The following is a 115,343-nucleotide window of genomic DNA, read 5'->3' as shown; positions in this document are numbered from 1 at the left end:
AATTGAAGAACAGATTCACACGTTTCGTGAAAATTTCAGATCATTACAACGCTCTCACTGCCTTAAGTAAAGACGATTCTATACCTAAATACTCTACTCATTTGGTTTATCTGACCAGGGCGGATTTAAAAACTGATATTGAAGCTAAGGTTATTTATTCCATTTTTAATAAATCACCAAAGCGTGCAGATATGTACTGGCTGCTTCATGTGCATATTTGTGACGACCCGCATACGATGGAGTATTCTGTAGAAAAATTAATTCCGGGAGTACTAATACGGATTGAATTCAGGATCGGATTCAAAGTGCAACCCAGAGTCAACCTGTATTTCATGCAAGTCATCAAGGATATGGTAACCAATCACGAATTAAACCTTGATTCCAATTACAAATCCCTTAAACAGTTTCATATTCCTGCAGATTTCCGTTTCATTATTATTAAGCGAATTCAAAATTATGACTTCGATTTCCCGGTAATTGATCAGTTTATTATGGATAACTATTCTCTGCTCGCAAAGATTGGATTAAGCGATGTGCGTGCTTATGGTTTAGACACCAGTAATGTGATGATTGAAATGGTTCCCCTGATGATGGAGGATGCTGACCGTCCTTTGTTGAATAGAATTCATTAACCGCAAGAATCCACTTAAATACACCTTGCCGATAATAATTAATTCAAAAGAGAGTTAATTAACAGAACGCTGTTTAAAAAATGCAGCCACTTTCAGGGTTTCTACCTTATTAAAGGGTACCTTTATTCTCAAAAACAGGAAATTAATGAACGGAGTCCTTCTTCAGATTACAACGCCTGCTACAACTCTTGCTGACACGGTGAACCAGGCACTCACCACAATCCCCAAGACCCAACCCACAGAAATCAGCTTATCAATATGGGAATTAGCACTGAAAGGTGGTCCCATCATGATTCCAATTGCTTTGCTCTCTGTAGTTGCCATCTATATCTTTATTGAAAGGTATATTGTGATCACTAAGGCTTCCAAGGAGGATGCCAATTTTATGAACAATATCAGGGATTTCATGATGAATGGCCGTCTTGACTCAGCCATGTCTTTATGTAAAAATAATAGCTCCCCTATCGCACGAATGATTGAAAAAGGCCTTCACAGGTTGGGAAAGCCCCTGAGTGATATTCATACCGCCATAGATAATGTCGGCAACCTGGAGGTCTCTAAACTTGAGAGAAACCTTTCCGTGGTGGCTACCGTTGCAGGTGCTGCTCCCATGCTCGGGTTCCTTGGAACTGTAACCGGGATGGTTACTGCTTTCTACGACATGTCAATGGCCGGAAATAATATTGATATCCAACTTCTTTCTTCCGGTATTTACCAGGCAATGGTTACTACCGTTGCTGGTCTCATCGTAGGAATCATAGCCTATCTTTGCTATAATATCCTGATTGCCAGGGTACAGAAAGTGGTTTTTATCCTTGAAGCCAGGGCAACTGAATTCATGGATCTGCTACATGAACCTGCCAAGTAAAAGCATTCACACTTTCCCGGATCTAAATATATAATCCAACCCAATGGCAATAAAATCAAGGAATAAGATTAGTACCGAATTCAGCATGGCATCCATGTCGGACCTGGTATTCCTTCTCCTCATATTCTTCATGCTGAGTTCTACACTGGTGAGTCCAAATGCCATCAAACTTCTGCTGCCATCAAGTACCAGCAAGACTATGGCCAAACAGAGCATCACTGTGTATATTAATGATCAGTTCATGTTCTTCGTCAATGAAAGCCCTACTGATGTAAAAGCACTGGAACCTGCACTGCTTCAAACTCTTGCAGGTCAAACTGAAGCCACGATTGTACTCCGCTCTGATCAGACTGTTCCAATTCAGTATGTAGTGAATGTGATTGATGCAGTTAATAATATCAACGAATTCATGAAAACCAAACATAAGGTGATCCTTGCTACCAAGCCACCGGAAAACGAACGTTAACCTGAATTTCAAAACCAAAAACCAACAAGTATTACAATGTCACATTACCTCACCAGTGAAACGGAAGATAAGAAAGGCCGGGTCTGGGCTATAACCGGCACCGTGGTTTTCCATGCCCTCCTGATCCTGATCCTTTTCTGGGTTGCCCTTCGAACCCCTCTCCCATTGCCTGGAGAAGAAGGTGTTGAAGTGAACCTTGGTAACAGTGACAATGGAATGGGTGATATTCAGCCGGAAGAAGCTGCCATGCTCGCCAGTTCAGCTGCGGCTCCGCAGCCCGCAAAAGCCAATGATGAATTAATCACAGAGGCAAACGATGAAAACCCTGCCCTTGAAAAAGTAAATAAGAAAACGAACAAACAAAATACTGTTACCCCAACTAAACCTACCCCACAGCCTGAAGTTGTCAAACAGCCTGTTGTAAATCAAAATGCCCTCTTTAAAGGGAAAAGCAATAAAACAACTAAAGGAGGTAGTGAAGGGATCACCGGGAAACCCGGGGACCAGGGAAAACCAAATGGCACCCCCGACGGTAAAGGGTATGATGGACAAGGTGGTAAAGGCAATGGTCCCTCATTCAGTCTGGAAGGCCGTGGAGCCAAAAGCCTTCCTAAACCCGCCTATAACTCTGATGATCAGGGTTTTATTGTAGTAACAATTTATGTAAACAAAGAGGGTCGGGTAACACGTGCCGTGGCAGGAGCTAAAGGAACCACTATCTCCGACCAACAACTCCAGGCTCAGGCTGAAAAAGCTGCAATGAGAGCCCTTTTTACTTCAAACCCTGATGCGGCAGAGGTCCAGAAAGGTACCATTAAATATACCTTCATTAAAACCAGGTAATCACCTCTCCTGCTCTATCCTTCTGAACCTTTGTTCCTGAAAATCAAGATTCAGGCATTCAAATACTTTCTGAAATACCAGGATTGATTATTAATAGCCAGAATACAATACTTTTGTATTCTCCTATTCAATAAAAAATGCGTAATTCCTTTAAACTCCTCTTTCTCCTCGCCACGTCTATTGTAACAATGATAGCATGCAAGGAGAAAAATGAGATCTTTCCACCGGTTCCATGGTCAGTTTATTATCACAAAGCAGCTGGTATTCAACCTACTCCTGTCTCATCTATATTCATTGAGTCCGACCATTCCGAATGGTTTGGAAGTGCCGGAAAGATGGGATTGATTCATGGAAACGGAACTGAATTCAGTTTAATTGATGAAAACAGTACTCAGCTGTTGTTTGACTCTGTGACCTGCATCCTTCGTGATGGGAATGATTTACTATGGGTATCGGCAAAAAACGGCCTTAGCAGGTATGATGGTTCAAACTGGGCATCCATACAGGCACTTAAAGACCGAAAAATCACCTCCATGGCCGTCCGTGGAATCGGAGAAATCTGGGTAGGAATTGACGGGGATTCACAGAATGGAGGTGTTGCCTTACTAAAAAATGGAGTATGGACCTTCTTTTCAACTTCTCAATCAAATATTCAGTCATCACATATCACTTGCCTTTTAATGGATCACCAACAAGGACTTTGGGCCGGAACAAAGGATCATGGAGTGCTGTTTTTCAACGGGAATGAATGGATTGCCCGTCAAACCGAACAACCACTTCTTGCACCTGCTCAGGTTAACTCTTTATGCCAGGATATAAATGGAACTGTTTGGGCCGGAACAGAAGCTTCACAGATTATACAGTTTAAGGATGGCACATCTGCCATTTTCTCCACCGGTACTTCAAAGCCTGTAAATAAACTGATTCCTGACCAGGAAGGAATACTATGGATTGCCACCCGGGGAGCCGGCTTACTGACTTTGGAAAACACTGAATGGAAAAGCTTTACAAAAAACAACGCTCATCTTCCATCTGATACCCTACTAACATTGGCTTTACATCCTGATAAAAAAATTCTGGCTTCCTTTCCCGATGGCCAGATTCTACGCTTTAATCAATAGTGGAACTCCCGATAACTATGAAAAGAATCCTTCTGCTATTACAAATGACTTTGTCACTTATTCCGGTTTTTGCCCAGGATAGCTACACCTCCTATTCCTTCCCTGATAGCATGCCCTCCTTAAGAACAGGCGATATTTCATGTAGTATTTTAAACAATAATTTCCTCAAGAATAATGAGTATTTTGATCCCATTACTGAAGGGATCACCTACTTCGGATCAAGCCTTCAACCTGAGATAGCCTATGCATTTTCGTCAAAAGCACGACTATCAGCAGGATGGTTCTTCCGGTATTATTATGGCACGGATAAGTTCAATTGCTCATTACCAGTGTTCCGCCTGGTATATGAACCGATTCAGAATATGCGAATCGTATTCGGACAACTATATGGATCTCTGGAACATGGACTCATTGACCCTGTTTACGGTGCTGATAATTACTTCAGCCGAATGCCTGAAAACGGCTTGCAGGTGATACTTAAAGGTAACAAGGTACATACAGATGTATGGATGAGCTGGGATCACTTCATCCTGCCGGGTGATCCTTCGCAGGAGGAGATATCTGCCGGAATTTCAGCAGATTACCGGCTTACCGGAGAAAACAACTCTCACTCACTTCATCTTATTCTGCAAGGCATCATCCATCACTACGGTGGACAAGTTGATCAATCGGATGCCCCGTTGCAAACAAGACTTAACCTGGCTCCAGGGTTAACCTACAAGCATTTATCAGATAACAACCCTGGCTTTACCTTTTCAACATTTCTCATACAGGCATCAGATCCCTCAGGAACAGTGACCATCCCTTATAAAAAAGGGTTTGCCAGCTATAGTATGGCAATGACTTCATACAAATTCATTTCCGTCGGACTCTCCTATTTTCATGGTGAATATTATTTCTCACCATTGGGCGACCCAATCTATCAGTCGATATCATCCCTGAACAACTGGTATACCTCAGATATAAGGGATATTGCAGGGGGCAAAATCATCATGGATAAGGAACTGTTAAAGGGTGTAAGGATGGGCTTCCGCTCAGAAGCTTTCTACGACATGCAGACAAAGAATTTCAACTTCAATTATGGCTTGAATATCCGCGCCAATGCATCCTGGTTACTACATTCAGGGAAGAAGAACCGCCATGTTGAATAAAACACAGTCTGAAACTAACTGCCTGGGATATGAACTACAGGGAAACGCTCAATTATCTTTATACGCAACTGCCCATGTTTCACAGGGTAGGAGCACCTGCTTATAAAGCAAATCTAGATAATACTGTTTCAATCAGTAAATTACTGGATCATCCTGAACTTAAATTCCCTAGTATTCATATCGCCGGAACCAATGGGAAAGGTTCCACCTCACATATGATTGCATCCATCTTGCAGGAAGCAGGTTACAAAACTGGTCTTTTTACTTCTCCTCATCTCAAAGATTTCAGGGAAAGGATAAAAGTAAATGGACGGATGATCTTAAAATCAGACGTAACAAGCTTTGTAACAAAATTCAAAAATGAATTCTCAGAACTGGAACCCTCATTTTTTGAATGGACCTTTGGATTGGCTACACACCACTTCCATCAACAGCAGGTTGACATCGCTGTCATGGAAACGGGTATGGGCGGAAGGTTGGACTCAACCAATATTCTTCATCCCAGGCTAACCATCATCACTAATATCGGGTTTGATCACATGCAATTCCTTGGTAATACCCTGGTGAAAATTGCCATGGAAAAAGCAGGGATCATCAAACCAGGAGTGCCTTTAGTTATTGGTGAAACTCAAGCAGAGGTTTTTGAAGTGTTCCTGGAAAAAGCACGGGAATTAAACTCCCCTGTTACATTTGCTGATCAGTGCTTTTCCATTCATGCCAATGAAGAATTGATCCCGGGGAAATCAAGCATCAAAATGGAAGTACTGCGCCATGAGGATCAGTTGGTAGTGTCGGTCGAAAGCCCCCTTACCGGGACTTACCAGTTGAAAAATATTCTGACTGTCCTTGAATCTATTGAAAAATTGAAAGAATTGGGATATCAAATTCCTGAAGAAGCGGTGACAAAAGGGATAAAGAATGTGGTTAAAAACACAGGCTTCCATGGACGTTGGCAGATCCTTGCAAAAAAGCCCTTAACCATTGCCGATATTTCCCATAATAAAGATGGTTTAAAAGTGATGCTTTCACAATTAAAGAATGCTGCTGACCGAAAATTACATTTCGTCTTGGGGGTTGTGAATGATAAAGACATTGATGGAATGCTTCACCTGCTTCCCCAAAATGCAACATATTATTTTTGCAAAGCTGATATCCCAAGAGGGCTGGATGCTGAAGAACTGGCTAAAAAAGCTATTTTATCCGGGCTTAAAGGGGAAGTATTTACTTCGGTTAAAAATGCTTTGAAGGCTGCACGGCAGGCTGCAGGGAAAGAAGACCTCGTCCTGGTCAGTGGAAGTGCTTTTGTAGTGGCAGAAGTTCTTTAATTAGAACTCAACTTATTGATTAAGAGTTTAGTGTTTAATATTAAATATTCTTTCCCAGATGGAAATTCTTCTTCCGGGCCACTTAATATCTAACACATAACAAATAATGAAAAATGCAAAATGAAAAATGAAAAATGAAAAAAATGAATTAAAGTCTCCCCATTTGAGCAAAACATTATACTTATAAATTTAGAGTTTAGTGTTAAGTATTATGTGTTCCTTTCATTGAAGGAAATTCTTCTTTCGGGCCACTTATATCTAAAAAAATAAAGGCCCCCCTTCGGGGCAAAAAATAACCCCCCATTTGAGCAAAACATAATACTTATAAGTTTAGAGTTTAGTGTTATATATTAAATATTTTTTCCCCAGTTGGAAATTCTTCTTCCGGGCAACTTAATATCTAACACAAAACATATAATAAAAAATGAAAAAGTAAATTAACTTATTGATTTAGTGTTTAGTGTTAAATATTAAATATTCTTTCCCTAGTTGGAAATTCTTCTTCCGGGCAACTTAATATCTAACACATAACAAATAATAAAAAATGAAAAAGTAAGTTAACTTATTGATTTAGAGTTTAGTGTTAAATATTGGGACTTGGGACTTGGTCCGCCAGCTGGCGGATGGGACTTGGGACTTCCTTATACAATCTCTAACTACATTTACATAATGCGCTATTATGAAATTCCAGAAAATTTAAATGGATTTTGCTATGAAGTATGTATTTTATTGATAATTTTGGTATCCAAGCAGAGTGACTAGTATAACTATAAAGAGATACACATTTTAGCCTCACCCTTGATCTCAAGGTATGCCCTTTTCACTGACTCGGTGATTAAGGGTTTATTAACTATTGATGTATTTGAAAATTTATGAAAGAGGAGAAAAATCTTCCGTCGCACCCGACTGAAAACTTTGATCAATTAATCAGGGAAGCCGGTTTAAATAGTGAAGTCTCTGAAATGCTTCAGACTTTAGCCAAGTCCGCATATAAAGAGGATGGAACCATTTTTAGATTAGAAGAATTATTATCTGAAATCAAGAAAGATAAAAAAGAAGCAGAGCATTACTTTAATTTATTCAGAAATGCTCCATCAGGGTATTTCACCCTTGATAAGGAAGGAAAAATCGGTGAAATCAACCTTTGTGCAGCCGGTATGTTGGGAAATGCACTGGAAGGCAAACTCCTGACTGATTATCTGGATAATTCCTCGATTCAAAAATTTGAAGAATTCCTGGAATCTGTTTTCAGTTACCAGGGTAAGAGTCAGTGTGAAGTCATTATTAATTCAACTACTTCGCAGCAATTGTATCTGAGGATTGAAGGCCTGGCATTTTCAGAATCAGGCTTATGTCATGCTGTTATTATTGATATTTCGGAGCAGAAAAAAGTTGAACATTTATTGCAGAATAACGAAGATTGGATTCAGACCTTATTTGAACTGGCTGTTGATGCGATCCTGATCGGAAACCAGGATGGTATTATCATTCAGGCTAATAAGAGTGCTGCTGAACTGTCAGGATATACCCAATCTCAATTACTTGGCAAACCGATCGATATCCTTTTCAACAAGGAAGAGTTAAACCGGATACCTTTCCAATACGAAAAACTTAAAGAAGGAAAGATTGTCAGGAGAGAAAGGTTCCTCACAAGAAAAGACGGGACATTACTTCCTGTTGAAATGCATACCAAAATGATGCCTGATAAAAGTTATCAGACTTTCATAAGGGATATGGCTGAACGTAAAAGAATTGAAGATGCTTTAAGAGCCAGTGAAAAGAAGTTCTCCGAGGCTTTCATGACCAGCCCTGATTCGATCAACATTAACAAAATCGATAAGGGGATCTATGTCGAAATCAATAACGGGTTTACAGAAATAACAGGATATACAAAGGAAGATGTAATTGGAAAATCTTCAATGGATCCAGGCACGAACATCTGGTTTCAACCGGAAGACCGGCAACGAATGATTGAATTATTGCAGAAAAACGGAGAAGTTGTAGGTTTTGAAGCCCCATTCCAAATGAAAGACGGAACTGTCAGGTTCGGATTAATGTCGGCACGTTTAATTGAGATCAATGGTGAAGACTGCATCATTTCTACGACAAGAGATATTACTGACCGGAAAAGATCCGAGGAGTCCCTGATACAAAGTGAACAAAGTTTTCGTGGAATCCTGAATACTGTGAGCGAATCCATTTATGTGCTTGATGAAAATGGGAAATTCATCGATATCAATGAAGGTGCTGATAAAATGTATGGTTATAACCGGGAAGACATCTTAGGGAAAGGAATTGATTTCGTTTCTGCTGATGGCAAAAATGATCTGGAATCCATAAGCAGGGCCGTGCAAAAAACGCTCATCGATGGCACACCCCTGCATTTTGAGTTCTGGGGAAAAAGGAAAAATGGCGATATCTTCCCAAAAGATGTCATCTGTAATAAAGGTAAATATTTTGGAAAAGATGTGATTATTGCCACAGCCCGTGATATCACTGACAGAAAAAGGAATGAAGATGTGCTGCTGGCTGCCAAAAAGAAAGCTGAGGAATCAGAGCGATTGAAATCAGCCTTCCTTGCAAATATGTCGCATGAAATCCGTTCACCGATGAATAGTATCGTTGGATTTTCTGAATTGATTGAAGATGAAGACCTTCCAGCAGAACAAAGGCATGAATTCATCTCCATTATCCGGAATAGTGGGAAACAGCTTCTCACGATTATCAATGACATTATTGATTTCGCGAAAATCGACAGTAATCAGTTAACAATAAGTCCTGCAGAAATCAACCTTAACCGAATCCTTGATGATATTATGCTGGTCGCCGAGGTGGAGAAAAGGAATCTGCATAAGGACAACGTGAACTTAATCAGTGAGAAAGGCCTTCCGGATAATAATTGCACTCTTTTATGTGATGAAGTCCGGCTGAAACAAATCCTGATCAATCTCACAGGCAATGCCCTGAAATTCACCAATAAAGGCCATATCAAAACCGGCTACAAACTTGATAACGATAACATCATCTTCTTTGTTGAAGATACCGGGAAAGGAATAGCCAAAGAAAAACAGGAGATTATCTTTGAACGTTTCAGGCAGGAAGAAGAAAGCTACACCCGTTTATATGGAGGTACAGGGCTCGGCCTCTCCATTTCGAAAGGCCTTGTAGAATTGCTGGGCGGAAAAATGTGGCTGGTTTCCGACCTGGGTGTAGGAGCAACTTTCTATTTCTCAATCCCATCAAATATATGGCTGGGATATTCAGCTAAAAAGGAAATAGTACAAACTACCATGACTGAACTCGACTTAAGCGGTAAAACCATTCTCATTGCTGAAGATATTGAGAGCAATTTCCGCCTGATTAATCATATGCTCAAAAAAACAAATGCCAGGATCCTTTATGCCCAGGATGGAAGTGAAGCCGTTGGCATTTGTAAACAGGAAGAACAGGTGGACCTTATCCTGATGGATATCCAAATGCCGGTGATGAATGGATTTGAAGCTACAGCAGAAATAAAAAAATTCCTGCCTTCAGTCCCCGTTATTGCCCTTACAGCATTCACCCTCAGTGATGAATCAGAAGAAATCCTGGCTGCAGGATGCAACGACTACCTCACAAAACCTATCGATAAAGTTGTCATGCTCGAAAAGGTAAAGAAATATCTTCTTCCTTAAATGATTTACCTGAATATCTTGCAGCTGTTTTTCTTCTAAGAATCAGTTTACATTTGCATGCTATGATGATAAGAGTCTACAGAATAATCCTTTTGACCTTTGTTTTAATTTGTCAATTGGTGATCCAGGCCCAGCCTGAAAAACTGAACTTCAGATGGAAGATCATAACCAATAATTATTGTGATCAAGAACTAACCCTTTCAGAGTTTACCATCAGAAATAATGGTAGTCAATCAATTAAACCTGGCACCTGGGCACTCTATTTTAGTTTTACCCGTCGAATATTAGTGGATAGTGCACAGTCCGGAATCAAAATCACCTCAATGGGTGGGGATTTCTATAAAGTGGAACCAATCCAGGGCTTTACCCCGGTTCTACCTGGTAAAACGCTAAATATCAGGCTCATTTCACAGCACTGGGCATTCATGCTTTCCGATTTCCCAAGAGGCGCTTATTGGCAGGAAAATGGAAAACTCACTGAAAAAGACATTCAATATGATTTCCCGGCAGCACCACATCAAATTCTTGCAAACAAGCAGGATAAACGCCTGGCAGAATCTTCACTTGATCGTTATAAAGCAAATGAAAGACTGAGTTTAATTCCTGGAGATCAACTTCCTCCATTTTTACCTTCCCCTCTAAAATATCAGTATTTACCCGGATTCTTCCAGCTAAAAACCACCCTGCAGGTTTCTGCATCCGGTGGACTTGGCAGTGAGCATAATTACCTGGTTCAACTTCTGAAACAACTGGGCCTGAAAGCCATAACCAGCACTCAATTAATAGGCCGGAAACATTCAATCCGATTGCTGATTGATAAAGAAATTAAAAATCATAGCTATTTCCTGTCCGTTTCTTCAGAGGAAGGCATCACCATTAAAGCAGCAAATGCTGAATCAATATTTTCCGGAATTCAAAGCCTGAGATCTTTAATACTTAAAAATCCCGGGCAACTTCCTTGCCTGGAGATAACTGATACCCCCCGATTCGAGTACAGGGGTGTACTTCTGGATGTTGCAAGGAATTTCCAGACGAAAGAAACAGTCAAACAGCTGCTGGATAAGATGGCCCTCTATAAATTCAATAAACTGCATTTTCACCTTACCGATGATGAAGGATGGCGGCTGGAGATCAATGGGCTTCCTGAATTAACAGCTTATGGTGCTTTCAGGGGTCATACTGAAGATGAATCCAGCTTCCTTCAACCGGCATATGGTTCCGGACCATTAGCCGTGATGGGAAAATCAAGCGGAAGTGGTTTTTATAACCGGAGTAGTTTTATTGAAATTCTAAAGTATGCTGCTGAAAGGCATATTGAAATCATTCCTGAAATCGATCTGCCCGGACATGCCAGGGCTGCTATAAAAGCCATGGATTATCGCTACAGGAAATATATGGCACTTGGAAAAACAGCAGAAGCTACCGAATACCTTCTAAGGGATACAAACGATCTTTCTGTTTATACATCCATTCAAGGGTATAAAGATAATGTGGTATGTATTTGTCAACCTTCACTTTATCATTTCCTGGGGAAAGTGGTAATGGAGATGGAAAATATGTATCGGGATGCCGGCATCAGCTTAAAAACCGTCCATATTGGAGGAGATGAAGTTCCGGCAGGTGCCTGGGAACAATCGCCTGTGTGCAGAAAATTCCTGGCAAGCCACCCGGAATATCCGGATGTAAGAAGCCTTGAGGAATACTTTATCAGTAAATTCAATGAAATACTCATCCTAAGGAATATCACCACTGCCGGATGGGAAGAAGTCGGATTGCAAAGAGATTTAAAATCACCCGGACATCCGGTTACAGCTCGCAAAGAATTCCAGGAAAGAGGTTTGCAGATGTATAGCTGGAATTCAATCTGGGGTGACGGGACTGAAGATAACAGCTCCATCCTGGCCAATGCAGGATTCAAAGTAGTACAGGCAAATGCAACAAATTTATACCTCGATATGGCCTATGCAAAGGACCCTTATGAACAAGGATACTATTGGGCTAATTATGTAAATACAGAAACCGCTTTTCAATTCACTCCTACCCAGATTCCATATTGTGCCCGCACCAACAAGTCCGGAGATACAATCAGGTTGGAAACCTTCCTTGAAACCTTTATTCAACTCACCGATAAAGGGAAGAGTAACCTCCTGGGTATAGAAGCCTGTTTATGGGGCGAGAATATCAATAGCCCGGAATTAATAGATTATATGCTCTTCCCCCGTTTGATTGCAATTGCAGAAAGAGCATGGGCCAGGAAGCCAGTTTGGGAAACAGAACCGGATGCACAGTTGCGTTCAGATGCCTATCTTAAGGATTATAACAAGTTTGCCAACATGATGGGACAGAAGGAACTCCCTATGTTGGAAAAAATGGGGATAAAATACAGAATCCCACTTCCCGGAATTAAACTCGAAAACCAGGTTATCAAAGCAAATGTTGAGTTTCCGGGATTACCAATCAGGGTAGGAAATACAAATTCGCCAATAGGTAAAGGATCTACAATCTACAAAGAGGCAATTCCCTTTAAAAAAGGAATGAAGCTTGCAACTGTTTTATCATCAGGAAGAAAAAGCAGGCTGGCAGAACCTTAATATGAAATTCAGGTTCAGTTTTTTCAAAGTGCAGGAATTAACCTCCACTGATCAGGTGAAGCACCATCACATCATCCCCGTCATTGACCAGGGTGGTTTCATACTCTGATTTCTTTACCAGTTTTCCGTTTACCTTGATTACAAGCATCTTAAAAGAAAAATTCTTGTATTTCAGCAACTGATCAACTGTTAATTGCTCAGATTCAACTATCTCTTCACGGTTATTGAGGATGATCTTCATAGATTTCTTATCGGCAACAGATGCGCTTTAAAACTTAGTTTTTCATTCGGTAGGTATTGGGACCCAGGAGTATTTCCAGGACAGCATTGGCCTGCATACTGGCAACAATACCAACCCTCGGGGCTAAAGGAGGATTATGTTCCGCAATTTCATTCAACTCATCACCACAAATAATCAGTTTATCTGATTTTCGGCAATGTATCAACTCATTCTCACCCCAACCGGCCATCCCAACACCCATTACAAGATGTTTATCAGGCAAATGCGTGTGAACGGCATCGATGATCATGTGTTTCATTTCAGCTTTATCAAAAGCTTCAACAATCACATCACAACGACTGAATATCTCAATGGTGTCCGACATGCATAACCGGATATCAAAAGCATGCACCCTCACTCTTGGGTTAACCATTTCGATATTCCTTTTTAGTGCAAACACTTTCAGCATTCCAATCTGATCATGAAAATAATACTGCCTGTTCAGATTGCTTTCCACAATGACATCAAAATCAGCAATGACAAGAGAACCTATACCAACCCTGGCAAGAGCAATGGCACAATTGGAACCTAATCCCCCACAACCGGCAATTCCTACCGATTTCGTCCCTAAAACTGATTTGATTTCATCAAACGTCATAAGTACAAATATAAGATTCTTTTGTTTCAGGCAATATCATTCAAAATCTGAATGTGGATGATTTGATGACTTACCTTCCATAAAGGTCTGAATACAATCATCTGAATTAATCCACTAGTGTCTTAACCACTGAAAATCCAATATTTACGTAACCAACTTACTTATAGCGAATTGTACAATTTTTCATATCGAATTTTTTATCCATATTTAGTTTAAGACACCCTTCCTTTTTCTACATTTGTGAATTCATTCACAGGAACAAAAAAACTAACTATGAGCTTGCAAAACTTCACCGAAAATCATCAATTACTCTTTTCCTACAAATATACCTGGGCACCAATTGTGCAGGGTTACAACAATCGCACATTATACGTGAATGTTGGCAATGGTGAGATACAGGAGAAACCTGTCAGCCAGCTGATGAAAGAAAAATTCACCGGCGGGAAGGGTTTCGGACTTAAACTGTTATGGGATGCAACTACACCCAAAACACGGTGGAATGATCCTGAGAATGAAATAGTTATCAGCATGGGTCCAATTTGTGGAATCACACAATATTCGGGAACAGGAAAATCACTGGTAGTTACGCTTTCGCCTCAAACTGATATTCCTGTCGACAGCAATGTTGGGGGTTACTTCGGGCCTTTCCTGAAATTTGCAGGATTCGATTCACTGGAATTGCAAGGTAAATCAGATAAGGATGTCATTGTTCTCATTGATGAAACACGCGAAGTGATTGAAATCTATGAAGCAGGACTGGAATCAATGGATAGTCATTTAATGGCAGAGTATCTTACTGAAACCCTTGCTGAAACAGAAAAGGACCGCGTAAATGTTGCAGTTGTTTCAGCAGGCAGTGCCGCTGAGCATTCCTTGATAGGGATGCTGAATTTCAGTTTCTTTGATGCCCGCCGGAAACTGGTTAGGCTCAAACAAGCAGGCCGTGGAGGTATCGGAACCGTTCTCCGCGATAAAAAAATCAAGGCTATTGTTGCACATACAAAAGGCGTAACCGGAAATCGCAATAATGTTGTCGACCTTCAGGCTATCATGGAAAGAGGTAAGACTTTTAACCGTGAAATGCGCGAGCTGGATGATAAACAATGCGAAATGAGGAGTAAGGGAACGGCTCATCTCACTCATATTATGGATGATTATGACCTTCTTCCTGTAAATAATTTCAAATTCGGGAATCACCCTGATACCCATAAAATCAACGGGGAAGTCTGGAAGTCATTCTTCACCCAGGGAGTGCCCGATGGATGCTGGATTGGTTGTAATATGTCCTGTGCTAAAGGAGTTGATAACTATGAACTGAGGTCGGGCCCCTACAAAGGTTCGAGAGTGATTGTCGACGGTCCGGAATATGAATCAACCTCCTCTTTAGGTTCGATTGCTGGCATCTTCAATCCCGATTTTACCATTGAATCTAACTTCTATTGTGATACATACGGTATTTGTACCATTTCCTGGGGAACCATCCTTGGTTTCATTATGGAATGTTATGAGAATGGTATCCTGAATGAAGAGAGGACCGGGGGCTTAAAGTTAAATTTTGGCAATGCCACCAATGCCATGGAATTATTGCATATGGTTGCCAGAGGTGAAGGATTTGGCAAAATTGCAGGTTTGGGAGTGAAGAAAATGAAAGAACTCTTCGCCGAAAACGGATGGGGAGATTACGGATTCATGCAGGATATCGGCATGGAAAACAAAGGTCTTGAATATTCACAGTACGTTTCCAAGGAATCTCTTGCTCAGCAGGGGGGTTATGCCATGACCAATAAAGGCCCTCAGCATGATGAAGCCTGGCTGATCTTCATGGATATGGTTAATAATCAGATCCCCACTTTCGAAAAGAAGGCAGAGGCTCTTCATTATTTCCCAATGTTCCGCACCTGGTTCGGATTACAGGGATTATGCAAACTACCCTGGAACGATGTGGAGCCCGAAGATAATGCCCAATCGGATGAACCGGCTAAAGTTCCTCAGCATGTTGATAATTATGTTACTATTTATAAAGCAGTTACCGGAAGTACAACCTTTGACAAACATGAACTGATTCGTCAAAGTGAAAGAGTATATAACTTCCAGCGCATCTTCAATATCAGGATGGGTAAAGGTCTTCGCTTGCATGATGCCCAGCCTTACCGGGCCTGTGGTCCTGTTACCCAGGAAGAATACCTCAGCCGCCAGGAACGCTATGACAAGCAACTTATTGATCTCCAGGGTATGGATCCGGAAAAAATGAGCCTGGAGGAAAAAATGACTGCCACACGCAAATATCGCGAAAACCGTTATGAACAATTGCTCGATGCTGTTTACAAACGCCGCGGCTGGACCCCTAATGGTGTTCCAACACTTGATCATCTCAAATCTATTGGGATGGATCTGCCACAGGTGATTGAAATTGTAAACCCATTGCAATAAATAACAACAAACTTTTCATTCCAACACTCAACCAACCACCAGGAGGCTGACTCAATAGTTTGAGACAGCCTCCTTTTTTTAGAACATCTAGTGAGTTTTTACTCAAATATAAAAATATCAGGAGGTGGATGCATCTTATTATAGGGTTAAATTCTAGAGCTATCCTGAACTAAATTTTTAAGTTGTGATGGATAAATGAATATATATATCTTGTAACCCCAGCCTTTAGGCTGGGGACACTCTGCTCAACAAAAACCGTGGCCTTTAGGCCTGACCGATTGGTTTGAAGTTGAGCAGAAAAAATGATTCCTGTTAGTTCTTTCAATATTCACTGAAACAATACCCGAAATTTCATTCTGAAACAATAACCATTATGAAGGTAAATGTAATCATAACAGGTTTATTAATTCCTTTCATTCCATAAGTCAGGCCTAAAGGCCGCTTTTACATGGTATTGACCAACCCCAGCCTGAAGGCTGGGGTTACAAGATTGAAGCAATGAAAGAGGCCAACTCATAATTGAGGCTTTCTGTTTTATTAATTTTTATCAAGTCTATCAGCACATTCAGCTTACTCCGTATATTTTCATATAAGTAAACTTTAAACCTCCTTACTGTGTTATATTCGCTTAACAAATAAATTTTTTATGCAGTCAAATGCTAAAACAGTAGACCAGTACATTTCTGAACTTCCGGAAGATCGCAAACAGATCATTGCCGACCTGGTTGCAGTTATCCGGCAAAATCTTCCTGCAGGATTCTCCGAAGGAATGGCTTATGGAATGTTAGGATGGGCAGTCCCTCATTCTTTATATCCCGCGGGTTATCATTGTGACCCGAAACAACCCTTACCTTTTCTCAGCCTGGCTTCACAAAAAAACTACATTTCATTGTACCATATGGGGCTTTATGAAGGAGCACTCCTTGATTGGTTCCAGGAGCAATGGAAATCAGTAACGCCTAAAAAACTGGATATGGGAAAATGTTGCATTCGGTTCAAAAAAGCCGAAGATATCCCCCTTTCCTTAATTGGTGAACTGGTAACAAAGATCTCACCCGCAGATTGGATAAGTATTTATGAAAAATACCTGAAAAAGTCCTGAACCTGAATTAATAGATTTCTGAGAAGCTACCACTTACGACCAATTTCTGCTTCCCATCAGAATATCTATCCAATTATTGAGATTATTTCATAGCATCAGTTTAATAGTTGAGCGAATAATTACAGTCGCTCAACGATTCTACTTGCTTTTCTGGATATTTTTTATTATAATTGTATCAATAATCAGGGATCATCTCAAAAGTTTATGAAATTCTGCCTGGTAGTAATCTTAATTCTTCTGGCATCTTTTCTCAAAGGCCAATCGTTTACAATGGTGGGGGTTGTTACCGATGAAATGGGATCGCCTTTGAAAAGAGTGAATATTTTCAAATCCGGGAACGAAAATTCAGGGACAAGTAGCGGGGCAGATGGATATTTCAGCCTTTGGTGCAATAACGATGACACCCTGATTTTCAGCCATATTGCCTGCGAAACAAGGCGAATACCAGCTAATACCCTTTCCAATACCCAAAATCCGGCATCAAACATCATTGTTTTAAAGTCCAGGTCTTTCCCTCTTAAACAAGTCACCATCTCTGAAAAAAGGGACCATCGCTTCAGGTATCTCCTTGATTTTGAAACCATCAATGAAGATATTCTGAAGCTTGAAATCCACGGAAGGCAAAAGTTCCTCTCATTATATAGTCCATCAGAAAAATTATACTGGAAATGTTTACTTCCGGTGTATCTGAATAAATGCAATCACCTGGGAAGAGATTTCCTTTCCAATATATATCTGCATTCTGAAGATACACTCTATCAAATCAAGGCAGACACTTCTCTTTGCCAGATCATGCAAGGGATTCCAAGATACAGATATCAATATATTATGGATCCTTGTGTTGGCTGGCTTAGCAGCGGCATCCTGGTTAAGAGATTCGGAGAATACAATCAATCGGTCACTTTGGTTATCAGGAATAAAAGTCAGAGAACACTAATTTATACCCAGGAAGATGTACTAGCCCGCATGCATTGCAGTGACCTTGATAATGTTGGTTCCGCTCATGCAGGTCTAGGATTTCAGATGGTAAGTCCGGATGAAAAGAATAATCACCCTGCTTCTTTAAGCCGGCAGTTTGCCTTGCGCGGAAGTGGTCGCAGTGCCTCCAGCAAGGGAATTTCCAAACCGATCAGTGTAGAATCTTTCTGTATGCAGGACACTATTTATGTATATGATCATTCTATCGATCAGATGTTTATCTTCAACAGTGGAGGTAAACTTATTAATCAGGGACAGATTACACATAATAATAAAGAGTTCCTGAGGAAATACCTTATTGATGAAAATGAACAAATGGTTTATGGTGTATTCAGAAACAAAAAAGGGATCTATCTCCAGCCTATCAACTACCGAAACGGGAAGCCGGTTGGTGCGGGGAAATCTCTTGATATTTACTTCTATGAAAAAGTAAGAATTGTCAACAACCAGGCCATATATATGCAATATGACCATTTGGCGAATTCCCGATGGATTAAGAAATCGGCACTCTGATACCCTCTCACATTCATTGTTGTTGAACACTTTTCCGATACAGGAAATAGGTATATCTTTACCTCTCAAATCAAACCAATCCATTATGAAGTCAACGATCAGCTTAATTACCTTAACACTTATGTTTGTCGCATCATTTGCTCAAAACCCTTTCCTGGTAAAACAGTGGAGCACTCCCCATGAAGTTCCTCCATTCAATTTGATCAAAACAGAACATTTTATGCCTGCCATCAATGAAGGCATTAAGACCCATACTACTGAAATCCAACAAATTATTCAAAACAAGCAAGCCCCGACTTTTGCTAACACCATAGAAGCGCTGGAAAATTCAGGGCAGTCACTTTATCGCGTCATCACTATATTGGGAGTTTATACCTCCTCCAATACCTCAGATGGAATACAGGAAGTTGATAAGGAATCTTCTCCCCTCCTCTCAGAGCATTACGATGGTATCTATATGAATGACCTTCTCTTTACCCGCGTAAAGGCTGTTTATGAGAAGCGTGCCTCACTGAAATTGCAAGGTGAACAAGCCAAACTGCTGGAAGAAACCTATAAACGCTTTGTAAGAAATGGGGCTCTGTTGCCTGAAGCCAAAAAATCGAGGATGAAGGAGATCAATTCAAAAATATCCGTATTAAATGTTCAATTTGGCGAAAATCTCCTTAAGGCAACCAATGGCTATTATATGACCATTGAAAAAGAATCGGATCTTTCAGGACTGCCTGCCGTATTGGTAGAATCAGCCTCTTCTTTTGCAAAGAAGAAAGGCCTTGAGAATAAATGGGCTTTTGGACTCAGTAAAACTACGGTTATGCCTTTTATCACTTATGCCGATAACAGGGTATTGCGGAAACAATTATATGAATACTACCTCAACCGTTGCAATGGGGGAAAATATGATAATAATCCCGTGATTGCTGAAATCGTAGCCTTAAGGGCGGAGAAAGCTAAACTGATGGGATTTCCTGATTATGCATCCTATGTTTTGGACGACAATATGGCTAAAACACCTTCTAATGTTGATAAATTGCTGAGCCAGTTATGGAAACCTGCCCTTGCTATGGCGAAACAGGAAGAATCCGATATACAGGAGATGATCATCAGGGAAGGTGGCAGTTTTAAGGTTCAACCCTGGGACTGGTTCTATTATACAGAGAAAATCCGTCTTGCAAGGTATGATCTCAATGAAGAAGAGATGAAACCCTATTTCCCGGTAGATAGTGTCAGAAAAGGCGTGTTCTATGCTTCAGGTAAGCTCTTTGGACTAACTTTCAAAAAGAGGACCGATCTTCCTGTTTACAATAATAAAGTGGAAACTTATGAAGTATATGAAGCTAATGGGATGCTGGCAGGGATACTTTATGTTGACTACTATGCCGGAACGGCCAAACGTTCAGGAGCCTGGATGAATAACTACCGCGACCAGAAAAAAGTGAATGGGAAAGATGTCCGGCCCATCATCTCTATCAATTTCAATTACCCTGCCCCTGCAGAAGGGGAAACCACTTTGCTGACCTGGGAAGAAGTTTCGACATTCTTCCATGAATTCGGCCATGCTTTACATGGAATGCTTACCCGTTGCACCTATGCCAGCCTTTCAGGGACAGCTGTTCCCCGTGATTTTGTTGAACTGCCTTCACAAATAATGGAGAATTGGGCTAATGAACCTGAACTCCTGAAAGTATATGCAAAACATTACAAGACAGGAGAAGTGATACCGGCATCATTGGTAACAAAAATGAAAAATGCTGAAAAGTTTAATATGGGCTTTGTTACCACTGAATACCTGGCCGCTGCATTACTGGATATGAAATACCACAGCCTGGAATTCCAAAACAACATCGAACCTCAGTTGTTTGAACAAGTAGAGATGGATAAACTTGGACTCATCGATGCAATACCCGCACGATATAAAAGCACTTTCTTCCAGCATGTATTTGCAGGAGGTTATTCTGCCGGCTATTATGCTTATATCTGGGCTGAAGTGCTTGATGCTGATGCTTATTCCTACTTCAGGAAATACGGCGTTTTTGACAAGGCAACTGCTGATAGTTTCAGAAAGAATATCTTAGAAAAAGGTGGAACTGAAGATGCTATGAAATTATACAGACAGTTTACCGGGGGAAAAGATCCTCAAGTCCAGCCTCTTATCGATCGACGTGGATTGAATTAGTCATTCAATTCCATTTGTGAAGGAGTCTCCAATAAGGTATCATTGATGCAACCCATAACTATTGCAACAATCAACCCTTTTTGTGGCATCGATGATCATATTATATCTCATCATCACGATTCCTGAAAGAATTTCTGGCAATTACTCTATATCCTAACTCAAAACTAACCCTCATGAATCAATATAAAATATACGGAAGCCTGGTCTTTCTTTTCATAACCCTGACCTCTTTTGCTCAAACATCAAATAGCCAGGTACCTGGTCAATCCATATTTGGAATATCGTCAGAATCGCTTTGGTCAGATTATGGAGGCAATATCCTGAAAAGCACCCATGAATCTGCATCCTTGTCTGATTCGATTCACATAAGTAATTATGATACCACCGAATTGAGTTTTCAGCTAGCCCAGAGGACCTTTATTTCCTATGACTCCGGCGGTATGATGATTCAGCGGATGAAACTCTCCAAGGATAAAAACGGGTTCTGGAAGAATTATTCGAATGATACACTCGTTTATATAGGATTACAGCTTAGGAAAGTTGTATCTCAACAATGGGATAATCAACTGAATAGCTGGAAAAATGCACTTAAATTCGATTATTCATACGATACACTCAATGTACTTACAAATATCATCATGAGTACATGGAATGCCGGTGAATTTCAGTGGACATTCAGCGAAAAGCAATCTTTTACTTATACTGGAAGCGGATTAGTAAATATAGATCTTCTCCAGGCCTGGAATGGCAATCTGAGTACCTGGGAAAACCGGAGCCGTACCACCCATACCTATGCAAACTCATTACCATCCAATGAATTATATGAGCAGTGGGATCCCATTTCTCTTTCATGGTTGAATTATACCCGAAGTACATTAACTTATTCCTCCGGTAAACTTTCAAGAACTATCATCGAAAAATATCTTCAAGCCTTATCAGCCTGGGAAAACGCTTCCAAAAATGAATACAGCTATAATGCTGATGGCAAACTGGAAACGGATACACAGCAATTGTGGTCAAATGCTGCCTGGGTGAATTCCAACCTTCTTTCCTATACCTATAATTCAGGAAACCTTGTAAACTTATTGACCAAAAAGTGGCAACCACATTTGAATGATTGGAGAAATTCAATCTCTGAAGAAACCTATTTCTCCAGTCACGAGGTTTTTGGAATTTATGAGAAACCTGAATCAAGCATCCTTGCCTTGAACCCTGTTTCAAAAAGTGCCCCACTCCGACTCATTGGACTTCAGGAGAGCCTGAATTACCAGGTTACCCTGACAGATATGAATGGAAGGAATATGTTCAATCAGAAGGTTAAAGGCAATACTATGATCAATCTGCCAGGGAACCTGAACAATGGAATTTATATTTTGCGGTGCATAAATCCTGCCGGGAATATTAGGGTACAGAAGGTCCTTCTCACTGATTAAAAGGCTGGTTTACTTCTTATTGACTTCCACAATCACCATCACAGCTTTTTGTCCGGTCAAAGAAGTAGAGAAAGCAACCATGCCTTTCTGATCCGTAAACTTGATTTCATCTTGTATCTGGTCGCCTAAAGCTTCTTTTATCTTCGCAGTATAGGACAATTTGCGGCTGTTGCTGATTTTCTTGTTGAGTTTCTTATAATCGATCGGGGCTTTTGTCATTACAATCGCCATCAGGTCCTTCTTCCCTATACTATCAGGTTGCATGGAGTAATCCTTCGGGAACAGTCTTGTCCCGGTGATCCCACAATAGGGTGAATGCTTAGGTGTATAAGGAAATAACACATAAGAGGAACCATCGGTTTCCTGTCCGAAAACATAGGTATAACACTCCATATTATTAGTAACCTGGAGTTTAAACCTGCTATCCTCCGATAAAGCATTCCTGGTTGAATATACATTCTCTGACCGATACTCCAAGGGAATAATTTCAGTTTGGTTTTGGTCAGCAATATTCAACACCAGTCCAATTTCAGCAGTAAGCATATCACCAGGTTGTTGCCCTGTAGTACCCATGGGATATAGTCCATAGGCTTCTTTCACAAAATGATCGAAATCCCTGTACCTGACCCAGGCTATGCCCTGTTCTCCCCATTCCTGTCCCCAGCTGTTCATGATCTGGAAGGCTCCTCCTTCAAGGAAATCATCATATCCAATCACACACATGGCATGGCCACCGAAACCATTCATTTCATAATCTGATGATTGCGGAATCCATACTTTTTTATTTACCATATCTTGCATGAAACTGCCTCCTACCATCATCCCAATAACTACGGGGGCATTTTGGGCCAGATTTTGCTTGATGGCCAGCAGATCAGTTTTATAATCCTCTCCACCCCGGGATAAACGGTTAAATCCCTTGGTGCGGAACTGGCTGGCAAGTTGAAAATCTTCCTGCGCGGGCTGCTTGCTGCAATCCTGTTCATCATAAGGAAAACGGTCAAAAGGCACAGCACCAACCTGTGCCATATTCTCCATGGCTCTTATGATATAACTTCCCTGGCAACCCTCGAGTCCAATCTGGTTATAAAGAAACGAAGGGCTGAAGGCTACCTCGTCGGGATTCTGCCCCGACTCCCTGGCTTTCAGGATAGAGCGTGCACCATAAGCACTGGCCCAGGCCACGCAGGAACCCTGTGCCCCCTGGTTGCGGCGAACCGGGCAATACTGCTCAAGGCTGACTCTTTCAGGCAATGGATTGTTAATATTATCAGCCAGGGGTTCATACACCTCAGCTTTATCATACATCCTTTCGTCCAGCATCCCTCCCATCGAAAATCCATCACCTCCCAATCCCTGGTTCATTATTCCGCAGCTCTTTTGTCCACCAATAAAATAGAATAACCCACCAATGATCAATACCACAATTAAAAGCTTGGGATTTCTAAAGAGTAATGGTAACAATGCTGCCAGGCAACCGGCATTCATTCCGCCAGGTAATCGTCCGCCTCCCCCTGATCCGGGGAAATTATCTGAAGAGGACATGCCCCTGTCTTTGGTCATCCTGATTGGCATATAATTCTGATTTTAAAGGTTTAATTTTATACCTGCCAAATTTTAATGAAGATTTCGAATAAGAAATACAACTATTTAAACTTTAGATGGGGTACTCACTCAATAAAAAGGATCAGATAAAGATAAAAAACTCATTGGAATGATCATTCATCCTGAAAGAATACTCAGAGTTCGATGAGTTTAGTGTTATATTTGTAAGAATCAATTCGATAACCATGGCACATCATGAAGCTGAAGTTAACTTAAGTCCTGAAGAATCAAAGTTCAGGGATTTCATGTTGCGGGGAGACGATTTTTATAAAATAGAAATCTTCCGGTCGGCAAGAACCTGGTATGAACGGGCATTGGAACAGGATAACCGGTCAGAAAAAGCCCGAAAAAAGATTGAAGCCTGCAACCAGCAGCTGGCTTATGAAAAAAAAGTCTTCCTGATCCTGGGAATCATTGCTGCCGTTGCCCTGATTCTCTTTATCGCTTTATAAAGATTCTCCTATCTTTGTATAAAGTTGCTGCTCTATGAAACGGTTTTTTGCTCTTTTTGTACTCACTTTTTTCTTGTGTCCGCTCTTCATTTTTTCACAGGAATCTTCCAGGGATGAAGGTGGTTTCGAATTTGGAATCAATTTCGGAGTCTATGTCCCTTCGAAACACTCCGCCAATTACTATAACGGAACCATTGGTAATTTGAACAATACTCAATGGGTTATGAGTAACAGGGTTTTCTATGATTCCATTTTCAACAGGTTAGATGCGATTGACACTATTTTTATTGATACAGACGGATGGCCCACGAATATGCGTTATAAAATTGCAATGATGCCGGGGATATACGGCCAGTACTCATTCAATAGCACCTATGCACTGTATTTCAATTTCAATTACATGAAACTCACTACCCAGGATGCATTGATTTTCACCATCCCAAAACCCTTTACATCTTTTCCTGACCACACACTTTGTCCGATCAGGGGTGTGGAAGAACGGGTCTATTTCGATATCGGGCTGAAAAGAAATTTCCCTGTATCCGACCGGTTTGGTTATTTTGTGATTGGAGGGTTGAATGTGAATAATACAACCGTGATCAAATCCTCCTTCTTTGTTGAAGAGAAAGAATACAGTATCATCAATAATTATCTGAATGGGGTATACATTGGTCCAAATTCCCAGACGTTCAATATGAAGCAGGGAGGAATTGGCTGGGGCCTTTATTTCAGTGCTGGTGCTTCCTTCATGTTCGGGGATGTAGGTTTTGAACCAGGCTTTAATGCTCATTTTATCAGTACCCAACTCGACGGATATAACAAATATCGCCCCGGTGCCGGTTTCTATCTGCGCTTCATGTTAAACAACCTTCTGTTTAACGGAGAATAACCTTCAGCAAAATAGCCAAAAATTCTTTGCCCCTTTTACTTACCTTTGTAGGTTATTCCGGATTAACAGATAATTTGAAACAGTTACTCTTCATAGGGATTCTATTATTGTTTCTTGGCGGTTGTGATTCAAAACAACCGGCCAGTAAATTATTATTTCAGAAGAATGAATCTGAATCACAGGTAATTGATCAGCCGGCTGCTATTTTTCTAGGTCAAAATATTGATGAGAAAGGCATCATTTCAGGCAAGGAAAAAAATGCTATTGAAAAGATCCTTACCCCTTTCCGGATCCCGGTGATTACATCAGAAGATAAAAAACTGGAATTCATCAAGCAAAATGGTGACATCATAAGCCTGGATATAAAAACACTGCCGGCAAAATACGACCTCATCCTCTTTAACGCAGTTAAGGACCCTTTCCCCTGTAACTATAAAGATCTTAGCAGTGCTGCATCTCTGTATTTCTCCGAAAACAGTCAATTCCAACCATCAATCAGGAACTTTCCACCTGTAGGATTTCATGCAGTTTTAAGTCCCGATTCTTCCAAAGTTTCAGAAGTAAGAATAAATAAACCTATCCCTTCTGAAAAACCCAAAAAAGTTGTTATTTACCGGGCTGATAATGATTCCTCATCATTGAAAACCAGGACTTTCCCCGGCATTACTTTTATAGAAAACCGCTATGATTCCAGAACCCTGCTGGAAGTTACCTTTGAAAATGATATCATCACTTTTCTGAATACTGACAGGTATTTTACCAATGGAGTCACCATTTCACTTCAAGCACCCTGGATCAGGAATTTACGGCTTTCAAGTCTGATGATTCCATACAGGAATTCTGCTTACAGTGCCAGTTCTCTCAAGCTGGTACAAAATATGTACACCCCAACAGATACTCGTATTGCACCGGCATTGCATAATGACAGGCCTTATGCATCTTACCTTTATCTTGGATATAGCAGAACCATTTCAGACCCCTCCCGACTGTTAAGGATAACTTCGGAATTAGACCTGGGATTCACGGGCCCATATTCTCCTGGTTCATATATGCAGACTTTGGTTCATAAGACCTTCCCAACAAATGATAAACCTCTTGGATGGGAAACTCAAATCAGGACAGATGCCATTGTTAATTATAATATCAATGTAGAGAAAACGTTGATTGATAAGGATCATTTCCAGCTGTCAGGCAGTGTATCCGCTAAGGCAGGAAGTCTTTATACACAAGCATCAACAGGGATTAGAATAGCTGCAGGCCAGCAGATTTCTCCTTATTTCCCGTCTGTCGGAAAAAAACAAGGGAACTGGCAGTACTCCTGGTATTTCGAAACCAAAGGGAGTTTTGTGGGATATGATGCAACATTGCAGGGAGGAATATTCAATAAGGAAAACATTTTTACCCTCGCACCTGGTGATATCTCCCGATGGGTAGCTACTGTTGAAACAGGATTGCAACTCAGGTATAAAGATTCCGGCCTCGAATTGGCACAACATTTCCTCAGCCCGGAATACAAGGGAGGAATGATTCACAAGTGGGGAAGAATCAGCCTGTTTTTCAAATTATAGATTCAGTACAACAACGGGCTATGTTAAGACCTTCCTTTTCAATTGTCGCATACAAAGTGCAGACCGCTCTTGACTTCAGCAAGAAGAAGGCCGGTAAAATATTCGTTTTCTTCACTTTAAGTCCTGTCTTCCTTTATTCTTTCATTTCTTTTCTTTTTTTCTCAAATCCATCCAGCATATCGGAGGATCAACTGATCCCTTTACATCCCCCGAAACAGGAAGTTTCTCTCCTTTTCATGGGTGACATCATGCAACATATGCCCCAGGTTGAAGCAGCCTGGAATGATAGTTTGAACATGTACATCTATGATTCCTGCTTCAAATACATTTCACCCTTAATCCAGGGTTATGACCTGGCTATTGCCAACCTGGAAACTACACTGGCAGGAAAACCTTTCAGTGGCTATCCTGCTTTTAGTTCTCCCGATGAATTGGTCGTTGGAATGCTAAATGCCGGCATCGACCTGGTAGGAACAGCGAATAATCATTGCTGTGACCGTGGACTCACAGGTGTAAAGAGAACGGCAGTAATGCTCGATAGCCTGGGATTAGCGCATTTCGGAACCTATAAAAATGAGAAAGATTATTTAACTCAAAATCCAAAGATTGTCCGCAAAAATGGCATAACCCTGGCTTTCCTGAACTATACCTATGGAACAAATGGTATCCCCGTGCCGGAAGGGACAGTGGTAAGTCTGATAGAAAAAGAAAGGATCAAAAAAGACCTGGAAGCAGCTCATGATTCAATCCCCGACAAAACGATCATCTTTATCCATTGGGGAGAAGAATACCAGCGTGAGCCCAATGCCTTCCAGAAAGAAATTGCGGAATATTGTTTTAAGCTGGGAGCTGATATCATCATTGGATCTCATCCCCATGTAATACAACCCATGGAATGGCATTATGCCGACAGCGTCAGTAAAGAAAAGCTGGTAGTATGGTCATTAGGGAATTATGTATCCAACCAACGGAAAAGATATACTGATGGAGGTGCAATGGTGGGAATAACATTACAAAAAATCAATGGCAACACCACGATTAAACAAGCGGATTACCAATTAAGCTGGGTCTTCAATCCCTTGAGAAATGGCAAACGGCAGTATTACATCTTACCGGCTAAATCATTTGAAAACGATTCCGTTATGCTGGATAAGGAAAGTAGTGCTTCCCTGAAAACATTTGTTGCTGATTCAAGGGAATTGCTGAGTAAGAATATCCGGATCCCGGAAAAATAATCAGTATTACTTTCTCACCTCCACTTCCACAATTCCAAATTCGGGAAACTCAATTGATTCACCTGCTTTCAGTTCAATGGACTGATCAGCATGAGTTTTTATTACCATTCCGGAAGGTTTAAAGGCATTCCATTCCATCTTACAAACCCCGGGGACTCCTCCTGCATTGAATAACCTGATTCTGAATCCTTCCTGAGTAGGCTCTACTAAAGTTGCGATTACATTTGGATTAGACAGTGTAAACAATGGCAATTTCTTTTGTTCACCAACAGCAGGCAGCACCAGGAGAGGTTGATTGAAAGCAAGCCCATTGCGCTGTGTTTCTCCAAGGTTGAATAATCCATGAGGTATTAATGCATAGGTAAAAGTCACAGGCCCTTCCTGATCTGCTTTGTAATTGGTATGCCAGTAATTATTCATCACATAGGAAAACAATGTCGGGTTCAAATCAGGTTTGGTTTTCCATGTTTTGACTCCATATTTACCGGGCTGTTCATCAAGCATTTTACCGGGTTCAATCAGGCAAGCCTCTTTCAGTAGTAAGGTTATCCCATAACTCTGATTGGAAACATCGCACCAATGCTGCACTGAATAATAATCCTGGTTGGATCCTGCCAATTGATCCACACCCGGTTGAAAAATCCCACCCCAGCCGGTATTGAATCGCTCTGTGGCATCGGGAATATTAAACGGAAAAGCAAAGTGAACGGATTCTTTTTCCCTGATGGCTTTTTTATCCACTGTATTCCTGATTTCAACCCGATTGAGATCCCTAAAAAGAATTACTTCACGGCTCAGTGAATGGGTACCTTCAGCCTCTCCCTTAATGATTACCGAGGTCAGCACCGGGCCATTCTCACTGATCACCGCGGTTGGAGTCGCATTAGTAACAGCCTTTCCGGGATCCTTCCCAGGTACATACAGGTACTCATTCAACCCGGTATAAAGAAGTGTATCAACAAATTGCCAGCTTAATGGTAAGTACTTAAGCTGTTTGATACTTCCGGTTTCAGGACTAAATTCTATCTCCAGATTTTCATTTTTCAATGTATCCGTTGCCACTTCAGGCCATTCAAGTTCAACTGCCTGATCACTGCGAATCAGTTTTAATCGTGACGAAGACATTGGTGGCACCGTTAGCTGAACAGCTACCCTCCCATCCGAAAGTCTTTGAGAAGTCAGTAAAGAACCGTTTTCATCCCGTACTTCCTTCAACAGTATCGAAACCTCCTTGTCCAGGTAGATTACATCCTTTCGCTGCCAGGAAAGTGTATTGTAAACATCCACAAACCCGGGCAGGGTTTTACCTCCGCGAAGCAACGGTTCTTCAATCTGCCTGATCAGCACATCAGCATCAGTTGCATATTGCTTTTTGTAGTTCCATTGTGACAGTACAAAGGGTAAGTCCGGGTCTGAAATACTATTATAAGCTCCCCAGGTATGTTCATCCCATAACAATATCTTCTTCCAGGCTTGGGTAACCAAATCAGTAGGGTAAGCCTCAGGATCTGCCAGGGAATATAATGTGCTGAGGGAGGTAAGCTTTTCGCTATTCAGGCGGTTCATAGCCATTTCAGCAGCAGAGGAGTAGGCGCCATCTTCCCAGTAGGGGCTCATATCACCTGAAAACACTGGTAATTGATCACCATATCGTTTTTCAAAGGCTGAAAACATGGCATCCACTGTATTTAAAACCATTTTAGGTGATTTGTATTTATGGTTCCAGTCCAGCACAAAATTCGATATCAGGCTGTCGGTGGGACCATTGTCAGCTACAATATTATATCTCCATTGGACCATTTCATAAGGATAACCGGATTGATCCAATTCATCCATATAGGCTGAAATCCGTTTTTTGCCCCTGGGTGTTGCAATATCCCCGGCTTTGAAACCATGCCAGGAGGAATATCCCTTTCCTGCCATCCAGAAGAGCATCTTCTCAGTCCCATCAGGTGTAACCCACCAGAATGGCCTGTCTTTCCAATTGATATTGGAGTTACCTACCCGGTCGCCTTCGTAAGGATAAGCTCCAACAAAATTGGGCCCGTTGGAAAAATAACGGATGCCTGATTCACATAATGCTGCAATGCTGGCCCATGTAAGGCCGGGGATGTCTCCTATCATCACGGCAGGAATCCTTATCCCCCACGCTTTTTCAAGTTCCTGAGCATAGGAAGTAAACTGGAATAACTCTTCAGGCTGACAAATCCCGGTCATGATATTCGCATATAAGCCACCTATCCCAATTTTCCCATTCCGTATCGCCTGAACCAGTTTGCTTTTCTGATCAGGAGAGGCAATTTTCAGAAAGTTCTCAATGGCCAGCGTGGTCTCAATATTCCATTTGTATTGAGCCTCTGTTGGAAGGTCCCGGGTTTGGTCAATATAACGCAAAGCATTGGCTATATTCTTGTTATGGATATCAATGACCTCTTCCTGCAAATGTGAGTATCCAACATCATAATGAGCATGATGAATAAGGTGTATCTCCCTGAATTTCAATGGCTTTAAATCAACATCAAATGATCGGGCCTTCTGACCGGGAATGATAACCTCCACTTTTATCCTGGTAACCGTATCGACCACTTTATGGAAAATCTCAAATGTATTGAGGCCTGATTTAAGGGTAAATCGATACTTCTGATCACCATCAACTAACAAGGTAATCGGAGTATCTTTACCAAAATGGGTTGCCATTACCTGCATAGGCTGCATTTCATCATTTGTTACCAGTGATACAGGATTAATGGTCACCTTTTCCTCAAATTCATATTTGAAAGTCATATACCAATCCCTGCTATCCTGCGCCTGTCCGACAATTTTCAGCTTTACAGGTTTCCCTTTTTCTATGGATGAAACCGGCACCTTTAAATACATGTAACCATGAGAATCACCTGCCCCGTCATCTGTTTTCCATTCAAATACTACGGCTGATTCCCCGGCACCTGAAAAGGTCCAGAATGGAGTGGATTTCGCCTTATACGTCTCAAAAGTCAAAGATTTTTGTTCATTTACATAAAGGTCGAATTTCCTGTCACCTTTGCTTGTATTCTTCGAATGGGCTGCCACCCAGGCAAAGTATACATATTTGCCCGAATAATTCAACGGGACAGTTTCCGTTTCCCATTCAATATCATACTTACCATCAGTACACCTGGTAAGTAAAGCCATGCTGGCAAATTCAGGCAAGGCTGAGAAATAGGTGATATTCTCACCCTTGATTTCCCTGGTATATCCTTTCAGGTAACTGATCTTTCCAAATACCGGAACTTCAACCTGGGACCAGGCTTGTAAGGAGATGAAAATAAATAAGAATGCAAGTACTGTGTTTTTCATATTTGCTGATGCTAAGTATTAATACCTGGAAAAATATCCCGTCCTGTATGATCTGTCAATACAAGAAATCAGAGCGATAGCTGATTCCCGGAATATTTTTGTTCATATGTTCATACATATGATATTTCAAAAATAAACATTTATTGTAATCCTGCCTGAAATTATTAATAAAATCTGAACAAGAGTGGTATATAAACAGTTATATAATACAGAATTACATCAAGAAAATTTGAAGTATATTTGCAAAAAATAATTTATAAACCAAATCAAATAAAAAATGGCAGTTTTAGTAGGCAAAAAAGCCCCTCTTTTTGAAGCTGAAGCCGTTGTCAACGGCGGTGAATTCGTTGAAAAATTCTCTCTTGCACAGTATATTGGCAAGAAGCATGTTGTATTCTTCTTCTATCCTCTGGATTTCACATTTGTTTGTCCAACCGAAATTATTGCTTTCCAGGATAAACTAGCTGAATTTGAAAAACGGAATACCGTAGTTGTTGGATGTTCTGTTGACAGTAAATTCTCACATTGGGCATGGCTCAACACAGAAAAGAAAAATGGTGGTATCAAAGGTGTTACCTTCCCTATAGTTGCTGACCTCTCAAAGACTATTGCTGAGAATTATGATGTTCTGGCTGGTGAATGGGAATACAATGAAGATGATGATTATGTTGAATTCTCCGGAGATCCTGTAGCTTATCGTGGACTATTCCTAATCGACAAGCAGGGAATCGTACGTCACCAGGTTGTAAATGATCTTCCACTTGGACGTAGCGTTGATGAAGCTCTTCGCATGGTGGATGCTCTTCAGTTCAATGAAGAAAACGGTGAAGTGTGCCCGGCTAACTGGAAAAAAGGTGACGAAGGCATGAAAGCAGATGCTGAAGGTGTTGCCTCTTACCTAAGCAAACACTAAGATCTATTTATGATCAAAAAGAAGACTGCTCTAACGGGCGGTCTTTTTTTTTGAACCAGTAAACAGACTACTTAAAAGTTGCTCCTGATCAATTAGCTGTTTCCTTTTGTTTGCCTCCTAATATGAAGAAAATACCGAATTCCCATTGGGAAGGATTCAGGCTTAAACTATACTCAAATTGTCCATCGGTAAATCCAAATACATTCTGACTGGCCCAACTCAGGTTTAACCCTCCGAAATCAACCTCAACCCCTAATTTCTTTGTAAGGAAATACATGATCTCTGGAGAAAACTTCAGATAGGATACCTTGGTTCCATTAAAAACTTTCGAAAACTGATAATCCAGGGTGGAAGTTCCATATTGTGTGATCGCAGTGTGTTGAAAACCATAGGAATACACTACCCTTCCCGAAAGATATAACTGGTTTGAAACAGGTCTAAGGTATTTCAGAAATACCAATGCCGAAACGTTCCTGGTAAGTGTTTCATAGTCTACATAGGATGTCTGGCCGGCACCCGGCAAAATCGTGGAGGATATTCCATTATTCTTTTCCTGCAGATATCCAATGCCAAACCCCATCAGAATATTTCTCTTTACCATGGTTCCTCCTACTGGTATGACAGAAAATCCATGAGTAGTTATCCTGCTATAATTGGATGCATCGAGACTAGAAGTTTTATAAAAACTCAGATTACCATTCAGATAAATGGATTTATGCCCAATCTGCGCCTTCAAAAGCATTGACTGACCTGAAAATAATAGGATAAAAACAAATAAACCTATACGCATCTGATTGTAAATTAATGATTGATTTTTCCAGAGTAAATTTCAAACAATAAATGATGTTGACAATAATACCTCAATTACAAATGGGTATTGATACGGAAACTCCAACTACCGACTTTCCACCCACCGGAATTACATTGATCTTCCTATTCAACTTCCACAGAAAATGGCCACTGAAATAACCGACCGCTGATCCAATAAGTACATCCGAAGCCCAATGCCGGTCCTGGTAAATCCTTGACAACGCTGTTGCCGTTGCAATGGAATAACACAACACAGGAACCCAGGTTGTGCTTTTATATTCAGATGCGATAACAGAAGCAATCGCAAATGTGAAGGCAGAATGTCCTGAAGGAAAACTATTATAATGCCAGTCGCTGATAGGTCCATCCCAGTTATTGGGCGATGCAGGATCATCCTGGAAAGGACGATGCCGGTGTGTCAGTTGTTTGGTCACTTGCACCAAAACTGATGTGATCACTGCTGCTTTCCCTGCAGTTAATGCGGTTGCTGAAGTACGATCATTTGCAGAGATCCTGCCGATAAGGTACATCCCACCCAGGAAAGGGACTGAATAAATCCCTGAACCCCAGGGCTCTAAACCATACCGGGCAATATCTGTTGTTGTTTTGTCCTGATGTGATTGGAAAAAATCCCTGATGACACGATCATTTGAGTAAGTAAGAAAACCTGCACCTGCAACTACACCTAAACCTATCCATTGCTTTCCTTTCCAGTGAATTGGAGAAAGCATAAGATCCCTGCTATCCCGGAATCCTGAAATGATAAAGGATCCATTAAGTCTTGGATAAGGATAATCCTGTGAATGGACAGGAGTGGCTTTCCATAAACAAAGAAGAATCAGGAACCAGGTGTATTTCAAGGAGATTTCTATTTAATTCAGATTCATAGCTTTATTGACTGCATAGCTGCAGTAAATGGCTTCCTCCTAATTGGATTCTATTCCAGTTCCTTTGCCTTATTCCAGATCTCATCCATCTCAGATAATGTCATATCATGAAGTTTCTTACCCATTTTTGCGGCTTCTATTTCCAGGTATTTAAATCTTCGGATGAATTTCCGGTTAGTCCTTTCCAGGGCCGTTTCAGGGTTCACATCAATGAATCGGGAATAATTGATAAGTGCAAACAATAGGTCTCCAAATTCATCTTCCCTCCTTTCGGGGGTGTTCTCGTTGGCTAATTCATATTTTAACTCACCAATCTCTTCTTCTACCTTTGCCCATACCTGCCCAACATTGTCCCAGTCGAAACCGACACCTCTGGCCTTATCCTGTATCCTGTAGGCCTTCACCATGGCAGGCAACGACATAGGCACTCCCTCCAATACTGAAGTCCGCCCTTCTTCCAGCTTGATCCTCTCCCAATTGTCCTTTACATCGGTGGCATTCTCAACTTTTACATCACCAAAGATATGCGGATGACGGCGGATCAATTTTTCATTGATTCCTTCCAGTACCCCTGAAATATCAAACTTACCAGATTCTTCACCCAGCTTAGCATAGAAAACAATATGAAGCATCAGGTCTCCCAATTCCTTCCTGATTTCATCCAGGTCTTTCTCCAGGATTGCATCAGATAACTCATAAGTCTCTTCTATAGTCAGATGCCGTAAGCTCTCGAAAGTCTGTTCCTTATCCCATGGACATTTTGCCCTGAGTTCATCCATTATATCCAGCAAGCGCTGAAATTCACTGATTCTTTTATCCATAATCCGGTTACTATGTTTTATGCTCAGGAAAATTCCTGAAACTGGCCTTGTCACTATATATCGTCTTGTTTTCCTTTGCAAGTCTGATCATCTCATCAAATAAAGCAACGGATCTGGCTGTAAAAAACCTGTTCCCACGGAAATTAAGATTCCTGCAGATTGAAGGATCAATATATTGATGAACAAAGGCTGTTATATCATTATTTTTTATTTGGGGATGCGACGCCAGGGTTCTGACAACCTGAAATTGTCCGTCCGGAGTTTTAACAGTGGCATCAAACACTTCATCCAAACGGGTTTTGACTGGAAACTTCTCTTTTAAAATATCCTCCGGACAATGCACAAAGGAAAGAAAATTGGTATCCACCCCTATTCCGATGATCTTGCCTTCATATTTCATAAGCTTGTAATAAGGGCTTGTTTCATCACAAGGGTAAATAGAAGTCCCATGCATTTCTGTAAGCTCAGCGGCATTTTTCCCCAAAGCTACAATCGAATTAATGGGATGAATGCTTCTTATGGAATCGGGATGCCTTCGGGCGGCTTCTGAGAGCAACCCCATAACAGACGGTGATCTGCGGACATCAAAAACCAACTTCTTCCGAAGGTAATCCTCGGCCCTGTAATTAAAGTGCCAGGCCGGAAATAGGAGTGTCCCATTCTCTCCTACAGTTGAAATGAGAATATCAAGCAACTTGATGACATCAAACCGAATGTTCAGGTTATCAATAGAACTGTGGATGAAAACGACCGATCCCTTCCCAATACCCAATTGATCTGTAAGGATTTTGCTGAACTCATCTTCTGAAAGTGGCCTGTAAACAGACTTTAAAAAGGACCTGTATCCCGATCGCAGCTTAATAAAGAGATGCAGCGGCAAAACCTTGAATATGATCTTCTTTAATTTCATTTCGAACCGGGACTTAGCGGGTTTGCAAGTTTTTGGAAAGTTGTAAACTCAACTCCCGGATATAATTTCCTGGTCTGCTGCACAAAATCCCGCATCAGCTTAAATGAATAATCACCCATACTCTTTGGATGACCACTCACACTGAGTATCACGGATTCATATTCCCGGTATTTCCTGACGTTGTATTCCAGGATTTTTAAAAGATATGCTACATCAAGTGTATAATTATCAAAGGATAACATCCGCGCTGAAAAAAGCATTTTAATCCTCGATACCAGATCAGTAGGATTACCTTCATGAATCTGGTTCCCATGATCCCTGGGTGCCTGGTGGGCAAGCTTTTTGAGCTTAAATCTGGTTGGTACTTCGAATGGGGTTTTAGGGATACTTGCAATAGGAACTTCCAAAAGTCCGGCTGCAGAAGGAAAATCCAATCTGCCATCATTACCTATAAACCAATTGGGTTGTGCCGGCATCCTGCGGAAGTCTATTTCGGATAAACCTGATCTGAAATAATATCCTTTGATAATGGAACTCTCATATTGAATTCCATGATTCAGAAGGCTGTTTACTATTTTAGAGGTATCCCCTTCAAGGTTATACCCTCCCGCCCTGAATGCCAGGCATTTATACTCAGGATGATCCGTTAACAATATCTCATTCAATAAATCACACCCGGTTTTTACAATTTTATCGGTCGGATAGATGCTATGCCCTATAAAATCAGCCAATTTGTAATCCCTTGATGGAACAAAAGTTTGATTTTCGAATTTGCTTGTCAGCCAATGAGGATGAAGATGCAATTGAACATCATGCCCACCATTGTAGGCCGTTTTTAGTTGCTCGGTGTAAGGTTTAAAAAAGTTATTGTACTATCAGCTGAATGATGTTTTTAACAGAATTCAACCTGGGAAGATCCTTTAATGAAAATTCAATATTGAAATGCTCTTCTATTTCGGCAATCAATTCAACCTGTGCCATAGAATCCCAACCCTCGATATCCCTGTCAGTAAAATCTTCTTTAAGGCTAAGATTTTCCTGCTTCAGGACCCGCCTCATTATCAAGGTCAATTCATTTTTAATATCAGTCATTGCTCAATCTTTTTTCCATCAATACTTTTGTCCTGCCGGGCAGTATTTCACAAATGTAAACATTCCCGGAGGTTATTTCATGGCTGACCTGAAAACCCAATTTGAGGTAGGCGTTCAAGGCGGAATGATTTTCTTTCATCAGTTGTACCTGCACTTTCTCCAATGCCGGATGCAATAATTTCTCTTCAGAAATGATGAAATCTATCAACTTCCCGGCAATGCCTAAACCCCTAAATTCAGGATGAGTATATACCGATTCAATCTGTAAAGTTGAGGCTTCTCTCTCCAATGAAATCTCAGAAGCTACCTTAAGATTTTCCCTGGATGAAACCAATGTTCCCCTGGGGAGCAGGAAGTTGAACGCACTCATTTTAATCACCCCGGATGAAACACCATTAAGGGCTTCTACCCATCCGGAGACTGCTGCAACAGGCTTCCCTTCATTTTCACATACCCTGAAACTACCAAGACTTATCTCAAATCCATTTAAGCCTTCCAGCAACATCGAGGTGAGACACTTCCTTAACACTTCATCTGATATCCCGAAAATACGGCCATAGGAACTTCGTCCGCTTCCACTCATATCAGCCTGGATAATTGCTTCAACCAGGAATTCGATATCATCAGCCACTGCACTGCGGATTATCATAGCCTAAATCATTATGTTAACTGTCCCAATAATGCCTTTTTATCGATTTTCCCATTCAGATTCAAAGGGAAAGATTCTAACCGGATTACCTTTCCAGGCAGCATGTAAGAAGGTAAAAGCTGCTTTAAGTCAGCAGAAATGGATTCTATTTCATCTTTTTCTGTTCTCAGGAATAAATAAAGTACGGGATTCCCTCTTTTGTCTTCCTTTACGACGACAACAGCTTCAAGAACTCCATCAATAGACAAAGCAGCATGCTCAATTTCGCCAATTTCTACTCTAAAACCCTGTATCTTCACTTGCGAATCCAATCTGCCTGCAAAGAAAAAATCACCCGCGGGGTCACAAAATGCCAAATCACCGGTTCTGTAAAAAACCTGATCAATTCCATCGGTCTGCAAGCTGAGAAATGCATTCCGGTTTCTTTCGTCATTTCCCAGATAACCGGCAGTAGTCTGAGAACCGGAGATACAGAGCTCTCCCACTGCACCAACAGCAACCTCCACACCTGAATTGTCCAGCACTTTGAAATGAACTTCTTCATAGGGCTTACCTATGCAAACCACTCCATTATGTTCCTTCAACTCGTCTTTGTTGTCAACCTGGTAGGAGGAGCAAAAGATGGTAGCTTCCGTCGGGCCATAAACATTCAGAATCCGGGCATTTGGTAAACAGGGCTGCCACTCTTTTACCATATCACTCTTCAAAGATTCACCACAAAAGAGCCATTGCTTTACAAAAGGCAAATGGATTTCCTTGAAATAGGGCCTCAGAAAACTAAGGAATGATGGGACTGTCAGCACCTGAGTAAGAGAATATTTCTCAAGTAATTCAATAGCAGCACTATATTTTACAGCATTCCTTGGAAGGGTATAAACGGAAGCACCGGCTATCAATGGAACCAGGTAGGAATATATTGAAAGGTCAAACGTAAGGTCGAATACCTGTAAGAACCGATCCTCATTCTGAACCTTTATATCACTCGAAAAAATGGCCCTGAGAAAGCTCTCAAGGTTCTTCCGGCTGATGGGTACCCCTTTCGGTGCCCCTGTTGTCCCTGAAGTGAATAGAATATATGCCAAAGCATCCGATGGCTTATCTATAAAGTCAGGAGCCTTATCTGAGCCACTCACATTATTTGAACTCAACACGTTTAACTTCTGTTCTACCCCAATATTTTCTAGAGGAACATCAGTCCGGGAACTTATTATATACCTTAATACGGCCTGTTGAATGATGCTCTTGTTTCTTTCAGCAGGATGTCCGGGTTCTATTGGGACAAATGCAATTCCTGAAATCAAGCAAGCCACGATGGAGGCATAGGTGTGGAAATCATCATAAACCCATATCCCCAGCCGTTCCTCTCCATCCATCTTTTCCTTTAGCATCTGCTGAATTGCCTGCACCAGCGATCTCAGTTCGAGATATGAATATGCTCTCCCATCAATGAAGAAAGCAGTTTCATCGGCATATGTCAGTATAGATTTATAAAGATCTTTTATCATGAATCCGGTGGAAAATCATTTCACAATATGCAAATATCGGATTATATAAGGATTCAGTCCTGAAAAGCCGGTTTAAAATTATTTGGCGGCACAAAAATGATCTTGATTAGTATTACATGAAGGCGTTTTCCCGACTTAAATCAGAATGGCCTACCTTTGCAGGATAATAAAAGGCTCTAAAGGCCGTTTTTTTTTGCAGTTACTGAACCTACTTTAACATTGAAAAATTCTCTCAAATACTTCCATCTCTTTCTCATTACGCTGACATTGGTACTGACGCAATTAAATGTAAGCGGTCAACACAAATTCAGGGGCTCAAATCTTTTACTGGAAGGAAGGGTGAACTACGGTTTCCTTATCAACCATCACCTTGAAATGCAGATCTTTAACAGCCATTTCCCTGCATTTGAAATTAATTTAGGAAAAGAGACATTTGGGGAGTATCGCTGGCAACGGATGTATAGCTATCCTTTTATCGGGGTAAGCTATTGGTATTCTCACCTTGGGAATTCTCCACTCCTTGGCTCCGCACATGCTGTTTTTCCCTATGTGAACTACCCTCTTATCCGCGACCAGAAGCATGAACTCAATTTCAGGCTGGGACTAGGTCTTGCCTACCTGACTCAAAAATTCGACCGCATAGAAAACTATAAATACCTGGCTATCGGTTCACATGTGAATGCCGCCGCCAACCTGATGTTTGAATATAGATGGATGTTTAGCCCCAGGATGAATGCTGCTATTGGATTGGCTCTCATGCATTTCTCAAATGGCTCCATGAAAACCCCAAACTATGGCATCAATATACCTTCTTTAAATCTTGGGCTTTCTTACAGGCTGAGTAAAGCAAACCCCTACCTGACCCGCAAAATGTTACCGGAACTCTATGTATTTGAATTTGACGGCAAAAGATCTGTAACACTGGATCTGGGCGCAACTATTGCCTATAAAGATATGGGTAGCGAATATGGCAGGACTTTCATGATCTACAATGTGTTTGGGAATGTGGTTAAACCTGTCTCCTTCAAAAGCGCAGTAGGAGCCGGATTTGACCTTACTATCGATCGGTCTGACCCCTTCTTCCTGAAAAGAAAAGGAATGGAATTCGACCGGGAATTTCAAAAAATGAGAATCGGTCTTAATGCCGCCTACCAATTGAGCATGTCAAAGCTTTCATATATGTTCAACCTGGGCTTTTATGTAAGCGGGAAAGTTCGTCCAAGTATCTCCTATTTTAAACTTGGCTTACACTATGACATTACGCCTCAGGTATTCGCTACACTTGCCCTTCGTACTCATTTTGCCCAGGCCGATTATGTTGGATTCGGACTCGGATATAAACTGCCACTTTACTACTACAATCTGAAGAAAAAGAAATGAAACGGATATACGATAGCGTTCAACTTACATGGGTCGGGAAAAGACTTGTCTGTCTTCTGCCATTGCTGTTGCTGACAATACTTTTTGAAGGTTGCGAAAAGGATCACGCTTTCGATTTTCTAAAAAGTACAGGAAAAATCATCAGCATCAACAGGGATGTGAATGAGAACTTTACAGATGTCCAGATAGAAAATAATATCGACCTTGTACTTATCCAGGGATCTCCCTACAAAATTACACTTGAAGGAGGTGAAAACCTGTTGCCGGGAATAGAGACCAAGATCAGTGACAGCAGTCTTACAATCAGGAATCTCAACAGGTATAACTGGGTGAGGTCCTATGATAAAAAAATCACAGCTTATGTGACGGCTCCGCATTTCCTTAGCTTAGGGTACAGAAGCACAGGAACTGTAACCAATGTGGATACGATTCATGAAGATTCTCTCTTTATCACTTCCTATGCCGGCTCAGGTTATATAAAACTTTGTATTGATGTTGGGCTTTCGCACCTTTCATTAAATACGGGCTCTGTTGATTTCGACATTTCCGGGAAAAGTGGCAGCAATTTTATCTATGCAGGTAGCTATGGTCCATTTCACTGCCTGGAATTGGAAACATTGAATACCTATATGAGCAATCAAGGCACAAACGATTGCTATATCAATGTAAAAACCACCTTGAATATGATATCAGGGGACTGGGAAGCATCTACTATAAAGGTAAACCATCACAGGTAGCAGGGACCATCACTGGGGAAGGAAAACTTGTCGCCCTGGATTAGGAAGGGTTCCTTTCCATTCGGGTAATTCGTATTTTAGCATTTCAATAATTCCATAGCAGGAATGCGCATTTTAAACTCTTTTCCTGAAGTAAACCGCAGAACATCCGGACTCTTCATCATATCTGCGATCATCGTTCTGATCACATTCCTGGCTATTTCAAATATCAACTTAGGGAAAGACTATAAATCAGGCAAAATGGAAGCGGATGGAAAAGGGTATTATGCCTATCTGCCAGCAGTATTTATTTACCACGATCTCTCATTCCGTTTTTTTTATCAGGTTGAAAGGCAAACATACTATGATCCGAATTACCTCTATAATTATCTCAGGGAATATAAAGGGAAAACCATTAATAAATACTTTGCAGGGACAGCACTCTGCATGTTACCCTTCTTCCTGATAGGCCACCTGTTTACATTATTTAGCAATTATCCTCCCGATGGCTATAGCTATTTTTATATGCTCTGGATACACTTGGGAGCGCTCTTTTACTTATTTGCCGGGCTTATAGCTCTTGGGAAACTACTCAAATCCTATGATATCCGTGATAAATGGATTAGGCTTACCCTTCCGGCCATTGTTTTTGGCACCAACTTGTTTTATTACGTACTGACAGAGTTCAGTATGTCGCATATTTATTCTTTTACCCTAATAACCAGCTTCTTATTATGTGCACGACTTTTCCTGAAAGGGGGAAAGAATATCCTGGCTTTCCGGGCATTGATCATACTGGGAATAATTACCTTGATCCGTCCGATTAACATAGTAATTCTGATAAGCATACCCTTCCTTGCTGATAGTCCTGAAATGCTGAGAAATGGACTGAAAAGACTACTAAAAGCATATCATAGCTGGATTCCGGGTATTACTGGGTTCTTGCTGATCGTTTCTATACAACCCATTATTTACAAAATTCAAACTGGAAGTTTCTTTGTCTATTCTTATCCGGGTGAAGGCTTCAATTTTCTTCAACCACATATCTTTCAGATGCTGTTCAGCTATCGTAAAGGGCTGTTCCTGTATACACCCCTGTTACTTGTAAGTCTTTTAGGTTTCTATTATTTGTGGAAGACCAATAAATACCAGCTTTTCACACTTGCTGGTTTCCTGATGATCATCACTTACCTGTTTTCTTCCTGGCACATGTGGTATTACGGAGGGAGTTTCTCCCAGAGGGTCTTTATTGACTTCTTTGCACTTTTTGCAATTCTGCTTGGCATAACATTAAACAGAGTCACACCCGGATTGAAAAGAAATTCACTTCTGATCACTATATTCCTTTTATGCCTCTTTTGTCAGTATCAGACGTATCAATACAGGCATATGGTTATTCACTGGTCAGATATGACCCGCGACCTTTATTGGGATGGAATGTTTAAACTTAATCCATAAAAGGGATTATCAATGAATAAGTTTCAACCGGTCAAATTCAGGAACATAGATGAGTTTCTTGATTATCTCCCAGATGAGGAAAGAGAGATTGTAGTTTTTCTTCGGCAGATTATATTGGAATCATTGCCTGAATGCAGGGAGAAACTGGCTTATAATGTTCCGTTCTATTATAAAAAATCAAGAATTTGCTTCATATGGCCACCTTCAGTTCCCTGGGGCAATGTGAATATTAAAGGCGTCCAGCTTGGATTCTGCAATGGATATTTATTAAAAGATGAGGACGGATACCTTGAAAAAGGAAATAGGAAACAAGTGTACTGGAAGGAATATAATTCTATTATTCAGGTAGATCCTGATCTCCTTCGGGAGTTCTTATTTGAAGCACTCGCCATTGATGGAAAGGTTTAAATTAAGTACCTGACCGACTTGTTTTATTCAATAACCCTGAGGTTACCCATCAACCTGATATCCATAGAAGAAGCACCAATCATAATCCTGAAAATCCCTGGCTCTATGGTCAGTTTATTGTTTATATCCAACATGCTTAAGGATTCCGGTGATATTTCAAAACTTAGCGTTTTTTCTTCTCCCGGAGCAAGTGTGATGCGCTGAAAGCCCTTCAGTTCTTTAACCGGACGAGCCACTGACGCCAGTTCATCCCGTATATATAGCTGGCAAACCTCATCACCCGAAAGTTTTCCAATATTCCTGACTTTAAAGCGAACATGTGCAGTCTGACCTGCCTGAATACCCGGATGATCAATCTGCAAATCAGAGTACTCAAATTTCGAATAACTTAATCCATATCCGAAAGGGAATAACGGCATGCCAGTGAGGTCTGTATAGTCATCTCCCCTCCCTGTAGGTTTATGATTATATACTAAAGGCAGCTGCCCTTCGAAAACAGGGAAGGTTATAGGTAAACGACCTGCTGGATTATATTTTCCAAAAATCACCTCAGCAACTGCATCTCCACCAGCTTCACCGGGATACCATACATCCAGGATTGCACTTACCTTGTCTTTCCAGGTATTCATCGTAATGGCACTTCCACCTGTTAAAACTACAATTACAGGCTTTCCTGCCGAACAAATTGCCTGTATCATTTCCTCCTGTTTACCCGGAAGTTTTAAAAAAGCCCTGTCATTAAATTCGCCTTCATTGATACCGGCTACTATAACAGCAACATCTGCATCCATAGCAGTTTTCACAGCTTCTTTTATCTGTTCATCGGTTTGTTTATCGATTCCTGCATCCCAGATCAACTTCAGCCGTGCACTTCCCGAACTCTCAAAATACTCCACACGGATATCATATTCTTTCCCCTGTATAAATTGAACTTCTACCATCTGGGTTTGGAATGAAGATTTCTGCCAGTTGTCAATGAGTAATTTACCATCAAAATAGAGCCGATAGCCATCATTTCCTTCCATCCCCAGATGAAAGGTCCCGGTAGACGGAGCAATGATTTTGCCTGTCCATCGTATTGAATAACAATCAAAGGCTAATGCAGGATCCGGAGAATAGAGCGTCCATCCAAAAGATAGCTGGGAATCGGTTCGGGTTAATACTGGTGTTCCTACCAGATTTAAATTATTAAAATACTCCCCTTTAAGTCCTTGAACCTTTAAATCAGATTTTGTGGAACTCAGATTTGCTGATGGAACCACACGATAAGGCTCGAAGCTTCTTCCGCATCCCGGTGAATACGTTATTTCCATACCTGCCGGGGCATGTTTGCGCAAGCCATCCAATATGCTGACTTTATTAATTCCAGGACCACTGTACCCCCCTAACCTGGCCTCAACAGCATCATGCCCAATCACCGCAATTCTTTTTATCCCGGCATTCAGAGGTAACGTTTCGGCTTTATTGTCGAGTAAAACTATAGATTCCCTGGCTGCCTGCAATGCAAGCTGACGATGCAGGGCATGGCCATTCCAGATTCCTGCCTCCTTGCTGTCAACATATGGATTTTCAAATAAACCAGACTGGAACTTAGCCCTAAGTACCCTGGTAACCGCACTGTCGATCACAGATGAAGGGATCAACCCTTTATCAAAGGCATCTTTGAAGAGGGTATGATGTTCGTAGTCCGTCTGGAAAATGACATCTAATCCCCCTTCCATTGCATCTTCTGTTGCTTCAGTATAATCGGCCGCTGTATAATGAAGTACATTAGCTCCGCCCACAGCACAGGCATCTGAAATAACAAATCCACGGAAGCCCCACTCTTGTTTCAACTTCTTGTTCAACAACCAGTCATGTGCCGTGCATGGAGTCCCATCCAGCGAATTATACGATGACATCACAGAACGCGCACCTGCTTTTTGAAATCCTGACTTGAAAGCCGGGAAATATACTTCTTCTAGGAGACGCTCATTGTAATGTATCGGGTAGCTATCCCTCCCACCATCGCCTACATTCACTGCAAAATGTTTAGGGGTAGCGATCACACCTATTTTTTCAAAAGCATCGATATAACAAGATCCCATCAATGAAGTAAGGTATGGATCTTCACCATATGTCTCTTCCACTCTTCCCCATCTGACATCCCTGGCAATATTGATAACCGGATCTAAAACCTGCCTGATTCCTCTGGATTTCACCTCAATGGCAATGGCAGAAGAAACCTGCCTCATCAGGGAAGTATCCCAACTGGCTGCAAGTCCTATCGATTGGGGGAAGGATGTACTTCCTCCCATCCCAAGACCATGCAGTGCCTCTGCAAAAGGAATAATGGGTATTCCCAACCGTGTTTCATTCACAAAGAATCGCTGTATCTCATTGACCTTTTCAGCAAACAGACTTGCATCACTGGATCCTCCGTAGGTTAACATCTGTCCTGCGGCATCTGTAGTTTCACCCTTAGCATCCACCTGCAGTCCAAAGATTCCATGCTTCAGTTTCTCCTTTCCTAGACTCAAATCACCGGGAATCATATACAACTGCCAGAATTTTTCATCGGCTGTCATGCGACCTAACAAATCCTTTACTCTTTCATCAATACCCAGAGATGGATTCTTATAAGGCAAAATATCCTGCGCTTGACTCGCTGCGCTGAAACAGAATAGCAAAAGAAACAAGCAATACCCCGGGGACAAAACAGCTTTCATAGATTTACAGATTGGAATGGTTTGTAAAAATATTAATAAAGTACCGATCATTGACCTGAATTTTAAGAGATAGGATGTTCAGGTAGAAAATACGCTATGTAATCCCGGAAATAAAAAAGTCCCGCCAATATTGACGGGACTGTCTCAAAAACAATAGAATGTAAATCTTAGTACATTCCACCCATTCCGCCCATTCCTGGGTTAGGCATTGGGGCTTCTTTTTCGTCCTTTATTTCAGAAATAACACACTCAGTGGTGAGCAGCATTCCTGCTATAGATGCAGCATTTTCAAGGGCTACACGAGCTACCTTGGTTGGGTCGATAACACCGGCTGCATATAGGTTTTCGTAGGTTTCAGTACGTGCATTGAAACCGAAATCATCTTTGCCTTCCTTTACTTTCTGAACAATGATCGAACCTTCAAGTCCGGCATTGGCAACAATCTGGCGAAGAGGTTCTTCAAGAGCACGACGTACAATATTTACACCGATTTCCTCATCTTCGTTATCAGTTTTAACTGCATCAAGTGATGCAATTGCTCTCAGGTAAGCAACACCACCACCAGGAATGATACCTTCTTCATTAGCAGCGCGTGTGGCATGCAATGCATCATCAAACCTGTCTTTCTTCTCTTTCATTTCAACTTCACTTGCTGCACCAACCTGGATAACAGCAACACCTCCGGCTAATTTAGCAAGACGTTCCTGGAGTTTTTCACGATCGTAATCAGAAGTAGTAGTTTCAATCTGGGCTTTGATCTGATTGATACGGGCTGAAATTGCTTCTTTTTCGCCTTTTCCGCTAACAATAGTAGTATTATCTTTATCAATACTGATTTTTTCAGCCTGACCTAAATAGGATAAATCTGCATCTTCCAAACGATACCCTTGTTCTTCTGAAACAACGGTTCCGCCGGTGAGGATGGCGATATCCTGTAACATTTCCTTACGACGGTCACCAAAACCAGGAGCTTTAACAGCTACAATTTTAAGTGAGCCACGGATCTTATTCACAACCAGGGTAGCTAATGCTTCACCATCAACGTCTTCGGCAATGATAAGCAGTGGGCGGCCTGTTTGAACTACCTTCTCAAGAATAGGAAGAAGGTCTTTCATTCCACTGATTTTTTTATCATGAATCAGGATGTAAGGACTTTCAAATGAAGCCTCCATCTTTTCAGCATCAGTAACAAAATAAGGGGAGATATAACCACGATCAAACTGCATACCTTCAACAACCTTAACAGTTGTTTCTATTCCTTTGGCTTCTTCGATAGTGATAACACCCTCTTTCTTCACCTTGGCCATAGCTTCGGCAATCAGTTTACCGATGGTATTGTCATTATTTGCAGAAACAGTAGCAACCTGCTCGATTTTTTCAATACTGTCACCCACTGCCACGGATTGTTTCTTAAGATGGGCAACAACGGCAATAACAGCCTTGTCTATACCACGTTTCAGATCCATTGGATTGGCACCTGCAGTTACATTCTTTAAACCGGTAGCTATAATGGATTGTGCAAGAACAGTAGCAGTAGTTGTACCATCCCCGGCTACATCAGAGGTTTTGGAAGCAACTTCCTTTACCATCTGGGCTCCCATATTTTCAACCGCATCCTTTAATTCTATTTCTTTGGCTACAGATACACCATCCTTGGTAACAACCGGTGCACCATAGGTTTTCTCTATAATCACATTACGACCCTTAGGTCCTAAAGTTACTTTGACAGCATTAGATAAAGCATCAACACCTTTCTTAAGCCTGTCGCGTGCTTCTATCTCAAAAATAATTTCCTTTGCTGATTTCATTTGATATTTAATTTTAAGGTTTACAATTCTTTAAATTACTGCGAGTATATCGCTTTCACGCATGATAAGGTAATCCCTGCCGTCAACGTTGATTTCAGTTCCAGCATATTTACCATAAAGAACTAAATCACCAACCTTCACGGTCATAGGTTCATCCTTTTTGCCATTTCCAACAGCTACAACTGTTCCTTTTTGTGGTTTTTCCTTAGCAGTATCCGGAATGATAATTCCACCTGCGGTTTTTTGTTCGGCGGCTGCCGGCTCAACCAATACTCGGTCTGCCAATGGTTTTACGTTTACCTGTGCCATTTCGTTTTGAGTTTTATTTATAAAGTTTAAGTTATGTTTTCGACTGCCTGCCCTAGACACATTCCATGCCAAAGCATTTTTTCATCAGATTCAGTGTCATTTTAACAGATGCTCCTTTAGCTGCCTTTAGGCACTGTTACATCCATAGCCGATTTTCAAAGTAATTAAATCAATATCCTGCTGAATACCAATAAAAAAAGAATGTCAGAATACTGTGACATTCTGACATTCTTTTAAAAAAGTAAATAAAATTCTTATTTGTCCTTTTCTGAAGGATTTGGTTGGAAATCCTGAACAGGTGCTGCCTTATCATCAATGGTCTCGCGAAGTTCAGTATCTGCCTGTCCCTGGGTCCCACGATTACGTGGAATCACAAAAATGGAAAGCAAACTAAGTGATAACAGGATGATAGCCAGGGTCCATGTTGTTTTCTCAAGAAAATCAGCAGTCTTTCTAACACCCATAAACTGGTTTGATGAGGAGAAATTAGATGCAAGACCCCCACCTTTCGAATTTTGAACAAGTACAACCAGGATCAAAAGGATACATGCGATTAAGATCAGTACCGAAACAAAAATATACGCAGTCATAGGGCAATTATTATGTTACTTAAAATGAGTTACTTATGTTCTTTTCGTAATTCTTCAATACGGCCTGCAAAGTAACTACTTTTTTCGGGAATTAACAATATCAATTTTTCATAAATTTTTATGGCCTTCCCAATGAGCCCCTGCTTTACATATACTATTGCCAGGGTTTCACTCACCAAATCTTCATGAACTACTGAACTCTGACGGGCATGATCTTCAGGATTGAAGAACTCTTTCTTCGGAGCACTGATCCTAGGTTCATCCTTGATGAATTTATCTATTAACGCTTGCCTTTTAGAGGTTTTTACTTTATCAGATGCTGCGGAAATACTTGGCTCTATAACTTCTGCCCCTCTTTCATTATCCCTTGCTTTCTGTAAGCTCTGCCGGATTAAGTCAATCATGGGTGAATAAACTTTTTCCTCCTTTGCCTCTTCTTTTCGAATAATAACCTCTTTCCCAAATTCGTCCTCTATCAAATCGATCCCAGGAGAAGCACTCTTGCTTTCCTCCGACTGCATTTCTACTTCTTCCCCGATTGTAACATTGCTATTCAATTCGGAAATTATTTCCTCAGTCTTCTTAACCTCTTCACTTGTATTTAAAGGCTCATTACCGACAACAACCTCAATTTTCGTTTCCGGCATGATAATTTCCGGAGGGGATACAAACTGTTCCTCCACTTCAATAGGAGCAGGATATTGAACAGGCTCCATGAGTTGCTTGAGTAAACTCCGGTCACCAGCGTAAGCCGCTGCTAGCCTGAATGCCAGTGGATAGGCTTCATGACCTGTCATCTCCAGGTTCTTAGCCAATAATAACCTGGCAGTAGCAAAATAGGGATATTCCTTAACCAATTGCCATAACCCTTCAATTGACTTCTCATCAAGTGATGCTGGATTATTAATGTATTGCTCAAGTTGTGCCCTATGCATTCTATATGAATCTGAGTATTTTTTGTGCTTAATTGCTATGAGACATTACCAGTTAACAACCGCTTTGTTGAAGACATCCTGCGTCAATTCTTCATTGATCTGGTCAATCAAACCATCTTCCACATCTGAAAGTCGACTACTTGCATCATAATCTGCAAACCTTGAAAAACTGGTTTCAAAATTTTGCTTCTCATCTTTGGCATTCACAAACCTGACATTAACTGTAATCTTAAGCCGCTGAAGAGCTGCTTTTTGATCACCTTGTATTGCCACTGGCTCAGTTGTATAACCTGTTATCTCTCCTTCAATGGCAAGGTCGCCCCCCGAACTCACCATGCTGAGATTGGTCTGGTTCGTGAATTTATCCCGCAACGCTTCAGTAAACCGCCTGCTCAATGTCGGCTGAACCATCACTGCATTGTTAACAAAATATTTTATGGAGATCGTCTTTACATCCGGTGAAATTGAAGCTCCTGTAAAAGAGTATATGCCGCATCCCGATGTGATTAGGAGAATGACAGTTAAAAAGAACAGGGCAGCTGGTCGTATTTTCATGTTTTCTTTGGTTGTGAATATTTTCAGCCTCAACAAACATTACAATGAGTTCTCATAAAATTCATCAGGCAATAGCAATCTTTCTTATCCAGTGATGGGTGTATTCAACTTAGTGTCTCATCTAATTCTATGACCAAAATCCATCCGCCAGCTGGCGGACCAAAATCCAAAATTCGACATCAGACATCAGACATCCGACATCCGACATCAGACATCCCAAAACTCTTTACCCCTTAATCCCATACTCCTTGATCTTTCTATACAAGGTTCTTTCTGAAATACCCAATTCTCTGGCAGCATTCCTGCGTTTTCCCGCATATTTTTCAAGTGCCCTCTTAATCATATCCATCTCCTTTTGTTGCAAGGAAAGTGATTCCTCCAGGACGAATGAGGGAGCAAAAGGTTCATCAACTTCTGCCGGCTGTGGCTGATGTACAATTGCATGCCCGGTTTCCGGTTGTGAAGTATCCATTTCATGATACAATTGGTCCAGGGAACTGTTTACTGAAGAATGCAGCTGTGTGCTTAATGCTTCCGGTCCGGCAACATCAAGAATCATTTTCTTCAGTTCATTAATATCACGTCGCATATCAAACAAGATCTTATACATAAGCTCCCGTTCAGAGAAGTCTCCCTTCCCCTGGTTTTCATGATATACCACCGGTAGCTCCCTATTCATAGTTTCAGGGAGATATTTTCTCAGGATAGCACCTGTAATTATTCGGAATTGCTCAATGATAGAAATCTGCTCTACCAGGTTTTTTAATTGCCTGATGTTCCCCATCCACCGGTAATTCATCAGTATCTGCCTTGCTTCTTCATCAGGTTCAAGCATAGGCATGCGGTATTTCTCTGCAAAATCAGTGGCAAATTTTCTGAACAATAAAATAATGTCTTCCTTGCGCTCCCTTAAAGGAGGAACATGAATGGGTACCGTATTCAACCGATAATAAAGATCTTGCCTGAAACGTCCTTCTTCAATGGCATTCGGGATATCGATGTTGCTGGCTGCAACAATTCTGACATCAGTTTTCTGCACTTTCGAGGATCCCACCTTGATGAATTCACCGGTTTCAAGCACCCGTAACAATCGCACCTGTGTAGATAAAGGCAGATCCGCAACTTCATCCAGGAATATGGTGCCACCATTTGCAACTTCAAAATATCCTTTCCTTGCCTCCAGAGCCCCTGTAAAAGAACCTTTTTCATGTCCGAAGAGCTCAGAATCTATTGTACCCTCCGGTATCGCACCACAGTTTACAGCAATATAAGGGCCATGTTTCCGGGCACTCAGCTGATGAATGATCTGGGGAAAGGATTCTTTCCCAACCCCACTCTCCCCTGAAATTAAGACTGTTATATCTGTAGGAGCTACCTGACGGGCTATATCTATACCCCTTTCAAGTGCAGGTGAATTTCCAATGATTCCAAATCTCTGTTTAATAGTCTGAATATCCATCCAATGAAGACCTTTATCATAAACCTCGCAAAGGTAAGGCTTCAAATCATTCATAAATAAATTATTAACAGATTTTGGCAGATATCTGCCATTATGACACAGGAAGTTAATCAGAAATACAGAAGTAATATCCTGGAACTGAAAGCTGTATTCCCATGGCTATTCCTTTTGCCTGCCTTACTGGGGGCTTGATATACAAATCCTATTCGTTCTTTTATTCGTGCATTCGTGGCAACTTTATTTAAAATTGGAGCTTTTTAAGCCACGAATTCACGAATGGATTACGAATCTTATTCGTTCTTTTATTCGTGCATTCGTGGCAACTATATTTATTTAGAATTGGAACTTTTTTAAGCCACGAATTCACGAATGTATTACGAATCCTATTCGTTGTTTTATTCGTGCATTCGTGGCAACTTTACTTGAAATTGGAGCTGTTTTAAGCCACGAATTCACGAATGTATTACGAATCCTATTCGTTCTTTTATTCGTGCATTCGTGGCAACTTTATTTAAAACTGGAGCTGTTTTAAGCCATTTTAAGCCACGAATTCACGAATGTATTACGAATCTTATTTGAGGCTCTTAGACTATCTGCCTTCAACTTGATTATAATAGCTCCTATAATATAAATCCTCATTCTCAATAGCAATTTGAGAATGAGGATTATAATATTAGAACCTACTCGCTGGATTTGAATGATATCGTTTTAAAAAGAAATACCAAAAATCAACTTTAGGTTATTGGAATGCTATTTTATAGTAATCAGTGATGATTTCACCCATTTATCGATAAAATCGATCCTGCTCCATCCATTGGAAATGGTGTGCACCATAACTTCATCCCCGGTAGCAAGGGTATTAAGCAGGTTGAAGGTCCCACCCGGACCAGCATATACTCCTGCAGAATCTACATTGATCTCCCCGAGCTGAACTTTACTGATAAATCTTGAAGAAACCCATGCATCTTTATCTATCCGATACCATTCAGGTTTTTCTTCAAAAATCTTAACCGAAGCACCGGAGTTTAGTGATCCAGCTTTGTCATAGGAGACACCCGGGCCTTTTCTTATGTTCAGTGCTCCATTTGAAATCACAATTCCATGAGTAAAAGTTTCCTGGCTAACAACTTCCGGTTTCTTAATTGAGTCAAAAGCGGTTACTACTAATGGAATAAAATTCTGCTGGGCGGCAGCAACTGTGTTACCACCAAAAAATCCTGTACCCGGACAAGTCTTTGTGTTCCCGCTTCCATTTGTGCGCTGGCCTGTCTTTAAATCATACCAATGATGGTAAACTACTGAATTAACATCAGGAACCAATCCAAATTTGTTGCATAAATGAGCAGTTACATTGATAATTGCATCTCTGTGTGCAGGTGTCATCTGGTCTTTCCCAAGGTCAAAATCCCCTAGGTTCTCAATACAAATGCCCTTGCCATTCTGGCCATAAATTCCTGCCGGCACCGTATTAAGTGATCGGCCAATACCTACTTTACCATCCGGGAAAATAGTAATATTCTGAGCTATTTCACTAAAGCCCCTCGCCAGATGAGAAGCTTTCATACCTTGTAACTTTTCAAAATGATTGTTTCCGTTAAAATTTCCATAATTAGGCAACCAGGTATGGTGAATCTGGATAACATTGATTGCTCTGCTTATGCTCTGCTGCTTGAGCCAGGGACCGAACTCTGATGCAGCCATTAATGTAAAACCAAATTTTGTTTCCATAATACAATGATTAAGATTACTAAATATACAAAATATAAGGGAAAAAGTTCAATTTATACCTTAGAAAAAGTGCTTAAAGTGAGCTAAAGTGAGCTAAAGTGAACTACTAAAGTGAACTAGAGTGAGCTAAAGTGAACTAGAGTGAGCTAAAGTGAACTAAAGTGAACTAGCTAAAGTTGATAAAAGTGTGTGAATTGACAATCAACACTCTAAGGCACTACAAACTCACTCCAGGCATTCCATGTACTTTATGCACTCTAACTCACTCTATGAACTCTAGGCACTCTAGCTCACTCTAGCTCACTCTAGGCACTTTATCCTTGCTTCACCTCATTCTTAATCCTCTGAATATGTCCCCGTCCCAGAGCCTTTACTTCACAACCAAGTTCAAAATAACGCCTGATAGCCTGATCTGAAAGAATACCAAAGCAATCAATGATTGCTAAAGGCTGACCTACCCATTTCACAATATCATCTGGATTTAGACCCAGGTATTCTTTATGCGGAACGGCGAGAATCAAGGCTTCAGCACCTTTCAGAACAGCCGGGAGATCTTTTTCAACCCTGCTTTCAGTCAGATGCTCCTGATTCCTGAAAAAACGACTCCATGAATGCCCGGGTGCCGGATAATCATCCTGCGACTCCAACTCATACCAATGATCAACATAAGGATCATGAATACGGATTTCAGCGCCCATCTCAGTTAACTTCCTTACTACCATCTCACTCCCGCTATATCGGGTATCACCCACATCCTGCCTGTAACTGGCACCACAAAGTACCACATCAGCACCTGCTATATAACGAGCCATATTCCGTAAAGCATCCCTGGTCAGTTCTGCTACATGTAAAGCCCTTGTATCATTAATGTCAATTGCTGTTGGCGTGATTTTGAATATTTCATCTCCATCTTCAAAACCCAAAATATGTCGATATGCCCAATATCCTAATCCTCCATCTTTTGGCAGACAGTAACCTCCAACCCCGGGTCCGGGAAAAATCATATTACTATGCGTCGGACGCATTTTAATAGCATTGATTACCTTGATCAGGTCAACACCATTACGTTCAGCGAAAATACTCCATTCATTGAGGTAAGCCAAAATAGTGGCCCTGTATGAATTCTCTACAATTTTGGTAGTCTCTGATTCAATGGGGCGATCCATCACTGTCAAAGGGAAGTCCTTAGTATTCAGTACTTCATGAAGGAACTTCTCTACCTTCTTGCGGGCGTCGGCATCGCAGCCTGAACAAACTCTCCAGAAATCACGGATGCTGGAAACATATTCTTTCCCGGGCATAACACGCTCAAAACTATGAGCTAACAAAGGAACAGATTTAATTCCCCGCTTTGCAAAGGCCTTTTTCAATATTGGCCACGCAACAAACTCAGTAGTACCTGGAGCTACAGTTGTTTCAATCAAGGTAAGACAATGGGCCGGTATCTTTTCGCCTATTGTTTTTAAAGTAGCTTCCAACGCTGCCATATCAGCCTCACCCGATTTCATGTAACCCAGATCCTGTTTTGCAAAATCGCACTGCACATCTACTACTACGACATCAGCAAATTCCAAAACATCACTGTTAAAAGAGGCCGTAAGGGTCTTCTTCTGAATAACACATCGCTCAATAATCCTATCCACTTCCGGATCCTCAGCTTTCACCGGAGATACTCCCTTGTTAAGCATGGGGATCTTCCAATAACTTCGTTGGCTGGGTCGTTGACAACCTATCACAAACTTCGAAGGCTTACCATCCTTATCACAGGTATCAGCTACAATTGCTGCCATAACAGCACCAACAAAACCAACCCCCATCACAACAACAATCTCCATTTCTTTCGCCCTGGCTTCTTCAACCAAATTAAAAATTCGCTGCTTCTCAGCCGGAAATTCCGAAGGTTTGGGAATTGCAAACTGCTCCCCTGTTGGACTTATTGAATATTTAATTAGATCTGCCATAGCTTTTGGTTTTTTAGAGTTCTGAAAATGATGAATTTAAGACTTTGATCTTCAAATCTATGAATTTCCCGGGAATTAACCATTTTAACAAATTAAGTTCTGAAAAAAAGTAAATAGCCCACTAAAGGCTGTATTGCTAAAACAAACATGAGTCATTGAAAAATTGTCCTGGTTTTATTCAGATACTTAACATTTTAGCCTTCAGAAATAAAACAAAAGGCTGCCTCCACTAGAGACAGCCTCTTCTATTGATTCAGGTCTATATCTATTTTACAGCCAGTTTACCTGTTAAAATTTCATTCCCTGCATGGATTTTATAGAAATAAATTCCAGTATCAATTTCAGGAATACTGATTCCTAACGTGTTTAACCCTAGAGGCAATTCTCCGTAATTGATATCTTTGATTCGCTGCCCGTCAGTATTATAAAGCGTAAGCCTGACTTTTGCCGCAGAGGAAAGGCTGATATTGATAAATGTTTCATCCACAACAGGATTAGGATAATTCTGACTCACTGATACTTTGGTTTCTGCCGGTGATTCATTTACCCCATTGAAAATCTTCGACAAATGGTAAAAATTATAATAGTTATCACTGGGTGGGTCCTCATCTCCCTGCACAGCAAGCCCTGGCTCATTGTCAATCATGTAGGTAAAATACCAGTTTTCTGCATCCGACCCTGAACTCACTGATGGGAAAATACATTCATCAAACATGTGAATCGGGTCGTCACTTATATCAATTACAGGCCCCCAGGTGGCACCATTGTCACTGGAAGCCCTGCACCAGATATGCCTGTAATTCTGAATCCCGTTGTCAAAATTTTCAATTAACGATGAGTATATAAGGATGGCATAATTGTTTTCATCAAAGGCTATTTGAGGCATACTCGCCCAACCACATCCATAATTTCCATAAAAATCATCTCCATCCAGGTAATTTAACTCTCCATCACCATTCCAGTCGATATTGTAATACCCAATCTGAATTCCTTGAGCATCAAGCAAATCAGGATCCAGTATATTTTTCTGGTCACCCCCTGTGAAAGCAGGCATATCATCAGACCAATGCATAATACCTGAAAGTCCCGGCCAATAGGTATATGTTCCATCACCAAGAAACATCATACGGTAAACCCCAAAAACAACATGAAGCTTACCGGTATTGTCGAATGACAGTGAAACGCATCCATCAGGTGCATACAGGGTATCAGTTGCCATTGTCGCAGGGTCAAGCATTGGATAAGGATGCTCCCATAAAACCTTCTTCTGCCAGGTCTCTCCATTATCAGAGGAACGCATCAGAATCATGTCATTTGAGTTGTCAACAATTGCAAATGCCAAATTATTACCCTGAGGTTCAGCAAATTCATACACATCACTGCTAAATGAACGGTAATAGTCGGAACCCAGCCCCGGAAGCACTACCGGTGTCGACCAGGCTAAACCCATGTTGGTAGACCGGGTATAAACAATTGCACCATCCTGGCCATTAAATACAGTGCCACCATTGGCAGTAGGTCCGGTAAGTGAAATAACATGAAGAGTGTTACGGTTATCACCACTGCTTACCATCCTTGGCCACTCAATCCCGCTGGCACCTGCCGGAGGATATGATGGTTGATTCAGTCCAGTTACCGGTTCCTTTAAAAGTTCGATACATAAACCATAATGGTGATGTCGCATTCCTGTGAGAAACTACAGCTTCTCCGGTGTAACCACGTTTGGCAATAGAAGGCCAACCTGTCCTTAAAGTTTCCAGTCGAATTGTTGGATCAGCCAACCAGGAAGTCCCATCAAAATAGTTATACCCGGTACCCCTGTCACTGTATGCAGTTGGACTCATACCCCTGGTCCAGACCGAACCGAATGTCCCGTCGTCAAAACGCACAAGGCGGCCAAACGGTGAGGAGCTATTGGTTTGAAGATCATAGACAGTCGATCCAAGCAAATCCTCAGCAAATCCCATCTTCGATGGGGAACCTTGCTGATAGGGCAACGTATTGATTAATTCATCCTTACATAATTTAGGACGTGTTTTTGAATATTGTGATAGCTTCTTGATGGGTTCTGTTCGTTCCTGGGAATATAAATAGGTAGAAATGCCTATAACCAGGAAAGCAATTGCAAGTACGATTGGTCTCATAATTCAAAATATTTAAGGTGAATGATTCAGATGTATTTAAAAACAATCTTCCCCGAAGTCATAGATTATATTGCCTTTGACTTCCGAAAGTATACACCTAAATTAAGACCGTATGAAAGCGAAGAAAAATGTACTCGATGAATGACGAAAATCAATGGATGAGTGTTGCTAAATCAAGCAGCATTGCTTTTGGCGAAGAAACTGGGTATTTCATCGAATTAGAAATTTCAAATAACTGATTACCAATAATAAAGCCCTGTATAAGTTAGCATTATACAGGGCTGAAGGAACAACAATAAAAGATAAGGGTGCAAAATGCCTAATCCATTTTTTAATGCTGAATAATGAGTTTCTTCGTAATCACTTGATCATTATAATAAAGATGAATGAAATAAACTCCTGAAGGAATTTGTTTTGTATCAATAGACAGGTGATGAATGCCCGGTGTAAGATCCTGATGATTTGTGCTGGATATAAGGACTCCGGATAAAGATGATACTTGAACGTTCACAAAACCGGCATGTGGAAGTGTAACATCGATATAGGCCTGAGTGGATGCTGGATTGGGATAGGATTGTGATACAGCAGCTTTTTCAATGGCCGGATCATTTATACGATTAATGATCTTTGACAAGTAATAAAAACTCAGGTAATTGTCAGTTGGGGAATCCTCGTCACCTCTTATGGCAAGGCCAGGTTCATTATCATATTGATACAGGAAATACCAATCTTCTGCTGAACCGGCTGAAATCACCGGAAAAACACATTCATCAAACATATGTACAGGGTCATCGGTAACATCCAGGAATTGACCCCAACTATTACCATTATCACTTGATGCCCTGGCCCAAATATGCCTGTAATCCTGGGCACCATTGTCAAACCCTTCAGTAATAGAAGAATAAATAAGAACTGCATTGTTTTCCTGGTCAAAAGCAATCTGCGGGAAACTGGAAGGGCTCAGGTAATACTTGGCAATGGCTTCAACAGTATTACCTACAAGGTCAATTGAATTATTTCCATCTATGTCCTGCATCCATCCAACAAGGTGGCCACTTTGGTATAATAAATCCGGATCAAGACAATGAAGCTGATCTCCTCCTGTCCAGGCTGGCATATCCTCATTCCAGTATGCGACACCATCGACAAAGGGAAACCATGAAGTGGCTGAGCCATCACTCATCTCCCTATTAACCCCAAATACAAGATGTAGCTTTCCATTTTTGTCAAATGCACCATGTGCAGACCCATCCGGACAATAAATCGTATCTGTAACTTCTCCGTTCCAATGAGGATACGGATGCTCCCAAACAATGGTCTTTTGCCAGGTTGTACCGTTATCTTCCGATTCCATAACAATTAAATCGCTCCAGGTGTCACTGACAATAAAAGCAAGGTGGTCACCCTGTGGCTCCACCCAGGTGTAAGTATCGGCAGTAAAATTCGTATAATAGGCTGACCCTAAACCATCGATAATAATACCTTGTTCATTCCAGTTATCACCACCATCCAACGAACGATAATAAAGCAAAGCTCCATCCTGGTCCTGGTATACTAATCCTCCATTGGCTGTTGGCAATGTGAGTACGAGCGCATGAATAGTGTTCTTATCTGTACCACCGGTCACCATCCTCGACCACCAGGTAGTATTCACTCCTGATGGCAGTGGAAGGGTAGATTGTGTCCAGCTGCCCGAACCTTTAGGTGAGCGCCTGCTCATTACAAGACCACCAGATGCACCATGCGCAAGCACCACTTCGCCATTGCTGCCCAGTTGAGCTAATGACGGCCATCCGGTTCTTACAGTCTCAATGCGTTCGAAGGGCTCATCGCTCCATGAAGATCCATCATAATAATTATATCCTGTACCCCGGTCGGAATATGCAGTAGGGCTCATTCCACGGGTCCAGACAGCTCCCATAGTACCATCATCAAACATAAGAACCCGGCCAAAGGGTGTTGAGCCATTGGACTGAAGGTCGTATATAGTGCCACCGATTAAGGCTTCAGGGAAAGAAATAAGTGAAGGTGATTTATAGATCACATCACTGATTGGATTCTGCCCTGATTGCACAAACCGGGGTTTTTGTGCAGGGGCATTTTCCAATGCAGCATTCAAGGGAATCCGATCCTGACCTGTTGCTGCCAAAATAAACAGGGAACAGATGAAACTCAGTAGAAACGTTTTCATGTTGATAAGTTGAATGATTAAAATTGTGATTTGTCAATGATATAAACAAAGATAATAATTCTGTAGCCTGATATATAAAAAAGAAAGGCCGCCAGTTAAGGCAGCCTTTCCGAATTATTAAGTAAAAATGACTATTTAACAATCATTTTCCTTGTAACTTTCTGCTGACCAACAGTTACAGTATAGAAGTAAATTCCACTGCTGAGGTTGGAAGCATTGATAACGAGTTTATTTAAACCGGCAGCCTGTGTACCATAATTAGTGGTATTGATAACCTGTCCGGTAATACCAGTAAGGGTTACAGCTACAGGAGCAGCTTTTGTAAGGGTAACATCAATAGTGGTAAGTCCGTCAACTGGGTTAGGATAGTTGGCAGAAACAGCAAATTTATCAGCTGCACCAGGCTCACCAACCTGGTTGAGAAGTTTTGAAAGATGGTAGAAATTGATGTAGTTGTCACCGGCTGGATCTTCATCGCCACGAACTGCAAGTCCTGGCTCATTATCAAGCTGATAGGTAAAATACCATGCTACATCATCAGAACCGGCAGCTATCGATGGGAATACACATTCGTCAAACATATGGATAGGATCATCTGAAAGTTCATTGATCACACCCCAGTTAGCACCGTTGTCGCTTGATGCACGAGCCCATAAGTGACGATATTGCTGAGTTCCATTATCAAAGTTTTCAGCTAACACTGAATAAACGAAAATACCGTAGTTATTTTCATCAAATGCCAACTGAGGCATACTGGCCCAAGCAAGTCCATAATCACCATAATCAAAAGGATCAATGTAATTCAACTCACCATTTCCATCCCAGTCAATCAGGTAAGTTCCAATTTCTACACCCTGCTCGTAAGTAGAATCAGGATTGAGGATATTCATCTGATCACCGCCAGTGAAAGTAGGTTGATCTTCATTCCAATAAACGATGTTCGATAAACCTGGATAGTAGGAATAACTACCAGCACCTGTAAAATAAAGGCGATAAACACCAAAAGCCATATGAAGCTTTCCATTCATATCAAAAGCAAGTGCTGCTGCAGCATCCGGTGCATATAGAGTATCAGTAGCTGTGGTAGCAGGATCGAGCATTGGATAAGGATGTTCCCAAACAACGGTCTTGGTCCAGGTTACACCATTATCTGAAGAACGCATTACGATAAGGTCATTGGAGTTATCACAAAGCGTAAAGGCAATGTTATCACCCATTGGCTCACCAAAATTATAGGAATCCCCACCAAAAGCAACATAATCTGTGGCACCTAAACCAGGTAAAACAGCAGGAGTTGACCAGGTAGCACCTGCATCAGTAGAACGGGTGTAAACCATTGCACCATCTTGTCCATTGAAAACAGTTCCGCCATTGCCTGTTGGAGCGGTAAGAGCTATGATATGAAGTGTGTTGTGATCAGCTCCTGAACTAACCATACGAGGCCAAAGAAGTCCTGATGCTCCGGCTGGAGTAGGAATTTCTGATTCAGTCCATGCACCGGTGCCTTTGGTTGCCCTTTTGTTGAAACGCAGTGCAGTAGTTCCGCTTCTGTGTGAAACAAAAGCTTCACCATCAGGGCCACATTTTGCAAGTGAAGGCCATCCGGCCCTTACTGTTTCAACCCTGCCGGTTGGATCAGCACCCCAGGTGGTTCCATCATAATAATTGTAACCGGTTCCGCGATCTGCATATGAACGGTAGGGCCTGTACCCCTTGTCCATACTGCACTGAAAGTACCATCATCAAAACGGATTAACCTTCCGTTTGGTGAAGCAGCATTGGATTGCAGGTCATAAATTGTGCTTCCGGCCAAATCTTCCGGCCATCCATAAGTAGGTGCATCATTACCAACTATGCCTACAAGAGGATTGGTCTGCTCAAGAACGGCATCATGCACATTTTTGGTAAACTTAACGTTACGCAGTGAATTAGGAACTGCGACACGTTCCTGGGCAAAGGACATAAATCCAATACTCAGCGCAAATAACAAGAGTAACCCTTTTTTCATCGTCTGATTGATTTATTGTTTAACATAATTTGTAAAGTGGATTTCTTCTCAGGAATATTACTTGACAAAAGTATAAATATTTAAGTGTGAACCTATTTTTTACTGTAAAAAAAATCAGGCTATCCTCAGGAATAGCCTGATTTTTTGAATTTAAAACTTACTCAACAATTAGCTTATTGGTATAAGTTTTCTCCCCAACCTTTACATTCAGAAAATAGATACCTGAAGAAAGGCTCTTATTGTCGAGTTGGAGTGTATGTCGTCCTGCACTTATCATTCCTAAATTACTTGACAACAATTGCTGCCCCGAAATAGAAGTAACAGAATAAGATACATTAAAACTCTTCTCAAGATTAAGGTCAAAACGGGTAACTCCCTGTGAAGGATTGGGATACGTATTGGAAACCACAACAACAGATGGTTTATTGAGTTCCTTAACTTCATTAAGTAAAGTTGAAACACTGAACATACTAATGAAGTTGTCAGTAGGTGTATCTTCATCTCCTTGAATGGCTAAACCAGGTTCATTATCATACTGATAGGCAAAATACCAGTTTTCACCATCTCCGGTTTGAGCTATTACCGGGAAAACGCATTCATCAAAAATATGGATAGGATCATTGGTGAGGTCAACAATTTGTCCCCAGGTCTGCGCATTATCACTGGAAGCCCTGGCAAAAATATGCCTGTACTGCTGAGAACCATTGTCAAATCCTTCAATAATGCTCGAATAAATCAGGATAGCATTGTTGTTGTCATCAAAAGCAATTTGAGGCATAGTTCCAAATGCTAAACCATAATTGCCATAATCATCCAGGATATCCAGGGATCCATTTCCATCCCAGTCAATGTTATAATAACCAATCAGGCTTCCATTAACATCAAGAAGGTCCGGATTAAGGATGTTCATTTGGTCACCACCTGTGAAAGTAGGCTGATCTTCATTCCAATAAGCAATTCCGGAAAGGCCCGGCCAGTAACTATAGGTATTGTCACCATTGAAAAGTACCCTGTAAACTCCAAAAACAACATGTAACTTTCCTTGCTTGTCAAACGACATATGTGCAGCTCCATCCGGCGCATATAATGTATCGGTGGCAGTAGTGGCAACATTTAACATAGGATATGGATGTTCCCAAACAACAGTTTTTGTCCAGGTATCACCGGCATCAGCCGATTTCATAATAAAAAGGTCATTCTTACTGTCAGCAACCAGGAAAGCTAAGTTATTTCCGAAAGGTTCAGCAAAAACATAAGAGTCACCTGAAAACCCATAATATGCTGTCGAATTCATAGCAGGATCAATATAATGCTGAATATCCCAGGTAGCACCCTGATCATTTGAGCGATAGTATAATAATGCCAGATCCTGACCTTCGTAAGCTGAATAGGTGGAAGCAAGAATATGAATGGTATCATGGTTGGCACCGGTTGATACAATTCTTGGCCAGGAGATATCAACTGCAGCTGCAGGTCCGGCTAAAATGGATTGAATCCATGCCCCGGTTCCTCTTGCTGCCCGCTTTGAAACAACCAGGCCGGCAGTGTTATGATGGGCAGCTACTATCTCACCATTACCGCATGGAGCATATCCCGGCCATCCGGTACGCTGTGTTTCAATCCTTGCTGTTGGCTCAGGGCCCCATTGTGTACCATCAAAATAATTATAACCGGTACCTCTTTCTGAATAACTGGCAGGTGTCATACCCCGGGTCCAGACAGTTGCCAGGAATCCATCAGGATACAGGTAAGTTCTGCCGGAAGGTGATCCCGAATTCGACTGCAAATCATACACAGTCATTCCAACCTGGGTTTCTGTAGCCAGTTCATAACGGGTTGCCTGGTAAGGAATAACCGTCTGACTGGGGTTCTGCGATTCCTTGATGCCTTTATTACATGCATCAGTAACCATATAATTCTTAACGGCAGCAGGTACTGTTGCCTTCTCCTGGGCAAATCCCCAGGCAGCTAAAAATGAGAACAAAAGGAGTAAGGTTCTTTTCATAGTATTATTTATTTAAAGTTATGCGTATGGTTTGCAATAGTGTAAAATTACATCATTTATTCTTAGCTATTCAACTATTCAGTCATATTTTAACCCTTAATGGCTTTCTCTTTCGTATCTCTGGGTATAATGGATGATCGCTCCGCTTCTGCATCTTCAGAAAACATCTTCCTGAACGTGATGTGTTTCTTGGCAAATGTCGCCCCCACTGATTCATGTAGCAGCCTCATCTTTGGATTAAAATCTCCTACCCACGAAAGCTCAACCTCTTCATATCCGGGAAAACGCTTCATCATCTTGTCCATATGCCAGAAAATGGCAGATTCAATTCCTGACTTCTGAAACTTTGTCTTTACCCCCATAATAGTTATCCTGGACCTGGTAAAAATATTCTTTCTTCCCTTTAACCCGATTCTCAGTTTGGCCCATATTGTGGGACGGCCATTAAAATACCTTAATAATTGGTTCACATCCGGAATCATAACCTCAAAAGCTATAGGCTCATTTCCATGATAGGCAAACCATATAAAATCCGGTATCATGATGGACTTCATTTCCTTAATGGTTTGCTCGAGCGCCGGCCGCTCTATCGGTGTAAAGTTTTCATGAAACTGCCATGCATCATTATATACTTCCAGAAAATCACTGATGAATGTATCAGATTCCTCTAATTTGAAATGTCGAAATTGATACTCAGGTTTTTGCCGGACCCAATCTGCAATCTTCCAGAATCTTTCCGGAAATGGTTTCCTCAAATTCAAATGATTCGTGACCTGTTCAAAATAAGGCCTGAAACCATATCCTTCAAATAGAGACCGATAATAAGGAGGATTGTAGTTCATCCCAAAACTCTGAGGCATAAACCCTTCTACCAATAGTCCCCAAAAATTATCATTCTCTCCAAAATTTATAGGGCCATCCATAGCTTGCATTCCCCTCGCAGCCAACCATTCCCGACTAATATCAAAAAGCATATAGGCAGCTTCCTGATCATTTACTGACTCAAAAAAACCTAAGCCTCCGGTGGGCTGCTGAAAAGTAAATGCCTTGCGCCTGTTAATGAAAGCTGCAACTCTTCCTGCCAACTGTTCATTCTCATCCAATAATATCCATCTTTTTGCTTCACCATGAGAAAAAAATGTATTCCTCGTGGGATCAAATACTCCATCAATCATACTGTCAAGCGGACAAATAAAATCAGGGTCGCCCTTGTATAATCTCCTGGCCACATCCAGGAAGATCCTGGCTGTTCTTTTGTCATGGACCTCTATCAGCCGGTATTTCATGATTTGAACAATTATTGCAGAACAAATGTAAAGAAAATTCATATTGACAAATGAAGGTTTTGATCTGACATTGATAACAAAGGATAACCTGAAATATAACCTAAATCATGGATGAATCATCTCCTGAAGGCCGGAAGGAATAATACAAAACAACTGAAAGACTCAAATCCAACCCTTGATCGAAAATCATTACCTTTGCAGCGCATTAGTTGTTATTGTAGTGAAGAAACTGCACCTGCTTATTTTGCGTTCATATGTCGGCCCCGGGATAGCCACATTCTTCATAGCGGTTTTCGTTCTGTTGATGCAATTCCTGTGGCGATATGTCGATGACCTTGTTGGAAAAGGCCTCGAATGGAATATCATTGCCCAATTGCTCTTCTATGCATCATTTACATTTGTCCCTATGGCATTGCCTTTGTCAGTGCTGTTGGCATCGTTAATGACTTTCGGCAACCTTGGTGAAAGGTATGAATTGGTGGCAATTAAAGCTGCCGGTGTTTCACTCAGAAAAATTATGATGCCTCTGGCAATCTTCGCATTTCTTTTGAGTATCGGGGCATTCTACTATTCAAATATTGTTTTCCCTTATGCTAACCTGAAGTTCAGAACGATACTCTATGATGTTCGCCAGAAAAAGATGGCCTTAAATATCAGGGAAGGTATCTGGTATTCAGGACTCGACGGTTATGTCATTAAAGTAGGAAAAAAAGATGAAGATAAAGTGACACTCCGCGAAATCATGATTTATGACCATTCCAAATTTCAGGGCAATACCAACCTGACAGTGGCAGACTCAGGAAGAATGGAACAAACTGAAGACGGCAACTTCCTCATGCTTACTTTATACAATGGTTCAAACTATGAGGAAAAAATGGGGCGGAATAGTGATCTCAAAAAACCATTCCAGCGTACATTTTTCGAAGAAGAGGTGATAAAATTTGATCTCTCCCAATTCAAAATGACCCGCACAAATGATGAATTCTTCAGAAGTGCTTACTATATGCTGAACGTGAAACAGTTAAACTATGCTGCTGACTCGTTGTCAAAAGATGTTCAAAAAAAAGCCAAAGACCTCAATCAATCCTTACTGAGTTATTACTCTTTCCTCTTGCGCTCCAACCTCACTGATAGCTCAATGTCTAAGCTTAAACCCGTGAAAGTTCAAGCTTTACTCGATGGCAGAAATAAACAGGAACAGCTCAAAATTGTTAACAATGCTTTGAGCCTGGCAAGAAATGCAAAAGGTTCATTCGAATTTAATCAGCAAAATATCAGGGATACCTCAGTACTCAAAGCGAGATATGAAATTGAATGGCATAGGAAATTCACACTTTCACTTGCCTGCCTTGCACTTTTCCTGATCGGCGCACCTCTTGGCACCATTATAAGGAAAGGTGGACTTGGAATGCCATTGGTCGTATCAGTTCTCCTCTTTGTAGCATACCATGTGATATCTTTTACCGGAGAAAAGGCGGCCAGATCTGGTGTAGCTGATTCCTGGAAAGGTATGTGGATCTCAACGCTGGTCTTTCTGCCTGTAGGTATTTTCCTTACCTATAAAGCCTCAACTGACTCAAACCTCCTGGATGCAGAGAAATACAAACTTCTGCTGGAGAAACTTATCCCTGGAAAATTCAGGAAAACCAAAAAAACGAATGAAGATTCTTCTTCTCTGCAATAAATCCCCCTGGCCCCTTCATGAAGGCGGACCTATCGCAATGTATGCCATTATCAATGGTCTGCTCGAAGCCGGCCACCAGGTTAAGGTATTGGCTGCCAATACCAATAAATATGCTGTTGACCCAATCACACTTCCTGAAGAATTTGCTAAAAATACCGGCATTGAATTTGCCTATATCGACCTGTCAATAAAACCTCTGGCCGCTCTCTCAAATTATATTTCAGGCACATCATATCATGTATCCAGATTCAGAAATACTGAGTTCGCTGAAAAACTCGAAAAGATTCTGAAAAAGGATACTTTCGATATCATCCAGGTAGAAATGCTTTATACTACCGTCTATTTGGATATTATAAGAAAGCACAGTAAAGCACCTGTGGTACTCAGGGCACATAATATTGAACATCTTATCTGGAAAAGAATTGCTGAAAATTGCCGTATCCCGTTCAAAAAACATTATCTCAATCAATTGTATCTAAGTCTGCGGGATTATGAAATGAATGTCATTAATAAAGTGGATGGCATAGTCTCCATAACATTTACTGATGCCGTTTTCTTTGGACGGAATGCCAGGAATGTGCCTGTTTTGGCCGTACCTTTTGGTATTGACCCTCAACACTACCCGGTCAGTACCCGCGATACTGCAACCCCTGACCTCTTCAACATCGGTTCAATGAACTGGATTCCAAATGCCGAAGGAATTCAATGGTTCCTGAATAAAGTCTGGCCGGAAGTAACGGCTAAAAACCCCGGAATTGAGCTTCACCTGGCAGGCCGCAAAATGCCTGAATGGATGCTTCATTTCAAAAGTCCGGGCCTGGTTATCGAAGGAGAAGTCCCTGATGCCAGGGATTTCATGAAACAACACGATATCATGATCGTTCCTTTATTCTCCGGAAGTGGTATCAGGATAAAAATTATTGAGGCAATGACTGCTGGTAAAGTAGTTATTTCAAGCACCATTGGAGCCGAAGGCATAGAATATAAAAACGGAGAACATCTTCTTATTGCTGATACCAGGGAGCAGTTTATTGAAGCTATCAACCGTGTGGTAAATGACAAACAATTTCGTCGGGAACTGGCTGAAAATGCAAGAAAGCTCATGCTATCACTCCACGATAACCATGTGCTTATTGAAAGATTGGTGAGCTTTTACCAGCGACTGATAAAAAACCATTGATCTGCCTCACAGAATCTCATTTTCACCCTTATTTCCAATAGTTTTTTAATTTTGCCATCAGGCAATACATGCAACCTGCCTTTCTTTAAGCATAGCCCGGAATGAAACTGATCATCCTCCTCTCACGTGTACCTTATCCTACTGAAAAAGGGGATAAACTGAGGGCATTCCACCAAATCCGGACGCTTGCAAAGAATCATGAAATCACCCTAATTGCTTTATCTGATCAGAAAATTCATCCCAAAAGCATTGAAATCCTTCAGGAATATTGTCATAAAATTCATGTTTTCAAACTTTCTAAACCGGGACTCTTATTCAATATCATCAAGGTACTTTTCAATGGGAAACCCTTCCAGGTAGGCTATTTCTTCAGATCCGGAATACTTAAAAAGATTCAGAAAATTGTTTCTGACACCAATCCTGATCATATTTTTTGTCAACTTATCCGTATGGCAGAATATGCAAGGCTTTTACCTCAACAAAAAACCCTGGATTACCAGGATGTTTTTTCCATGGGCATGAAACGTCGGCTTTCTAATTCCCCTTTATTTATGAAGCCGCTTTATTTCTGGGAATATAAGAGGCTTCTGAAATATGAAAACTTTGTTTTTAACAATTTCAATCACAAAACCATCATCTCTGAACCCGACAGGGAACTGATCCCGCATGAAGATAAAAATCAGATTGTTGTTATACCAAATGGCGTTGATTCTGAATACTTTAAACCCAGGCAGTCCAATAAAAAGTATGATGTGGTTTTCACGGGTAATATGGGCTATCCTCCAAATGTGGACGCAGCAGAATATCTTGCCAAAGAAATTATTCCCCTTCTAAGGCAAAGAATTCCTCTGGTCAGCCTGCTATTGGCTGGAGCCAACCCTCATCCAAAAGTTAAAGCATTGGCAGCAGAAAATATCACAGTTAGTGGCTGGGTGCCGGATATCAGGGAATGCTATGCCTCCTCCCGTGTTTTCATTGCCCCTATGCGTATAGGTACCGGACTGCAAAACAAACTCCTTGAGGCAATGTCAATGCAGATCCCTTGTATTACATCACCCCTGGCAAACAATGCCCTGGGTGCAACCGAAAACAAAGAGATCCTGGTAGGCTCAGCTACAGAAGAATTTGCAGAACATCTATATCAACTCCTTACTAATTTGACTCTTGCACATTCTATAGCTCTTAATGGACAACAATATATTCTGAAAAACTATAACTGGGATTCTTCAACCTCAGCTTTGGAAAAACTGTTTATATTGAAATAAGGACAAAACAAAAACAGGTTTCAACGGATAATTAAAATAACAAGATTGGATTTTTCTTATGAGCGACGACAAAAAAATTATTTTTTCAATGGTTGGGGTCGGAAAAATTTTCCCTCCTAATAAACAGGTTCTGAAAAATATTTATCTCTCCTTTTATTATGGTGCCAAAATTGGCATCATCGGCTTAAATGGTTCAGGTAAATCAAGTCTGCTCAGGATCATTGCCGGACTTGACAAATCATTTCTTGGAGAGGTAGTCTTTTCTCCGGGATATTCTGTGGGGATTCTTGAACAGGAACCTCACCTGGATGATGCAAAAACGGTGAAGGAGATTGTTCAGGAAGGTGTTCAGCCAATTGTTGACCTGTTAAAGGAATATGAAGAAGTGAATAATCGCTTTGCAGAGCCTTTAACTGATGATGAAATGGATAAACTGATCACCAGGCAAGGTCAGCTTACTGAATTACTCGATCATCACGGTGCCTGGGAACTGGACACAAAACTGGAAAGAGCAATGGATGCCTTACGTTGTCCGGATGGAGATACATCCATTGCCGTTTGCTCCGGTGGTGAACGTCGCCGGGTAGCACTTTGCCGCTTATTGCTGCAGGAGCCGGATATCCTCCTTCTCGATGAACCTACCAATCACCTGGATGCAGAAAGCGTCGAATGGCTCGAATTGCATCTTCGGCAATATAAAGGTACTGTAATAGCCGTGACCCACGACCGTTACTTCCTCGACAATGTCGCAGGTTGGATTCTTGAACTCGACCGGGGTGAAGGAATTCCATGGAAAGGAAATTACTCTTCCTGGCTCGAACAAAAGTCGAAACGACTTGAAATGGAAGAAAAAACTGAAAGCAAACGCAGGAAAACGCTCGAAAGAGAACTAGAATGGGTAAGAATGGCTCCTAAAGCCCGCCATGCAAAAGGAAAAGCCCGTCTGACATCCTACGAGAAATTGCTGGATGAAGATGTAAAACAAAAGGAAGAAAGGTTGGAAATATTTATTCCAAATGGCCCCAGGTTAGGTAACAATGTGATAGAAGCTGCAGGTGTATCAAAGGCTTTCGGCGACAAACTACTCTTCGAAGATTTGAATTTTGCACTGCCTCCCGGCGGAATTGTGGGAATTATAGGACCAAACGGGGCCGGTAAAACTACCTTGTTCCGTATGATCATGGGATTGGAAACTCCTGATAAAGGGGAATTTAAGGTGGGAGAAACTGTTAAAATAGGCTATATCGATCAGGCCCACTCCTCCATCGACCCTGAGAAAAATGTTTGGGAAGTCATCTCCGAAGGAAATGAACAACTACAAATGGGAGGCCGGTTAATCAATAGCAGGGCCTACGTTTCGCGTTTTAACTTCAATGGCCCCGATCAGGGCAAAAAAACCGGGATACTTTCAGGCGGAGAAAAAAACAGGCTACACCTGGCTCTCACCTTGAAAAGTGAAGCAAATGTTTTACTTCTCGATGAGCCCACCAACGACATCGATATCAATACGCTACGCGCTCTCGAAGAAGGCCTGGAAGATTTTGCAGGCTGCGTTGTAGTTATCTCTCACGACCGTTGGTTCCTCGACAGGGTGGCTACCCATATCCTTGCGTTTGAAGGAAATTCACAGGTCTATTATTTCGAAGGCGGATATACCGATTATGAGGAAAACAGACGGAAACGCCTTGGAGATGAAGGACCTAAGAGAATTCGGTACAAAAAACTTCTGGCTTAAACCAGGAATCTTACAATCACTCAAATGATTAAAATTACCACCACACTGCTGGATGAAGTTTCTTCAAAAGCGAAGTCATCGCATCGGCTGAGGATGAATTATAATTTCCATCCTGAATTATCTGACCCCGTTCAACGCCTTCTGAATGCCTTGGAACCATGGACTTATATTCGGCCGCACCGGCATGAAAATAAGGAAGAATCTTTCGTGATTCTCAGGGGTACAATTTTAGCAGTAACATTCAATAATGATGGAACGATCAGGGATCATGCCATACTTAGCTCTGATCTTGGAACTTATGGCGTTGAATTTGAAGAAGGATGCTACCATATGCTTACCGCCCTGGAGGCAAACTCTGTAGTTTACGAAATTAAAGAAGGGCCCTTTATTCCTCATTCAGAGGGGTCTTCAGCTCCATGGGCTCCTCCCGAAGGTTCTGTTGATGCAAAGACTTTTCTGCAATCGGTATTTACCAGGCTCAACATCATCAGTCCTGAATGAAAATCAAAAAGAATCATTTACAACTTATTATGGCATTACCCTCAATACCCAAAGGTACACGTGACTTCTCACCTTCCGAAATGGCAAGGAGGAATTACATTTTTGATACAATTCGTAGCGTTTTCAGACTATATGGTTATGAACCTATCGAAACACCTGCTATGGAAAACCTTTCCACTCTGTTGGGGAAATATGGTGAAGAAGGTGATAAACTAATCTTTAAGGTACTGAATTCAGGTGATTTTCTCTCAGGAACCGATGATTCTCTTCTATTATCGAAAGACCCTGGGAAAATCCTTCGTTCAATCAGTGAAAAAGGTTTAAGGTACGACCTCACTGTGCCTTTCGCAAGGTTTGTTGTGCAACATAAAAATGAATTGATATTCCCCTTCAAGCGATACCAGATTCAACCTGTTTGGCGTGCAGATCGCCCGCAAAAAGGAAGATACCGGGAATTTTATCAGTGCGATGTTGATGTAATAGGCTCTACATCCCTTCTTTATGAAGTGGAACTCATCCGCATCACCGATGAAGTATTCAAAAGGCTTGGTATCCAGGTGGTCGTTAAAATAAATAATCGTAAAATATTAGCCGGAATAGCTGAAATTATTGGAGAACCTGACAAGATCATCGATATCACTGTTGCTATTGATAAACTTGATAAAATTGGCGTTGATAACGTAAATAAGGAACTAGCTGAGAAGAATTTGAGCAGCGATAGTATTGAAAAACTACAACCGATACTCTACCTGGAAGGAACCAATAGGGAAAAATTGCAGCAATTAACTTCAATCCTGCAATCATCAAACATCGGATTAAAAGGAATTGAAGAACTTGAAAAAGTGTTTACCTATCTTGAAGCCATTCACCTTAATACTCAGGTAGAATTGGACCTTACCCTCGCCCGTGGACTGAATTATTATACCGGTGCCATACTTGAAGTAAAGGCTTCAAATGTTCAAATGGGCAGTATAAGCGGTGGTGGCAGGTACGATGACCTTACTGGAATTTTCGGATTACCTGATGTATCTGGCGTGGGTATCTCATTTGGGGCCGATAGAATCTATGATGTTTTGAATGAATTATCTTTATTTCCCAAAGGTACAGAACAAGCCACTAAAGTGCTTTTGGCTAATTTCGGCGGATCAGAAGAAATTGAAAGCCTTCGCTTTCTTACTCAACTCCAGCAGGCAGGGATTTCAGCTGAATTATACCCTGAAGCAGCAAAGATGAAAAAACAATTTGGCTATGCTGATTCAAAGAAAATACCTTTTATGATCATCATTGGTAGCAATGAAGTTGCAACTGGCATCTATCAAATGAAAAATATGATTACTGGAGAACAAGGTGCATATAACCCTGAAAAAATAATTGAAATACTTCTCGGAAATTAATCACAATATGATCTTTAACTGGAATCTTAATTTTATTGTTCAAATCAACAGGACCAGCCTGTAATTTTGGGCTTTACAGGGGCAAAACTCTGTTAACTGTTTTTGTATTTATCATGAACAATATACTTTAAATGATTCCTTTATATGAATACATTTTCAATTGACTCAACATTGCTGTCTTTCGATCTGATCAATAAAATCATATCTGATAATACACGTATTGAACTCTCATTCGCTGCGAGAGAAAAAATAACCCGGTGCAGAACCTATCTGGATGAGAAAATAAAGAACCAAACAGAGCCCATCTATGGAATAACTACCGGATTTGGATCTTTATGCAACCGGTCCATTTCCATTGAAGATCTCGCTCAACTCCAGAAAAACCTGGTCATCTCCCATGCATGTGGTATTGGCGATCCTGTTTCTAATGAGATCGTTCAATTGATGCTGCTATTGAAAATATATGGATTATCCATTGGCAAATCTGGAGTTCAGATTGAAACCGTTCAAAGATTGGTTGACTTATATAATCATAAGGCCTATCCTGTTGTAAGGGAATTAGGATCCCTCGGTGCATCAGGAGATCTTGCCCCCCTGGCTCACCTTGTTCTCCCTTTACTGGGATTGGGAGAAATTAATCACAATGGTAAAACCCGCCCTTCATTGGAAATAATGCAGGAATTAGGGATTCCTGTGATTGAACTACAATCAAAAGAAGGTCTCGCCCTGCTCAATGGGACACAATTTATGAGTGCCCACGGGGTAATGGTTGTTCTGAAAGCAATGCGCCTGATTAAACTTGCCGATATCACAGCTGCAATATCTATTGAAGGATACAACGGCAGAATCGATCCTTTCAGAGAGGAAATTCAAAAGGTACGACCTCATCCTGGTCAAATTGAAACAGCCAGGAATATTCGGGCAATTCTGGCTGACAGCAAACTGATTCAAAAACCAGGTAAAGCTGTTCAGGACCCTTATTCATTTCGGTGTGTTCCGCAGGTTCACGGAGCAGTAAAGGATACACTAAACCATGTTTCTCAGGTTATTCAACGGGAAATAAATTCAGTTACTGATAACCCAACCCTTTTCCCCGATGAAGATCTCATCCTTTCTGGAGGAAACTTTCATGGTGAACCTCTGGCATTTGCAATGGATTTTCTCTCAATAGCCTTGTCGGAACTTGGAAATATAGCTGAGCGCAGGGTCTATAGATTAATTTCAGGACAACGAGGATTGCCGGAATTTCTCACTCCTCACCCGGGACTGAACTCAGGTTTTATGATCCCTCAATATGCTGCTGCATCCGTTGTTAGCCAGAATAAACAACTCTCCACCCCTTGCTCTGTAGATTCCATTACATCATCCAATGAACAGGAAGACCACGTCAGCATGGGAGCTAATGCTGCCACCAAAGCCCTTCGGGTGGTGAAGAATGTAGAACGTATTATCGCAATTGAACTCATGGTCGGAAGCCAGGCTCTTGAGTTTCGAGGCATGAATGAAACCTCTTCCTTCCTGAAGACATTATTGTCAGAATACAGGAAAACCGTTCCATTTATTGAGGATGATGCATTAATGTATAAGATGATGGATAACTCCTATGAATTCACTCAGAAACGGGATTTTACGATTCCTTCCATCTGATTTTTGTAACTCATCTTGACCCTTTTTAAAAACAAAGTTTAAGAATTAGTTGGAGGGAATCATTATTTTTTGAAATTTGCCGCTATTGTTAATCCAATAACACATTTAGCATGACACTTATCATAACCGGGAACGGACTTAGTATTGAAGACGTTGTCAATGTTTCACGTCATAACCAGAAAGTAGAATTGCATCCTGATGCCATTACCCGTATCGATAGGTGCAGAGCAATGCTGGAAAAGAAGATCCTTGCCGGAGAAATTATGTATGGAGTGAATACAGGTATTGGTGAATTTTCAGAAGTCGTTCTGACTGATGACCAGGTGAAAGATTTTCAGAAATACCTGATCTATAATCATGCAGCCGGGATTGGCGACCCCATGCCTCTTGAGTATGTCAGGGGTGCAATGCTTGGCAGAATCAATGTTCATGCGCATGGGAATTCAGGCTGCAGGCTTGAAATCACTCAAACCCTGGTGGATATGCTAAATAAGGGAGTAACCCCTTATGTTTGCCAGAAAGGTTCAGTAGGCGCTTGCGGAGACCTTGCACCCATGTCACAAATTGCTCTTTTAATGATGGGTGAAGGGAAAGCATACTTCCAGGGCGAACTCCTTGAAGGGAAAGAAGCGCTGAATCTTGCGGGAATCCCTGTTCCCGGACTGCAGGCACGTGACGGACTCGCTACCATCAACGGCTCTAATGTACTCACTGCGATGAGTGCAATCTTTCTGTTTGATGCCAATAACTGGCTAAAACAGGCTGAAATTGCAACATCAATGTCGCTGGAAGCATTAAAAGCAAATATGAAACCTTACCTGCCACGGCTTCATGAAGTCCGTGGTTTTGCCGGAGCTGTCCGTTCTGCAGCTGCCATAAGGAAAATGGTAACAGGCGGTGACCTGGCCGAAGGTCGTGTAAAATGTAAAGTACAGGATGCCTATAGCATGAGATCAACCCCTCAGGTAATAGGCGCCGCGCATGATGCACTTAAATATGCCCGTTCTCAGGTCGAAATTGAATTGAATGGCGTAGGAGATAATCCAATCTTTTTCCCGGAAGAAAATATTCAATTATCCGGGGCTAACTTCCAGGGCTCTCCGGTTGCAGTCCCAATGGATATGGCCGGGTATGTAATCACTATGGTAAGTGTACTGAGTGAGCGAAGAATGAACCGTCTCAATAATCCAGCCCTGAGTGTTGGACTCCCTGCTTTCCTCACAAAAGGTGCCGGAATGTTCTCCGGATTAATGCTGAGTCAGTATACCGCCGATATGCAGATTGTTGAACAACGTATACTATCTGCACCTGCTTGTATTCAATCTATTCCTGCAGCAGCTGACCAGGAAGATTTTGTCAGCATGGGAATGAATACTGCAATTAAGAATTTCCAGATACTGGACAATGCATACGGTATATTAGGAATTGAACTAATGGCAGCCGCTCAGGCCCTGGACTTCAGAGAATATAATTTTGGCCCCGGAGTGAAAAAAGCACATGAAGTGATTCGTCGTTATGTTGAATTCCTTGAAGTCGACCGGCCTCTCTATAACGACCATAATGCAATGAAAAAACTGGTTAAGAGTTGCGAAATTCTTGAAGAAGTTGAAAAAATCGTAGGTAGCCTGGAATAAGGAAACACCTCATTATACAAGAAAATGTCTGAAAATCAAATTCCATCTGACCCTTTATTCCAGGCTCAAAGAATCAGGATTCTGAAATTTCTTTGTATCCTCACATTTATTGGAAGTGGCCTGGGAGCTTTCGCTTATGGAACGATTGGCGCCTTCTACAATTTCTTCCTTACTCTGGAACCTAAAACCTGGGACACCGAGCAACAAGACCTTATCAAACTACTTCTTTCCGGTGGAAGATTTTTCCTGCTAACAAGCGGATTGTTATATATGATCGCTTTCATTGGAGCAATATTAATGTGGCAACTTAAAAAAGTGGGATTCCATTTCTATACAGCTTCCCAGATCATGATCCTGATTTCACCGCTTCTGTTTATCAAGGGTTTCAATATGCCCACCATTAACGTTCTGCTTACTGCCATGTTTATTTTCGCATACTCATCATTTCTTAAAATAATGCGCTAATATTCAGTAATTCTACTATTACTGCTTTTTACCCGGTAATTAACAGTCTTCAGACGGTAAATTCTTCATTCCCTCTTTTCAGCCTTTCAACGCAATTTCTTCTGATTTCATCGAATTCTTTTTTCGATGAAAAATCCATGATTTACATTTGAAGATAATATCCAAAGAAAAGCAGGAAATACTTATGATGCTTTATGAGTGATGTTTCCAGGGCATCTTTTAATAGAAGCACTAAGTGATTGAATGTATTATAAAGAAATGGTATATCACTTCAAAGTTTAGAAAATGTATGCACATACTTTTTGTAGAAAAATTAAAGAACAATTTTAAAGATAGTCTCAACTGGTGGTTCGGTTGAGGTGGTTGGTTAATTCTGAGGCTGGCATTTGTCAGCCTCTTCTATTTGTGAATAAATATGTTAATTACTAAAATGCAACAAGCACTTTATTGATCTTAATAATGACTAATTTCATATTGTGAAATACAATCGCTAAAGTATAAATGCATTTTTTTTACTGAAACTATGTAAAAAAAAGAATTTTATGCCATTTTGTAAATTATCTTTACTCGGAAAGCTAGACAATTAAGCATTAAGTGTAAATTTTTTTTTTACTTTCTAAAGTTTACTAAACTTTATTAAGTAAATTCACGCGATTTTTAACAATACTTAACAGTTGATTAATGATACGTTAATAAACCAGCGAATTGCCTATGATAAACATTAAAAGCTTTGTTTAAAATTTCAACCAATCTAACCAACCATCTAACTAATCAAAACCACCAGTTTATGAGAAAACTAAGCATTTTGCTTGCACTGCTGCTTTTTACCGGCATGCAGGTGCTTGCACAACGAACAATTACAGGTAAAGTTACCAGTGCCGACGACGGCAACGGTATACCTGGTGTTACAGTTCTTATTAAAGGAACCACATCAGGCACCTTGACTGACATTGACGGCAAGTACCAGTTAACTGTCCCTAAAGACGCTACCACTTTGGTTTTTACCTTCATTGGGCTGAAAACCACTGAATTGGCAATCGGTGCATCTAACGTTATAGATGTGGTATTGCAAAGTGAAGCACAAATTGTAGAAGGTGTTATTGTCACAGCTTTGGGTATCTCCCGTGAAAAAAAATCCCTGGGATATTCCGTACAGGATGTTAAAGGCGACGAAATTTCTAAAGCAAAGGAAACCAATATCATTAATTCTCTCAGTGGTAAGGTGTCCGGTGTACAAATCACCAACGCTTCCGGTGCAGTAGGTTCTTCTTCAAGAATCGTTATCCGCGGAGCTTCCTCACTCAAAACCAACAGCCAACCACTTTTTATTGTTGATGGTATTCCTCTCAGCAACTCAGAATTCAGTGGCGATGGTACTGATGGTGTAAACAGGGGAAATGGTGCCGCCGATATTAACCCGGATGATATTGAAAGTATCTCCGTTCTTAAAGGACCTAATGCTGCCGCTCTTTATGGTTCATTAGCTGCAAATGGTGTTGTGCTTATTACCACCAAAGCAGGTTCATTAAGTTCAAATATGCGAAAAGCCAAAGGCCTTGGCGTTGAACTTTCCAATTCAACCACTTTTGAAACTCCGCTCAGACTCCCTAATTATCAAAATGGATACGGACAAGGCTCTGCTGGTCAATTTGAATACGTTGATGGAGCCAATGGAGGTGTAAATGATGGAGTTGATGAAAGCTGGGGCCCAAAAATGGATGCTGGTTTACTTATTCCTCAATATGACTCACCTGTTGTTGATGGTGTCCGTCAACCTACTCCCTGGATTTCACATCCTGATAATATTAAAGACTTTCTGGAAACAGGTACCACTTCAACAACCAATGTTGCTGTATCAGGCGGGAGTAAAGATGCCAGTTTCAGGCTTTCATATACCAACATGAACCAGAAAGGGATGCTCCCAAACACCGATTATAAGAAGAATACATTGGCTATCGGGGCATCAGCAAATCCAACGGAAAAACTGAATATCTCCGGTTCTGCAAACTATGTTATGGCTAATAGCGAAAACCTTCCAGGTTACGGTTATGATGCTCAAAACGTTATGCAACAATTCATTTGGGCTGCACGCCAGGTTAATTATACTGACCTGAAAAACTATTACAATGAGGATGGCTCAAAATATAACTGGAATTACAATTACCATAATAATCCCTATTTCACTCTCAATGAAAACACCAATAAACTGGACAGGGATAGAATTTATGGAAACGCAAAGGTTCAATATCAGTTTACTGATCATTTATCAGCATTTGTGAGAACAGGTGTGGATGGTTATAATAACCTCAACACTGAAAGAGCCGCTTTCAATGATATCGATAACCCTTACGGATATTATACTGAATCTCTCTCTACCTTCAAACAAATCAACAATGACTTTCTCATCATGTTCGACAGTAAGCTAACTCAAAACTTAGGCTTTACTTTGAATGCAGGGGGAAGTTCAATGAATCAGTTCTATCACCAGACATTTGGCGCTGCTGATGAACTTGCAGTAGCCGATGTTTATACACTTACAAACTCTAGAGTTGCCTTACGTACCACCAGTACCGACCGCCAGAAAAGGATTAACAGTTTATACTTCTCCGGTCAATTCTCATACAATAACTACCTCTTCCTGGATTTCACAGGCAGAAATGACTGGTCGAGTACTCTGCCAGATGGCAAGAATTCATACTTCTACCCTTCAGTTACAGCTAGTGGTATAATCACTGATATGTTGAGCGTTAAATCAAAAACCTTATCATTTGCTAAAATAAGGGCAAGTTGGGCAAAAGTAGGTAGTGATACCGATCCTTATTCCCTCCTGCCAGTACTAAGCTTTGGAGACGGCTGGAACTCAGCAACAAAATATCTCAACCAATTCGTTCCTAACAACCTTCCTAATGCTGATCTTAGCCCTCAGTTCACCCATTCAATAGAATTGGGCGCTGAGTTTAAATTCCTCATGGATAGGATTAGCCTGGAAGTTACTTATTATGACACCAAAACCACTGACCAGATCATCAGTATCCCTGTTTCACCTGCATCCGGATATACCTCCAAGACTATCAATGCCGGTGAAATCCGTAATAAAGGGGTTGAAATTTCTCTCGGTGCTACTCCATTTAAAGATCCTTCAGGATTTAGCTGGAATGTTAACTTCAACTTCGCTAAAAATAATAATGAAGTTGTATCACTTGCTCCTGGTGTTGAACAATATGAATTAGGTACCTATTGGGATATAAAGGTTATGGCTATTCCTGGCCAGCCTTTTGGATCATTGTATGGTGCTGACTTCCTCCGTGATGATGATGGTAATATCATCCATCGTGCCGGAGTTCCTGTTAAAGGTGACCTGAAAATCCTAGGTAATTATCAACCGGATTGGGTAGGTGGTTTCTTCAACGAATTCAACTACAAGGGTATCACTGCAAGCGTCCTGATCGACATTCATATGGGTGGCGAAATCTATTCCATGACAAACGCCTGGGGCAGATATGCAGGAGCACTGGATGAAACACTCATCGGAAGAGAAGGTGGAATTGTGGGTGATGGTGTTAAAGAAACTACTGATGCTAATGGAAACATTACATACGTTCCAAATGATGTAGTTGTTACTTCTGAAGAATATAATCACGCTGCTTTCAGTAATAGTATTTGTGCAGGTAGTGTGTTTGATGGAAGTTATGTAAAACTCCGCGAACTTCGCTTTGGATACACATTCAAGAAACTTGGAAATCTCCCGCTAAACGACCTCACTATTTCAGTCGTTGGCAGAAACCTGGCACTCATTTACAGTGTAGTTCCCCATGTTGACCCCGAAACCTCCTTCAATCTTGGAAATGCCCAGGGTCTGGAATTCGGACAGCTACCATCAGCTAAGAGCCTTGGATTCAACATTGGCGTGAAATTTTAGTAACTCTTAAATTAGAAAACACATGAAAAAAATACGAATCGCCGGAATTGCTGTTGCCTTAACTGCAGTTCTTTTAATAATAGGTGCCTGCACAAAAGATTTTGAGTCGATCAATACCGACCCTAACAATGCAGGCCTTGAAAAAGCTGCCCCCGGAATGCTTCTCACCAGTGCTATCGAGAGTATGACCGACCGCGTACATGAAATTTTCGTAGGGGAAGAAATGGGGAATTGCTGGGCTCAGCATGAAGCCAAATGTCAATATACCGATGAAGATCGTTATATCTATCGTACTTCTGTTGTTAATGCAACTTGGTCAAGCTTCTATGCTGCAAACGGAATGGACGTGCAAACCCTGTACAATGTTGCAGTCGATCGTCAACATAACAACTATCAGGGTATTGCCCTGGTCCTCAAAGGATATATCTCCACCCTGCTTACTGATATGTTCGGCCCGGTTCCTTATACCGATGCCTGGAAAGGTTCTGAGAACACTCTTCCTGCATATGATTCACAGGAAACCATCTATAGGGATGTAATTGCCAAACTGGAAACCGCCAACTCACTCTTGAGTGAAGATGGTGGCGATATCGAAGGTGATATACTTTTTGATAATGATATTATGAAATGGAAAAAATTCGCCAACTCTCTGAGAATGCGTCTTCTCCTTCGTATGTCAGCTAAAGATGCCGCTTTTGTTACTACTGAAATGTCAAAAATGGTAGCAGATGCTGCAACTTATCCAGTTTTTGAAAGCAATTCCGATAATGCTGCTCTCCAATATCTCGGATCTGCTCCAAATAACCACCCGATAAACGAAAACAGGAAAACCCGTGATGATCATCGTGTTAGTAAAACACTCACTGATATGATGTGGACAAATTCACCTAATCTTGATTATAGGATTTGCCTCTATGCTGAGAAATCAGGTCGTGGAACACTTTTGAAGGAATGCCAAATGGTCTCACTTCTGCTAAAGCGCTTGCCTATAATGATGGCGGGATCAAAAATACATCGAAGGTTGGTGCTAAAGATTTTACTGGCCAGCTCCTCTTCCTGGTATGCTCATGAGCTATGCGGAACTTACAGTTCATTCTTGCTGAAGCCGCTTTCAAAGGATACATTCCAGGTGGTAACACAGCTGCTGAGGCCTTCTATTATGAAGGTATCTATGGATCCTATGCGCAATTTGGCGACGCTCTTGTCACAGCTGTTGATGGCTATGGATACCTCCCAATGGATGGTGCTACTACTGATTCATTAGCTGCTGATTTTATCGCCAAAGATGTGTTTGGCTGGGATCCTGCACATGCAATGGAACTTATCAGTACTCAACGTTGGGCAGCATCTTTCGACCAGGGCTTGCAAAGCTGGATCGAATGGAGAAGAACAGGTTACCCAGTGCTTACTCCTGCTGAAGATGGAATGAACGATGGTAAAATCCCCGTTCGCTTCCCTTACCCAACTGATGAAGCTGCCCGTAATCCAACCAATCTCTCAGCTGGCGTTGGACTGCTCGGTGGTGCTGATGATCTGAATACCAAAGTTTGGTGGGATGTTGACTAATCAGTCTCAAGTAATTTAATAACAACCTTAAAATTAAATCGTATGAAATCAAAAATAAATGTGTTCATTTTGATTTTTACAATGCTTGGGCTACTGTTTACAGCATGTAATAAATCAGAAGACCTCGTGACCGCCGATGTTAAAACCGGTGGACTCGTTAGTCCAACATCAAGCGTTCCCTATAAACTTGGAAATACACCTACAGTCGATCTGGTTGGTTGTCGTTCCTCAAGGACCCGGAATCACCACTATTGAAGTGTATAACGTGTATACCGCTATGCTGATGCCAGTAAATCAGAAGAAGTCTTAATGACAACCATTGATGTTGCAAGTGCAAATGCAACTGCTGAAGTCTCCAAGGAATTCTCAATCACTTTGCTGATTTAAGAAAAGACATCGCTGTCAAGGGTGATCCGTTGCCAGCAGATGAAAGTCTTAATCCTATTGGTGATTAATGGACACTTATCTATAAAAGTGTTATGGCTGATGGTAGGAGTGTTCTGAACAACTCTAAAACAAAGATTGCAGTAGCAAACCTTTATGCTGGCACATATCAGTGTGTTGGAGTATTCACCCATCCTACTGCTGGACCAAGGCCAATTGACGAAGAAAAATTCTTAACCCCAATTAGCGCCTATACTTGCAATATCCCTGCAGGCGACCTCGGAGGATCAGGCTATTTTGTTGATATTACAGTTGATCCTGTAACCAACGATGTATCTTTTTCAAATGGAGTACCCGTTGAAATCCTTGGTTCAACCACTGAACGTTCCTATTATGATCCAGCCACTGGCCATTTCTTCCTCCATTATTTCTATATTGGCGGAACAGGTGCTCGCGTAATCGATGAAGAGTATACTCCTTTATAGATTACCGGAAATAATCAATTCATGAAAAGAAGGCCGTCAGAAATGACGGCCTTCTTTGTTTTTACCTTGATTCTCAACATTTTTCAGAAGAAGAGTTTGTTATTTAATTGTTAAAAAAAATATATTGGTCAACCAATTGAGATCTTTCCTGTTCTATTCTTATTAATAATTATCTCTACTTGTATTACCTGTCATTACTCAGAATTTGCCGAAAGGTTCTTTATACTAAACAGAAATCACTTAAAAGTTTCACTCGGTAAAAAGCAAAGAATAACCGGTCAAATAGCTAAATCTTCGTTGAATTCATATAGCGATTATTAAAGGCTGCTTATCGAAAACATTTGATTGGAGTTATCTTGCTATACTACTTTTACATCACTGTTCATGAACAGTTAGAATTAAACTCAAACCTATTTTTTCATCAATCATTAAAAAGCTTGTAACATTTTTAAAAACATCACGTCATATGCTCGAAAAACAAAACAAGCATATTTATAAACACAGAAGTTCAATAACCAAAACTATGAAAACCTCACACATAATTATCACACTTGCTTCAATGTTCGTTCTTTCAGGTATTGCAATAGCTAATAGTCAGAATATCATCAGTCTGACAGGTAAAGGCGCTGAAGAGTTCAATCAAATCACAAACACCGTTACCAATGAGGATGGAGATAACGTAACCACCGAAAAAAGGAAACCCAAATCCAATACTCTTGATAATTCAAATCAGTCTCCTTTAATGGTGGCCGATTTCAATTATCTCAAATTTGATGTAAGTAAGTATATCACAGAAGGTGTTGAAAATGAAATCTCTGAATTACCTGAATCCAGCTTCGATTACCTGAAATTCGATGTAAATACCTTTACCGAATCAAATTCCATAAGTCTGGATGAACTTCCAGCCAATGAATTCGAATACCTGCAGTTCAATGTTAATGATTTCTACACACCCGGTTTTTCAAGTAAGGATAACCTTGGTGAAATGCCTGAAGCAGAATAGTTGAAAATAATTTTAGTACTTTCTGAAAGCCTTGCATATTGCAGGGCTTTTTTTATTCATATCCTTAATATTATTAGCATTGCAAAATGTAAAATGAATTACTTTTGCATATATTCAAGGTGTATATATCAAATCACCTGGATATTGTCCATGAAGGAATCAGTTGAAATGGGAAATTAAGGAGTTATAATCTTCATCAAATCACTTAAAATGTCTAAAGGTCGGGTCTTCTTTTCAAAATTCATGATCATCTTTGGTTATTTTATGGCAATTGTATATGTCGGTCTTGGTGCTTCCTTGTTTCTGAAACAGGTATTTCCCGGAATTCCCCCAAATCTCAAAATTGCCTTTTCCCTATTCTTCATAGCTTATGGTATTTTTAGATTTGTGAAAATGATCTCAAAACATCAGGAAAATGAGTCATAACATAAATACTCAGGATACATATAATGAAAACCAGGTAGGTTCCTTTATGTCCGACTTCATGTCCTATTACGAAATGTAACTGAAATTCCTAAAAAGATGCCAGCAAATCAATACATCTGCCCAATTATTGTTTCATGTTTGCTTCTTTTATTGGGTGCTTCATGCAACAATCCAATGGGAGTTCAGCAACTGGATGAAACACCCACACGTGGCCATACAAAAATTGTTGTTGATGAATCCTTTCAATTGCTATTGGATACCCAACTATTTACATTTCAATCACTCTATGTGGATGCCACAATAGATGCATCTTATAAGCCGGAATATGAGGTAATTAAGGATTTCATGAATGATTCTGTAAGAACAGTCGTCTTGACCAGGGATCTGACTAAAGATGAAAAGGAATACCTTACAGCCAATAATTTCATCCCAAGGACAACCATAGTTGCACATGATGCGCTGGCACTTATCGTAAATCCGGACAATGATAACTCACAGATACTTGTGCAACAATTTAACGATATACTTGCTGGAAAATTAACAAGCTGGGATCAAATCACTCCAGGACTGCAACAAAGTCCCATTAATGTAGTCTTTGATAATAATAAATCGGGAAATGTGCGTTATTTTCGCGAGAAATTCTCTTTGGCAGGAGAATTCCCATCGAACTGCTTTGCAGTGAATTCAAATGAAGACGTCATTGAATATGTTAAAAACAATAAAAGTGCTCTTGGGATTATAAGTGTAAACTGGATAAGCGATACACAGGACAGTATCTCACAACGATTCCTCAAATCCATAAAAGTTCTGGCAGTTGGCACAAACATTGATAATACTTGTAAACCTTTTCAGGGGTATATTGCTGAAGAATCTTATCCATTTTGCAGAGATGTATTCATGATCAGGAGAGAAACATTTTCAGGCCTGGGCTCAGGTTTCACCTCATTTGTTGCAGGTGATAAAGGACAACGGATTGTATTAAAATCAGGGCTTGTGCCCGCTACAATGCCTGTTCGATTAATTGAAATACATAAAGACTAACACTAGTTACGGGAGGAAATATGCGACTATTAACTGAGAAATCTTTCATTGCAATTTTACTCATAGCAAGCCTGCTTTGGAGAGGAACTGCTTTCAGCCAGGATTTGAATTCTGCTATTAACATGACGTATCAACAACAATTTGAAGCTGCTGAAAGTGCTTTTAATTCCTTGATCAAAGCTGATCCTACTAATGGTAAAAATTTCTATTATAGCGGAGAAAATCAACTTGCTTCCTACTTCATTGATACTGCAAATATTTCATTCAAAAAAATTGGCAAGCAAGCTGCGGAACGTTACAATCTTGGAATATCTGCTAATCCAAATGAAGCCCTTAATTATATAGGGCTTGGTAAGGTTTCACTGATTCAGAATGAAACCACCTTTGCAAAGGAAAACTTTGCAAAAGCAATGTCATTCCTTCCCGCCAAAAAAACCAAGTCAGGACTCTCAAAACCTGACCAGGCAACGATCCTGGTTCGAATTGCAGAAGCATATGTTCAGGTGGGAACCAGGGATACTGCCTTGGTTTTTGATCTTTTTAGAAGAGCGGAATCACTGGATAACAAAAACCCTGATCTTTTTCTGTTTCGTGGGGATTATTGGATTTATACCTTAAATAATGGCACACGTGCTGCTGAAAACTATCGCCGTTCACAAGACTTTTCACCTCAGTCCACAAGGGCAAGATTGAGACTAGGTCAGCTTTATACCCGGATTAAAAGCTATCAGGATGCTTTAGGCTATTATCAGGATGCCTTAGCTATTGATCCTTCTTTTGCTCCAGCTTACCTTGAATTAGGTTTTCTTTATGCCAAGACCAACCAATCTGACGAATCAAAAAAGTACTTTAAAAAGTACCTTGAAATGAGCAGTAGCAATATTGCTGCCAAAAGAAGGTATGCCAATATGCTCATCCAAACCGAAGACTACAAGGAAGCAATTGAGCAAATTACACAAATTCAGGCCTATGACTCTGTTTCATATAATGACCTGAACAGGGCGCTGGCCTATTCATATTTCGAGGAAAAACAGTATCCGCAAGCAAAGTATTATATTACTAAGTTTGTGGATAACTCACCTGTTGAGAAAATTACTTCAAAGGATTACCTGTACTTCGGAAGAATCCTGGTAAAGAATGGAATGGATTCTTTAGCCGCATTCAGGCTGACCCAGGCTTTCAAACTTGATACAACAAATACTGACCTGCTGAATGAAATTGCAGCCTCATATCTGAAATACAAAAAGTATGAAAATGCCGCTTTTGCATACCAGGAAAAGATAAGCAGGACAGGGGGAAGCACAAACGATTATTACAAAATGGCCCGCGCCTATTTTGATGCTAAAGTCTGGGGGCTGGCCGATTCAGCTTTGGCCGTTGTAAATAGAATGAGCCCTGACTTTGAACCGGCATATCTTTTCAGAGCAAGAGTTTATGCTAACCTTGATCCTGACACAAAAGAAGGAATAGCAAAACCATTTTATGAGAAATTACTGGAAAAAGCTACGGTAGATTCTGTGAAATATAATAAAGATATCCTTGAAGCATATAACTACCTTGGATACTATTATCTCGTGAATAAACAATACTGTGAATCTATCAGCTATTGGGATAAAATCGCTATCCTGGATCCGGCAAATGAAAATGCCTTGAGCGCTATTAAGGACTTAAAACCCAGGTGCCCGGAGTTCAAATCCTCTCGACCTTAGAAGGTTATTTATGGTGGACAGGTAAAATATTTGAAAAGGAGCATTTTTGTTTCGTAATTTGTTAAAACAATTATCTTTGCTTACCTTCAACACTATATAATCGTTGAATAATCAATTAAACCAGTCATAAATCTTTAATCTTTTTACAAATGAGCAATAACGGTCAAACGTTGAAAGAGGCATTCAGGTCAGCATTCGCTACCGCAGCTATTTTGATTGCTTTAGCAATCTCATTCCTGGTGTATTTCTATGTACTGGGAAATCCGATCAACTTTGAAGGAGGAAATCCAAAAGGGCACGGTTTGCCTGGCAATTACCTTGCCATCGTTTATAAAGGTGGTTACATTGTCCCCCTACTGATTTCCCTGATTCTCATCCTCTTAACTTTTACTTTCGAAAGAGCCTTCACATTAAGAAAAGCAAAAGGAACAGGATCTATCAATGCTTTTATTGTCAAGCTTCAGGGTCATTTAAATAAAGATGAGATTGATGAAGCAATCGTTAGTTGTGATAAACAGAAAGGATCTATTGGTAGCGTTATGAAAGCGGGTCTTAAGAAATATAAAGAACTTCAAACAGACACAAAACTTGATAAAGATCAGAAACTTGTTTCGTTACAGAAAGAATTCGAGGAAGCCACTGCCCTTGAACTCCCAATGCTATCCCGTAACCTGATCTTCTTATCCACCATTGCTTCAATTTCTGTACTTATTGGTCTTATTGGAACAGTATTAGGTATGATCAGGGCTTTTGCTGCTCTTGCACAAGCTGGTGCTCCGGATGCACTTGCACTTGCCACTGGTATCTCTGAAGCTCTTATCAATACAGCTTTCGGGATTACCGGCTCAACCCTGGCCATCATTCTTTATAACTACTTCTCAACTAAGATTGATGGATTAACCTATAAGATTGATGAAGCAGGATTCAGCCTCACACAGACTTTTGCCAGCAAGAATAAATAAGGCTATCAATTGTTTAAGATGCCTAACGGTACCTAGTACCCGATTCATAAACTTTTAAACATATGAACCATGCCAAAAATTAAGCTGCCGGTAAAATCTCCGCACATTGACATGACGCCAATGGTGGACCTGTTTGCCCTTTTGCTTACATTCTTCATGCTCACGACTTCATTCAAGCCACAGGAAGCTGCTATCATTGATACTCCGAATTCCATTTCCGAGAAAGTAGCTCCTGAGCAGAATGTCATCACTTTACTTGTTGGAAAAGACAATAAAGTATATATGAACTTCGATAATGGAACTGATACCTCAGTTCTGATAAGAAAAGAAGTATTGAAAAAAATGGCTGAACAGTATCAATTGACCTTGACAGAAAAGGAACTCAAAACCTTCGCCACATGGTCATCTTTCGGTATGCCAATCGAGAAACTCAAAGCCTGGCTCAATACAGAAGACCCCAAAGAACGTGAAGTGTTTCAAACAGGAATTCCTATTGATTCGACTGATAACCAACTCAACCTTTGGGTTAGGTTTATTCGTCTTCAAAATCCTAATGCCGAAGTTGCTATAAAAGGTGATGGTGTCGCTGATTTCAAAACTGTGAAACATGTAATGGACATTCTCCAGGAAAACAAGGTAAATAAGTTTAATCTGACTACCAACCTGGTGAAAGAAGAAGCCGTTTTAGTAGAATAAACAATCACGATATTCCCTCTAAAGAAATCATACGATGGCTGAAATAATCCAAGAAGAAGGAAAACAAAAGAGTGGCAAAAAGAAAGCGAAAAAGTTTTCAACACGCATAGATATGACCCCTATGGTCGACCTGATGTGCTTGCTGATCACTTTTTTCATGCTAACAACTGCCTTCAGTAAACCCAAAGCCATGGATATCACCATGCCTGAAAAAAAGGACGATCCAAACGTGAAAGCTCCGGAGATCTCTGCTGACAGAACCCTTAATGTGCTCGTCTCAGGTAATGACCAGATATACTACTATTTTGGTGCAGCTGATCCCACAAAACCACTTCCTGCGCTGTTGAAAAGTGATTACAGTAAAGATGGCATCAGGAAAATTTTACTCCTAGAAATAAAATCGTCTTTAAAGCAGTGTCCGAGCTTCGATAAAAGTTATTAAAGGAGACCTGGTTATGGCTGATTCAACTCTGAACCGCAAAATCAAAGAGTTGAAGAAATCTGATAAAAATGCACCCATTGTACTTATCAAAGCTGATGAGAAAGCTAAGTACAAAAATCTTGTTGATATTATTGATGAGATGGCTATTACCAGCATTGCTAATTATGCGATCGTTGACATTACTCCTATCGAACTAAAAATGATAGAAGGAGTCGTAAATCCAAATGCCGCAGTGAAATAGATCAAATGTCTTTTACCTTTTAAGGTAGTTAAATATTAAATCGATAGCCACAACAATGACAAAACAAAAAGTTTATACTGCCCCCATGGACGAGATCGTCTTTGAGCACAGGAATAAAGCTTATGGAGCATATGTTTTGCGTAAGTTGTACCATAAGCATCTTACAAGGGCATTATTGCTGGCAACTGCCGTTCTGCTCGCAGCGCTTACATATCCGCTGGTTTCAAGTTACTACACTCAAAAAAGAGCTAAGTACATTGAGAAATCAGCCAGTGCTGAATTCATAGAAATGGACAAGCCCAAAGAAGAAGCCCCTCCTCCTCCACCTCCTCCTCCACCTCCTGCCGCACTTGAACAAAAAGTCAAGTTTGTGGCACCTGTTGTTACAATTGAGGAAGTGGTAGAAGACATCGATATCTTTAACCAGGATGAACTCAATCAGAATGCAGTTAATGAGCCTGTTGCTATAGCTGAGGAATTTGTTGCTGCTCCGGTTGAAGAAGTAATCGAAGTTGAAGAATCCAAACCTGTTTTTAATTTCGTTGAAGAAAGTCCATCCTTTGTTGGTGGTGAAGAAGCCAGGCTTAAATTCCTTGGCAAGTAATCTGGTGTATCCAACTCAAGCATCTGAAACAGGTATACAAGGTACAGTGTATGTTTCATTCATCGTTGATTCCAAAGGCCATATTACCGATGCAAAAGTATTGCGCGGTATTGGTGGAGGCTGTGATGAAGAAGCTCTTAGGGTAGTCAGGATGATGCCAAACTGGCATCCGGGAAAACAAAACGGGAAACAAGTTCGTGTGCAATATCAAATGGCTATTCAGTTCAAACTTTCTGGAACTCAATAACATCTGAATTACAAATTTGAAGATGCCATCAGGAATATCCTGGTGGCATCTTTTTTTTCTATTTAAAGTATATGAGTAACCATTTCCAGCACCCTAATCCGAATGCTTATTTAATAATTAAAAGGTTCTTTTTATATACTGCTGAAATTGAATCGAATACCGGTCTGTTTTTATTGTCAACAGGATAAGCAGGAGGAGATTCAACTTTTAATGGATCAATTGGCTGACCGTTTTTATAAAACCTGAAATCGAGGTGAGGGCCTGTTGAAAGTCCTGAACTTCCAACATAACCAATTAACTGTCCCTGACTTACATGAGCGCCATTCCTGATTCCAGGACCAAAGCCTGCTAAATGCATGTAACTGGTCGTATAGATTGTATTATGCTTAATAGTGACAATTCGGCCAGCACCCCCTGAATATGCAGCTTTAAGAACAGTTCCACTTCCAATACTATGAACCGGTGTACCCGATGGAGCAGCATAATCAACTCCATGATGGGGCCGACGTATGCGAAGAACTGGATGTAAACGACTATTTGAAAACCGGGATGAAATTCGGCTAAACTTCAAAGGAGCCTTCAGAAACTCCCTCCTTAAATTCTCGCCTGAATCATTAAAATACTCAGGATTTTCGCCCTGTTGATAGCGATATGCGTAAAAATCCTTCCCTGAATGTTTAAACCAGGCAGCATGAATGACTCCCAGACCAACAGATTTTCCATCTACTGATAGGTCCTCAAAGATCACTTTGAACTGATCCCCTTTCTGGATGGCATAAAAATCAATAGTCCATTGGTAAATTTGGGCCAGGGCAATAGCCAGGTTAGGATCAGAACCTGCATTTTCGATGGTATTCCATAACGAACTATTGATTGTTCCGCTTGCTGAACGCAACCTCCTCGTTACTTCATGAGCACCATAATGAATATGTAAAGTATCACCAAAGTCAAAAACAACATAACTGGTATCCGAAATTTCATAGATAAAATACCTGAGCTTTTTACTCTTATCAGTAGAAACCATGGCAGTATATTCATTGCCTGCCCTGAATTTCCGAAGATCAAAAACACCTTCAGCCTTTATTGACAATTGATTAATGTGCTCCTTATCAACATTGAAATCAGTTAATAATTCAGCAAGTATTTGACCTTGCTTGACTGTTTCCCTGACTATGGAAAATGAATCAGTTACAATACCATATTCTATGTTCGGCGTACTTTTATTTATAGGTTTGGCAATAGGCATGATAATGAAATCTTTCATCAGCAACAGTGCTACTGCAGAAAGTAATACTACAATGCCGACACTAATAAAAAACCGGATCTTTTTTACTTTTATCATCTGTACTCAGAATTTTAGGAAAATAAGTCTTACTAGCCAGGGCAATAAAAAACAGGGTATTATACCCTGTCTTTCAAATGCATTTTATAAGTTTAATTCATATGCTGCACGGCAAAATTGTAACCGGCATCAAAAGCATTAAGATTTAGTTGAACTACCTCTGCCCCTTTTTTGGAGAATATCTGTCGAATAGATGTCCTCAATTTTTCGGCTGGAATCTCAAGAAAGGGAGCTGCTGCTCCAAGTATTACCATATTGGCTGAACGAGTGGCACCCAATTCCTTCGCAATATCATCTGCATTAATGGCTATATGCTTTTCAAAGGATTCTATTTCCGACATCAGTGACTCCATGGCCGGATAATTGGGTATATTGATGAAAGGTTTTGTATTAGTGATTAACCATCCATTTTCAGAAAGTAAGGGCAGATATCTTAGTGATTCCATTGGTTCCACTGAAATAATGAGATCTGCCTGACCATAAGGGATCAGGTCGGAAGCTATTTCATGGTCAGCAATCCGCAGGTTTGATGAAACATCTCCACCTCTCTGGCTCATTCCGTGCACTTCTGCCTGTTTTAGGTGAAGTCCTGATCCCAGGGCTGCCATACCTATTGTTGCCGCGATTGATAAAATTCCCTGTCCCCCAACACCAGCTAAAATAATATCTCTTTTCATTGCCAATTTCTTATAAGTCGTTATCACTAAAGTTTAACACCTGAAATTCTATTCCTCCACTTTTAGGACAAAACCTTTTCTTTTTGCTTTTTAGCTTCCTTTAGGGCTCTGGTTGCAGTCTGGATACACTCCCTGCGGGGAATGATAACAGAAACACCCTGGTAGTCAAGTTCGCGCTTCATTATTTCCATATTCTCTTCATGACTCTTAGGTGAAGGATTCATAACGATTATATGATCTTCCGCAACACCTACTCCTTTGCAAATATCTTCAATTTTACCAAAAGCGGCAGAATCCTGTCCTCCAGTCATAGCGGTAGTTGCATTGTCGAGAATCATGATCGTTACCGGAGAACCTTCATTAACACAATCAATCAAACCTGTAATTCCACTGTGGGTGAAAGTACTGTCGCCTATCACGGCTACAGCCGGTAATAAGCCAGCATCAGCAGCACCCTTAGCCATTGTAATAGAGGCTCCCATATCAACACATGTATTGATAGCATCAAAAGGATCTAATGCTCCCAGGGTATAACAACCTATATCAGAAAAAACCCTTCCCTTACTCCAAGTTTCCAAAGCCTGGTTTAAAGCATTATAGGAATATATGTGTGGACAGCCTTTACACAATGAAGGTGGACGGCCAACCACAACTCCAGGAATTTCTCTTCCTCGTGTATCCACATGGCCCAGCGCAACTGCTACTATATTTGGATTAAGTTCCCCATCCCTGGGAATAGAGCCATCCAGTCTTCCTTTAATCTTTTTCCCTAGATTTAGATACCCTTTCAACATTTCCTCCACTACAGGAGCTCCTTCTTCCAGAATTAGAAGTGAGTCACATTCATCATATATCCTTGAAATATACTCTTTTGGTAATGGGTACTGACCAATTTTAACCAATGGATAAGGGACCTGACGGTCAGGATAATTCTCCATTAAGTAATTAAAGGCAATACCGGTTGTAATAATTCCTAAACTCTTATCCTGTCCTGGGAAATATGAATTAAAGCCCGAATTAACACCAGCCTTCTCCATTTCTGTCTGCTTCTGAAGCAACGACTTGTATTGTCTTCTGGCATTAGCCGGTAATAGAATAAATTGTCTTTCATTTTTGGGTAAATTCACTCCATTCTGTTCTCGCGAAGCCCTTCTTTCTACTCCTGACCTGGAATGAGCCAGCCGTGTAGTAATTCGCAACATGACGGGAAGACCCAGATGCTCTGAAATATCAAAACCATAAAAAACCATATCATAAGCTTCCTGCTGATTTGAAGGCTCAAGTATAGGTATCATTGCAAACTTTCCATAGAACCTGGAATCTTGCTCGTTCTGGGAAGAATGCATTGAAGGGTCGTCAGCAGCAACAACAATAAGGCCCCCATTTGCACCTGTTATAGCTGAATTGACAAAGGCATCAGCAGCTACATTCAATCCAACATGTTTCATGCAAACCATCGCACGTTTCCCTGCGTATGACATTCCCAGTGCTGATTCCATGGCGGTCTTTTCATTCACAGACCAGCCTGACCTAATATTTCTAATTTTTGCCTCTTTGGAATGAATAACATATTCTGTGATTTCAGTGGAAGGTGTTCCAGGATAAGCATAAATCCCTGACATTCCGGCATCAATTGCTCCCTGGGCAATTGCCTCATCTCCCAACAACATTAGCTTTTGCATGTTATAAGTATTAGTTAATATCACAGCATTATCCCACAAAGCTAAAAAATTAACAATACCTGTTAACTCAATAACAAGAAATAATTGATACAATTTTTGCGGACCTTTATATCCAAAGAAATAGAGTTACCGGGCAAAACCCAAAGGATAACTAAAAATTGATTATTAGCCTATAATGAACTACTTAGCGCATTTATTACTGGCCGGGGAAAAGGAAAAATTACTGATTGGGAATTTTATTGCTGATCATGTGAAAGGGAGAGCCATTGAAACATTCCATCCGGATATACAAATAGGTATCAGGATGCATCGTTCAATTGACAGATATACTGATTCACATCCAATAGTTCAGCAAAGTATACTTCGTTTACGGCCGAAATATCATAAGTATGCAGGGGTTATTGTTGATATGTATTATGATCATTTCCTGGCTCGTGGATGGAGTGAATTTTCTAATGAATCACTTGATAGATTCACAAAGAAAATATACCATCAGCTGCTGACTAATATTTCAATCTTACCAATACGATCACAACGAATTCTTGGCTATATGTCAAGGTACAACTGGTTAGAATCATATGCCTCTCTGGAAGGAATGCAGCAGGCTTTTACAGGAATGGCGCAACGTACCACTTTCGAGTCGAAAATGGAATTCGCCGTACAAGACCTGGAAATGCACTATGACCTCTTTAGCAGAGAATTCAATGCTTTTTTTCCTGAATTATGTATGTTTGTAGAAACTGAGTATGGAAGTTTACTCAGGAATAAATAGTAACCACCAGATTTCTGGGGCCTCCCTGGTTGCGATACTCGCAAAGATAGATGCCCTGAACATCGTTTAGATTCGGCTTGCCTTTGGTGATCGGAATCGTGACAGATGCCCCTGAGAGGGTTGTTTTTACATGTGCCGGCATATCATCAGGCTCTTCACCTAAATGCCTGAAATAAAGTTCATCAGGAACAAGCCGGTTAAAAACCATTTCAAAATCAATAAGTACAGTAGGATCTGCACACTCATTGATGGTAATACCTGCCGAAGTATGTTTAATGAAGACATTCATTAAGCCAGCATCCGGCAACTTGGGCAACCTTGACAGCACTTCACTCGTGATGACATGAAATCCCCTTTCATACTCGGGTAAAGTAATTTCAACCTGTTGAATCATAGCAAGAGTTGTTTAGGTTGCAAAAATAAGTTTCGAAGTTCCTAATTCCTAAACCTTTTTTTAAGAAAGACAAGCTACATTACCTAAATCACTATATGTTAAGTCAATAAGAATTTGATTTGTTAATAAGTATTTCAATATGCTAAAATAATCAATTGATAATGACGATTTGAATATTGTGCTCTTTAAATTGAAATAATGATATTTTTTTACTGTCCTTGAAGAAGAATAACATGTTTATATAACTCATAACAAGATACTTAAAACAAAAAACAGAAGTTTAGTTGCACAAAAAAAAATCAGGAAACCTCTTAGAGGAATCCTGATTCATCTGATAGAAATGAATTAATCTTCTGCTATGATCTCTTTACCAGCAGCGAGATCTTCCAACATAGCCGTAGTGAGTGATTTAGGCCTTTCAAGGGAATATCCTAATGCCCGATCCCATATTATATTGGCACAAATCCCAATTGCTCTTCCAATTCCAAATAACACTGTATAAAAATCATACTCCTTTACACCATAGTACCATTGTATAACCCCGGATTGAGCATCCACATTGGGCCATGGGTTCTTAGCCTTACCTTGTTCAAGCAAGATTGGAGGAACAACTTTGTAAAGCAAATCCACATATTGGAATAAAGGATCTTCTTTCAAATGAGTTAGTGAAAAATCGCGCTGAAGCATATATCTTGGATCAGTTTTGCGAAGTACAGCATGCCCAAATCCCGGTATTACCTGACCTGACTTTAGAGTATCCCAAACAAATTGTTTCATTTCCTGTTCGCTGGGGACTCTTCCATCCATTTTATCCATCACACCCTGGAGCCATCTCAAGACTTCCTGATTAGCCAAACCATGAAGCGGTCCTGCCAAACCATTGATCATAGATGCTATGGAAAGATAAATATCAGATAATGAACTTGCAACCAAATGGCCTGTATGGGCACTTACATTCCCTCCTTCATGGTCGGCATGAATAATAAAATGCATTCTGCTTACATCATCATACGGTTTACCAATACCCATCATATGTGCAAAATTGCCTCCAAAGTCAAGGTAAGGATTCGATTGTATGCGTTTCCCATCCCTATATAGTTTAGCATAAATATAGGTAGCAATTTCAGGCATCTTTGCCATGAGATTTAAAGCATCCTCATAAGTCGGATCCCAATAATCAAGTTTATGTAACTTTCCAGATGCATATTTCTTTGCAAATAATGATTCCCGCTGAAGGGTAGTAACTACAGCTGAAAATATTGCCATTGGATGACTGCAACAGGGCATTCCATCTATTACTTCATAAACAAAACGAGGAAGGATTCTTCTCTTGTTAAATTCATCGACAACATCCTGCAACTCATCTTCATTAGGAATATCACCAGTTACAAGAAGGTAGAATAATCCTTCCACATAAGGCATCTCTGCACCTTTTGGTTTGGGCAGTTTTTCAAATACCTCTGGTAAGGTAAAGCCTCTGTAGCGAATACCTTCTATTGGGTCAAGGTAGGAGATATCTGTAACAAGAGATTTCACCCCACGCATACCACCAATAATTTGCGAAATGGTAATCTTATCCACCACAACATCTCCATACTCTTTGAGAAGGCGCTCAGTTCTGGGGCGCCATTCCAAAATCTTTTCCTGTAATCTGTCTTTTAAACGAGTTGCCATATTATTGGAGTATATTAATTGTAATTGAGCTTGAGTTCAAATAAAGTTAGAATTCCGGAATTACATATTCCTGATAAGTGCATCACCAAATTCTGATGTTTTCAATTTTGTGGCACCTTCCATCAGGCGATGAAAATCGTAAGTGACTGTTTTTTCAGAAATTGTTTTTTCCATTGAAGCATAAATGATTTGCGCAACCTCATTCCAACCCAGGTATTCGAACATAAGAGCACCTGAAAGAATAACTGAGCCAGGATTAACCTGATCCAGTCCCGCATATTTGGGTGCTGTTCCATGGGTTGCTTCAAAAATGGCAAAACCATTATTATAATTAATATTCGCTCCGGGAGCAATTCCAATTCCTCCAACCATAGCAGCCAATGCATCTGAAATATAATCACCATTGAGATTCAATGTAGCAATCACTGAATATTCATTGGGACGTAACAAAATCTGTTGTAAAAAAGCATCAGCAATAACATCCTTTATAATTATTTTACCGGATGCAATGGCTTCACTCTGTGCAGATTCCGCAGCTCCTTTACCTGATGCAGCCACTATCCTATCATATTCAGCCCATGTGAATGTTTGATTTCCGAATTCTCGTTCAGCCAATTCATAACCCCAACTCTTGAATGCGCCCTCCGTGAACTTCATGATATTTCCTTTGTGTACCAAAGTAACAGAAGGAAGTTTATGATTTATTGCAAACAGAATGGCAGCCCTTACCAATCGCTCAGTGCCTTCTAAAGAGACAGGTTTTATACCTATAGATGAAGTTTCAGGAAAACGTATCTTCTTTACTCCCATTTCATTAATCAGGAAATCCTTAATCTTTGTCGCCTCAGGTGTTCCGTTCATAAACTCAATTCCGGCATAAATATCTTCTGTATTTTCCCTGAAAATATGCATATCAACCAAATCCGGCCGTTTAACAGGACTTGGAACACCATTAAACCAACGAACTGGTCTGAGACAAACATAAAGATCAAGTATCTGACGCAACGCTACATTTAAGGACCTGATGCCACCACCGACAGGAGTGGTAAGCGGACCTTTGATCCCTACTATGTACTCCCTGAAAGCATCTAATGTTTCATCAGGTAGCCAGTTCCCTGTATTTGTGAATGCTTTTTCTCCGGCAAGTACTTCTTTCCATGCTACCTTGCGTTTTCCATGATAAGCTTTTTCAACTGCAGCATCAAATACCCTGACAGAAGCATTCCAGATATCAGGACCAGTTCCGTCACCTTCAATGAAGGGTATGATTGGGAAATCAGGAACCTGAAGTTCCCCATTTACAACTTTTATTTTTCCAGTTTCCATGCTTAAATTAAATGGTAGTTTCAATTATCATAATTGCGTAAAATTACAAAAACATTCAAAAATCTATATATATTATCTGTGTGATTTTTTGAAATTTATGAATATTTCTGGCATTTTTAAAAAACGCAACAAAATGACTGGCCGGTTGTTTTAATTATAGGTCTGAGATTCACTCGGCCTTTTCGTATAAAATGCAGGCCAGATGAAGGATTCAACTAATATGAACAGTCTTGTTTACGATGATTTGTGCCAGGTTTGTGTAATAGGCATGGAACATCTTAAAAAAAATAATGGTATGGAAAATACCAAATTTGTCAAGGGCTCATCGAAAGAAGGAAAGCAATTGATTGAATTCTCACAAGAAAAGGCTGATTCTGTTCTCTATTTCAAGGGTTCAACGCTCTTAGTAAAGTCGGATGCAATCATACAAATACTGATCGATCGGGGAGGCTTTTACAGATTGGCAAGAATACTGCGAATAATTCCTGTATCAATACGTGATAAATTCTATGAAAGCTTTGCAAAAAGGCGACACCGCATAAAATTTCATCCTTAACTGACTTTTTCTTTAAGTTGGAAATAAGAATTTTTAGCAAAAAAGAAGTCAGACCAAATTTTTGATATCTCTTCAAGACCTTGAGGTGGCGTATCATTTTACAAATTGACATGCTGTTTGTTCCAAATGTTCCTTTTTGCAAAACAGGCTCTTATGTAAGGGGCTGTATAGTGAAATAGCTTACAATGATCGGCAGGTTTTTGTTATCTTTGCGAAAATCTATTGTAACTCTCATGACGGGCTTTATTAAGTGGACATTACTCTTCCTTGCAATTTTTTTTCTTGCAACATCTGATGGATTTTCTCAGACTGGTACCATACGTGGTTTTGTTTATGACAAGGAAACCGGTGAGCCAATAATTTTCACAAATGTTTACCTGTTTAAAACCCCTTATGGAGCGTCAACTGATGTAAATGGATACTTCACTATATCACGTGTACCTGATGGCAATTATTCATTACTTGTTACCTATTTGGGATTTGATACTTTAAGGGAGCAGGTTCTCATTAAAGGTAATACTGTCATTACTAAAAAACTATTTCTGAGTAAAGCCTCCTATGCACTTGAAGGAATAAGCATTTCAGCAGAATACCAGGAACTCAGAACCGATACAAGAACTTCTGTTGTCAAGATTACACCTAAACAAATAAAACAGATTCCATCCATTGGAGGGCAGGCTGACCTTGCTCAATATTTACAGGTGTTACCAGGTGTTATCTTCACTGGTGACCAGGGTGGGCAGTTGTATATTCGAGGAGGCTCGCCGATTCAAAATAAGGTAATGCTTGATGGCATGGTTATTTATAACCCTTTTCATTCTATCGGGCTATTCTCAGTGTTTGAAACGGATATTCTCCGGACTGCTGATATTTATACCGGAGGATTCGGAGCTGCATATGGTGGGAGGATTTCTTCCATGATGGACCTCACAACCCGCGATGGTAACAAGAAAAGAATAGCTGGTAAAGCCGGAGCCAGCACCTTTGGCGCAAAATTGTTACTTGAAGGGCCAATCTCAAAAGCCAAAACAGAAAACAGTGGCAGTTCTTCCTTCGTACTCTCTTTTAAAAACTCCTACCTGGAACAGTCTTCAAAACAACTGTATTCCTATATTGATGCGAATGGTTTGCCCTTTAATTTCACTGATTTGTATGGGAAAATTTCTTTAAACTCATCCAATGGCAGCAAAGTAAACTTCTTTGGATTTAACTACAACGACCAGGTAAAATATAAGGCCATTTCTGATTTTAATTGGAATGCCACAGGAGTTGGGACCAATTTTGTAGTCATTCCCGGCAACAATCCTGTATTACTGGAAGGCAGCCTGGCTTATTCATCCTACCTCATCAATTTATCGGAAAATAATGCCCCAGACCGGTCAAGCCTGATCAATGGTTTTAATGCTGGCATGGGATTCACATATTTCCTGGGCAAGGATCAACTAAAATACGGGTTGGAACTTCTGGGATTTACCACCTCTTTTGACTATACCAATTCACTGAACCGGAAAATCCAGCAAAAGGAAAATACTTCAGAGATTGCCGGATACATCACTTATAAAATCAGCAGAAAGAATTTCTTGATTGAACCTGGTTTTAGAGCTCAGTATTATGCATCCCTTTCAAACTTTTCACCGGAACCAAGGCTGGCTGTAAAATACCTGGTAAATAGCAAGCTCAGACTTAAAATGGCCGGTGGGTTTTATTCCCAGAACCTTGTGGCTGCAAATAGTGACCGAGATGTTGTTAATTTATTCTATGGTTTCTTATCTGGTTCTGAAAACGTGCCTAAAACTTTTAATGGAAAAGAACTCACACATAAACTCCAGAAAGCACAACATATCATCCTTGGGGCAGAGTTCGATCCAGCTAAATTCATCACAATGAATTTTGAAGTGTACTATAAGTATTTTTCACAGCTTACCAATATTAACCGGAATAAAATTTTTGAAGATGTTGACCCATATTCTGATCCGTCTTCAATTAGCTATAAGCCAGAATCATTGAGAAAGGACTTTGTGATTGAAAATGGTGATGCCTATGGCTTTGATGTATCTTTTAAGTTTGACAGGAAAAACCTCTATATCTGGGCTGTATATTCTCTTGCGTATGTAAATCGGTTTGATGGAACCACTCATTATGCGCCTCATTATGATCGAAGGCATAATGTCAATCTGGTAACCTCCTACCGCTTTGGCAATGAAAATAGTTGGGAAGTAAATTTCCGCTGGAATTTCGGCTCAGGCTTCCCTTTCACTCAGACTCAAGGTTTCTACGAAGAACTAAATTTTGAAGAAGGAATTTTTAGTAATATCATAACACAGAATGGCTCACTGGGAATTATCTATGGCGAATATAATAAAGGGCGACTCCCCTATTATCACAGACTGGATGGCGGGATAACCAAAACATTCCAATTAAGGGAAAATTCTTCTCTTGAAGTCAACTTTACCATTACCAATGCCTATAACCGGAAAAATATTTTCTATGTTGACCGCATCAGTAATGAAAAAGTGTATCAATTGCCATTGATGCCTAGTGCTGGTCTGAATCTGACATTCTAATTAAAACCCGGAATTCTTATTCTCTATTCTTGCTGTCAATCAGGATAGTAACAGGTCCCTCATTTACCAGTGAAATATCCATGTGCGCACCAAACTTTCCGGAGGCTACCGGCCTGCCAGATAACTCTTCCAGGCGACTTAAGAAAGATTCATAGAGTGGAACAGCAATATCCGGAGATGCAGACTTAATATACGAAGGCCTGTTTCCTTTTTTTGTACTGGCATGTAAAGTAAACTGGCTAACAACCATAATACTTCCTTCCGCTTCTGCCACTGATAGATTCATTACACCTAAAGAATCATTGAATACCCGCAACCTGGATATCTTTCCACATAGCCACTCAAGATCTTCCAGATTATCTGCTGCTTCAATACCCAATAGAATGAATAAACCTTTTCCTATTGTGCTGTGAAGATTCTCATTTATAGTGACAGTACAATTGCTGACTCTTTGAATAACAACTCTCATCTTTTTTTCAACGAATTAAAATAGATTCTAGGTAAAGTCAACGGTATCAAGGTTTTCATCATTCAGTATAGAAAGGTAATTTGAATATCTTCCTTTATTAATTAATCCCTTGGCCAACGCTTCCTTTACAGCGCAACCGGGCTCATGCACATGAGTGCAGTTATGGTAACGACATTCAGGCAGCAATGCCCTGAACTCAGGGAATCGTTCTGCAACCTCTTTGCTCTCGAAATGTACAAGCCCAAATTCCTTGATCCCAGGAGTATCAATAATATATCCACCTGAACTTAAAACATGCATTTCGGCAAATGTGGTGGTGTGCATGCCTTTATTGTGATAGTCGGAAATATGGCCTGTCCTTATATTAAGCAACGGATCAATCGCGTTTATAAGGGCTGACTTACCAACACCCGAATGACCGGTAAAAAGATTAACTTTACCTTTAAGAGTATTTCTAAGTTCTTCTATCCCATTGCCTTGAATAGCAGATACAGCATGAGTACCATATCCAAGAGAATCATAGAGTTCAATCAATTCGTTGTAACGGGTTGTTGAATCTATGGAATAGAGATCTGTTTTATTAAAAACGATACTTGCAGGGATATGATAAGCCTCAGAAGTAACTAAAACCCTATCAATGAAACCAGTAGATGTTCGGGGTTGCTCAATACTTGCAATAACATATAACCTGTCAATATTGGATGCGATGATGTGTGCAGATTTGGAAAGCTTTATTGATTTTCTGATAAGGTAATTGTGCCGCTCATAGATCTCGTAAATGATTCCATGCTCATTTTCCCTGGGGTACTCAAATTCAATATGATCACCAACCGCCACCGGATTTGTAGTCCGAATGCCATGAATCCTGAATTGTCCTTTAAGCCGACATTCAATAATCTCATTATTTTCTGATAATACAGTACTCCAGCTGCCTGTTGATTTAATTACGATGCCTTTCAAAACTTATCGGTTTATTTTGCATAAAATCCTATCAAAAGGTAAAAATACTCAAAAACTATTATAACAACCGATACAGTTTACCTGGAAGGCATTTGATCACATTTTCAAATTCCAAATGCAGAAGGGCTATTGCTGCACGCGACGGTAATAAAGATGTAGACATAAGGATTGAATCAATATCTGTTTCACCATGAACCTGTAAAAGATTCACTATCAGGTTTTCATCTTCAGTTAACGGAATGAATAATTGACCTTGCAAAGGCTTTCCTGAAGTATGAATTTTATCCCAATTTAACATGTACCTTATATCTTCGGCAGAAGTTATTAAAGCAGCCTGATGGCTTCTTATTAAATAATTACATCCTATGGAACGAGAATCTCCCACCCTACCAGGCACTGCAAATACATCCCTGGCATATGAATTTGCGATTTCGGCAGTGATCAGGGCGCCGCCTTTCTCCCCGGCTTCAACGACAACAACAGCATCTACCATCCCCGCTATTATGCGATTCCTCATTGGGAAATTCTCCCTATCTGGTTTTGTTCCACTAATAAACTCCGAAAGCAATCCTCCATTAGAGATCATCCTTTCAGCCAGAGAACGATTTGCATATGGATAAATCCTGTCCAGGCTGTGACCCAGGACAGCTACTGTATTTAATCCAACATCCATCGCAGATTTATGTGACCATGTATCAATACCATACGCCAGCCCACTAACCACCAATACATTCTCATCTCTGAGTCCTTCAATGATCTTTCTGCACATTTCCCTTCCATATTCAGTACCATTTCTGGTTCCAACCATTGCAATTACCCTGGAGTTATTTAAATCAGCAGTTCCCTTGAAAAACAGGAGCAATGGCCCGTCATTACATTGTTTAAGCCGTGATGGATAAGCATCATCAAGGTAGAACAGGGGTTGAATGGAATACTTTGTAAGAAATTTAATCTCCTCCTCAGCACGATCAAGTACCCGGGAATTTAAAATTGAATTAACTGTTTGTTCTCCAACTCCGGGAATCTTTAGCAATGTCCTTCTTTTTTCACAAAAGACTGCTTTTACACCACCACAATATGCAATCAGGTTTTTTCCATTGATATTTCCCACTCCCGGGATCAATGTTAAAGCAATCTTATATATTAAATCATCCATAATAAGGAGATATTCTTAATTAATAGGTTGAATAATTTATATAATCCTTTCTCAAGGAGATAAATACTAAATTTGCTCAAAACAACTCATGCACCAAGCCCAACAACCTGAAATCCTTATTAGCCCTTTGAATTGGGGTTTGGGCCATGCAACAAGGTGTATCCCGATTATCAGGCTTCTGCTATCCCACAATTCTAATGTTACCATTGCAACATCAGGAAGGGCACTGGCTCTTCTCAAAAACGAATTCCCTCAAAATCAATTCATTGATCTTCCAGGATTTTCACCACTATACCCAAAATCAGGTTTCATGGTGCTTAAGATGTTTCTGCTGATTCCATCATTTCTATTTTATCTGGTATATGAAAACTATAGATTATCAAAGATTATAAAATTACAAAAATTTGACCTTATCATATCAGATAACCGATATGGAATTTTCAACCGTAAAGTTAAGAGTATACTCATTACACACCAAATCCGGATCCAGGTTCCCCAAAGTTTTTTCTGGATGCGATCAGTGCTCTTACTGATTAACCGGATTCTGATGAAACCCTTTGATCAGATATGGATACCAGATTATAATGGAAACAAAAATCTGAGCGGAGCCCTCTCTCATAAAGTCCGATTACCCTCGAATGCTGTGTATATTGGACCACTATCCAGGTTCAAATCAATTGACATAAAACTACCCAAAGAAAAAGACAGCATTCTGGCGATTTTATCCGGTCAGGAGCCACAACGAAGCATCCTGGAACAAAAAATACTTCATCAGCTAAAGGATACAGATCGAAATATCATTCTGATCAGAGGGAAAAGCGAAGGTCAGAAAGAAATAAAGAAATTTGGATCAATAACAATGGTTTCCTTTGCTTTAGCTAAGGAAATTGAGCAATTAATCCGTAAATCGGCACTCATCATCTGTCGTCCAGGCTACTCCAGCATCATGGACCTCGCAGTTCTTGGGGGAAAAGTATTGTTTATACCAACCCCTGGTCAAACTGAACAGGAATATCTTGCTGAATTTTTCATGCAACAAGGTATAGCTCTATCTGTTGCACAAAATAAACTGAATCTGAGAGAAGATATACATAATGCTATTCTCTATAAAGGCTTTACTCCAAATAGAGAAGCATCACTTCTTGAAGCTCAGGTTGATTTATTAATGAATTCACTGAAATGAGCGAATTCTATTTACATTTGTCAATCAAATAACCTCACATGATACTCAACTTTATTAACTGGTCAGTCAGACCGGAGATATTCACCATAGGTTCATTCAGCATAAGATGGTATGGGCTGTTATTTGCCATGTCATTTGCAATTGGATATGTGATTATGCTTCGCTTCTTCAGAAAAGAAAACTTGCCCGAATCACTTTTGGATAAACTGAGCATATATATGCTCGTTTCCACTGTGATTGGAGCACGGCTTGGTCATGTTTTATTTTATGAACCTGCCAATTACCTTGCACATCCCTTAGATATTCTTAAAATCTGGGAAGGTGGACTCGCAAGTCATGGTGCTGCTATCGGCATATTATTGGCTCTATATTTTTTCGCAAGAAGCAGTAAGAAAACTTACTTCTGGACACTCGACAGGATAGTCGTGGTTGTAGCCTTAGCCGGATTCTTTATTAGGATGGGAAATCTGATGAATAGTGAAATTTATGGCAAAGTGACAGATTTACCATGGGGATTCATCTTTTCATTAGCTGGGGAAGAATTGCCAAGACATCCGACGCAGATTTATGAAGCTCTCTGCTATTTAGCCATCTTCGGGTTTTTATTGAATTATTATTTTAAAAATGCTGGTAAACCAAGAGAAGGTTTTATGTTCGGTTTTTTCCTTGTAACACTGTTTACCGTTCGTTTCGTACTGGAGTTTATGAAAGAACCCCAGGTGAATTTTGAAAGTAGTATGACACTCAATATGGGACAATGGTTATCTATTCCATTTATCCTGGCCGGGGTATTTATTATATACAAAACAAGGAAGTTAAACTGATTTAGTTGAACTGGCAACAAATCAAAAAAGGCTGACAAAACTGTCAGCCTTTTTTGATTTATAGTCCATTCAATGATGCCGACTCATCCGCCGGTTCTGGATTTCTGATATTTATCAATCCTGTCACTGATTGATTTTTGACCGTATTCGTCTGCCAATTGTTTCAACATCTGGAATAATCCGAATGCCTGGCTAAGGTCTTCTTCATAATTCGCCCTGAATTCAGGATTCAAGGATGCGATATAATCCGCATTCTGTTCATAGATATCCAGAAGCCTGTTTGACAGTTTATTACCTTTATCGAAAGCTTTAGATAAATAATAAACCTCAACAAATTGGCTCATATAGATATCAAAGTGAATCTTATTATCAGGAAAAATCTGTTGAACATAATCACAAATCTTAATGGCAGAATCGCTCTTCCCTTCGGAAGCTAGCTTTCTACCTAACCTGACAAAATTCTGTTTTGGAATCATCGAATTCCTGTAACTCTCCCTGTCTACATAAACTTTTGGATCAGCCAGGTTGCCCCATTTACATTTATTCATCAGGATATCATATGACGCTTCTGAATTAACACTCCCCAATCCCTGAACGAAATCCCTGTCATCAGGAAGCACAGGCAGGAATCTGTAAACAAACCCTTCCTGGTAGCAGTATTTATCAACCTCCACGGCATCGCTAACACTACTGGGACTTGCAAAATAGATCGGTCTCTCAAACTGGTTAGTAGCCAGGAAATCTAACAACATCAAGTCATTTTTGTAGAGATAGTTTGATTTAATATCCCACTCTATACTACCCAATACTTTATGGGCCAGATAAGAAGGTACAATTCCAGAACTCACCAGTTTCGCAGAATCAATAGTCATTTTAACTTTTTTCGTCGGGAAAATAGCAATGCTTTTATTACTGCTTACCTGATATTTGGTAGAAGGATCTTCACTTGCTATAAAGCGGATGAGATCCTTAAGTTCAACACGCTCATTTAATTGTTGAGTGTAGGCTACTACTTCATTCACTCCCTTGTTGTACTGCTCATAGGTTAAAGTGAAAGGAAGAGGATCAGATTTATAGATCTTTCTCATCAATTGGTGCACATACCAGTCGCCTGAAGAGAGCATGAAATTTACAACCCTGACATCGGTACGAATTCCTTCAACTTCCTGGGCATACCAGAGAGGGAAAGTATCATTATCACCATTTGTTATCAATATTGCATTAGGAGCGCATGATTCCAGATAGTTCACAGCAAAATCCCTTGCAGAATATTTATTTGCTCTTGTATGATCATCCCAGCCTTCCTTGGCCATAATTCCAGGCACCAATGCCAGGCAGATCAATGTAACTGCGATAGCGATTACCTTTTCATTAATTTTTTTCAGCATGTCCCAAATCGCCATGACTCCAAAACCTATCCATATTGCAAAGGCATAGAAGGACCCGGCAAATGCATAATCCCTTTCACGGGGCTGATACGGGGTAATATTCAGGTACATAACAATAGCAATTCCTGTCATAAAGAAAAGCATCAGGACTACTACAGCACCCTTATATTGTTTCTTGAAATGGAAATACAAACCTAATAATCCCAGGAACAAAGGCAACATGAAGAATTTATTCTTTGCAGGGCTTGACATACTCTCCGGAAGGTTTGACTGGTCACCTAGACGGCCATTGTCAATAAATGGAATCCCACTTATCCAGTTCCCATATCGAATACCACCATGGCCTTCTGTATCGTTTTGCCTGCCAGAGAAGTTCCACATAAAATATCTCATGTACATATGGCCAACCTGGTAATTGAAAAAGAACCTCAAGTTCTCAGAGAAAGTAGGCTTGTACAGAGTTTCAGCCTTGCCCTCATCATTTGTATACTGAATCGGAACACCCTTCACTTTCCCCCAGCTTTTGTATGCCTGGACGTGGCTTTGTTTCTGATTACTCCACATTCTTGGGAAGAGCATTTCAAAACGGGAATCATAGTTGGGGATTGATCGCTTCCGATCATCGGTAATAATATACTTACCTTTTTTTGAATCCCTTACATAAATTGGATTACCATCAGTATATGGCTTCTGCTCATCAAGGGGAGTATCATAATATTGTCCATAAATAGTCGGCCAGGTACCATACTGCTCCCTATTGAGATATGAAAGTAAGCTAACTGCATCACTCGGATCATTCTCATTTATAGGTGTATTAGCATTGGCTCGAATTACAAGCAGGAAAAAAGATGAATATCCAATCAGGATAAAGACTATGGAGATTACTGCCGTATTGAAAATGGATCGAAGCTGATTTCTGTATTGAACTGAGGATGAACCATTTTTGTAAAAGGCATAAGCACCAACCAGGGCAGCTAATGCCAGAATACTGACCCATGAGAAAATCGCCAATAATAAGAGTAACACCACACCAAGAATATAATCAACCATGGAATGTGTGTCCTTATAGGTGAATCGCAAACTCCACAATATCGCTCCTATCAATACAATGAAATAGAAGACTGTTCCCGAATTGAATGGCAGGCCAAACTCATTGACAAACATTATTTCATACTTCCCGGCCAGGTTAACTGTCCATGGGATGATCCAGAACATGATAAATGCCAATATAACAAATGAAATACCGAGTGCAATCAATCCACCTTTCCAGGTAACCTTACTATACCTTCTATAGTAAAATACAAGGGCAATGGCAGGGATGGCAAGTAGATTCAGTAAGTGAACTCCAATGGACAAACCAACCAGGTAGGCAATCAGAATTATCCATTTAAGTGAATGCGGCTGATCGTGAACCCTTTCCCATTTGAGAATTGCCCAAAAAACAATTGCGGAAAAGAAAGAGGACATTGCATATACTTCACCTTCTACAGCAGAAAACCAAAATGAATCGCTGAAAGTGTAAGCCAGTGAACCTACAAGTCCGCTTCCAAGAATGGCAATGGATTCTCCTAAAGTAATTTCACTTTCCTTTACAAACTTCAATCCTAGCATGGTGATCGTCCAGAATAGAAAAAGAATCGTAAAAGCACTGCTCAACGCCGACATAATATTTACCATCATCGCCACCTTGCTTAAATCTCCAAAGGCAAAGAGGGAAAAGAATCTTCCGATGAGCTGGAATAGTGGCGCTCCGGGAGGATGACCTACCTGGAGTTTAAAAGCTGTCGAAATATATTCACCACAATCCCACCAACTGGCAGTAGGTTCGATGGTAGATAGATATACAAAGGCTGCAACACCAAATGATAGCCATCCAAATAAATTATTCAGTTTCCTGAATTTGTCCATGAATAGATTTTTTAAAGGTCAATACTGGATTTGAGGGACGAAATTAACCAAATTATGCTAACTGACTTAATTAAGTATCTCATTTTAGTATTTCTTATGAAAACTAGCCATGATTTTTCATAACAAAAAGGAAAATATTCCGCTTCAATTAGCCGTAAAAAGCTAATGCAGTAGGCAACTTACTCTTTGATTTTGACGAATAATCTCAATTTTGTATCATTATTTACGTCAAACCTTTTACACTTTCGAAAAAATATCTAATTTTGCAGTCCCATTTTTGGGAATATTGGAATTGTCCGATGGTGTAATGGCAGCACTAGAGATTTTGGTTCTCTCGGTCTAGGTTCGAGTCCTGGTCGGACAACAATTTTTGAATTACTCGGTGATTTTCTTTGTTCAAATTGGATAACTGAGAATAACTGGCAATTCAAAGAAATGACTCGAATAAATTTTTTCATTCCTGTCATTTTTGTTGGAAGTGCTCGTACGCTCGTATCCTCACAGTTTGAGGTTACGTTATGATACTGAGGGGACAGGAGTCCCCTCTTTTGTTACCCGAACTTTTCTTAATTTTGTTTCAAAAACGAACAGATTATCAGATCAATAACCAATTACTTTTAACATGATCAAGGAATCATTTATCAGGAGCCTGATAGAAGAACATTTAGAAGGATCAGACCGGTTCCTGGTAGAGCTCAGCATTAAATCTGGAAATCGTATCCTTGTTTTTATCGACAGTGATACATCTGTTTTGATTGAACATTGTATCAGCCTTAGCAGGCATATTGAATCAAACCTCGACAGAGATACTGATGATTTTGAACTCAATGTTTCATCATCTGGATTGGATCACCCTTACAAACTTGTAAGACAATATACCAAGAATATCGGGCGGGAAATAGCTGTTACAATGAACGACGGAACAAAAATCTCGGGGGAGCTGAAATCAGCAAATGATTCCGGATTTGAAGTAATCGAACGCACAAAGATTAAAAAAATCATTACCGAACAAACGCACCTGATATCTTATGCAGATGCAAAAGAAACTAAGGAAATCATTAAATTTTAACCAAAAATTTTATTGCCATGGGTGAAATGGAACACATTAACCTGGTTGAAACATTCACTGAATTCAAGGAATTCAAGAATATTGAACGTGAAACCCTCATGAGAATCCTGGAAGATGTTTTCAGACATATGCTGATTAAGAAATATGGCACTGATGAAAATATTGATATCATTGTCAATGTGGACAAAGGTGACCTCGAAATATGGCGAAACAGGGAAATAGTTGGCGATGATGCTGTTGAAGATGAAAGTCTTCAGATTTCCTATTCAGAGGCGATTAAAATTGAACCTGATTTCGAAGTAGGTGAAGAAGTGGTAGAACCTATCAAAATGCTTGACTTTGGAAGAAGAGAAATCCTGGCTATACGTCAGAATCTTATTTCAAAGGTTCAGGAATATGAAAAAGATAATATCTACAGGAAATATAAAGATAAAATTGGAGAAGTAATTACCGGGGAAGTATATCAGGTTTGGAAGAATGAAATCCTTGTCCTTGATGATGAATACCTTGAGCTAACACTTCCCAAATCAGAGCAGATCCCTGGTGACTTTTACAGGAAAGGGGACTCTATTAAAGCTGTTGTTGCTCGAGTAGAGATGAAAAAGAACTCCCCCGCTATTATCCTTTCAAGAACATCTCCTGCCTTTCTGGAACGTCTGCTTGAAGCCGAAGTACCTGAAGTTTATGATGGCTTAATAACCATTAAGAATATAGTTCGTGTTCCAGGAGAAAGAGCCAAAATCGCGGTAGAATCTTATGATGACCGAATTGACCCTGTGGGTGCATGCGTTGGGATGAAAGGATCACGTATTCACGGAATTGTGAGAGAACTCAAAAACGAGAATATTGATGTGATTAACTTTACTTCAAACCCCCAACTCTATATTCAGCGCGCACTTAGTCCTGCAAAAATCTCTTCTATCAACATTGATGATGAAACCAAAAGAGCTGAAGTTTACATGAAACCTGACCAGGTTTCCTTGGCTATAGGTAAAGGGGGACACAATATTAAACTTGCCGGAAAACTTACAGGGTATGAAATTGATGTTTATCGCGATACTGAATTCGATTATGAAGATGTCGATCTCCAGGAATTCAGCGACGAAATTGATCAATGGATCATTGATGAACTGAAAACAATTGGATGCGACACTGCTAAAAGTGTATTAGAACTAAGTGTTGACGAGCTTGTACGTAGAAGCCAGTTGGAAGAAGAAACCATCAAGGAGGTAATGAAAATCCTGAGAGCGGAGTTTGAATAACAAATTCCCCAGGCAACATTACACAAAAAATACACTTGGAAATCTGCTAAAAAACACCAATCTCCTGATTTTCGTAAAGATTGAAAATAATATCTTACTTTTGCACACTAATTCCGAGTGTTAGGAACAACTTAAAAACACGCATGTCAGAAGGCACAGTTAATGTAAGGCTTAGTAAAGCCGCAACAGAGTTTAATGTTGGTGTTCAGACCATCATCGACTTCCTCCATAAAAAGGGGCATAAGATCGATAGTAATCCTAATACCAAGTTGAGCCCTGAAATGTACGCTCTCCTTATCAAGGAGTACCAGCCTGATAAAGCTGCAAAAGAGATCTCTAAGAAAATTGAGCTCGAATACACGCAGCATCCTGTTGTAACTTCTGGCACCAGGAAAACTGCTCCTGTCGAAGAACGGGATGAAAAGGTAAATGAAGAACTTATTATCAAGTCTTCATATGATTACCAGGGAAAAAGTAAAACCGAAAAAGTTCCGGAAACTCCAAAGAAATCGGAACCAATTATCGAAGTTGAGCCGGAAATCCTTATCCCTGAACCTGTATTCATAAAGGAAGAGCCCGAAATTATTGCTGAGCCTGAACCTTTTATACCTGAATTAGTTATCCCTGATGAAGTAGTTCCCCTTGAAATTCCTGAAGTTCATTCAGAACCCGAAATTGCTGAGACTATTCCATCTCCTGTTTCAACTGAGATAATACCGGAAACTATTATTGAACCAGAATCCGATCAGGAAGAACCTTCGATAAGTGGGGTAAAAGTTGTTGGAAAAATAGACCTCTCATCACTTGGACCAAAACCTAAATCGAAGTCGAAGAAGGAAAAGGATGTAAAACCAAGTACCTCCTCAGAAGAACCTACCCCGGCTGAAATAATTGAGATTGTACCTATTGAATCCACAATACCTGAAGAAGTAGTAACAGTAGTTCCAGAACCACCTGTTCAAAAAGCTGAAGATCCAAAACCTGCGCCTCCTAAAGCGCCGGAAACCAAAACTGATGCTCCATCTGCTTCTGGACTCTATTCCAAACATGATTCAAATTTTATTACTACAAAGATTCCCAGGCTCGAAGGCATCAAACTTGTAAATAAGATTGATCTTCCGGAACCTGCACGTCCAGAGAGTCGTAAACCAGTTGCCTCTTCAACAGATGAAAGTGGTAAAGGTGGCAAGAAGAAGAAAAGGAAGAGAATAAAGACCAAAGCGGTTACTCCTGAACAAACCAATACAGAAACAGCACGTCCTAATGATAATAAGACAGGCCCAAAAAGTGGTACTCGCAGAGTCATTGGGAAGCCTCGCACTATTGAACCTAAGGTAGAGTTAAGCGAAGAGGATATCCAGAAACAAATTCGCGAAACACTTCAACGTTTAAGTGGTACTGGGAAATCAAAAGCCTCAAAATATCGCCGTGAAAAACGCCTTGCTGTTAGTCAACAGCTAGAAGAACACCAGGCCAGGCTGGCAGAAGAACAAAAAGTTCTGAAGGTTACTGAATTTGTGACTGCAAATGATCTTGCAAGCATGATGGATGTTCCTGTTACTCAAATTATAGCTACTTGCATGTCAGTCGGCATGTTCGTTTCCATCAACCAGCGTTTGGATGCCGAAACCATTACCCTGCTTGCAGATGAATTTGGATTTACAGTTGAATTCGTCAGTGTGGATGTTCAGGAAGCTATCGATCAGGAAGAAGAAGTTGATAAAACAGAAGATCTAAGCCCAAGGACTCCGATTGTCACAGTGATGGGACATGTCGATCATGGAAAAACATCATTACTTGACTACATTCGACACGCAAATGTTATTGCCGGCGAAGCTGGAGGAATTACTCAGCATATTGGTGCTTATGAAGTGCAACTGGAAGATGGAAGAAAGCTCACTTTCCTCGATACTCCAGGCCATGAGGCTTTCACTGCTATGCGCGCCCGTGGTGCTCAAGTAACTGACATTGTAATCATTGTTGTTGCTGCTGATGATACCGTTATGCCCCAAACCATTGAAGCTATTAATCATGCTCAGGCAGCGGGTAGTCCAATGGTTTTTGCAATCAACAAAATAGATAAGCCTGGTGCCAATACAGAAAAAATCAAGGAGGAGTTGTCAAAACTCAATATCCTGGTTGAAGATTGGGGTGGAAATTACCAGAGTCAGGAAATCTCAGCTAAAAAAGGTACAAATATTAATCTCCTTCTTGATAAAGTCCTTCTTGAAGCAGAATTGCTTGAATTGAAAGCAAATCCGAACAGAAAGGCTATGGGAACCGTTATTGAATCCTCCTTAGACAAGGGAAGAGGATATATCGCCAAACTCCTGGTACAGAATGGCACTCTTCGAATTGGAGACATTATACTGGCTGGCTCATTATATGGTAAAGTTAAGGCTATGTATAATGAGCGTAACCAGGCCATCCGTGAAGCCGGTCCTTCTGCACCTGTATTGCTCCTGGGCTTAACCGGCGCACCACAGGCAGGTGATAAGTTCAATGTAATGTCAGATGAGAGAGAGGCAAAGCAGATTGCAAGTAAACGTTTACAGTTGCAAAGAGAACAAGGTATACGTACTCAAAAACATATTACTCTCGATGAAATTGGAAGACGTATAGCTATTGGGGACTTCAAGGAACTTAATATCATTGTTAAAGGTGACGTTGATGGATCTGTAGAAGCACTCTCCGACTCCTTGCTCCGTCTATCAACCAACCAGGTTCAGGTAAATGTTATTCATAAATCTGTTGGTGCAATTACCGAAAGTGATGTCCTCCTTGCATCTGCCTCCAATGCAATTATTGTTGGATTCCAGGTAAGACCAAGTGTGAGCGCAAGAAAGCTTGCTGAAAGGGAGGAAATTGATGTAAGGTTATATTCCATTATCTATACAGCGATTAATGAAATTAAAGCTGCTATTGAAGGGATGCTCTCACCTGAAATTGAAGAAAAAATCACTTGCAATGTTGAAGTGCGTGAAGTTTTCAAAATTACCAAAGTGGGAACTGTTGCCGGATGTATGGTACTCGATGGCAAAATTCACAGAAACACCCGCGTTCGGGTTATTCGGGATGGTATTGTTGTCTATACTGGCTTACTTGGCTCATTGAAACGCTTTAAGGATGATGTTAAAGAAGTTGCTACCGGCTATGAATGTGGTCTTAATATTGATAATTTCAATGACATTAAAGTAAGCGACATTATCGAGGGATACGAAGAGATTGAAGTAAAACGAAAGCTTTAATCTATACAATATCAATTATGCCGGCCTTGTGCCGGTTTTTTTATTCCATTTTTTCTTGCTACCGCCAACATTAATTATAAAGTATATTTTACCTTTATCAGATATAATAATTATATGGTTGATCACATCCTTATTGAGGTAACCCCGGACAATGTAAACACAGAATCACTTTTTTGTATTAAAGATATAAGCAGTCCGGGCTTTTCAGCGAAAAAGGAGTGGTTTCTTAATCGATATGCTGAAGGCCTTCGACTGAAAATATTGAAAAACCAGTTGGGAAAGCCCCTTGCTTTCATAGAATATATCCCTTCAGAATTTGCATGGCGCCCTGTTCAGGCACAAAATTATTATTTTATTCACTGCATGTTTGTATATGCAATTAAGGACAAAAATCGCGGTATTGGCTCCTGGTTACTTTCTCAATGCCTTGATGATGCAGCAAGACATAGAAAGGATGGAATATGTGTTATGACAAGTGATGGCACCTGGATTTCAAACAAACAATTATTTCTTAAAAATGGGTATCAACAGGTAGCTAATAGAGATCGATTCGAACTTTTGGCACTCAAAATTAATCCTTCTGCAGAAGATCCGGGATTAGTTGATTGGAATTCAAATCAAGAGCAATACCTGGGATGGAATCTCGTATATTCAGACCAATGCCCCTGGAATGAAAAATCGGCTGCAGCTCTTAAAAAAACAGCAGAAGAATATGGAATTGATCTGAAGCTTACTCACATTCGCTCTGCACAGGAAGCGCAGCAAGCACCCTCTGGATTTGCTGTATTCAGTTTGCTCAGAGATGGAAGGCTTATTGAAGACCACTATATCAGTGAAACAAGGTTCAAAAACATTCTGACTAAAGAGCTCAAAATGAAATAGTTTGGCTCAAATATAAAGCCTGTTAAGATATCAGCATAACTTAACTTAAATCTCCCGGTTCATCGAAAGGTACAGAATAATTATCTTACAATCGTCTGTTCTCTTCCTGGACCAATGGATAGAATTGAAATGGGCAACTCAACAGATTTCTCGATATATTCAATATAATCCTTTAATTTTAAAGGAAGTGAATTAAAACTTGCCTGGTTATCAAGACGAGGTTTCCAACCTTCCAGACTATCAAAAACAGGTTTTACTTCATGGCTAAGAGTTTC

94 protein-coding genes (2 of these 94 cut by a window edge) are annotated in these 115,343 nt (G+C 40.4%); 55 read left to right on the top strand and 39 right to left on the bottom strand.

The window, feature by feature from the left end:
* From IPH84_06685 to IPH84_06645, 9 genes are all read left to right on the top strand, one after another.
* On the top strand, positions 1-632 hold the 3' end of the coding sequence (locus IPH84_06685) for a KUP/HAK/KT family potassium transporter (protein ID MBK7172911.1). Its footprint begins 1,312 nt before the window's first position; 632 of the gene's 1,944 nt are visible here — the last part of the coding sequence; the start codon falls outside the window, past its left edge; the stop codon is at positions 630-632.
* Positions 633-777: 145 nt separating this feature from the next.
* Positions 778-1,500: a MotA/TolQ/ExbB proton channel family protein gene (locus tag IPH84_06680; protein ID MBK7172910.1), complete on the top strand. Its 723-nt coding sequence runs from the start codon at positions 778-780 to the stop codon at positions 1,498-1,500.
* A gap of 43 nt (positions 1,501-1,543) precedes the next feature.
* Positions 1,544-1,966 (top strand): biopolymer transporter ExbD, encoded by a 423-nt coding sequence (locus IPH84_06675; GenBank protein MBK7172909.1) that lies wholly within the window; start codon positions 1,544-1,546, stop codon positions 1,964-1,966.
* A 36-nt stretch (positions 1,967-2,002) separates the two neighbouring features.
* Complete coding sequence (locus IPH84_06670; GenBank protein ID MBK7172908.1) at positions 2,003-2,809, top strand: energy transducer TonB; 807 nt, start codon at positions 2,003-2,005, stop codon at positions 2,807-2,809.
* A gap of 137 nt (positions 2,810-2,946) precedes the next feature.
* Entirely contained in the window at positions 2,947-3,930 is a 984-nt protein-coding gene (locus tag IPH84_06665) for a hypothetical protein (GenBank protein MBK7172907.1), read from the top strand.
* Positions 3,931-3,947: 17 nt separating this feature from the next.
* On the top strand, positions 3,948-5,081 hold the full coding sequence (locus IPH84_06660) for a hypothetical protein (protein ID MBK7172906.1): 1,134 nt from the start codon (positions 3,948-3,950) through the stop codon (positions 5,079-5,081).
* A 29-nt stretch (positions 5,082-5,110) separates the two neighbouring features.
* On the top strand, positions 5,111-6,406 hold the full coding sequence (locus IPH84_06655) for a bifunctional folylpolyglutamate synthase/dihydrofolate synthase (GenBank protein MBK7172905.1): 1,296 nt from the start codon (positions 5,111-5,113) through the stop codon (positions 6,404-6,406).
* 872 nt (positions 6,407-7,278) lie between these two features.
* Positions 7,279-10,080, top strand: coding sequence for a PAS domain S-box protein (locus tag IPH84_06650; protein ID MBK7172904.1), 2,802 nt, complete (start codon positions 7,279-7,281; stop codon positions 10,078-10,080).
* A 119-nt stretch (positions 10,081-10,199) separates the two neighbouring features.
* Positions 10,200-12,671 carry a carbohydate-binding domain-containing protein gene (locus tag IPH84_06645; GenBank protein MBK7172903.1) on the top strand — a complete coding sequence of 824 codons (2,472 nt, stop codon included), beginning with the start codon at positions 10,200-10,202 and terminating at the stop codon, positions 12,669-12,671.
* Between the two features lie 37 nt (positions 12,672-12,708).
* Here IPH84_06645 and thiS read toward each other — a convergent pair whose 3' ends face one another.
* Positions 12,709-12,912: a sulfur carrier protein ThiS gene (gene thiS / locus IPH84_06640; protein ID MBK7172902.1), complete on the bottom strand. Its 204-nt coding sequence runs from the start codon at positions 12,910-12,912 to the stop codon at positions 12,709-12,711.
* A gap of 34 nt (positions 12,913-12,946) precedes the next feature.
* The gene (thiF, locus tag IPH84_06635; GenBank protein MBK7172901.1) at positions 12,947-13,549 is read right to left on the bottom strand and encodes a sulfur carrier protein ThiS adenylyltransferase ThiF; all 603 of its coding nucleotides are present in this window, start codon (positions 13,547-13,549) and stop codon (positions 12,947-12,949) included.
* A gap of 273 nt (positions 13,550-13,822) precedes the next feature.
* On the opposite strand from thiF, the gene IPH84_06630 reads away from it, so the two are divergent.
* The 5 genes from IPH84_06630 to IPH84_06610 all read left to right on the top strand — a co-directional run bounded on the left by IPH84_06630 (position 13,823) and on the right by IPH84_06610 (position 22,181).
* Positions 13,823-15,979, top strand: coding sequence for an aldehyde:ferredoxin oxidoreductase (locus IPH84_06630; protein ID MBK7172900.1), 2,157 nt, complete (start codon positions 13,823-13,825; stop codon positions 15,977-15,979).
* A gap of 646 nt (positions 15,980-16,625) precedes the next feature.
* A complete protein-coding gene (locus tag IPH84_06625) occupies positions 16,626-17,081 on the top strand; it encodes a DUF1801 domain-containing protein (GenBank protein MBK7172899.1) in 456 nt (151 codons plus the stop codon).
* Between the two features lie 204 nt (positions 17,082-17,285).
* Positions 17,286-18,572 carry a hypothetical protein gene (locus IPH84_06620; protein MBK7172898.1) on the top strand — a complete coding sequence of 429 codons (1,287 nt, stop codon included), beginning with the start codon at positions 17,286-17,288 and terminating at the stop codon, positions 18,570-18,572.
* A gap of 85 nt (positions 18,573-18,657) precedes the next feature.
* Positions 18,658-20,748, top strand: a complete 2,091-nt coding sequence (locus IPH84_06615; protein MBK7172897.1) for a M3 family metallopeptidase — start codon at positions 18,658-18,660, stop codon at positions 20,746-20,748.
* A 173-nt stretch (positions 20,749-20,921) separates the two neighbouring features.
* Complete coding sequence (locus IPH84_06610; GenBank protein ID MBK7172896.1) at positions 20,922-22,181, top strand: T9SS type A sorting domain-containing protein; 1,260 nt, start codon at positions 20,922-20,924, stop codon at positions 22,179-22,181.
* 9 nt (positions 22,182-22,190) lie between these two features.
* Here IPH84_06610 and IPH84_06605 read toward each other — a convergent pair whose 3' ends face one another.
* Positions 22,191-23,756: a peptidase C1 gene (locus tag IPH84_06605; GenBank protein MBK7172895.1), complete on the bottom strand. Its 1,566-nt coding sequence runs from the start codon at positions 23,754-23,756 to the stop codon at positions 22,191-22,193.
* 215 nt (positions 23,757-23,971) lie between these two features.
* On the opposite strand from IPH84_06605, the gene IPH84_06600 reads away from it, so the two are divergent.
* From IPH84_06600 to IPH84_06585, 4 genes are all read left to right on the top strand, one after another.
* On the top strand, positions 23,972-24,238 hold the full coding sequence (locus tag IPH84_06600; protein MBK7172894.1) for a hypothetical protein: 267 nt from the start codon (positions 23,972-23,974) through the stop codon (positions 24,236-24,238).
* Between the two features lie 34 nt (positions 24,239-24,272).
* The gene (locus IPH84_06595) at positions 24,273-25,127 is read left to right on the top strand and encodes a hypothetical protein (protein ID MBK7172893.1); all 855 of its coding nucleotides are present in this window, start codon (positions 24,273-24,275) and stop codon (positions 25,125-25,127) included.
* A 74-nt stretch (positions 25,128-25,201) separates the two neighbouring features.
* Positions 25,202-26,695, top strand: coding sequence for a lipid A deacylase LpxR family protein (locus tag IPH84_06590; protein ID MBK7172892.1), 1,494 nt, complete (start codon positions 25,202-25,204; stop codon positions 26,693-26,695).
* 20 nt (positions 26,696-26,715) lie between these two features.
* The gene (locus IPH84_06585; protein ID MBK7172891.1) at positions 26,716-27,930 is read left to right on the top strand and encodes a CapA family protein; all 1,215 of its coding nucleotides are present in this window, start codon (positions 26,716-26,718) and stop codon (positions 27,928-27,930) included.
* 6 nt (positions 27,931-27,936) lie between these two features.
* Here the strand turns inward: IPH84_06585 and IPH84_06580 are convergent, their stop codons facing one another.
* The gene (locus IPH84_06580; GenBank protein ID MBK7172890.1) at positions 27,937-31,266 is read right to left on the bottom strand and encodes a glycoside hydrolase; all 3,330 of its coding nucleotides are present in this window, start codon (positions 31,264-31,266) and stop codon (positions 27,937-27,939) included.
* 277 nt (positions 31,267-31,543) lie between these two features.
* Between IPH84_06580 and IPH84_06575 the strand changes: the two genes are divergently transcribed.
* Positions 31,544-32,179, top strand: coding sequence for a peroxiredoxin (locus IPH84_06575; GenBank protein MBK7172889.1), 636 nt, complete (start codon positions 31,544-31,546; stop codon positions 32,177-32,179).
* Positions 32,180-32,267: 88 nt separating this feature from the next.
* Here the strand turns inward: IPH84_06575 and IPH84_06570 are convergent, their stop codons facing one another.
* The 8 genes from IPH84_06570 to IPH84_06535 form a co-directional block, all read right to left on the bottom strand.
* Positions 32,268-32,969, bottom strand: a complete 702-nt coding sequence (locus IPH84_06570) for a hypothetical protein (GenBank protein MBK7172888.1) — start codon at positions 32,967-32,969, stop codon at positions 32,268-32,270.
* 70 nt (positions 32,970-33,039) lie between these two features.
* Positions 33,040-33,849 (bottom strand): phosphatase PAP2 family protein, encoded by an 810-nt coding sequence (locus IPH84_06565; GenBank protein ID MBK7172887.1) that lies wholly within the window; start codon positions 33,847-33,849, stop codon positions 33,040-33,042.
* Positions 33,850-33,926: 77 nt separating this feature from the next.
* Positions 33,927-34,697 carry a nucleoside triphosphate pyrophosphohydrolase gene (gene mazG, locus IPH84_06560; protein MBK7172886.1) on the bottom strand — a complete coding sequence of 257 codons (771 nt, stop codon included), beginning with the start codon at positions 34,695-34,697 and terminating at the stop codon, positions 33,927-33,929.
* A 10-nt stretch (positions 34,698-34,707) separates the two neighbouring features.
* On the bottom strand, positions 34,708-35,607 hold the full coding sequence (locus IPH84_06555; protein ID MBK7172885.1) for an AAC(3) family N-acetyltransferase: 900 nt from the start codon (positions 35,605-35,607) through the stop codon (positions 34,708-34,710).
* On the bottom strand, positions 35,604-36,338 hold the full coding sequence (locus tag IPH84_06550) for a hypothetical protein (GenBank protein ID MBK7172884.1): 735 nt from the start codon (positions 36,336-36,338) through the stop codon (positions 35,604-35,606). Before IPH84_06550 ends, IPH84_06555 begins: the two co-directional genes overlap by 4 nt.
* Positions 36,339-36,471: 133 nt before the next feature.
* Positions 36,472-36,699, bottom strand: coding sequence for an acyl carrier protein (locus IPH84_06545; GenBank protein ID MBK7172883.1), 228 nt, complete (start codon positions 36,697-36,699; stop codon positions 36,472-36,474).
* Positions 36,692-37,348: a GNAT family N-acetyltransferase gene (locus IPH84_06540; protein ID MBK7172882.1), complete on the bottom strand. Its 657-nt coding sequence runs from the start codon at positions 37,346-37,348 to the stop codon at positions 36,692-36,694. Before IPH84_06540 ends, IPH84_06545 begins: the two co-directional genes overlap by 8 nt.
* A gap of 11 nt (positions 37,349-37,359) precedes the next feature.
* Entirely contained in the window at positions 37,360-38,853 is a 1,494-nt protein-coding gene (locus tag IPH84_06535) for an AMP-binding protein (protein MBK7172881.1), read from the bottom strand.
* A gap of 219 nt (positions 38,854-39,072) precedes the next feature.
* Between IPH84_06535 and IPH84_06530 the strand changes: the two genes are divergently transcribed.
* From IPH84_06530 to IPH84_06515, 4 genes are all read left to right on the top strand, one after another.
* On the top strand, positions 39,073-40,233 hold the full coding sequence (locus IPH84_06530) for an acyloxyacyl hydrolase (GenBank protein MBK7172880.1): 1,161 nt from the start codon (positions 39,073-39,075) through the stop codon (positions 40,231-40,233).
* Positions 40,230-40,970: a DUF2807 domain-containing protein gene (locus IPH84_06525; GenBank protein MBK7172879.1), complete on the top strand. Its 741-nt coding sequence runs from the start codon at positions 40,230-40,232 to the stop codon at positions 40,968-40,970. The genes IPH84_06530 and IPH84_06525 overlap by 4 nt, the downstream gene beginning before the upstream one ends.
* A gap of 105 nt (positions 40,971-41,075) precedes the next feature.
* Entirely contained in the window at positions 41,076-42,407 is a 1,332-nt protein-coding gene (locus IPH84_06520; protein MBK7172878.1) for a hypothetical protein, read from the top strand.
* A 12-nt stretch (positions 42,408-42,419) separates the two neighbouring features.
* The gene (locus tag IPH84_06515) at positions 42,420-42,815 is read left to right on the top strand and encodes a DUF1801 domain-containing protein (GenBank protein ID MBK7172877.1); all 396 of its coding nucleotides are present in this window, start codon (positions 42,420-42,422) and stop codon (positions 42,813-42,815) included.
* Positions 42,816-42,838: 23 nt separating this feature from the next.
* On the opposite strand, the gene IPH84_06510 is transcribed toward IPH84_06515, so the two are convergent.
* The 16 genes from IPH84_06510 to IPH84_06435 all read right to left on the bottom strand — a co-directional run bounded on the left by IPH84_06510 (position 42,839) and on the right by IPH84_06435 (position 64,502).
* Positions 42,839-45,523 carry a glycoside hydrolase family 3 C-terminal domain-containing protein gene (locus IPH84_06510; GenBank protein ID MBK7172876.1) on the bottom strand — a complete coding sequence of 895 codons (2,685 nt, stop codon included), beginning with the start codon at positions 45,521-45,523 and terminating at the stop codon, positions 42,839-42,841.
* 167 nt (positions 45,524-45,690) lie between these two features.
* A complete protein-coding gene (gene groL, locus IPH84_06505; protein ID MBK7172875.1) occupies positions 45,691-47,331 on the bottom strand; it encodes a chaperonin GroEL in 1,641 nt (546 codons plus the stop codon).
* Positions 47,332-47,361: 30 nt separating this feature from the next.
* The gene (locus IPH84_06500) at positions 47,362-47,640 is read right to left on the bottom strand and encodes a co-chaperone GroES (GenBank protein ID MBK7172874.1); all 279 of its coding nucleotides are present in this window, start codon (positions 47,638-47,640) and stop codon (positions 47,362-47,364) included.
* Between the two features lie 254 nt (positions 47,641-47,894).
* Positions 47,895-48,230, bottom strand: a complete 336-nt coding sequence (gene secG / locus IPH84_06495) for a preprotein translocase subunit SecG (protein MBK7172873.1) — start codon at positions 48,228-48,230, stop codon at positions 47,895-47,897.
* Positions 48,231-48,259: 29 nt separating this feature from the next.
* Positions 48,260-49,045, bottom strand: coding sequence for a hypothetical protein (locus tag IPH84_06490; protein ID MBK7172872.1), 786 nt, complete (start codon positions 49,043-49,045; stop codon positions 48,260-48,262).
* A gap of 165 nt (positions 49,046-49,210) precedes the next feature.
* A complete protein-coding gene (locus tag IPH84_06485) occupies positions 49,211-49,720 on the bottom strand; it encodes an LptE family protein (protein MBK7172871.1) in 510 nt (169 codons plus the stop codon).
* A gap of 226 nt (positions 49,721-49,946) precedes the next feature.
* Positions 49,947-51,179 (bottom strand): sigma-54-dependent Fis family transcriptional regulator, encoded by a 1,233-nt coding sequence (locus IPH84_06480; GenBank protein MBK7172870.1) that lies wholly within the window; start codon positions 51,177-51,179, stop codon positions 49,947-49,949.
* Positions 51,180-51,929: 750 nt separating this feature from the next.
* Positions 51,930-52,907 (bottom strand): SH3 domain-containing protein, encoded by a 978-nt coding sequence (locus IPH84_06475; protein ID MBK7172869.1) that lies wholly within the window; start codon positions 52,905-52,907, stop codon positions 51,930-51,932.
* A gap of 314 nt (positions 52,908-53,221) precedes the next feature.
* Positions 53,222-54,868, bottom strand: a complete 1,647-nt coding sequence (locus IPH84_06470) for a GDP-mannose dehydrogenase (GenBank protein MBK7172868.1) — start codon at positions 54,866-54,868, stop codon at positions 53,222-53,224.
* Positions 54,869-55,133: 265 nt separating this feature from the next.
* The gene (locus IPH84_06465) at positions 55,134-56,552 is read right to left on the bottom strand and encodes a T9SS type A sorting domain-containing protein (GenBank protein ID MBK7172867.1); all 1,419 of its coding nucleotides are present in this window, start codon (positions 56,550-56,552) and stop codon (positions 55,134-55,136) included.
* Positions 56,452-57,012 carry a hypothetical protein gene (locus tag IPH84_06460; protein ID MBK7172866.1) on the bottom strand — a complete coding sequence of 187 codons (561 nt, stop codon included), beginning with the start codon at positions 57,010-57,012 and terminating at the stop codon, positions 56,452-56,454. Before IPH84_06460 ends, IPH84_06465 begins: the two co-directional genes overlap by 101 nt.
* A gap of 331 nt (positions 57,013-57,343) precedes the next feature.
* Entirely contained in the window at positions 57,344-59,203 is a 1,860-nt protein-coding gene (locus IPH84_06455; GenBank protein ID MBK7172865.1) for a T9SS type A sorting domain-containing protein, read from the bottom strand.
* 131 nt (positions 59,204-59,334) lie between these two features.
* Positions 59,335-60,924, bottom strand: a complete 1,590-nt coding sequence (locus IPH84_06450; GenBank protein ID MBK7172864.1) for a T9SS type A sorting domain-containing protein — start codon at positions 60,922-60,924, stop codon at positions 59,335-59,337.
* Complete coding sequence (locus IPH84_06445) at positions 60,813-61,211, bottom strand: hypothetical protein (protein ID MBK7172863.1); 399 nt, start codon at positions 61,209-61,211, stop codon at positions 60,813-60,815. The genes IPH84_06450 and IPH84_06445 overlap by 112 nt, the downstream gene beginning before the upstream one ends.
* 157 nt (positions 61,212-61,368) lie before the next feature.
* On the bottom strand, positions 61,369-63,216 hold the full coding sequence (locus IPH84_06440) for a T9SS type A sorting domain-containing protein (protein ID MBK7172862.1): 1,848 nt from the start codon (positions 63,214-63,216) through the stop codon (positions 61,369-61,371).
* 89 nt (positions 63,217-63,305) lie between these two features.
* Positions 63,306-64,502, bottom strand: a complete 1,197-nt coding sequence (locus IPH84_06435) for a GNAT family N-acetyltransferase (protein MBK7172861.1) — start codon at positions 64,500-64,502, stop codon at positions 63,306-63,308.
* Between the two features lie 175 nt (positions 64,503-64,677).
* On the opposite strand from IPH84_06435, the gene IPH84_06430 reads away from it, so the two are divergent.
* From IPH84_06430 to IPH84_06320, 23 genes are all read left to right on the top strand, one after another.
* Positions 64,678-66,186 carry an LptF/LptG family permease gene (locus IPH84_06430; protein MBK7172860.1) on the top strand — a complete coding sequence of 503 codons (1,509 nt, stop codon included), beginning with the start codon at positions 64,678-64,680 and terminating at the stop codon, positions 66,184-66,186.
* Positions 66,161-67,366: a glycosyltransferase gene (locus IPH84_06425; protein ID MBK7172859.1), complete on the top strand. Its 1,206-nt coding sequence runs from the start codon at positions 66,161-66,163 to the stop codon at positions 67,364-67,366. The genes IPH84_06430 and IPH84_06425 overlap by 26 nt, the downstream gene beginning before the upstream one ends.
* 101 nt (positions 67,367-67,467) lie before the next feature.
* Positions 67,468-68,631, top strand: a complete 1,164-nt coding sequence (locus tag IPH84_06420) for a glycosyltransferase (GenBank protein ID MBK7172858.1) — start codon at positions 67,468-67,470, stop codon at positions 68,629-68,631.
* A gap of 58 nt (positions 68,632-68,689) precedes the next feature.
* The gene (ettA, locus tag IPH84_06415; GenBank protein ID MBK7172857.1) at positions 68,690-70,366 is read left to right on the top strand and encodes an energy-dependent translational throttle protein EttA; all 1,677 of its coding nucleotides are present in this window, start codon (positions 68,690-68,692) and stop codon (positions 70,364-70,366) included.
* Between the two features lie 24 nt (positions 70,367-70,390).
* Entirely contained in the window at positions 70,391-70,867 is a 477-nt protein-coding gene (locus IPH84_06410) for a WbuC family cupin fold metalloprotein (GenBank protein ID MBK7172856.1), read from the top strand.
* 29 nt (positions 70,868-70,896) lie between these two features.
* Entirely contained in the window at positions 70,897-72,261 is a 1,365-nt protein-coding gene (locus IPH84_06405; GenBank protein ID MBK7172855.1) for a histidine--tRNA ligase, read from the top strand.
* 144 nt (positions 72,262-72,405) lie between these two features.
* Positions 72,406-73,908, top strand: coding sequence for a histidine ammonia-lyase (hutH, locus tag IPH84_06400; protein MBK7172854.1), 1,503 nt, complete (start codon positions 72,406-72,408; stop codon positions 73,906-73,908).
* Positions 73,909-74,018: 110 nt separating this feature from the next.
* Positions 74,019-75,542, top strand: coding sequence for an aromatic amino acid lyase (locus IPH84_06395; protein MBK7172853.1), 1,524 nt, complete (start codon positions 74,019-74,021; stop codon positions 75,540-75,542).
* Positions 75,543-75,566: 24 nt separating this feature from the next.
* A complete protein-coding gene (locus IPH84_06390; GenBank protein MBK7172852.1) occupies positions 75,567-76,007 on the top strand; it encodes a hypothetical protein in 441 nt (146 codons plus the stop codon).
* A gap of 787 nt (positions 76,008-76,794) precedes the next feature.
* The gene (locus tag IPH84_06385; protein ID MBK7172851.1) at positions 76,795-79,926 is read left to right on the top strand and encodes a SusC/RagA family TonB-linked outer membrane protein; all 3,132 of its coding nucleotides are present in this window, start codon (positions 76,795-76,797) and stop codon (positions 79,924-79,926) included.
* A gap of 22 nt (positions 79,927-79,948) precedes the next feature.
* Positions 79,949-81,190, top strand: a complete 1,242-nt coding sequence (locus tag IPH84_06380; GenBank protein MBK7172850.1) for a SusD/RagB family nutrient-binding outer membrane lipoprotein — start codon at positions 79,949-79,951, stop codon at positions 81,188-81,190.
* Positions 81,163-81,492: a SusD/RagB family nutrient-binding outer membrane lipoprotein gene (locus IPH84_06375; GenBank protein MBK7172849.1), complete on the top strand. Its 330-nt coding sequence runs from the start codon at positions 81,163-81,165 to the stop codon at positions 81,490-81,492. Before IPH84_06380 ends, IPH84_06375 begins: the two co-directional genes overlap by 28 nt.
* Positions 81,493-81,534: 42 nt before the next feature.
* The gene (locus IPH84_06370) at positions 81,535-81,747 is read left to right on the top strand and encodes a hypothetical protein (GenBank protein MBK7172848.1); all 213 of its coding nucleotides are present in this window, start codon (positions 81,535-81,537) and stop codon (positions 81,745-81,747) included.
* Positions 81,748-81,971: 224 nt separating this feature from the next.
* The gene (locus tag IPH84_06365) at positions 81,972-82,361 is read left to right on the top strand and encodes a DUF4361 domain-containing protein (GenBank protein MBK7172847.1); all 390 of its coding nucleotides are present in this window, start codon (positions 81,972-81,974) and stop codon (positions 82,359-82,361) included.
* A gap of 523 nt (positions 82,362-82,884) precedes the next feature.
* Entirely contained in the window at positions 82,885-83,364 is a 480-nt protein-coding gene (locus IPH84_06360) for a hypothetical protein (GenBank protein ID MBK7172846.1), read from the top strand.
* A 522-nt stretch (positions 83,365-83,886) separates the two neighbouring features.
* Complete coding sequence (locus IPH84_06355; protein MBK7172845.1) at positions 83,887-84,831, top strand: substrate-binding domain-containing protein; 945 nt, start codon at positions 83,887-83,889, stop codon at positions 84,829-84,831.
* A 20-nt stretch (positions 84,832-84,851) separates the two neighbouring features.
* Complete coding sequence (locus IPH84_06350) at positions 84,852-86,540, top strand: tetratricopeptide repeat protein (GenBank protein ID MBK7172844.1); 1,689 nt, start codon at positions 84,852-84,854, stop codon at positions 86,538-86,540.
* A 149-nt stretch (positions 86,541-86,689) separates the two neighbouring features.
* Positions 86,690-87,502 (top strand): MotA/TolQ/ExbB proton channel family protein, encoded by an 813-nt coding sequence (locus IPH84_06345; GenBank protein ID MBK7172843.1) that lies wholly within the window; start codon positions 86,690-86,692, stop codon positions 87,500-87,502.
* A 69-nt stretch (positions 87,503-87,571) separates the two neighbouring features.
* Positions 87,572-88,198: a biopolymer transporter ExbD gene (locus IPH84_06340; GenBank protein ID MBK7172842.1), complete on the top strand. Its 627-nt coding sequence runs from the start codon at positions 87,572-87,574 to the stop codon at positions 88,196-88,198.
* Between the two features lie 34 nt (positions 88,199-88,232).
* Positions 88,233-88,640, top strand: coding sequence for a biopolymer transporter ExbD (locus IPH84_06335; GenBank protein MBK7172841.1), 408 nt, complete (start codon positions 88,233-88,235; stop codon positions 88,638-88,640).
* 13 nt (positions 88,641-88,653) lie between these two features.
* Positions 88,654-88,881 (top strand): biopolymer transporter ExbD, encoded by a 228-nt coding sequence (locus IPH84_06330; GenBank protein MBK7172840.1) that lies wholly within the window; start codon positions 88,654-88,656, stop codon positions 88,879-88,881.
* Positions 88,882-88,936: 55 nt separating this feature from the next.
* Positions 88,937-89,485 (top strand): hypothetical protein, encoded by a 549-nt coding sequence (locus tag IPH84_06325; protein ID MBK7172839.1) that lies wholly within the window; start codon positions 88,937-88,939, stop codon positions 89,483-89,485.
* On the top strand, positions 89,475-89,732 hold the full coding sequence (locus tag IPH84_06320; GenBank protein ID MBK7172838.1) for an energy transducer TonB: 258 nt from the start codon (positions 89,475-89,477) through the stop codon (positions 89,730-89,732). Before IPH84_06325 ends, IPH84_06320 begins: the two co-directional genes overlap by 11 nt.
* A gap of 106 nt (positions 89,733-89,838) precedes the next feature.
* On the opposite strand, the gene IPH84_06315 is transcribed toward IPH84_06320, so the two are convergent.
* From IPH84_06315 to IPH84_06305, 3 genes are all read right to left on the bottom strand, one after another.
* A complete protein-coding gene (locus IPH84_06315) occupies positions 89,839-91,074 on the bottom strand; it encodes a peptidoglycan DD-metalloendopeptidase family protein (GenBank protein MBK7172837.1) in 1,236 nt (411 codons plus the stop codon).
* Between the two features lie 92 nt (positions 91,075-91,166).
* A complete protein-coding gene (locus IPH84_06310) occupies positions 91,167-91,751 on the bottom strand; it encodes an indolepyruvate oxidoreductase subunit beta (protein ID MBK7172836.1) in 585 nt (194 codons plus the stop codon).
* 62 nt (positions 91,752-91,813) lie between these two features.
* The gene (locus tag IPH84_06305) at positions 91,814-93,433 is read right to left on the bottom strand and encodes an indolepyruvate ferredoxin oxidoreductase (protein ID MBK7172835.1); all 1,620 of its coding nucleotides are present in this window, start codon (positions 93,431-93,433) and stop codon (positions 91,814-91,816) included.
* A 175-nt stretch (positions 93,434-93,608) separates the two neighbouring features.
* Between IPH84_06305 and IPH84_06300 the strand changes: the two genes are divergently transcribed.
* A complete protein-coding gene (locus IPH84_06300; GenBank protein MBK7172834.1) occupies positions 93,609-94,205 on the top strand; it encodes a DUF479 domain-containing protein in 597 nt (198 codons plus the stop codon).
* Here IPH84_06300 and IPH84_06295 read toward each other — a convergent pair.
* The 3 genes from IPH84_06295 to icd form a co-directional block, all read right to left on the bottom strand.
* The gene (locus IPH84_06295) at positions 94,192-94,599 is read right to left on the bottom strand and encodes a YjbQ family protein (protein MBK7172833.1); all 408 of its coding nucleotides are present in this window, start codon (positions 94,597-94,599) and stop codon (positions 94,192-94,194) included. The two genes, IPH84_06300 and IPH84_06295, sit on opposite strands and share 14 nt — an antisense overlap.
* Before the next feature lie 345 nt (positions 94,600-94,944).
* Positions 94,945-96,273, bottom strand: coding sequence for a citrate (Si)-synthase (locus tag IPH84_06290; GenBank protein ID MBK7172832.1), 1,329 nt, complete (start codon positions 96,271-96,273; stop codon positions 94,945-94,947).
* A 60-nt stretch (positions 96,274-96,333) separates the two neighbouring features.
* The gene (icd, locus tag IPH84_06285) at positions 96,334-97,599 is read right to left on the bottom strand and encodes an NADP-dependent isocitrate dehydrogenase (protein ID MBK7172831.1); all 1,266 of its coding nucleotides are present in this window, start codon (positions 97,597-97,599) and stop codon (positions 96,334-96,336) included.
* Between the two features lie 202 nt (positions 97,600-97,801).
* Between icd and IPH84_06280 the strand changes: the two genes are divergently transcribed.
* Both IPH84_06280 and IPH84_06275 read left to right on the top strand, forming a co-directional pair.
* A complete protein-coding gene (locus tag IPH84_06280) occupies positions 97,802-98,155 on the top strand; it encodes a DUF393 domain-containing protein (protein MBK7172830.1) in 354 nt (117 codons plus the stop codon).
* Between the two features lie 209 nt (positions 98,156-98,364).
* Positions 98,365-100,719 carry a TonB-dependent receptor gene (locus tag IPH84_06275; protein MBK7172829.1) on the top strand — a complete coding sequence of 785 codons (2,355 nt, stop codon included), beginning with the start codon at positions 98,365-98,367 and terminating at the stop codon, positions 100,717-100,719.
* A 16-nt stretch (positions 100,720-100,735) separates the two neighbouring features.
* Here the strand turns inward: IPH84_06275 and IPH84_06270 are convergent, their stop codons facing one another.
* The 3 genes from IPH84_06270 to dprA are packed head-to-tail and all read right to left on the bottom strand — an operon-like array spanning position 100,736 to position 103,304.
* The gene (locus IPH84_06270) at positions 100,736-101,188 is read right to left on the bottom strand and encodes a D-tyrosyl-tRNA(Tyr) deacylase (GenBank protein ID MBK7172828.1); all 453 of its coding nucleotides are present in this window, start codon (positions 101,186-101,188) and stop codon (positions 100,736-100,738) included.
* A gap of 27 nt (positions 101,189-101,215) precedes the next feature.
* Positions 101,216-102,148, bottom strand: coding sequence for a ribosome small subunit-dependent GTPase A (rsgA, locus tag IPH84_06265; GenBank protein MBK7172827.1), 933 nt, complete (start codon positions 102,146-102,148; stop codon positions 101,216-101,218).
* A 58-nt stretch (positions 102,149-102,206) separates the two neighbouring features.
* Positions 102,207-103,304 carry a DNA-protecting protein DprA gene (gene dprA / locus IPH84_06260; protein MBK7172826.1) on the bottom strand — a complete coding sequence of 366 codons (1,098 nt, stop codon included), beginning with the start codon at positions 103,302-103,304 and terminating at the stop codon, positions 102,207-102,209.
* 511 nt (positions 103,305-103,815) lie between these two features.
* Between dprA and IPH84_06255 the strand changes: the two genes are divergently transcribed.
* Both IPH84_06255 and lgt read left to right on the top strand, forming a co-directional pair.
* On the top strand, positions 103,816-104,487 hold the full coding sequence (locus IPH84_06255) for a hypothetical protein (protein ID MBK7172825.1): 672 nt from the start codon (positions 103,816-103,818) through the stop codon (positions 104,485-104,487).
* A gap of 38 nt (positions 104,488-104,525) precedes the next feature.
* A complete protein-coding gene (lgt, locus tag IPH84_06250; protein MBK7172824.1) occupies positions 104,526-105,311 on the top strand; it encodes a prolipoprotein diacylglyceryl transferase in 786 nt (261 codons plus the stop codon).
* Between the two features lie 83 nt (positions 105,312-105,394).
* Here lgt and IPH84_06245 read toward each other — a convergent pair whose 3' ends face one another.
* On the bottom strand, positions 105,395-108,607 hold the full coding sequence (locus tag IPH84_06245) for a DUF2723 domain-containing protein (GenBank protein ID MBK7172823.1): 3,213 nt from the start codon (positions 108,605-108,607) through the stop codon (positions 105,395-105,397).
* A 622-nt stretch (positions 108,608-109,229) separates the two neighbouring features.
* Here IPH84_06245 and rimP point away from each other — a divergent pair.
* The 4 genes from rimP to IPH84_06225 all read left to right on the top strand — a co-directional run bounded on the left by rimP (position 109,230) and on the right by IPH84_06225 (position 115,068).
* Positions 109,230-109,676, top strand: a complete 447-nt coding sequence (gene rimP, locus IPH84_06240) for a ribosome assembly cofactor RimP (GenBank protein ID MBK7172822.1) — start codon at positions 109,230-109,232, stop codon at positions 109,674-109,676.
* A gap of 26 nt (positions 109,677-109,702) precedes the next feature.
* Positions 109,703-110,938 carry a transcription termination/antitermination protein NusA gene (nusA, locus tag IPH84_06235; GenBank protein MBK7172821.1) on the top strand — a complete coding sequence of 412 codons (1,236 nt, stop codon included), beginning with the start codon at positions 109,703-109,705 and terminating at the stop codon, positions 110,936-110,938.
* 143 nt (positions 110,939-111,081) lie between these two features.
* Complete coding sequence (gene infB / locus IPH84_06230; GenBank protein MBK7172820.1) at positions 111,082-114,186, top strand: translation initiation factor IF-2; 3,105 nt, start codon at positions 111,082-111,084, stop codon at positions 114,184-114,186.
* Positions 114,187-114,300: 114 nt separating this feature from the next.
* On the top strand, positions 114,301-115,068 hold the full coding sequence (locus tag IPH84_06225) for a YoaP domain-containing protein (GenBank protein ID MBK7172819.1): 768 nt from the start codon (positions 114,301-114,303) through the stop codon (positions 115,066-115,068).
* Positions 115,069-115,148: 80 nt separating this feature from the next.
* Here IPH84_06225 and IPH84_06220 read toward each other — a convergent pair whose 3' ends face one another.
* On the bottom strand, positions 115,149-115,343 hold the 3' end of the coding sequence (locus IPH84_06220; GenBank protein ID MBK7172818.1) for an adenylosuccinate synthase. It continues 1,095 nt past the right edge of the window; only the last 195 of its 1,290 coding nucleotides appear in the window; its start codon lies beyond the right edge, outside the window; it ends in the stop codon at positions 115,149-115,151.

This window comes from Bacteroidales bacterium (assembly GCA_016707785.1).
Classification (GTDB): domain Bacteria; phylum Bacteroidota; class Bacteroidia; order Bacteroidales; family UBA4417; genus UBA4417.
The sequence above is the reverse complement of the archived record's forward strand: the minus strand, read 5'-3'. Positions and strand labels throughout refer to the sequence as shown.

Bases quoted from the DNA above. Each gene is read 5' to 3' on its own strand.
- IPH84_06680 (MBK7172910.1), top strand. From the start codon at position 778: ATGAACGGAGTCCTTCTTCAGATTACAACGCCTGCTACAACTCTTGCT.
- IPH84_06675 (MBK7172909.1), top strand. From the start codon at position 1,544: ATGGCAATAAAATCAAGGAATAAGATTAGTACCGAATTCAGCATGGCA.
- IPH84_06670 (MBK7172908.1), top strand. From the start codon at position 2,003: ATGTCACATTACCTCACCAGTGAAACGGAAGATAAGAAAGGCCGGGTC.
- IPH84_06665 (MBK7172907.1), top strand. From the start codon at position 2,947: ATGCGTAATTCCTTTAAACTCCTCTTTCTCCTCGCCACGTCTATTGTA.
- IPH84_06660 (MBK7172906.1), top strand. From the start codon at position 3,948: ATGAAAAGAATCCTTCTGCTATTACAAATGACTTTGTCACTTATTCCG.
- IPH84_06655 (MBK7172905.1), top strand. From the start codon at position 5,111: ATGAACTACAGGGAAACGCTCAATTATCTTTATACGCAACTGCCCATG.
- IPH84_06650 (MBK7172904.1), top strand. From the start codon at position 7,279: ATGAAAGAGGAGAAAAATCTTCCGTCGCACCCGACTGAAAACTTTGAT.
- thiS (MBK7172902.1), bottom strand. From the start codon at position 12,912: ATGAAGATCATCCTCAATAACCGTGAAGAGATAGTTGAATCTGAGCAA.
- thiF (MBK7172901.1), bottom strand. From the start codon at position 13,549: ATGACGTTTGATGAAATCAAATCAGTTTTAGGGACGAAATCGGTAGGA.
- IPH84_06630 (MBK7172900.1), top strand. From the start codon at position 13,823: ATGAGCTTGCAAAACTTCACCGAAAATCATCAATTACTCTTTTCCTAC.
- IPH84_06625 (MBK7172899.1), top strand. From the start codon at position 16,626: ATGCAGTCAAATGCTAAAACAGTAGACCAGTACATTTCTGAACTTCCG.
- IPH84_06620 (MBK7172898.1), top strand. From the start codon at position 17,286: ATGAAATTCTGCCTGGTAGTAATCTTAATTCTTCTGGCATCTTTTCTC.
- IPH84_06615 (MBK7172897.1), top strand. From the start codon at position 18,658: ATGAAGTCAACGATCAGCTTAATTACCTTAACACTTATGTTTGTCGCA.
- IPH84_06610 (MBK7172896.1), top strand. From the start codon at position 20,922: ATGAATCAATATAAAATATACGGAAGCCTGGTCTTTCTTTTCATAACC.
- IPH84_06605 (MBK7172895.1), bottom strand. From the start codon at position 23,756: ATGCCAATCAGGATGACCAAAGACAGGGGCATGTCCTCTTCAGATAAT.
- IPH84_06600 (MBK7172894.1), top strand. From the start codon at position 23,972: ATGGCACATCATGAAGCTGAAGTTAACTTAAGTCCTGAAGAATCAAAG.
- IPH84_06595 (MBK7172893.1), top strand. From the start codon at position 24,273: ATGAAACGGTTTTTTGCTCTTTTTGTACTCACTTTTTTCTTGTGTCCG.
- IPH84_06585 (MBK7172891.1), top strand. From the start codon at position 26,716: ATGTTAAGACCTTCCTTTTCAATTGTCGCATACAAAGTGCAGACCGCT.
- IPH84_06580 (MBK7172890.1), bottom strand. From the start codon at position 31,266: ATGAAAAACACAGTACTTGCATTCTTATTTATTTTCATCTCCTTACAA.
- IPH84_06575 (MBK7172889.1), top strand. From the start codon at position 31,544: ATGGCAGTTTTAGTAGGCAAAAAAGCCCCTCTTTTTGAAGCTGAAGCC.
- IPH84_06570 (MBK7172888.1), bottom strand. From the start codon at position 32,969: ATGCGTATAGGTTTATTTGTTTTTATCCTATTATTTTCAGGTCAGTCA.
- mazG (MBK7172886.1), bottom strand. From the start codon at position 34,697: ATGGATAAAAGAATCAGTGAATTTCAGCGCTTGCTGGATATAATGGAT.
- IPH84_06555 (MBK7172885.1), bottom strand. From the start codon at position 35,607: ATGAAATTAAAGAAGATCATATTCAAGGTTTTGCCGCTGCATCTCTTT.
- IPH84_06545 (MBK7172883.1), bottom strand. From the start codon at position 36,699: ATGACTGATATTAAAAATGAATTGACCTTGATAATGAGGCGGGTCCTG.
- IPH84_06540 (MBK7172882.1), bottom strand. From the start codon at position 37,348: ATGATAATCCGCAGTGCAGTGGCTGATGATATCGAATTCCTGGTTGAA.
- IPH84_06535 (MBK7172881.1), bottom strand. From the start codon at position 38,853: ATGATAAAAGATCTTTATAAATCTATACTGACATATGCCGATGAAACT.
- IPH84_06525 (MBK7172879.1), top strand. From the start codon at position 40,230: ATGAAACGGATATACGATAGCGTTCAACTTACATGGGTCGGGAAAAGA.
- IPH84_06520 (MBK7172878.1), top strand. From the start codon at position 41,076: ATGCGCATTTTAAACTCTTTTCCTGAAGTAAACCGCAGAACATCCGGA.
- IPH84_06515 (MBK7172877.1), top strand. From the start codon at position 42,420: ATGAATAAGTTTCAACCGGTCAAATTCAGGAACATAGATGAGTTTCTT.
- IPH84_06510 (MBK7172876.1), bottom strand. From the start codon at position 45,523: ATGAAAGCTGTTTTGTCCCCGGGGTATTGCTTGTTTCTTTTGCTATTC.
- groL (MBK7172875.1), bottom strand. From the start codon at position 47,331: ATGAAATCAGCAAAGGAAATTATTTTTGAGATAGAAGCACGCGACAGG.
- IPH84_06500 (MBK7172874.1), bottom strand. From the start codon at position 47,640: ATGGCACAGGTAAACGTAAAACCATTGGCAGACCGAGTATTGGTTGAG.
- secG (MBK7172873.1), bottom strand. From the start codon at position 48,230: ATGACTGCGTATATTTTTGTTTCGGTACTGATCTTAATCGCATGTATC.
- IPH84_06485 (MBK7172871.1), bottom strand. From the start codon at position 49,720: ATGAAAATACGACCAGCTGCCCTGTTCTTTTTAACTGTCATTCTCCTA.
- IPH84_06480 (MBK7172870.1), bottom strand. From the start codon at position 51,179: ATGGATATTCAGACTATTAAACAGAGATTTGGAATCATTGGAAATTCA.
- IPH84_06475 (MBK7172869.1), bottom strand. From the start codon at position 52,907: ATGGAAACAAAATTTGGTTTTACATTAATGGCTGCATCAGAGTTCGGT.
- IPH84_06470 (MBK7172868.1), bottom strand. From the start codon at position 54,868: ATGGCAGATCTAATTAAATATTCAATAAGTCCAACAGGGGAGCAGTTT.
- IPH84_06465 (MBK7172867.1), bottom strand. From the start codon at position 56,552: ATGCGACATCACCATTATGGTTTATGTATCGAACTTTTAAAGGAACCG.
- IPH84_06460 (MBK7172866.1), bottom strand. From the start codon at position 57,012: ATGAGACCAATCGTACTTGCAATTGCTTTCCTGGTTATAGGCATTTCT.
- IPH84_06455 (MBK7172865.1), bottom strand. From the start codon at position 59,203: ATGAAAACGTTTCTACTGAGTTTCATCTGTTCCCTGTTTATTTTGGCA.
- IPH84_06450 (MBK7172864.1), bottom strand. From the start codon at position 60,924: ATGGACAAGGGGTACAGGCCCTACCGTTCATATGCAGATCGCGGAACC.
- IPH84_06445 (MBK7172863.1), bottom strand. From the start codon at position 61,211: ATGAAAAAAGGGTTACTCTTGTTATTTGCGCTGAGTATTGGATTTATG.
- IPH84_06440 (MBK7172862.1), bottom strand. From the start codon at position 63,216: ATGAAAAGAACCTTACTCCTTTTGTTCTCATTTTTAGCTGCCTGGGGA.
- IPH84_06435 (MBK7172861.1), bottom strand. From the start codon at position 64,502: ATGAAATACCGGCTGATAGAGGTCCATGACAAAAGAACAGCCAGGATC.
- IPH84_06425 (MBK7172859.1), top strand. From the start codon at position 66,161: ATGAAGATTCTTCTTCTCTGCAATAAATCCCCCTGGCCCCTTCATGAA.
- IPH84_06420 (MBK7172858.1), top strand. From the start codon at position 67,468: ATGAAACTGATCATCCTCCTCTCACGTGTACCTTATCCTACTGAAAAA.
- ettA (MBK7172857.1), top strand. From the start codon at position 68,690: ATGAGCGACGACAAAAAAATTATTTTTTCAATGGTTGGGGTCGGAAAA.
- IPH84_06410 (MBK7172856.1), top strand. From the start codon at position 70,391: ATGATTAAAATTACCACCACACTGCTGGATGAAGTTTCTTCAAAAGCG.
- IPH84_06405 (MBK7172855.1), top strand. From the start codon at position 70,897: ATGGCATTACCCTCAATACCCAAAGGTACACGTGACTTCTCACCTTCC.
- hutH (MBK7172854.1), top strand. From the start codon at position 72,406: ATGAATACATTTTCAATTGACTCAACATTGCTGTCTTTCGATCTGATC.
- IPH84_06395 (MBK7172853.1), top strand. From the start codon at position 74,019: ATGACACTTATCATAACCGGGAACGGACTTAGTATTGAAGACGTTGTC.
- IPH84_06390 (MBK7172852.1), top strand. From the start codon at position 75,567: ATGTCTGAAAATCAAATTCCATCTGACCCTTTATTCCAGGCTCAAAGA.
- IPH84_06385 (MBK7172851.1), top strand. From the start codon at position 76,795: ATGAGAAAACTAAGCATTTTGCTTGCACTGCTGCTTTTTACCGGCATG.
- IPH84_06380 (MBK7172850.1), top strand. From the start codon at position 79,949: ATGAAAAAAATACGAATCGCCGGAATTGCTGTTGCCTTAACTGCAGTT.
- IPH84_06375 (MBK7172849.1), top strand. From the start codon at position 81,163: ATGGATGGTGCTACTACTGATTCATTAGCTGCTGATTTTATCGCCAAA.
- IPH84_06370 (MBK7172848.1), top strand. From the start codon at position 81,535: ATGAAATCAAAAATAAATGTGTTCATTTTGATTTTTACAATGCTTGGG.
- IPH84_06365 (MBK7172847.1), top strand. From the start codon at position 81,972: ATGGCTGATGGTAGGAGTGTTCTGAACAACTCTAAAACAAAGATTGCA.
- IPH84_06360 (MBK7172846.1), top strand. From the start codon at position 82,885: ATGAAAACCTCACACATAATTATCACACTTGCTTCAATGTTCGTTCTT.
- IPH84_06355 (MBK7172845.1), top strand. From the start codon at position 83,887: ATGCCAGCAAATCAATACATCTGCCCAATTATTGTTTCATGTTTGCTT.
- IPH84_06350 (MBK7172844.1), top strand. From the start codon at position 84,852: ATGCGACTATTAACTGAGAAATCTTTCATTGCAATTTTACTCATAGCA.
- IPH84_06345 (MBK7172843.1), top strand. From the start codon at position 86,690: ATGAGCAATAACGGTCAAACGTTGAAAGAGGCATTCAGGTCAGCATTC.
- IPH84_06340 (MBK7172842.1), top strand. From the start codon at position 87,572: ATGCCAAAAATTAAGCTGCCGGTAAAATCTCCGCACATTGACATGACG.
- IPH84_06335 (MBK7172841.1), top strand. From the start codon at position 88,233: ATGGCTGAAATAATCCAAGAAGAAGGAAAACAAAAGAGTGGCAAAAAG.
- IPH84_06330 (MBK7172840.1), top strand. From the start codon at position 88,654: ATGGCTGATTCAACTCTGAACCGCAAAATCAAAGAGTTGAAGAAATCT.
- IPH84_06325 (MBK7172839.1), top strand. From the start codon at position 88,937: ATGACAAAACAAAAAGTTTATACTGCCCCCATGGACGAGATCGTCTTT.
- IPH84_06315 (MBK7172837.1), bottom strand. From the start codon at position 91,074: ATGATAAAAGTAAAAAAGATCCGGTTTTTTATTAGTGTCGGCATTGTA.
- IPH84_06310 (MBK7172836.1), bottom strand. From the start codon at position 91,751: ATGAAAAGAGATATTATTTTAGCTGGTGTTGGGGGACAGGGAATTTTA.
- IPH84_06305 (MBK7172835.1), bottom strand. From the start codon at position 93,433: ATGCAAAAGCTAATGTTGTTGGGAGATGAGGCAATTGCCCAGGGAGCA.
- IPH84_06300 (MBK7172834.1), top strand. From the start codon at position 93,609: ATGAACTACTTAGCGCATTTATTACTGGCCGGGGAAAAGGAAAAATTA.
- IPH84_06295 (MBK7172833.1), bottom strand. From the start codon at position 94,599: ATGATTCAACAGGTTGAAATTACTTTACCCGAGTATGAAAGGGGATTT.
- IPH84_06290 (MBK7172832.1), bottom strand. From the start codon at position 96,273: ATGGCAACTCGTTTAAAAGACAGATTACAGGAAAAGATTTTGGAATGG.
- icd (MBK7172831.1), bottom strand. From the start codon at position 97,599: ATGGAAACTGGAAAAATAAAAGTTGTAAATGGGGAACTTCAGGTTCCT.
- IPH84_06280 (MBK7172830.1), top strand. From the start codon at position 97,802: ATGAAGGATTCAACTAATATGAACAGTCTTGTTTACGATGATTTGTGC.
- IPH84_06270 (MBK7172828.1), bottom strand. From the start codon at position 101,188: ATGAGAGTTGTTATTCAAAGAGTCAGCAATTGTACTGTCACTATAAAT.
- dprA (MBK7172826.1), bottom strand. From the start codon at position 103,304: ATGGATGATTTAATATATAAGATTGCTTTAACATTGATCCCGGGAGTG.
- IPH84_06255 (MBK7172825.1), top strand. From the start codon at position 103,816: ATGCGATCAGTGCTCTTACTGATTAACCGGATTCTGATGAAACCCTTT.
- lgt (MBK7172824.1), top strand. From the start codon at position 104,526: ATGATACTCAACTTTATTAACTGGTCAGTCAGACCGGAGATATTCACC.
- IPH84_06245 (MBK7172823.1), bottom strand. From the start codon at position 108,607: ATGGACAAATTCAGGAAACTGAATAATTTATTTGGATGGCTATCATTT.
- rimP (MBK7172822.1), top strand. From the start codon at position 109,230: ATGATCAAGGAATCATTTATCAGGAGCCTGATAGAAGAACATTTAGAA.
- nusA (MBK7172821.1), top strand. From the start codon at position 109,703: ATGGAACACATTAACCTGGTTGAAACATTCACTGAATTCAAGGAATTC.
- infB (MBK7172820.1), top strand. From the start codon at position 111,082: ATGTCAGAAGGCACAGTTAATGTAAGGCTTAGTAAAGCCGCAACAGAG.
- IPH84_06225 (MBK7172819.1), top strand. From the start codon at position 114,301: ATGGTTGATCACATCCTTATTGAGGTAACCCCGGACAATGTAAACACA.